This is a genomic window from Pseudomonas sp. NFACC56-3 (assembly GCF_900100025.1).
GTDB classification, from domain to species: Bacteria; Pseudomonadota; Gammaproteobacteria; order Pseudomonadales; family Pseudomonadaceae; genus Aquipseudomonas; species Aquipseudomonas fluorescens_AA.
The window spans coordinates 170,724-286,066 of the sequence record NZ_FMTK01000005.1 but is presented as its reverse complement, the minus strand read 5'-3'; the positions used below and the strand labels follow the sequence as shown (position 1 = coordinate 286,066).

Annotated in this window: 92 protein-coding genes and 2 pseudogenes (1 of these 94 only partly in view); 52 read left to right on the top strand and 42 right to left on the bottom strand. The window is 63.6% G+C overall.

The features are described 5' to 3' along the window. Positions 1 to 12: 12 nt before the first annotated feature. Positions 13 to 1,674, top strand: a pseudogene (locus BLO80_RS10455) (dipeptidase); the annotation flags it as partial. A gap of 65 nt (positions 1,675 to 1,739) precedes the next feature. On the opposite strand, the gene BLO80_RS10450 reads toward BLO80_RS10455, so the two are convergent. From BLO80_RS10450 to BLO80_RS10440, 3 genes are all read right to left on the bottom strand, one after another. Beyond that, positions 1,740 to 2,924, bottom strand: a complete 1,185-nt coding sequence (locus BLO80_RS10450; protein WP_092327886.1) for a porin — start codon at positions 2,922 to 2,924, stop codon at positions 1,740 to 1,742. A gap of 390 nt (positions 2,925 to 3,314) precedes the next feature. Then, positions 3,315 to 4,589, bottom strand: a complete 1,275-nt coding sequence (locus BLO80_RS10445) for a glucarate dehydratase family protein (RefSeq protein WP_092327884.1) — start codon at positions 4,587 to 4,589, stop codon at positions 3,315 to 3,317. Continuing rightward, positions 4,586 to 6,001, bottom strand: coding sequence for an MFS transporter (locus BLO80_RS10440; protein WP_092252213.1), 1,416 nt, complete (start codon positions 5,999 to 6,001; stop codon positions 4,586 to 4,588). Before BLO80_RS10440 ends, BLO80_RS10445 begins: the two co-directional genes overlap by 4 nt. Before the next feature lie 90 nt (positions 6,002 to 6,091). On the opposite strand from BLO80_RS10440, the gene BLO80_RS10435 reads away from it, so the two are divergent. Next, positions 6,092 to 6,988: a LysR family transcriptional regulator gene (locus tag BLO80_RS10435; protein WP_092327883.1), complete on the top strand. Its 897-nt coding sequence runs from the start codon at positions 6,092 to 6,094 to the stop codon at positions 6,986 to 6,988. Positions 6,989 to 7,070: 82 nt separating this feature from the next. Here BLO80_RS10435 and BLO80_RS10430 read toward each other — a convergent pair whose 3' ends face one another. Then, positions 7,071 to 7,973 carry an ADP-ribosylglycohydrolase family protein gene (locus BLO80_RS10430; protein WP_092327881.1) on the bottom strand — a complete coding sequence of 301 codons (903 nt, stop codon included), beginning with the start codon at positions 7,971 to 7,973 and terminating at the stop codon, positions 7,071 to 7,073. A gap of 147 nt (positions 7,974 to 8,120) precedes the next feature. On the opposite strand from BLO80_RS10430, the pseudogene BLO80_RS10425 reads away from it, so the two are divergent. Then, a pseudogene (locus BLO80_RS10425) lies at positions 8,121 to 8,372 on the top strand (nuclear transport factor 2 family protein); the annotation flags it as partial. A gap of 95 nt (positions 8,373 to 8,467) precedes the next feature. Here BLO80_RS10425 and BLO80_RS10420 read toward each other — a convergent pair. Beyond that, positions 8,468 to 9,391: a LysR family transcriptional regulator gene (locus BLO80_RS10420; RefSeq protein WP_092327880.1), complete on the bottom strand. Its 924-nt coding sequence runs from the start codon at positions 9,389 to 9,391 to the stop codon at positions 8,468 to 8,470. A gap of 128 nt (positions 9,392 to 9,519) precedes the next feature. Between BLO80_RS10420 and BLO80_RS10415 the strand changes: the two genes are divergently transcribed. Continuing rightward, a complete protein-coding gene (locus BLO80_RS10415) occupies positions 9,520 to 9,726 on the top strand; it encodes a tautomerase family protein (RefSeq protein WP_092327878.1) in 207 nt (68 codons plus the stop codon). Positions 9,727 to 10,030: 304 nt separating this feature from the next. Further along, on the top strand, positions 10,031 to 10,765 hold the full coding sequence (locus BLO80_RS10410) for an SDR family NAD(P)-dependent oxidoreductase (RefSeq protein WP_092327877.1): 735 nt from the start codon (positions 10,031 to 10,033) through the stop codon (positions 10,763 to 10,765). A 57-nt stretch (positions 10,766 to 10,822) separates the two neighbouring features. On the opposite strand, the gene BLO80_RS10405 is transcribed toward BLO80_RS10410, so the two are convergent. Together BLO80_RS10405 and BLO80_RS10400 are read right to left on the bottom strand one after the other, a co-directional pair. Then, positions 10,823 to 12,964, bottom strand: coding sequence for a TonB-dependent siderophore receptor (locus BLO80_RS10405; RefSeq protein WP_092327875.1), 2,142 nt, complete (start codon positions 12,962 to 12,964; stop codon positions 10,823 to 10,825). A 259-nt stretch (positions 12,965 to 13,223) separates the two neighbouring features. Next, entirely contained in the window at positions 13,224 to 14,615 is a 1,392-nt protein-coding gene (locus BLO80_RS10400) for an aminotransferase-like domain-containing protein (protein ID WP_092327874.1), read from the bottom strand. 143 nt (positions 14,616 to 14,758) lie between these two features. Between BLO80_RS10400 and BLO80_RS10395 the strand changes: the two genes are divergently transcribed. From BLO80_RS10395 to BLO80_RS10315, 17 genes are all read left to right on the top strand, one after another. After that, the gene (locus tag BLO80_RS10395) at positions 14,759 to 15,925 is read left to right on the top strand and encodes an MFS transporter (RefSeq protein WP_092327872.1); all 1,167 of its coding nucleotides are present in this window, start codon (positions 14,759 to 14,761) and stop codon (positions 15,923 to 15,925) included. A gap of 119 nt (positions 15,926 to 16,044) precedes the next feature. Beyond that, positions 16,045 to 16,716, top strand: coding sequence for a GntR family transcriptional regulator (locus BLO80_RS10390; protein ID WP_092327870.1), 672 nt, complete (start codon positions 16,045 to 16,047; stop codon positions 16,714 to 16,716). 112 nt (positions 16,717 to 16,828) lie between these two features. After that, positions 16,829 to 17,761: a 4-hydroxyproline epimerase gene (locus BLO80_RS10385; protein ID WP_092327869.1), complete on the top strand. Its 933-nt coding sequence runs from the start codon at positions 16,829 to 16,831 to the stop codon at positions 17,759 to 17,761. Further along, positions 17,758 to 18,873 carry an NAD(P)/FAD-dependent oxidoreductase gene (locus BLO80_RS10380; RefSeq protein ID WP_092327937.1) on the top strand — a complete coding sequence of 372 codons (1,116 nt, stop codon included), beginning with the start codon at positions 17,758 to 17,760 and terminating at the stop codon, positions 18,871 to 18,873. The genes BLO80_RS10385 and BLO80_RS10380 overlap by 4 nt, the downstream gene beginning before the upstream one ends. A 191-nt stretch (positions 18,874 to 19,064) precedes the next feature. Next, positions 19,065 to 19,301 carry a 2Fe-2S iron-sulfur cluster-binding protein gene (locus BLO80_RS10375; protein WP_092327867.1) on the top strand — a complete coding sequence of 79 codons (237 nt, stop codon included), beginning with the start codon at positions 19,065 to 19,067 and terminating at the stop codon, positions 19,299 to 19,301. Further along, positions 19,298 to 20,554, top strand: coding sequence for an NAD(P)/FAD-dependent oxidoreductase (locus BLO80_RS10370; RefSeq protein WP_092327866.1), 1,257 nt, complete (start codon positions 19,298 to 19,300; stop codon positions 20,552 to 20,554). Before BLO80_RS10375 ends, BLO80_RS10370 begins: the two co-directional genes overlap by 4 nt. 187 nt (positions 20,555 to 20,741) lie before the next feature. Further along, the gene (locus BLO80_RS10365; protein ID WP_092327864.1) at positions 20,742 to 21,491 is read left to right on the top strand and encodes an AraC family transcriptional regulator; all 750 of its coding nucleotides are present in this window, start codon (positions 20,742 to 20,744) and stop codon (positions 21,489 to 21,491) included. 234 nt (positions 21,492 to 21,725) lie between these two features. After that, entirely contained in the window at positions 21,726 to 22,544 is an 819-nt protein-coding gene (locus tag BLO80_RS10360) for an ABC transporter substrate-binding protein (protein ID WP_072404405.1), read from the top strand. Between the two features lie 10 nt (positions 22,545 to 22,554). Beyond that, positions 22,555 to 24,333, top strand: a complete 1,779-nt coding sequence (locus BLO80_RS10355; protein WP_092327863.1) for a cis-3-hydroxy-L-proline dehydratase — start codon at positions 22,555 to 22,557, stop codon at positions 24,331 to 24,333. Further along, the gene (locus tag BLO80_RS10350; RefSeq protein ID WP_092327861.1) at positions 24,326 to 24,991 is read left to right on the top strand and encodes an amino acid ABC transporter permease; all 666 of its coding nucleotides are present in this window, start codon (positions 24,326 to 24,328) and stop codon (positions 24,989 to 24,991) included. The genes BLO80_RS10355 and BLO80_RS10350 overlap by 8 nt, the downstream gene beginning before the upstream one ends. 12 nt (positions 24,992 to 25,003) lie before the next feature. After that, on the top strand, positions 25,004 to 25,654 hold the full coding sequence (locus BLO80_RS10345) for an amino acid ABC transporter permease (protein ID WP_092327860.1): 651 nt from the start codon (positions 25,004 to 25,006) through the stop codon (positions 25,652 to 25,654). Continuing rightward, positions 25,647 to 26,369 carry an amino acid ABC transporter ATP-binding protein gene (locus tag BLO80_RS10340; protein WP_092327858.1) on the top strand — a complete coding sequence of 241 codons (723 nt, stop codon included), beginning with the start codon at positions 25,647 to 25,649 and terminating at the stop codon, positions 26,367 to 26,369. The genes BLO80_RS10345 and BLO80_RS10340 overlap by 8 nt, the downstream gene beginning before the upstream one ends. A gap of 107 nt (positions 26,370 to 26,476) precedes the next feature. Beyond that, positions 26,477 to 27,505: a trans-3-hydroxy-L-proline dehydratase gene (locus tag BLO80_RS10335; RefSeq protein WP_092327856.1), complete on the top strand. Its 1,029-nt coding sequence runs from the start codon at positions 26,477 to 26,479 to the stop codon at positions 27,503 to 27,505. Positions 27,506 to 27,717: 212 nt separating this feature from the next. Then, the gene (locus BLO80_RS10330) at positions 27,718 to 28,635 is read left to right on the top strand and encodes a dihydrodipicolinate synthase family protein (protein ID WP_092252247.1); all 918 of its coding nucleotides are present in this window, start codon (positions 27,718 to 27,720) and stop codon (positions 28,633 to 28,635) included. Positions 28,636 to 28,786: 151 nt separating this feature from the next. Next, a complete protein-coding gene (locus BLO80_RS10325) occupies positions 28,787 to 29,341 on the top strand; it encodes a DinB family protein (protein ID WP_092327855.1) in 555 nt (184 codons plus the stop codon). Positions 29,342 to 29,366: 25 nt separating this feature from the next. Continuing rightward, positions 29,367 to 29,717 (top strand): DUF6152 family protein, encoded by a 351-nt coding sequence (locus BLO80_RS10320; protein ID WP_092327853.1) that lies wholly within the window; start codon positions 29,367 to 29,369, stop codon positions 29,715 to 29,717. Continuing rightward, positions 29,717 to 30,220 carry a DUF6644 family protein gene (locus BLO80_RS10315; RefSeq protein ID WP_092327851.1) on the top strand — a complete coding sequence of 168 codons (504 nt, stop codon included), beginning with the start codon at positions 29,717 to 29,719 and terminating at the stop codon, positions 30,218 to 30,220. Before BLO80_RS10320 ends, BLO80_RS10315 begins: the two co-directional genes overlap by 1 nt. A 51-nt stretch (positions 30,221 to 30,271) precedes the next feature. On the opposite strand, the gene BLO80_RS10310 is transcribed toward BLO80_RS10315, so the two are convergent. From BLO80_RS10310 to BLO80_RS10290, 5 genes are all read right to left on the bottom strand, one after another. Continuing rightward, positions 30,272 to 31,336: a 2,3-butanediol dehydrogenase gene (locus BLO80_RS10310; RefSeq protein WP_256574188.1), complete on the bottom strand. Its 1,065-nt coding sequence runs from the start codon at positions 31,334 to 31,336 to the stop codon at positions 30,272 to 30,274. Positions 31,337 to 31,417: 81 nt separating this feature from the next. Further along, entirely contained in the window at positions 31,418 to 32,530 is a 1,113-nt protein-coding gene (locus BLO80_RS10305) for an acetoin dehydrogenase dihydrolipoyllysine-residue acetyltransferase subunit (protein ID WP_092327848.1), read from the bottom strand. Then, the gene (locus BLO80_RS10300) at positions 32,530 to 33,546 is read right to left on the bottom strand and encodes an alpha-ketoacid dehydrogenase subunit beta (protein WP_060742039.1); all 1,017 of its coding nucleotides are present in this window, start codon (positions 33,544 to 33,546) and stop codon (positions 32,530 to 32,532) included. The genes BLO80_RS10305 and BLO80_RS10300 overlap by 1 nt, the downstream gene beginning before the upstream one ends. Positions 33,547 to 33,582: 36 nt before the next feature. Further along, entirely contained in the window at positions 33,583 to 34,560 is a 978-nt protein-coding gene (locus BLO80_RS10295; RefSeq protein WP_092172937.1) for a thiamine pyrophosphate-dependent dehydrogenase E1 component subunit alpha, read from the bottom strand. A 2-nt stretch (positions 34,561 to 34,562) separates the two neighbouring features. After that, the gene (locus BLO80_RS10290; protein WP_092327847.1) at positions 34,563 to 35,633 is read right to left on the bottom strand and encodes an ATP-NAD kinase family protein; all 1,071 of its coding nucleotides are present in this window, start codon (positions 35,631 to 35,633) and stop codon (positions 34,563 to 34,565) included. Positions 35,634 to 35,976: 343 nt separating this feature from the next. Between BLO80_RS10290 and BLO80_RS10285 the strand changes: the two genes are divergently transcribed. Continuing rightward, positions 35,977 to 37,842 (top strand): sigma-54-dependent Fis family transcriptional regulator, encoded by a 1,866-nt coding sequence (locus tag BLO80_RS10285; RefSeq protein ID WP_092327845.1) that lies wholly within the window; start codon positions 35,977 to 35,979, stop codon positions 37,840 to 37,842. 3 nt (positions 37,843 to 37,845) lie between these two features. Here the strand turns inward: BLO80_RS10285 and BLO80_RS10280 are convergent, their stop codons facing one another. The 3 genes from BLO80_RS10280 to BLO80_RS10270 form a co-directional block, all read right to left on the bottom strand. After that, complete coding sequence (locus tag BLO80_RS10280) at positions 37,846 to 38,175, bottom strand: hypothetical protein (protein ID WP_175459480.1); 330 nt, start codon at positions 38,173 to 38,175, stop codon at positions 37,846 to 37,848. A gap of 184 nt (positions 38,176 to 38,359) precedes the next feature. After that, complete coding sequence (locus tag BLO80_RS10275) at positions 38,360 to 39,580, bottom strand: cytochrome c biogenesis protein DipZ (protein ID WP_092327842.1); 1,221 nt, start codon at positions 39,578 to 39,580, stop codon at positions 38,360 to 38,362. 109 nt (positions 39,581 to 39,689) lie between these two features. Continuing rightward, the gene (locus tag BLO80_RS10270) at positions 39,690 to 39,953 is read right to left on the bottom strand and encodes a DUF2790 domain-containing protein (protein WP_092327840.1); all 264 of its coding nucleotides are present in this window, start codon (positions 39,951 to 39,953) and stop codon (positions 39,690 to 39,692) included. 224 nt (positions 39,954 to 40,177) lie between these two features. Here BLO80_RS10270 and BLO80_RS10265 point away from each other — a divergent pair, with 224 nt between their 5' ends. From BLO80_RS10265 to BLO80_RS10250, 4 genes are all read left to right on the top strand, one after another. Next, the gene (locus BLO80_RS10265) at positions 40,178 to 40,918 is read left to right on the top strand and encodes a response regulator (RefSeq protein ID WP_003202589.1); all 741 of its coding nucleotides are present in this window, start codon (positions 40,178 to 40,180) and stop codon (positions 40,916 to 40,918) included. Further along, the gene (locus BLO80_RS10260) at positions 40,915 to 42,225 is read left to right on the top strand and encodes an ATP-binding protein (RefSeq protein ID WP_092327839.1); all 1,311 of its coding nucleotides are present in this window, start codon (positions 40,915 to 40,917) and stop codon (positions 42,223 to 42,225) included. Before BLO80_RS10265 ends, BLO80_RS10260 begins: the two co-directional genes overlap by 4 nt. Before the next feature lie 347 nt (positions 42,226 to 42,572). Then, on the top strand, positions 42,573 to 43,205 hold the full coding sequence (locus BLO80_RS10255; RefSeq protein ID WP_092198371.1) for a ferric reductase-like transmembrane domain-containing protein: 633 nt from the start codon (positions 42,573 to 42,575) through the stop codon (positions 43,203 to 43,205). A gap of 17 nt (positions 43,206 to 43,222) precedes the next feature. Beyond that, positions 43,223 to 43,720 (top strand): HvfX family Cu-binding RiPP maturation protein, encoded by a 498-nt coding sequence (locus tag BLO80_RS10250; RefSeq protein WP_072404441.1) that lies wholly within the window; start codon positions 43,223 to 43,225, stop codon positions 43,718 to 43,720. A 133-nt stretch (positions 43,721 to 43,853) separates the two neighbouring features. Here BLO80_RS10250 and BLO80_RS10245 read toward each other — a convergent pair whose 3' ends face one another. The 3 genes from BLO80_RS10245 to BLO80_RS10235 form a co-directional block, all read right to left on the bottom strand. Further along, complete coding sequence (locus tag BLO80_RS10245; protein ID WP_092327837.1) at positions 43,854 to 44,603, bottom strand: HvfC family RiPP maturation protein; 750 nt, start codon at positions 44,601 to 44,603, stop codon at positions 43,854 to 43,856. Continuing rightward, the gene (locus BLO80_RS10240; protein WP_092327836.1) at positions 44,596 to 45,441 is read right to left on the bottom strand and encodes an HvfB family MNIO-type RiPP peptide maturase; all 846 of its coding nucleotides are present in this window, start codon (positions 45,439 to 45,441) and stop codon (positions 44,596 to 44,598) included. The genes BLO80_RS10245 and BLO80_RS10240 overlap by 8 nt, the downstream gene beginning before the upstream one ends. A 118-nt stretch (positions 45,442 to 45,559) precedes the next feature. Continuing rightward, complete coding sequence (locus BLO80_RS10235; protein WP_092327834.1) at positions 45,560 to 45,946, bottom strand: HvfA family oxazolone/thioamide-modified RiPP metallophore; 387 nt, start codon at positions 45,944 to 45,946, stop codon at positions 45,560 to 45,562. Between the two features lie 298 nt (positions 45,947 to 46,244). On the opposite strand from BLO80_RS10235, the gene BLO80_RS10230 reads away from it, so the two are divergent. The 3 genes from BLO80_RS10230 (at position 46,245) to BLO80_RS10220 (ending at position 51,422) form a co-directional block, all read left to right on the top strand. After that, entirely contained in the window at positions 46,245 to 48,044 is a 1,800-nt protein-coding gene (locus BLO80_RS10230; RefSeq protein WP_092327833.1) for a thiamine pyrophosphate-requiring protein, read from the top strand. A gap of 10 nt (positions 48,045 to 48,054) precedes the next feature. Continuing rightward, complete coding sequence (locus BLO80_RS10225) at positions 48,055 to 48,735, top strand: DUF2238 domain-containing protein (protein WP_092327831.1); 681 nt, start codon at positions 48,055 to 48,057, stop codon at positions 48,733 to 48,735. A 113-nt stretch (positions 48,736 to 48,848) separates the two neighbouring features. Further along, positions 48,849 to 51,422: a bifunctional diguanylate cyclase/phosphodiesterase gene (locus BLO80_RS10220; RefSeq protein ID WP_092327830.1), complete on the top strand. Its 2,574-nt coding sequence runs from the start codon at positions 48,849 to 48,851 to the stop codon at positions 51,420 to 51,422. Positions 51,423 to 51,618: 196 nt separating this feature from the next. Here BLO80_RS10220 and BLO80_RS10215 read toward each other — a convergent pair whose 3' ends face one another. The 9 genes from BLO80_RS10215 to gspG form a co-directional block, all read right to left on the bottom strand. Further along, positions 51,619 to 64,254, bottom strand: a complete 12,636-nt coding sequence (locus BLO80_RS10215; protein WP_092327828.1) for a filamentous hemagglutinin family protein — start codon at positions 64,252 to 64,254, stop codon at positions 51,619 to 51,621. Positions 64,255 to 64,465: 211 nt separating this feature from the next. Next, entirely contained in the window at positions 64,466 to 65,632 is a 1,167-nt protein-coding gene (locus tag BLO80_RS10210; protein ID WP_092327826.1) for a substrate-binding domain-containing protein, read from the bottom strand. A gap of 413 nt (positions 65,633 to 66,045) precedes the next feature. Further along, positions 66,046 to 67,257, bottom strand: coding sequence for a type II secretion system inner membrane protein GspF (gspF, locus tag BLO80_RS10205; protein ID WP_060742025.1), 1,212 nt, complete (start codon positions 67,255 to 67,257; stop codon positions 66,046 to 66,048). Next, complete coding sequence (gene gspE, locus BLO80_RS10200; RefSeq protein ID WP_092327825.1) at positions 67,257 to 68,675, bottom strand: type II secretion system ATPase GspE; 1,419 nt, start codon at positions 68,673 to 68,675, stop codon at positions 67,257 to 67,259. The genes gspF and gspE overlap by 1 nt, the downstream gene beginning before the upstream one ends. A gap of 169 nt (positions 68,676 to 68,844) precedes the next feature. After that, a complete protein-coding gene (gspD, locus tag BLO80_RS10195) occupies positions 68,845 to 71,208 on the bottom strand; it encodes a type II secretion system secretin GspD (RefSeq protein WP_092327823.1) in 2,364 nt (787 codons plus the stop codon). Next, complete coding sequence (gspM, locus tag BLO80_RS10190) at positions 71,205 to 71,780, bottom strand: type II secretion system protein GspM (RefSeq protein WP_092327822.1); 576 nt, start codon at positions 71,778 to 71,780, stop codon at positions 71,205 to 71,207. Before gspM ends, gspD begins: the two co-directional genes overlap by 4 nt. Beyond that, entirely contained in the window at positions 71,773 to 72,951 is a 1,179-nt protein-coding gene (gene gspL, locus BLO80_RS10185) for a type II secretion system protein GspL (RefSeq protein WP_092327820.1), read from the bottom strand. The genes gspM and gspL overlap by 8 nt, the downstream gene beginning before the upstream one ends. After that, positions 72,948 to 73,934: a type II secretion system minor pseudopilin GspK gene (gene gspK, locus BLO80_RS10180; protein WP_092327819.1), complete on the bottom strand. Its 987-nt coding sequence runs from the start codon at positions 73,932 to 73,934 to the stop codon at positions 72,948 to 72,950. Before gspK ends, gspL begins: the two co-directional genes overlap by 4 nt. Positions 73,935 to 73,942: 8 nt before the next feature. Beyond that, entirely contained in the window at positions 73,943 to 74,392 is a 450-nt protein-coding gene (gene gspG, locus BLO80_RS10175; protein ID WP_060742020.1) for a type II secretion system major pseudopilin GspG, read from the bottom strand. 148 nt (positions 74,393 to 74,540) lie between these two features. On the opposite strand from gspG, the gene gspI reads away from it, so the two are divergent. Then, complete coding sequence (gene gspI, locus BLO80_RS10170) at positions 74,541 to 74,915, top strand: type II secretion system minor pseudopilin GspI (protein WP_092198320.1); 375 nt, start codon at positions 74,541 to 74,543, stop codon at positions 74,913 to 74,915. A 114-nt stretch (positions 74,916 to 75,029) separates the two neighbouring features. Here the strand turns inward: gspI and BLO80_RS10165 are convergent, their stop codons facing one another. Next, positions 75,030 to 75,473, bottom strand: a complete 444-nt coding sequence (locus BLO80_RS10165; RefSeq protein WP_092327817.1) for a type II secretion system protein N — start codon at positions 75,471 to 75,473, stop codon at positions 75,030 to 75,032. 117 nt (positions 75,474 to 75,590) lie between these two features. Between BLO80_RS10165 and gspH the strand changes: the two genes are divergently transcribed. Together gspH and BLO80_RS10155 are read left to right on the top strand one after the other, a co-directional pair. Continuing rightward, positions 75,591 to 76,043 carry a type II secretion system minor pseudopilin GspH gene (gspH, locus tag BLO80_RS10160; protein ID WP_092327816.1) on the top strand — a complete coding sequence of 151 codons (453 nt, stop codon included), beginning with the start codon at positions 75,591 to 75,593 and terminating at the stop codon, positions 76,041 to 76,043. Further along, positions 76,040 to 76,651 (top strand): PulJ/GspJ family protein, encoded by a 612-nt coding sequence (locus tag BLO80_RS10155; protein WP_092327814.1) that lies wholly within the window; start codon positions 76,040 to 76,042, stop codon positions 76,649 to 76,651. The genes gspH and BLO80_RS10155 overlap by 4 nt, the downstream gene beginning before the upstream one ends. Positions 76,652 to 76,806: 155 nt before the next feature. Here BLO80_RS10155 and BLO80_RS10150 read toward each other — a convergent pair whose 3' ends face one another. The 3 genes from BLO80_RS10150 to BLO80_RS10140 are packed head-to-tail and all read right to left on the bottom strand — an operon-like array spanning position 76,807 to position 78,960. After that, positions 76,807 to 77,748 carry a FecR family protein gene (locus BLO80_RS10150; protein WP_092327935.1) on the bottom strand — a complete coding sequence of 314 codons (942 nt, stop codon included), beginning with the start codon at positions 77,746 to 77,748 and terminating at the stop codon, positions 76,807 to 76,809. 37 nt (positions 77,749 to 77,785) lie between these two features. Then, a complete protein-coding gene (locus BLO80_RS10145; protein ID WP_092327813.1) occupies positions 77,786 to 78,331 on the bottom strand; it encodes a sigma-70 family RNA polymerase sigma factor in 546 nt (181 codons plus the stop codon). After that, positions 78,328 to 78,960 (bottom strand): secretin and TonB N-terminal domain-containing protein, encoded by a 633-nt coding sequence (locus tag BLO80_RS10140; protein ID WP_092327811.1) that lies wholly within the window; start codon positions 78,958 to 78,960, stop codon positions 78,328 to 78,330. The genes BLO80_RS10145 and BLO80_RS10140 overlap by 4 nt, the downstream gene beginning before the upstream one ends. 205 nt (positions 78,961 to 79,165) lie before the next feature. On the opposite strand from BLO80_RS10140, the gene BLO80_RS10135 reads away from it, so the two are divergent. Beyond that, on the top strand, positions 79,166 to 79,492 hold the full coding sequence (locus tag BLO80_RS10135; RefSeq protein ID WP_092327810.1) for a hypothetical protein: 327 nt from the start codon (positions 79,166 to 79,168) through the stop codon (positions 79,490 to 79,492). Between the two features lie 154 nt (positions 79,493 to 79,646). Here the strand turns inward: BLO80_RS10135 and BLO80_RS10130 are convergent, their stop codons facing one another. Next, positions 79,647 to 80,087: a carboxymuconolactone decarboxylase family protein gene (locus BLO80_RS10130; protein ID WP_072404481.1), complete on the bottom strand. Its 441-nt coding sequence runs from the start codon at positions 80,085 to 80,087 to the stop codon at positions 79,647 to 79,649. Between the two features lie 195 nt (positions 80,088 to 80,282). On the opposite strand from BLO80_RS10130, the gene BLO80_RS10125 reads away from it, so the two are divergent. The 3 genes from BLO80_RS10125 to BLO80_RS10115 all read left to right on the top strand — a co-directional run bounded on the left by BLO80_RS10125 (position 80,283) and on the right by BLO80_RS10115 (position 82,829). After that, positions 80,283 to 81,716, top strand: a complete 1,434-nt coding sequence (locus BLO80_RS10125; RefSeq protein ID WP_092327808.1) for a MocR-like pyridoxine biosynthesis transcription factor PdxR — start codon at positions 80,283 to 80,285, stop codon at positions 81,714 to 81,716. Between the two features lie 120 nt (positions 81,717 to 81,836). Further along, the gene (locus tag BLO80_RS10120; RefSeq protein ID WP_092327806.1) at positions 81,837 to 82,130 is read left to right on the top strand and encodes a putative quinol monooxygenase; all 294 of its coding nucleotides are present in this window, start codon (positions 81,837 to 81,839) and stop codon (positions 82,128 to 82,130) included. 294 nt (positions 82,131 to 82,424) lie between these two features. Then, positions 82,425 to 82,829, top strand: a complete 405-nt coding sequence (locus BLO80_RS10115) for a cupin domain-containing protein (RefSeq protein ID WP_092327805.1) — start codon at positions 82,425 to 82,427, stop codon at positions 82,827 to 82,829. Between the two features lie 184 nt (positions 82,830 to 83,013). Here BLO80_RS10115 and BLO80_RS10110 read toward each other — a convergent pair whose 3' ends face one another. Continuing rightward, positions 83,014 to 87,882: an NAD-glutamate dehydrogenase gene (locus tag BLO80_RS10110; RefSeq protein WP_092327803.1), complete on the bottom strand. Its 4,869-nt coding sequence runs from the start codon at positions 87,880 to 87,882 to the stop codon at positions 83,014 to 83,016. A gap of 440 nt (positions 87,883 to 88,322) precedes the next feature. Here BLO80_RS10110 and BLO80_RS10105 point away from each other — a divergent pair, with 440 nt between their 5' ends. Next, on the top strand, positions 88,323 to 88,676 hold the full coding sequence (locus BLO80_RS10105; protein ID WP_092327802.1) for a hypothetical protein: 354 nt from the start codon (positions 88,323 to 88,325) through the stop codon (positions 88,674 to 88,676). A gap of 95 nt (positions 88,677 to 88,771) precedes the next feature. Here BLO80_RS10105 and BLO80_RS10100 read toward each other — a convergent pair whose 3' ends face one another. Next, positions 88,772 to 90,925 (bottom strand): WG repeat-containing protein, encoded by a 2,154-nt coding sequence (locus BLO80_RS10100; RefSeq protein WP_092327800.1) that lies wholly within the window; start codon positions 90,923 to 90,925, stop codon positions 88,772 to 88,774. 243 nt (positions 90,926 to 91,168) lie between these two features. Between BLO80_RS10100 and BLO80_RS10095 the strand changes: the two genes are divergently transcribed. The 5 genes from BLO80_RS10095 (at position 91,169) to BLO80_RS10075 (ending at position 96,518) form a co-directional block, all read left to right on the top strand. Next, a complete protein-coding gene (locus BLO80_RS10095) occupies positions 91,169 to 92,194 on the top strand; it encodes a LacI family DNA-binding transcriptional regulator (protein ID WP_092327799.1) in 1,026 nt (341 codons plus the stop codon). Between the two features lie 189 nt (positions 92,195 to 92,383). Next, entirely contained in the window at positions 92,384 to 93,166 is a 783-nt protein-coding gene (locus BLO80_RS10090) for an apurinic/apyrimidinic endonuclease family protein (RefSeq protein WP_092327797.1), read from the top strand. Further along, on the top strand, positions 93,159 to 94,139 hold the full coding sequence (locus BLO80_RS10085) for a sugar kinase (RefSeq protein ID WP_092327796.1): 981 nt from the start codon (positions 93,159 to 93,161) through the stop codon (positions 94,137 to 94,139). Before BLO80_RS10090 ends, BLO80_RS10085 begins: the two co-directional genes overlap by 8 nt. Before the next feature lie 88 nt (positions 94,140 to 94,227). After that, entirely contained in the window at positions 94,228 to 95,526 is a 1,299-nt protein-coding gene (locus BLO80_RS10080) for an MFS transporter (RefSeq protein ID WP_092327794.1), read from the top strand. Positions 95,527 to 95,540: 14 nt separating this feature from the next. Then, the gene (locus tag BLO80_RS10075; RefSeq protein ID WP_092327793.1) at positions 95,541 to 96,518 is read left to right on the top strand and encodes an NAD(P)-dependent oxidoreductase; all 978 of its coding nucleotides are present in this window, start codon (positions 95,541 to 95,543) and stop codon (positions 96,516 to 96,518) included. Positions 96,519 to 96,921: 403 nt separating this feature from the next. On the opposite strand, the gene BLO80_RS10070 is transcribed toward BLO80_RS10075, so the two are convergent. Then, the gene (locus tag BLO80_RS10070) at positions 96,922 to 97,308 is read right to left on the bottom strand and encodes a DUF6124 family protein (protein ID WP_092327791.1); all 387 of its coding nucleotides are present in this window, start codon (positions 97,306 to 97,308) and stop codon (positions 96,922 to 96,924) included. A gap of 586 nt (positions 97,309 to 97,894) precedes the next feature. Between BLO80_RS10070 and BLO80_RS10065 the strand changes: the two genes are divergently transcribed. From BLO80_RS10065 to BLO80_RS10025, 9 genes are all read left to right on the top strand, one after another. After that, entirely contained in the window at positions 97,895 to 98,854 is a 960-nt protein-coding gene (locus tag BLO80_RS10065; RefSeq protein WP_039589986.1) for an AAA family ATPase, read from the top strand. A gap of 9 nt (positions 98,855 to 98,863) precedes the next feature. Further along, a complete protein-coding gene (locus tag BLO80_RS10060) occupies positions 98,864 to 99,808 on the top strand; it encodes a DUF58 domain-containing protein (protein WP_092252313.1) in 945 nt (314 codons plus the stop codon). After that, complete coding sequence (locus BLO80_RS10055) at positions 99,805 to 100,299, top strand: DUF4381 domain-containing protein (protein WP_072404505.1); 495 nt, start codon at positions 99,805 to 99,807, stop codon at positions 100,297 to 100,299. Before BLO80_RS10060 ends, BLO80_RS10055 begins: the two co-directional genes overlap by 4 nt. Beyond that, on the top strand, positions 100,292 to 101,371 hold the full coding sequence (locus BLO80_RS10050) for a vWA domain-containing protein (RefSeq protein ID WP_092327790.1): 1,080 nt from the start codon (positions 100,292 to 100,294) through the stop codon (positions 101,369 to 101,371). Before BLO80_RS10055 ends, BLO80_RS10050 begins: the two co-directional genes overlap by 8 nt. Beyond that, positions 101,368 to 103,104 carry a VWA domain-containing protein gene (locus BLO80_RS10045; protein WP_092327788.1) on the top strand — a complete coding sequence of 579 codons (1,737 nt, stop codon included), beginning with the start codon at positions 101,368 to 101,370 and terminating at the stop codon, positions 103,102 to 103,104. The genes BLO80_RS10050 and BLO80_RS10045 overlap by 4 nt, the downstream gene beginning before the upstream one ends. Further along, a complete protein-coding gene (locus BLO80_RS10040) occupies positions 103,101 to 104,738 on the top strand; it encodes a BatD family protein (protein WP_092327786.1) in 1,638 nt (545 codons plus the stop codon). The genes BLO80_RS10045 and BLO80_RS10040 overlap by 4 nt, the downstream gene beginning before the upstream one ends. A gap of 242 nt (positions 104,739 to 104,980) precedes the next feature. After that, the gene (locus tag BLO80_RS10035; RefSeq protein ID WP_092327785.1) at positions 104,981 to 106,225 is read left to right on the top strand and encodes an exonuclease SbcCD subunit D C-terminal domain-containing protein; all 1,245 of its coding nucleotides are present in this window, start codon (positions 104,981 to 104,983) and stop codon (positions 106,223 to 106,225) included. Then, positions 106,222 to 109,863 (top strand): AAA family ATPase, encoded by a 3,642-nt coding sequence (locus tag BLO80_RS10030; RefSeq protein ID WP_092327783.1) that lies wholly within the window; start codon positions 106,222 to 106,224, stop codon positions 109,861 to 109,863. The genes BLO80_RS10035 and BLO80_RS10030 overlap by 4 nt, the downstream gene beginning before the upstream one ends. Beyond that, positions 109,860 to 110,462 (top strand): glutathione S-transferase, encoded by a 603-nt coding sequence (locus BLO80_RS10025; RefSeq protein ID WP_092327782.1) that lies wholly within the window; start codon positions 109,860 to 109,862, stop codon positions 110,460 to 110,462. Before BLO80_RS10030 ends, BLO80_RS10025 begins: the two co-directional genes overlap by 4 nt. Before the next feature lie 34 nt (positions 110,463 to 110,496). On the opposite strand, the gene BLO80_RS30220 is transcribed toward BLO80_RS10025, so the two are convergent. The 7 genes from BLO80_RS30220 to araD1 all read right to left on the bottom strand — a co-directional run. Beyond that, a complete protein-coding gene (locus tag BLO80_RS30220) occupies positions 110,497 to 110,622 on the bottom strand; it encodes a hypothetical protein (RefSeq protein WP_256573475.1) in 126 nt (41 codons plus the stop codon). 175 nt (positions 110,623 to 110,797) lie between these two features. After that, on the bottom strand, positions 110,798 to 110,977 hold the full coding sequence (locus BLO80_RS10020) for a hypothetical protein (protein WP_003202673.1): 180 nt from the start codon (positions 110,975 to 110,977) through the stop codon (positions 110,798 to 110,800). Positions 110,978 to 111,133: 156 nt separating this feature from the next. Then, entirely contained in the window at positions 111,134 to 112,309 is a 1,176-nt protein-coding gene (locus BLO80_RS10015; protein WP_092327780.1) for a lactonase family protein, read from the bottom strand. Next, positions 112,296 to 112,592, bottom strand: a complete 297-nt coding sequence (locus tag BLO80_RS10010) for a DUF5629 family protein (protein WP_175459479.1) — start codon at positions 112,590 to 112,592, stop codon at positions 112,296 to 112,298. Before BLO80_RS10010 ends, BLO80_RS10015 begins: the two co-directional genes overlap by 14 nt. A gap of 5 nt (positions 112,593 to 112,597) precedes the next feature. Continuing rightward, a complete protein-coding gene (locus BLO80_RS29905; protein WP_175459478.1) occupies positions 112,598 to 112,744 on the bottom strand; it encodes a hypothetical protein in 147 nt (48 codons plus the stop codon). A gap of 84 nt (positions 112,745 to 112,828) precedes the next feature. Next, entirely contained in the window at positions 112,829 to 114,409 is a 1,581-nt protein-coding gene (locus BLO80_RS10005) for an aldehyde dehydrogenase (NADP(+)) (protein ID WP_092327777.1), read from the bottom strand. A 12-nt stretch (positions 114,410 to 114,421) separates the two neighbouring features. Beyond that, positions 114,422 to 115,343 carry the 3' portion of an AraD1 family protein gene (araD1, locus tag BLO80_RS10000; RefSeq protein WP_092327775.1) on the bottom strand. The gene runs 71 nt beyond the window's last position, so only the last 922 of its 993 coding nucleotides appear in the window; its start codon lies beyond the right edge, outside the window — the gene reads right to left on this strand; it ends in the stop codon at positions 114,422 to 114,424.

Genomic DNA, 115,343 nt, shown 5'->3' with positions numbered 1-115,343 from the left:
GTATCCCTCACCGCCAATATCACCGCACAACAAAGCGCGGCCATCGTCAAAACCTTCTCCGACACTTCCGTCACCGATTTCCGACAGTTCCTGGGGAGAAGTATCCAAAAGTGATCTCGCCAAAACCGCCAACCTCGGCCCGGCCATCAGCGCCTTCCTCGACAACAAGACCCTGTCGGCTGAACGGCAGAACGAAATCCATCGCCTGCGGGGCCTCTACGCCCGAGTGAAATACGGCAAAGCGGCCACCGAGACGCTGAAGGAGCATGTGGCCATCCCGACCTTTCGCAAGGACGGCGTTGCCCAGCACGAGAACCCGGAATTCCTCAAGATCGCCGACAAGATCAAAAGCCTGGCCGAGTCTTTCCACCTGAACTTCCGCAACATCGACAACCGCGTCTATGAGATTTCCCTCGAAGGCAGCGGTGACGAAGTCGTGGGCATTCATGCCCAAGCCGATGTGGTGCCGGTGACGCCGGAAAACTGGGTATTTAAGATGGCACCCGGCTCGATCCGTTCAAGGTCACCCTGGTGGGCGATCGCATGTATGGCCGGGGCACCGAGGACGACAAGAACGGCATCGTCGTGGCGCTCTACGCCATGAAGATCATCAAGGAAGAAAAACTGCCACTGGCGCGCAACTTCAAGCTGCTGGTCGACACCACTGAGGAGACCACCGGCGACGCCATTCCCTACTATTTCGAGCGCAACCCGACGCCCAACTACAACCTGGCGCTGGATGGCGGCTACCCGGTGGTGATTGCCGAGAAAGGCTACGGCACCGTCATGGCGAACTTCGCCCGGCGTACCGCACAGGGCAAGGACGCGCAAATCACCGCATTGACCGGCGGCCTGGCGACCAATCAGATTCCGTCGACCTCCGTGGCCACCTTTGCCAGTGACAAACCTGCCGAACTGGCCGCCGAGCTGCTCAAGGCCGCGACCGACTATGCCAAGCGCAACGGCGGCAATTTCGAAGTGGGCACGCAGGTCGTCGGCAAGGACGTGCAACTGACCTTCACCGGCGTATCCGCCCACTCCTCCGAGCCCGAGTCAGGCGTCAACCCGGTCGCGCGGATGCTGGACTTCATCAATGGCCTGGACGGCAAGGTCGCGCTCAAACACAACCACATCACCGACGCCGCCCGCTACGCCGCCGACAACTGGGGCCTGGACTATCTGGGCAGCAAACTGGGGATTGGCTTTTCCGATGCGTTCGTGGGCCCGCTGACCGCGTCCCTGACGTTCGTCGGGATGGATGAGAAGACCTTCAAACTGGCGGTCAACCTGCGGGTGCCGGTCGGCAAGACCACAGAAGCCCTCAAGACTGACATTGCCGACAAGCTGGCCGCCTGGAGCAAGAAATCCCAGGTCGCGGTGGCCTTCGACTACTCCATCGACGAGCCGATGTACCGCAACCCCGAGGGTGAATGGGTCAAGGCACTGTTGGCCGTGGCCAGTGAGAACCTGGGCATGGAACACAAATACGGCACCTCCGCCGGCGCCACCTCGGTCCATGACCTGCCCAACGGCGTGCAATTCGGCCTGGCGATGCCCGACGTCAAGTACACCGGCCACAACGACAACGAGTTCAAGACGGTGGAGCAGTTCCTGCTGGACTTGCAGATCGTGACCGAGATGATGGGGCGAATCGGGCAACTGCCGAAGTTGTAAAACACCCCTGTGGGAGCGAGCTTGCTCGCTCCCACAGGGTCATGTGCGCAGCCAGGAGGTCTCCCTTACCAGGTGAGCACCGCGCCCACCGCAAAGGTGTCGGTGTCTTCGTTCTGGGCGCCGGTGTCGTGGCCGTTGATTTCGAACTGGTTGTACTCGGCCACGAGCTTGAGGTTGTCGTTGATGTCGTGGAACAGCGCGATGCCCCGGGTTTCGTAATCGGCGCCACTGCCTACCACGCCGTTGCCGTCGTCATCGGTCTTGCCGTAGGACAGCGCCAGGCGGTTCTTGCCCAGCTTGTACGAGCCCTGCAACAGGTAACCCTTGCTGTCGACATTGCGCAGGGTGGCTTCACCGGCGTTGTTGGTGAAGAACGGGTTGATGCCCTTGGCCTGGAACCCCGAACCGGTGAGCGACAACCCACCCATCTTGGCCTGCACACCATACCCCAGGCCTTTGGAAGTCACCGATTCGACGGTGGAATCGGTGTTGTCCGAGGTCTGGTAGCTGCCGTTGAGCCAGCTGTAGATCTTCGCCCCGCCCAGGTCGAACTGGTAGGTGATCTCGCTCTCGGTGCGCGGGTTTTCCTGATAGGCCTTGCCGGTAGCGCTGTTGTCGTTGGTGTCCACCGGGTCCATGATCCCGACCGCCACCCTTAGCCCGTCCATCACCGGCGTGCGGTAGGTGATCTGCGAGGTCGGGAACGGGTACGGATAACCGCTGCCGATGTTGCCGAACGACACCCCACCGCCGTCCACCAGTCCCAGGGTGTCGCTGACCTGACCATAACCGGCCAGCAGTTCGTCCAGCAGGATGTTGGAGCGGGCAAACAGGCCGAAGTCCTTGCCGATCAGCACTTCGCCCCACTCCGGATTGGCCACGGTGCCGTAGAACTGGCGCACATCGATGGCGGTGTCGGTGCCATTGGTTTCACTGTCGTTGATGGTCACCCAGAACGAAGCCCGGGCGCCGAGCTTGAGGTCATCGACCTGCTTGCCCATGTTGAAGCCCAGGTAGTTGGGCAAAAAGCCCATCTTGACCCGCGCCTGCCGACGGTCGTACTGCTCACCCGCGCGGTCCACGTCGCTGTTGACGTAAAAGGCGTTGATGTAGCCATCGGTGGAAAAGGTGGTCTGGTCCTTGTCGTACAGCATGATTTCAGCGTTGGCCCAGGACGTCAGCCCCAGGCTGGAAAGGCCGGCGATGACCGCAGGCAAAAAACGCAGGCAGGTATTTTTATTGTTGTGCATGGCGCGCTCCGCAACAGGGGACGGGATGTCGGAGGCGATTATCGAAAGGTGCCAGGGCGCGTCATACGCTGCCTTGGAGGCAATTGGCGAATGCTTTGGCAGCGCCGGCCCGGCGCGGCAGTTTGGGTGTAAGACGGCGAGGTCGACGGGCGCGACAGCTTGGGTGTAAGACTGCCTTGCCGACGGCTGCGATACTTTGGGTGTGGGCCGGTTGTCCTGCTTATTGTGGGAGCGAGCTTGCTCGCGATGGTGGCAGGTCATTCAACAATACGGTTGGCTGACACAGCGCTATCGCGAGCAAGCTCGCTCCCACAGGTTTGCACCGTGTTGCTTTTGTGGTGAGGGGGCTTGCTCCCGCTGGGCTGCGCAGCAGGCCCCCTCGCTATCAGCTCAGAACCTCGGCTTGACGGTCTTCCACTCCGGCCGGTAGCGCTGCATCTGCCGCACATCGTCGCGCTGGCGGATGCCGCAACTGAGGAACTGGTCATGCAGCTTGCCCAATTGATCCCGGTCCAGTTCCAAGCCAAGGCCCGGCGCCCGGGTGATCTTCACGCAGCCGTCGACAATCGGCAGTTTGCCGCCCTTGATCACTTCTTCATCCGGTTCCTGCCACGGGTAATGGGTGTCGCAGGCGTAGTCCAGGTTCGGCACCGCGGCCGCCACGTGGGCCATGGCCATGAGGCTGATGCCCAGGTGCGAGTTCGAATGCATCGATACGCCCAGGCCGAAGGTGCTGCACATTTTCGCCAGGGCCTGGGTGTCCCGCAGACCACCCCAGTAATGGTGGTCGGCCAAGACGATCTGCACGCTGTCCAGGGCCACGCTGCGGCGGAACTCATCGAAATCGGTGACCACCATATTGGTCGCCAGCGGCAGCCCCGTGCGTTTGTGCAGTTCGGCCATGCCTTCCAGCCCTGGCGTCGGGTCTTCGTAATACTGCAGGTCATCCCCCAACAGCTCGGCCATGCGAATCGAGGTTTCCAGGGACCAGTTACCGTTGGGGTCAATGCGCAACGGGTAGCCGGGAAAGGCCTGTTTCAGCGCCTTGATGCAAGCGACTTCATGTTCCGGATCGAGGGCGCCGGCCTTGAGCTTGATGCTCTTGAAGCCATAATCCTGGATCATCCGCCGGGCCTGGGCGACGATCTGCCGTTCGTTGAGCGCCTCGCCCCAACTGTCGGGCGGGTACGGCGAATCGATGTGCTCGGCGTATTTGAAAAACAGGTAGGCACTGAACGGGATCTCCTCGCGAATCGCGCCGCCCAGCAGGTCCACCAGCGGCACGTTCAGGGAGTGGGCCTGCAAATCCAGACAGGCCACTTCGAACGCCGAGTAAGCATTGCTCACCGCCTTGCTCGCATGGGAGCCCGGCGCCAGTTCGGCACCGGCAACGCTGGCCGGTTTCTGCGCGGCGACGGTCGCCTGGACGATGGCCCGCAACTGATTGAGGTTGAACGGGTCCAGGCCGATCAACTGGCTCTGCAACTGCTGCTGGATCGCCAGGGCCGGGGCATCGCCGTAGCTCTCCCCCAGGCCGATGTAACCGTTGTCGCTCTCGATCTCGATGATCGAGCGCAGCGCGAACGGCTCATGGATACCGCTGGCGTTGAGCAAGGGTGGATCGCGAAAAGCGATGGGTGTCACGGTGATGCGTTTGATCTTCATACAGCGGCTCCCGATGGGCCAGGGTTCAAGGCTTGGTTTTTTTCCGGCTGATTGGCTTCGGCAACGGTTTCGGGCCGGCCGGACAGTGAGTTCGGGGTATCGCGCTTCGGCGTGGTGCGGGCGAAAAAGATCACCACGGCGGCGACGAGCGAGGTGGCGGCCAGCCCATACAGGCCACCTTCGATAGAGCCGGTGGTCTGCTCCAGGAAACCGAAAGCCGTGGGCGCGACGAAGCCGCCGAGGTTGCCGATGGAGTTGATCAGGGCGATCACCGCCGCCGCGATGCGCGCATCCAGGTAACCCTGAGGGATCGGCCAGAACAACGCCGACGCCGCCTTGAAACCAATCGCCGCGAAACAGATCGCCACGAAGGCGAAGATCGGCCCGCCGGTGGTGGACATGAACATGCCGAACGCGGCGACCACCAGCGTCACCGCGACCCACGCCTGCTGGAATTTCCATTTGCCGGCCAGGGCCGCGAAGCCGTACATCGCGACGATGGAAATGATCCATGGAATGGAGTTGAGCAAGCCGACCTGGAAGTCACCCAGGTTACCCATTTTCTTGATCATGCTCGGTAGCCAGAACGTGGCGCCGTAGATGGTCAGGGCGATGGAAAAGTAGATGAAACAGAACAGCGCGATCTGTCGGTCGGCCAGCAACTTGAACATCGACGGCTTGATCACTTGCGCCGCTTCCCGGGCCCGCTGCTCTTCGGCGATGGCGGCGATCAATACGGCTTTCTCTTCAGCCGTCAGCCATTTGGCCTGGCTCGGGTGCGATTGCAGCCAGAACCAGACGAACCCGCACAGCACGATGGAGGCGAAACCTTCGATCAGGAACATCCACTGCCAGCCATGCAGGCCCATCCCGCTGATGTGCAGCAAGGCGCCAGACACCGGGCCGGAAATCACCGAGGCGATGGCCGAACCGCTGAGGAAGATCGCCATCGCCTTGCCGCGCTCGTTGGCGGGCAGCCACTGGGTGAAGTAGTAGATGATGCCGGGAAAGAAGCCCGCCTCCGCCGCGCCGAGAATGAAGCGCAGCACATAGAAGCTGGTTTCACCTTGCACAAAGGCCATGGCCATCGCCGCCGCGCCCCAGGTGAACATGATGCGCGTCAGCCAGGCCCGCGCGCCGTAGCGTTGCAGCAGCATGTTGGACGGGACTTCGAACAGCGCGTAGCCGACGAAGAACAACCCGGCGCCAAGCCCATAGGCGGCAGCGCCGATGCCCAGGTCGGTTTCCATATGGCTGCGCACGAAGCCGATGTTGACCCGGTCGATGTAGTTGACGATGAACATCACCACCACCAACGGCAGTACATGACGTTTGACCTTGGCCGCCGCGAGCGCCAGGGTGCTGTCATGGGTGGAGTCCGTTACGTTATTCAAGGGGTGCCTCCCGATCATTGTTTTTGTGGGGAACGGGACGATGATGGACGCGGTGGATTGTTCCCGTCTAATCTAACTTGGCACTTGATTGATACCTGGATTGAATTAATGTTTGAACTGGCCCAGTTGCGCTGCTTCACCACCGTGGCGACCGAACTCAACTTCCGTCGCGCCGCCGAACGCCTGAACATGACCCAGCCACCGCTGAGCCGGCAGATCCAATTGCTGGAACATCACCTGGGCGTTGAACTGTTCACCCGCAGCACCCGCAGCGTGGCACTCACCGCCGCCGGCCGGGCGTTTTTCATCGAAACGCAAAACCTGTTGGAACAGGCGCAACAAGCCGCCGTGGCGGCCCGGCGTTTCGCCCAGGGCGACATCGGTTCGGTGACCATCAGCTTCGTCGGCAGCGCGGTGTACGAGTTCTTGCCCAAGGTGATTGCCGAAGCGCGGTTGAAGCAGCCGCAGGTCAAGATCGTCCTCGCGGAGATGAACACCTACCAGCAGCACGAAGCCTTGCGGGCACGGCGCATCGACCTGGGCATCGTCCGCTCGCCGCTGCTGGAAACCGGCTATGCCACTGAATGCCTGGTGCGCGAACCCTTCGTGCTGGCGGTCCCCGCCGGGCATCCCCTGGCGTCTGCCGACACGGTGAGCGTCCAGGACCTGGACGCCCAGCCGTTCCTCATGTACTCCCACTCCGCCTACCCGCCCTTCAACGAACTGCTCACCGGCATGCTCCGCTCGGCCCGGGTCGCGCCGCAATTCGTGCAATGGTTGGGGTCGTCGCTGACGATCCTGGCCCTGGTCAACGCCGGCATGGGCCTGGCCCTGGTCCCGCGTTGCGCCACCAGCGTGGTGTTCAAGCAGGTGGTGTTTCGCGAGATTGACCTGGGCGAAGGGGTGCAGAGCGAGTTGCACCTGGTGTGGCGCGAGGACAACGACAACCCGGCGTTTTCCATGTTGCTGGAAGGGATTAGGGGAGCGGTTCGCGAAGGGTTGTGAAGGCGGAGCCCCATTGCCCATGCTGCCGGCTGACTCCGCAAGATCCACATCGAGCCGTAAAACCTTTTACTTGAAAAGCGGCTCAGGCCTGCGAGTGGAACGCATCTGCCATGGCTTCGATCTCCTGTCGCATCCACAACTTCTGCAACCAATCGGAGGGAATAGCCTGCATCCCATAAAATGCCCCCGCCACCTGACCTACAATGGCAGCGGTGGTGTCAGCGTCATCGCCCAGGTTTGTCGCGGCCAGCACCGCATCAGTGAAACTGTCCGTCTGATGAAAGCACCACAGCGCCGCTTCCAAGGAAGCCACCGAATAACCGGTGCCTGACACTTCACTTCGAACTTTTCCCTGATACGCCCCTTGGGCGAGCGCTATCACTTTAGCCTCGGTCAGTTGCTCGGATAACACACGCAACACATCCGCCTTTGAAGCACCGGTCAATGCGTTGGCAATGACATCAGCCAACACCAGGCAACACTCCACCGCCTCTGCTGCCCCATGGGTTGTACGCGAACTCAGAGCCGCAAAATCGCGAATGCGTTTGCGATCCGGATAAAAGAACAACACAACCGGTGCCAAGCGCATAAGCGAGCCATTGCCAGCCGTATCAGCAGCGGTATCCCCCGCGAATGGGTCGCCATGGGACTGATAGCGTTCCAGTGCACCGCGAACGGTCATGCCAATGTCAAAGCAATCACCAGTGGAGCTCAGATAACCCCAATGCCACCAATTGAGGTATCGGCCCATCTGGTCTGCCGCATCAAAACCACGCTTTTGCAACAGGCTCTCAGCCAGACACAAAGCCATCGATGTGTCATCGGTCCATTGGCCAGGCTTGAGACTGAAGGGGCCGCCACCAACCATGTCGGTCACAGGGAGAAAGGAATCCCGTGGATGGAATTCAACAGTAGTGCCAACGGCGTCACCACACGCCAAGCCCAGTAAGCATCCGCGATAGCGGTCTGAAAGTGTCGGGGACATCCTGATTCCTTCTGTTTCGAGTTCGTCCGCGCAGGAGCGGCGTACAACCAGCGAGATGATAACGGCTGGGCATGCCCAAGGAACCTGATCGTCATCTCTTGATTGAAAACGCAACGTACATCCACTCGTCAGTTTCCCTATCCCGAGACAAGCAATATCCAGGACAAGAAAGCCTTCATCGCCGACATCGAAACCGGCAAGAGCGCATTCAAGACCCTGGAAATGCAGAACCAGAAAATCACCTTGTCAGGTGATGTGGCGCTGGTGCGCAACCACTTCTCGGCCCAGGCGCTTAAGGGCACCGAAGTGGTGCCAACGGAAATCGAGAACTTCCAGATCTGGCAGAAGCAGAAGAATGGCAAGTGGCTGCTGATTGGCCGTCAGGCGTTTCGGTTCTGATGGGGAAATTTTCTGCAAAGCCTCCTGTCAACTTGAAGGCGCTGTGACTCATTGTGTCGAGGGGATTTATCCCCTCGCCACAGATCACAATCACCTCAATCCGCGGCCCACTGCTCCCGGTACTGCAGTAGAAAATCCACGAAAGCACGCACCCGTTGCGGCACATATCGGCCATGGGGATACAGCAAGGTAAACGGACGCGAGCGCCCTGCAAAAGGCGCAAGTACCTCCACCAATTGCCCATTGGCCAGCTCCTGCTCCACGATGAATTTGTAGGTCTGGAACAAGCCGGCGCCATGTTTGGCCAGCGTCACGCCGCCGAGCACGTCGTCCGAACAGCAGTACCCTCCTTCGCCGAATATCTCCTTTTCCTTGCCCTCGACATTGAACAACCAGGAAATCCGTCGCCCGTTGCTGGGCAATTCGAACTGGATGCACTCGTGGTCGTCCAGGTCTTCAAGAACCTGCGGCGTGCCGGCCTTGCGCAGGTAAGCCGGGGACGCGACCACCACCAGTTTCGCGTCTTCCAGCAGACGGGCGATCATCGACGAGTCCGGCTGGGCCCGCACCCGGATGGCGAGGTCATAGCCTTCGGCGACGAAATCGATGTTTCGATTGCTCAGGTGCAGGTCCACGCTGACCTGCGGGTACAGCGCCCGAAAGGCCGGCAGCAACGGCAGGATCCGATGATGCCCGTAGGTGGTGGGCAGGCTGATGCGCAGTTGCCCGGACGGCACCGATTGGGCGCCCATCATTTCCTGTTGCGCCTCGACCAGTTGCGTCAGCGCTTGCCGGCATTGTTCGAAATAGGTCTTGCCGGCTTCGGTCAGGCGGATGCTGCGGGTGGTGCGCACGAAAAGCCGTGAGCCCAGGCGCTCTTCCAGGCGAAAGATCGAGCGGCTCACCGCCGCCGGGGTAACCCCCGCCAACTGCGCCGCGGCCGTGAAACTGCCCGCCTCCGCCGCGAGGCAGAACAGTTCTATGCTGCCCAACTGCAGGTCTTCGAAATGCCGCTTCATGATTCGTTACACCGCGTATCAACTGAAGTTTCCAAAGGCCTGTTTATCAGCCCGTGGCGTATAAATACAGTGGCCTCGCAACACGCGGGCGTTGTCCTGCGTTCATTTCCCATCAGTTGGAGTGCAACATGCCTTTCGTCAACGTACGAATTACCCGAGATGGCGTCACCCGTGAACAGAAAGCCCAGGTGATTGCCGAAATCACCGAAACCCTCCAGCGCGTGCTGGGCAAGGACCCTCACTTGACCCATATCGTGATCGAGGAAGTCGACACCGATAACTGGGGATACGCGGGGATGACGACGACGGCGTATCGAAGTCTTCCCAAGGAGTAGCGCTCCACCCTTGCGAGCCCGGTCCGATTGACCGGGCTTTTTTCTGCCTGCCAGCCGGGAACATTGTGGGAGCGAGCTTGCTCGCGATGGCGGCGTGTCAGTCAACATCACTCCCGACCGACCTGACGCCATCGCGAGCAAGCTCGCTCCCACAGGGGGACGTGTTGTCCTTGTCATTGATTACATGACGTATCAACTCAAGTACCAGAAGTCTTATTTATCAAACCCTGAGGCATCAATACCCTGAGCTCAACCACCGCCATACAGACGCATCGGTTCCATTCAATGTGATCAGGAGTCAATCATGAGCCTCAACAAAACCGTCATCATCACCGGCGCTTCCAGCGGGATCGGCCTGGGTTTGGTCAAGGCGTTCCTGGCCCGGGGGTATAACGTGGTGGGCAATGCCCGCTCCCCGTCCGGACTGGACGCTGCCGCCGCCCAGCTCGGTCACCCGGCCGGTTTCATGGGTGTGGCCGGCGACATCGCTGACCCGGCCACTTCAACCGCCCTCATCGCCCAAGCTGTCGAGGCCTTTGGCGCCGTTGACGGGCTGGTGAACAACGCCGGTTTCTTCCTGCCGAAACCCTTCGTCGAATACAGCCCCCAGGACCTGGACGCGCTGCTGGACACCAACCTCAAGGGTCTCGTCTACGCCAGCCAGGCCGCTGCCGCGCACATGATCGGCCGTCAGCGCGGCTTCATCATCAACATTTCAGCCGCCGTGGCCCTGCAGCCGAACATCCAGGTCCCGGCTGCGCTGCCCGTGTTGATCAAGGGCGGCGTCAACCAGATGACCCGCGCCCTGGCCCTGGAACTGTCGCCCCACAACATCAAGGTCAACGCGGTCGCTCCCGGCATCATCGACACGCCCATGCACGACCCGGCGCACCGCGACTTCCTCGACAACCTGGCCCCGGCCGGTCGCGTGGGCACCATCGAGGAAATTGCCGAGGCCGTGTTGTACCTGGCGGGCGCTGATTTCACGACGGGCGCGATACTGCCGGTGGACGGTGGGATGAGCACCGGCAAGTGGTAGGAAAAACTGTGGGAGCGAGCTTGCTCGCTCCCAGCTGGACTGCGACTGCGCGCGACTTCAAAGGGTGTAGGAAATCCCGGCCTGTACCGTCCGCGGTGCACCTGGGTAGGCGTAGACGTTCCCGAAAGCGCCTTCTTCGTAGTCGGCATCAAACAGGTTCTTCAGGTCCAGGTTGAGGCGGATCCGTTCGTTGACCTTGTAGTAGCCGAGCAGGTCCACCACCGTGTAGCTGTCCATGGAGAATGCATTCGCCGCAGTCTGGCCGGCCCGTTCATCCACATACTTGGCGCCCAGCCCCAGGCCCAGCCCTTTGAGGCCGCCATCCTGGAACTCATAGACGTTCAACAGGCTGAAAGTGTTCTTGGGCACGTTGAGCAGGCGGGTGCCGGACGGGATATTGATGTCCTTGGTCACTTCGGCATCCACATAGGCGTAACCACCAATCACGCGCCATTGCGGCGTCAGGTTGCCCGCCACGTTCAGGTCAAAACCACGGCTGCGCACTTCGCCAGCGGCCACGCTGAAGGCGGAATCCACCGGGTCAGTGGTGAGCACGTTACGTTTTTCGATCTGATACACCGCCGCATCGACGCTCAACTGACGATCCAAGGCCTCCCACTTGATCCCCATCTCATAGGACTTGCCCTCTTCCGGCTTGAACCCGCCACCTGCGCGACTGGCACCGTTGTTAGGCTTGAACGAGCGCGCGGTATTGGCATAGACCGCCACGGTGTCGGTCAGGTCGTAGATCATACCCAGGCGCGGGGTGACGGCGCTGTCGGTGACATCCCAGTTCCGACTACCAGGCGGGTTCTGGGGGACGAAACTCTCATACTGATGCTCGAATCGCTCAAACCGCGCCCCCGCCAGCAACTTCAAACGCTCCGTCAACGCCACCTGATCCTGGACGAACACGCCAAACGTCTTGAGGTTCTCCTGGTCATCGGTGGGTGTGCGCGTCAATGCCGGGCGTGGCTGGCCATACACCGGGTCGAAGATATCGATCGGGTAGGCACCGGTGCCCGCGGCGGAACGCTGGATGATGGACTGGTAGTCGTAGTCTTCATACTCGACGCCCGTCAACAACGTGTGCTCGAACCCGCCCGTGGAAAAATGCCCGGTGAGGTTGAGTTGGGTGTCCCGATCGGTCCACTCCAATTTGCGGTAGTTGAAGTTACGCCCCAGGGTGCGGCCGTCGGCGGCGATGCCGTTGCCTTCGATGGCATTGCCCTGCAAGGAGCCGTCGAGCCACTGGGTACCGCCAGCCAGGGTCCAGTCGTCGTTGAGCATGTGCTCGAAACGCACCTGCAGCATGTTGTTGTCGTTGTGCAGCTTGCCGGCATCTTTCTCGCCGAAGAACGTATCGCGCGAGGCGGTGCCGCGCTGGCCGGCGTAATGGGTCAGCCCACGATCCAGCGGCGCATTGTTGCGCATGAAATCACCTTCGAAAATCAGGCGCGTGGTGTCATTGATCTGCCAGGAGACCACCGGCGCGACGCCGTAGCGCTCGGTCTCGACGTGGTCGCGGAACGTATCGCCGCCCTCGCCGATCACGTTCAAGCGATAAGCCAGGCGCCCTTCTTCGTCCAATGGGCCGGACGCATCCAGCGTACCGCGACGCATCCCCTGATCGCTGAGCTGGCTGCCCAGGGTCACCGTACGCTCGGCCAACGGCTGCTTGGACACCACGTTGAAGGTACCGCCCGGATCGCCACGGCCATAGAGCATGGTGGCCGGGCCGCGCAGGACTTCCAGCCGCTCGATGGTGTTGGCGTCCGGCATGTTCGGGTAGCCACGGTTGATCGGGAAACCGTTGCGGTAGAACTCCCCGGTGGTGAAACCGCGCACAGTAAAGGTGGTCAGGCCCTGGCCGCCAAAATTGTTCGCCCGGCCCACGCCGCCGGCGTAATCGAGAGCATCCTGCAAGCGTGTGGCACTCAGGTCTTCGACCACGTCGCGGGACACCACGGAAATGGATTGCGGGGTTTCATGAATCGCCGTGTCGGTACGGGTGGCACTGGCCGAACGGGTGGCGTGATAGCCCTTCACCGGTCCCTGTGCCGATTCATAGTCGGCGCTACCGACGATATCCGTGGCTTGCAACTCAAGGGAAGCCGGCTTGGCAGGGACCGGCTGTTCGGCCCAGGTGGAAACGGAATAAGCCTGGAGCACACACAGTGAAACGAGAATCCGACGCATCGATGCACAATCCTAATGGAAAAAAGCCTCCACATCGGGAGGCTGACAAGAATGTGTCGCGAAAGATACAGCAACTCATTGCTGTTTGATATTTATTCCCATTAACGCTGATCTTTTTTGTGACCGGTCAGTCCGTCATCGCGAGCAAGCTCGCTGCCACAGGGATCTTCGATGGCTACAAGCCTTGTGTTTGGCCCCTGATCCCTCCCTGTGGGAGCAAAGCTTGCTCGCGATGGCGCCAGAACAATCTCCCCATGCTCTACTGGCCCCCCACAATCGACTCCTGCTCCACCCGCTGGAAGAACACCTGCGCACGATGATCCTGGGTATAGGCCACATTCAACCGCAACCAATCGCACGCCTCCCCCTGGGGCAGGAACGTCGAGCCTTGGGACAGTTGGATCTGCAACTCCCTGGCGATCTGCTGCACCCGTTGCGCCGCCAGGCACCGAGGCCTGGCCCAGACGAACATCCCCCCCATCGGCTCGGCAAACACCTCCCAGTGGGCCGGGTCCAGTTGGCGCAGCGTAGTTGCCATCTGCTTGTTCAGGCGTTGGCGCAAGCGCTGGATCAGCTTGCGATAGGCACCGTTGGCCAGCAACGTCGCTACCACGTTTTCCGCCAGTAGCGAACAACCGATGCCGGTAATCATCTTGACTTCGGCCAGGCGCCGGATGATATCGGGCTGGGCGACCACGTAACCGATGCGCAGCGAACTGGACAAGGTCTTGGAAAAACTCGCCAGGTAGATCACCCGGTCCAGGGCATCCAGGGAGGCCAGGCGGGACGTCGGGCCATTCTGGAAATCGGCGTAGATGTCGTCCTCGATGAGACGAAAGTCATGGGCCGTCGCCAGTTGCAGCAGACGATAGGCCACGCTCGGCGCCAGGCTGGTGCCGGTGGGGTTTTGGTACATGCTGTTGATGAAGAAATACGAGGGTTTGTGCTCGACGAGAAGCTGTTCCAGGCGGGCGATGTCCGGGCCTTGGGCGGTTCTCGGCACCGCCACGGTCTTGACCCCCTGCAGCCTCAGCAGATTGAACAGGTTGTAGTAGCCGGGGCTTTCCACCAGCACCAGGTCGCCGGGCTTGAGCAGGGTTCGCACCAACAGGTCGAGGCCCTGGCTGGCGCCTTGGGTGGTGATGATCTGTGCCGGGTCGACGTGAATGTCGATCAGGCCCAGGCGTTTTTGCAGTTGCAGGCGCAGATGAGGCGAGCCCAACGGGGTGCTGTAGTTGAACAATGCGTGGTTGTCGCTGCGCACCACCTGGCGGATCGCCTGGCCCAGGTCGGTGTCGTCGCGCCAGGCGTCGGGCAGCCAGCCGCAACCGAGCTTGAGCTGCGTCGATTCATTGTCGAACAACCGCCACGACGGATTGTCCGTGTCAGGTAGCGGCTCCACTGGCCGGACCAACTGCTGCGCGACAAAAAAGCCCGCGCCATGCCGAGACTCCAGCACCCCGCTGGCAACCAGTTGGTCATAGGCCTTGATCACGCTCGACAGGCTCAGGCCATTTTCCCGGGCCAGTTGGCGAATAGACGGCATTCGCGCGCCAGGGCGAATGCCATGGGCGTTGATCCAGCCCGTGAGGTGCGTGACGAGCTGCCGGATCATGGGCTCGGCAGTGTAGCGATCAATCTTCAGGTCCACGGCGGGGCACTCTTGGCTAAGTGTTCTCGATTTTCGAGAAAACAGTTAAACACAAATGGCCGGCGTCTGTTCCTTGTTTGCGTTGTGCCCGGCGGTGATAGTCCCCGGGACTTCATGCGCGCCCTTTAAGTTAAGGAACACTCTTGAACCCACAGCATCGACATGCCTGGGGGCTGGCTTTCGGCCTCTGCCTGATCACCCTTGCGGTCAACCTGCAGGCGCCGCTGTACACCACTTATGCGCAGTTGTCCGGCTCCGGGGCCGGGGCCACGGCGGTAGCGTTTTCCGGTTATGTGCTGGGGGTGTTGCCGGTCCTGCTGGCGTTCGGTGGGTTGGCCGACCGGGTGGGCCGCAAGCCGTTGATCCTGGTGGCGCTCGGGTTGTCGATGCTGGCGACGCTGGTGACGTTGCTCTGGCCGAACCTGGTGGCGCTGGGCGTGGCACGCTTGATGATGGGGGTCGGCACGGGGCTGGCCTCGGCCACGTCGACCGCCTATATGACAGAACTCATGGCAACCCGCGATACCCGCTCGCCGGCCAACCGGGTCACCGCCAGCACCTCCCTGGGCTTTGGCCTGGGGGCGGCGTTGACCAGTCTGTTCCTGTTCGTCCATCCCAGCGCCACGCCCGGCAGCTTCTGGTTGCAACTCCTGTTGGCCGCCCTGGCGATTGTCGTGGTCTGGCGGCTACCGGACCCGGCGTTGAAAATCACAGACGCGCCGCTGCTGCGCCTGCCTTTGTTTCCCGCCGGCAGCCTGCCCTACAGCTTTTCCATGCTGTTGGCCTGGGCGACTTCGGGCCTGGTCATCGCCATATTGCCGTCGGTGCTGGCAACCCACGATTTGCAGCGCTGGTCGGGCCTGTCGACCTTCACGGTCATCAGTTGCGGCCTGCTCTTCCAGCCTTGGGTGCGGCGCATGTCGCCGGCCAGGGCCACGGGCCTAGGGCTGTTGATCCTGCCTGCGAGCTACGCGTTGCTGGCCTGGGGCGCGAGCGCCGGCTCCCTGCTCGCCGTGTTGCTGGGAGCGCTGGGCGCCAGCAGCGCTTGCTACGGTTTCCTGTACCTGGGTGGGTTGTCGGCCGTCACGGCCATGGCCGGCGCGGAAAAGGCTCGGGTCAGTGCCGGTTTTTTCCTGTTCGCCTATGTCGGGTTCAGCATCCCGGTGGTGGTGACCGGGGTGCTGGCCGATCATTTCGGCGCGGACGTGGCGTTGATCGTGTTCGGCCTGGCGTTGTTGGCTGGGGTGTCTGTTACCGGATGGCGCATCGTCCGGACCGAGGCTTATGTGAGCCACCTGTCCCACGGCTGAACACACCAACCTGTGGCGAGGGAGCTGGCTGAAGGATTGGGGGAAGCCTTGGACAGCTCGACACTGCGCTCGGCAAAGTCGTATACCATATCCCCACCTAAGCCGAACGATCTGCCGCCGTGACTTTATCCAAGTTCAACCTGCCTGACCTGGGCAACACCCCTTCCACCTCGGAAATCATCACCCGCCACCTGCGCGATGCCATCGTGGCTGGGCATTTTGCCGAGGACGAGCCGATTCGCCAGGATGACATCGCCCGCCAGTTCAACGTCAGCAAGATCCCCGTGCGCGAGGCCCTCAAGCGTCTGGAGGCCGAAGGCCTGGTGATGTTCCAGCGCAATCGCGGGGCGATGGTGACGCGCATTTCCGAGGCGGAGCTGGCGCAGATGTTCGAGGTGCGCATGCTCTTGGAAGACAAAGTGCTGCGCCTGGCGATTCCCAACATGACCGAAGACACCTTCGCCCGCGCCGAAAGCATCTGCCGGGAGTTCGTCGGTGAAGACGACGTCGGGCGTTGGGCCGAACTGAACTGGCAACTGCACGCCTGTCTCTACGAACCGGCGCAACGGCCGTTCATGGTGAGCCTGATTCGCTCGGTCCACGACAAGCTGGAGCGATATTTGCGCATGCAGATGAGCCTTTCGGCCGGTAAGGACCGAGCCGATCACGAGCACCGGGAAATCATCAAGGCCTGTCGCGCCGGTGATGTCGAGCGGGCCGTGGCGCTGCTGGACGAACACATTGCCGGGGTCTGCGAGACCTTGTTCAAGTTCCTGCCTTCCACCCATTGATGGGCCAACGCTGTGCCGATTTCGTCATCGACGACAGATAAAACCATCAAGCCGTCGCCCCTGGGCGCGGGCCACGCTTGCCGTCACTCATCTGAACGGACGTGGCCCTCCCATGAAACGCATCACCGTGATCGATTCCCATACCGGCGGCGAACCGACCCGACTGGTCACCGACGGTTTTCCTGACCTGGGCCAGGGCAGCATGGCCGAGCGCAAGCAACGCCTGGCCAGCGAGCATGACGCGTGGCGCACCGCCTGCGTGCTGGAACCCCGGGGCAGCGATGTGCTGGTGGGAGCGCTGCTCTGCGAGCCGGTGGATCCAAGCGCCTGTGCCGGCGTGATCTTTTTCAACAACAGCGGCTACCTGGGTATGTGCGGCCACGGCACCATCGGCCTGGTGGCGTCACTGGCCCACCTGGGCAGGATCGGCCCCGGCGTGCACAGCATCGAAACCCCGGTGGGCACGGTACAGGCAACCTTGCACGAAGACCGCTCGGTCAGCGTGCGCAACGTGCCGGCCTACCGTTACCGCAAGGCACTGGCCCTGGAAGTGCCCGGCATCGGCCAGGTGGTGGGCGATGTGGCCTGGGGCGGCAACTGGTTTTTCCTGATCGCCGAACATGGCCAGCGCGTGGCCGGCGACAACCTCGACGCATTGACCGCCTACACCTACGCCGTACAGCAAGCCTTGGAGCAGCAGGGTTTTCGCGGCGAGGACGGCGGCCTGATCGACCATATCGAACTGTTTGCCGATGACCCGCAAGCCGACAGCCGCAACTTCGTGCTCTGCCCGGGCAAGGCCTATGACCGCTCCCCTTGCGGCACCGGTACCAGCGCCAAACTGGCGTGCCTGGCGGCCGATGGAAAACTGCAGCCCGGGCAGATCTGGCGCCAGGCCAGTGTCATTGGCAGCGAGTTCGAAGGTTCCTACGAACGCTCGGGCGAGCGCATCGTGCCAACCATTCGCGGTCGCGCCTACATCAGCGCCGAAACCACTCTGATCATCGACGCGGACGATCCGTTCGCTTGGGGCATTCGTCCGTGAGCCAGGGCCATGTCGCCGACGTGATCGTCATCGGCGCGGGCATCATTGGCGCGGCCTGTGCCCAGGCATTGGCCCGGCGCAACGTCAACGTGCTGGTGCTGGACGCCGGTTGGCACGGCGCCACGGCGGCCGGCATGGGGCATCTGCTGGTGCTGGATGACAACCCGGCGGAACTGGCCCTCAGTCAATACTCCCTGCAACGCTGGCGCGAACTGGCCCCGGCCCTGCCCGAGGGTTGTGCCTGGCGCAACAACGGCACCTTGTGGCTGGCGGCCAATGCCGAAGAAATGGCCGTGGCCCAGAGCAAATACCTGAACCTGCTGGCCCATGGCGAAGCCTGTGAATTGATCGGCCAAGCCGCTCTGCGTCAGCGTGAACCCGAGCTACGCCAAGGGTTGGAAGGCGGGCTGCTGATCAAGGGCGACGGCATCCTCTACGCTCCGGCGGCCGCCCGCTGGATGCTGGACGCGCCTGACATTCGCCAGCAACGGGCACAGGTCAGCGAAGTCGACGGTCACCGCGTGCGCCTCGGCGACGGTCGCTGGCTGAGCGCCGACGCGGTGGTCCTCGCCAATGGCATCCAGGCCACCGAGTTATGCCCGGAACTGCCGATCGAACCGAAGAAGGGCCACCTGCTGATCACCGACCGCTACCCCGCCACCGTCACTCACACCCTGGTGGAACTGGGCTACGTCACCAGCGCCCATAACGCCAGCGGGCCGTCGGTGGCGTGCAATATCCAACCACGCCCGACCGGACAATTGTTCATCGGCGCCTCACGGCAGTTCGGCACCGTCGATCCGCAGGTGGAAGGCTGGATGCTGGCGAAGATGCTCAAGCGCGCCGTCGAATACATGCCTGGGTTGGCGCATCTGAACGGCATCAGGGCCTGGACCGGTTTTCGCGCAGCGAGCCCCGACGGTTTGCCGCTGGTGGGTCAACATCCGCAACGCAAGGGGCTGTGGCTGGCGGTCGGTCACGAAGGCCTGGGGGTCACCACGGCGCCCGCGACGGCCGACTTGCTGGTGGCGCAGCTGTTCAACGAAACCTCGCCGCTGCCCGCGCAGCCTTACCTGCCGCAGCGTTTCCTGGGAGAACCCGCCCATGCCTGAAGCCCGACACAAGTCCTTGTGGCGAGGGAGCTTGCTCCCGCTGGACTGCGCAGCAGTCCCCTGGATTGGCCTGACACACCGAGTTGTCAGATCGTTGTCGGGGCCGCTGCGCGCCCCAGCGGGAGCAAGTTCCCTCGCCACGGGATGGGCGTTTGGCGCTGATATCCATTTATCCCTGGGGGATTGTTCCTATGCCTGATCTATTCCTCGATGGCCGCCCGTTCTCGGTTGCCAACGGCACCAGCGTCGCGGCGGCATTGGCGCTGGGCGCGGACGGTTGCAGCCGCACCTCAGTCAGCGGCCAGCGACGGGCGCCCTTGTGCGGCATGGGCATCTGCCAGGAGTGCCGGGTGTTGATCGATGGCCGTCGCCGCCTGGCCTGCCAGACCTTGTGCCTCGATGGCATGCATGTGCAGACCCGACCATGAACGAAACCACCGACCTGCTGATCATCGGCGCCGGCCCCGCGGGCATGGCCGCTGCCCTCGCCGCGGCAAGCAGCGGTGCACGCATCGTGCTGCTGGACGACAACCCGCTGCCCGGCGGCCAGATCTGGCGCGACGGCCCCCAGGCCAACCTGCCCGCCGCCGCCCGACGCCTGCGCGATCAACTGCACACCTGCGCCAACGTACGCTGCCATGCCGGTACTCGCGTGATCGCCTGCGCGGCGGATAAAACCTTGCTGGTGGAAGACGCCGAGCGCGGCTGGCAGATCAGCTACGAGCGCTTGATCCTCTGCACGGGTGCCCGTGAGTTGCTGCTGCCGTTTCCCGGCTGGACACTGCCCGGCGTGACCGGCGCCGGCGGGTTGCAGGCGTTGATCAAGGGCGGCTTGCCCGTGCGCGGCGAACGGCTGGTCATCGCCGGTAGCGGCCCCTTGCTGCTGGCCAGCGCCGCCACGGCAAAACATCAGGGCGCCCAGGTGGTACGCATCGCCGAGCAGGCCCGTCGCGGCGCCGTAGCCGGTTTCGCCGCGCAGTTGCCACGCTGGCCGGGGAAGTTTTTCCAATCGTTCAGCCTGTTCGACCGGCACTACCGCACCGATACCCATGTGGTGGAAGCGCTTGGCCGGGACCGGCTGGAGGGCGTGCGCCTGCAACAGCAAGGCGAGACGATTGAATTGGCCTGCGATCGGCTCGCCTGCGGTTTCGGGCTCATTCCCAATACCCAGCTGGGCCAGGCCCTGGGCTGCGCGGTCGAAGAACAGGCGCTGGCGGTGGACGCGTGGCAAGCGACCTCTCGCCGCGAACATTACGCCGCCGGTGAGTGCACCGGTTTCGGCGGCAGCGAACTGGCGCTGGTGGAAGGCGCCATCGCCGGCCATGCCGCCGTCGGCAACAGCGGCGCCGCCCAACAGCTGTGGCCCCGTCGCGCACGTTGGCGGGGTTTCGCCCGGGCCTTGAACACGGCCTTCGCCCTCGATCCACGCCTCAAGACCCTGGCCACGGCGGACACCCTGGTCTGCCGCTGCGAGGACGTGCCGTATGGCGAACTGGCCGGCCATGGCAACTGGCGCGAAGCGAAACTGGCCAGCCGCTGCGGCATGGGCGCCTGCCAGGGCCGAGTATGCGGCGCCGCCCTGGAACACCTGTTCGGCTGGACCCCACCCCTCCCGCGCCCGCCCTTCAGCCCGGCGCGGATCGAGACCTTGCTGAACCTGGCAGAAACCCCGCCCACCTGAACCGGACTGAGATTCTATTGTGGGAGCGGGCTTGCTCGCGAAAGCGGTGGCTCGGCTTGCAACGATTTTGAATGTGCCGACGCTTTCGCGAGCAAGCCCGCTCCCACAGTAGACCGAGTTGGTTCCAGACCTTCCTGCCTCAAGGGTTTCGGCTCTATGATCTCTGCGTCCTCTCAGAATCCAGACCATGTACCCCTCGCTCACCTCCCTAGCCCCTTGCGACCTCGACACCCTGTTGCGCAGCCTGCAGCCCATCGCCCCGCTGCTGGACACCCTCGCGGACGTGGTGTTTTTCATCAAGGACCCGCAGGCCCGCTACGCCTTCGTCAACCAGACCCTGGCCCGGCGTTGCGGTTTCAAACACCGCGGCGACCTGCTCGGCCTCACCGCCGACCAGGTGTTCCCCGAACGCTTCGGCCCGCTGTACACCGAACAGGATCGCCGGGTGCTGGCCAGCGGGCGGGAGTTGGCCGACCAGCTCGAACTGCATTTGTATTACGGCAACCAGCCCGTATGGTGCCTGACCCACAAGCTCGCCCTGCACGATCCGGATGGCCGGATCGTCGGCCTGGCCGGCATTTCCCGCGATTTGCAACTGCCGCAATCGAGCCATCCGGCGTTTCACAAACTGGCGGCGGTGGACGCCCATATCAAGCAGCACTTCGCCCGCCCCATCAGCCTTGCCGAGCTGACCGCCATCGCCGAATTGTCGGTGGCGCAACTGGAACGCCACTGCAAGCGCATCTTCCAACTCACACCGCGGCAGATGATTCACAAGGCCAGGCTGGAGGAAGCCTCGCGGTTGTTGCTCGACCAGGACCTGCCGATCACCGAGATCGCCCTGCGCTGCGGTTACACCGATCACAGCGCCTTCAGTCGCCAGTTCCGCGCCCTGACCAGCCTGTCCCCCAGCCAGTATCGCGAGAATCAGCACTGATCCTTGTTCCCTGATGGGGCGTCGGGTTCCGTGGTTGCTCCCATCTGTAACACCACGGGCCAACGCAGCACCCTGCCTCTATGTGCCCCCGCCAGCCGGGAAAGCCTCTAGGTCAGTCCTTCAACACAATTACTGCGGCTCAACCCGAAACAGGCATGCCGATTGCTTATCTAATATCGTATACGAAATCCTCAATACGATAGCTCACCGCATTTATTCGACAGCGAGGCATTTATGAAAAACCCTGCATTGGCCGTAGCCCTCAGCGTTGTCCTCACCCCGCTTTTCATCGCCCCGGCCCACGCCGACAAACTCGACGACATCATCGGTTCCGGCAAACTGCGCTGCGCCGTGACCCTGGACTTCCCGCCCATGGGCTTTCGCGACGAAAGCAACAAACCGGCGGGATTCGACGTGGACTATTGCCAAGACCTGGCGAAGGTCCTCGGCGTAGACGCCGAAGTGGTGGAAACGCCGTTCTCCGACCGAATCCCTGCGCTGCTGTCGGGCCGCGCCGACGTCATCGTCGCCTCCACTTCCGACACCTTGGAGCGAGCCAAGACCGTCGGCCTGACCGTGCCCTACTTCGCCTTCCAGATGGTGGTGCTGACCCGCGACAACACCGGCATCAACAGCTACGCCGACCTCAAGGGCAAGGCCTTGGGTAACACCAGTAGCACCTACGAAGCCATCGCCCTGGAGAAGGACCAGAAGAGCTGGGGCAGCGGCAGCTTCCGCGCCTACCAGTCGCAGAACGACACCCTGCTGGCCGTCGCCCAGGGGCACATCGATGCCACCGTGGTGACCAACACCGTGGCCGCCGCGACCATCAAGTCGGGCAAGTACAAGGGCCTGAAGATCGCCGGTGACGCGCCCTACGTCATCGACTACGTATCCCTCGGCGCCAAGCGCAGCGAGTACGGTCTGCTCAACTACCTCAACCTGTTCGTCAACCAGCAGGTGCGCACGGGCCGCTACAAGGAGCTGTTCGTCAAATGGGTCGGCACCGACATTCCGCCGGCCAACCTGACCGTTCCCCAGGTCTACTACTGAGGATCGGCGCATGCCAAGCACGCCTGTCCGTGTGAAAGGCCGCAGCCTGGTGGAGGGTGCCGCCCAGGGCGCCCTGCTGTTCGCCGAGGTGGGGCTGAGTTTCTGGGGTGGAGTCGATCCAGCCAGTGGCGAGGTCATCGACCGGCACCATCCCTTGAGTGGCCAGCACCTGGCCGGGCGCGTATTGGCGATTCCCAGCGGACGCGGCTCCTGCACCGGCAGCAGCGTCTTGATGGAGCTGATCAGCAACGGCCACGCCCCCGCAGCCCTGGTGCTGGCCGAAGCCGATGAAATCCTGACCCTGGGCGTGCTGGTGGCGCAGGTGATTTTCCAGCGTTCGCTGCCGGTGTTGTGCGTGGGGCACGAGGCCTTCAATGGTCTGCGCGGCCAGGGTTTTGTCCGTCTGGAAGGCGATGTCCTGACATTGTCTGGCCGGCCCCTCGACGACGGCTGGCAAGGTTCGTACGCGGCGTCGCAGCCGCCCACTTTCTCAACCCTGGCGCTGACCGAACAAGACCGGGCATTGCTCGACGGCAGCCATGGCAAGGCCGCCCAAGTGGCGATGCACATCGTGCTGCGCATGGCCGAGATCCAGGGCGCCACGCAACTGCTGGACGTGACCCAGGCCCACATCGACGGCTGCATCTACACCGGTCCCGCCAGCCTGCGCTTTGCCGAACAACTGGTGCAGTGGGGCGCGAAAGTCCGTGTACCCACCACCCTCAATGCCATCTCCGTGGACCAGCGTCGCTGGCGCGAGCTGGGCGTCGAACCGGCCCTGGGCGAGCCGGCCAGTGCCCTGGGCGACGCCTACATGGCGATGGGCGCCCAGCTGAGTTTCACCTGCGCCCCCTATCTGCTGGACACCGCGCCAAAGGCTGGCGAGCAAATCGTCTGGGCCGAATCCAACGCGGTGGTCTATGCCAACAGCGTGTTGGGTGCGCGCACGCAAAAGTACCCGGACTTCCTCGACATCTGCATCGCCCTTTGCGGGCGGGCGCCGTTGACCGGCTGCCATCTCGACGATCCGCGCAAGGCCCGGCTGATCGTCGATGTGCCGGCGCTGGGCAAGGTCGATGACAGTTTCTATCCGCTGCTGGGCTACCACATCGGTAGCCTGGCCGGCCGGCGTATTCCGCTGATACGCGGCCTGGAACGCGCCGCACCGAGCCTGGACGACCTCAAGGCCTTCGGCGCCGCGTTCGCCACCACCAGCGCCGCGCCGCTGTTCCACATCGCCGGGGTGACACCGGAAGCCCTCGATCCGGACGATGTCCTGGAGCGTGACGTCGCGTTGCCACAGGAAAGCGTCGATGCCGCGGGCCTGCTTGCCAGTTGGCGCGAACTCAACAGCGCCCGGGATAACTGGGTGGACGTGGTGTCCCTGGGCAATCCGCATTTCTCCCTCAGCGAATTCGCCGCCCTAGCGACCTTGTGCGCGGGCCGGGTCAAGCATCCCTACGTGGTGCTGGCGATCACCTGCGGCCGGGCGGTGCTGGAGCAGGCCCGCAAAGCCGGGTATCTGACCGCCATCGAAGCCTTTGGCGCGGTGCTGGTGACCGACACCTGTTGGTGCATGTTGGGTGAGCCGGTGATTCCGCCCCACGCCACCACCCTGATGACCAACTCCGGTAAATACGCCCACTACGCACCCGGCCTGGTCGGTCGCGGGGTGCACTTTGCCGCCCTCGCCGATTGCGTCGAGGCCGCGTGCACCGCCGCCGCCAGCGGCCAACCACCGGTGTGGCTGCAATCGACCCTTCGCACGGGGGACTCCAGCGATGTTTGACTACACGTTCCAATGGCGCCCGGCCTTGCGCGCCCTGCCCGACATGCTCGCCGGGGCCTGGGTGACCTTCGAGACCGCCGCGCTGTCGATGATTTTCGGCGTGCTGATCGCCCTGGTGCTGACGGTGATGCGCCAGGCCCCGAATCGCTTGCTGCGGGGCGTGGGCAATGGCTGGGTGTCCATCGCCCGCAACACGCCCTCGCTGTTCCAGATCTACATCCTCTACTTCGGCCTCGGCTCCCTCGGGCTGCACGTCAGTTCCTGGCTGGCCTTGCTGGCCGGGATTACCTTCAACAACGCCGGCTACCTGGCGGAAAACTTTCGCGGCGGCCTCCAGGCCGTGCCCGGTACGCAAATGCGCGCCGCCCGTTCGTTGGGGATGAGTGCCTTCCAGGCCTACCGGATGATCATCGTCCCGCAACTGTTGCGCATCGTCTTCTACCCGCTGACCAACCAGATGGTCTGGGCGGTGCTGATGACGTCCCTGGGGGTGGTGGTCGGCCTGAACAACGACCTCACCGGTGTCACCCAGGAATACAACGTCAAGACCTTTCGCACCTTCGAATACTTCGCCCTCGCGGCGGTGCTGTATTACCTGATCGCCAAGCTGATCGTCGGGTTGGCCCGACTATTGTCCTGGCGCTTGTTTCGTTACTGAGGAGGGTGGGTCATGTTTTCTACAAGCCTCAGCGTCAACGACCTGCTGTATTTGCTCGAGGGGGCCTGGGTCACGCTGCAACTGACCGTGTGGTCGATCCTGCTGGGCACCTTCGCCGGGTTGCTGTTCGGCCTGTTGCGGGCGCTGTTGCCGCGGGCCAGCCTGCCACTGGCCTGGCTGCTGGACGTGTTTCGCAGCGTGCCGCTGCTGATCCAGTTCGTGCTGTTCAACTCCCTCAAGAGCATCGCCGGCCTGAACCTCAGCGCCTTTGCCGTCGGCTGCATCGTGCTCGGGGTCTACGCCGCGGCGTACTTCACCGAGATCGTGCGCGGTGGCGTGCTGGCGGTGCCGTTGAGCACCCGCCGGGCCAGCCGGTCGCTGGGCCTGAGCTATGTGCAGGACCTGCGCTTCATCGTCCTGCCGATTGCCACGCGGGTGGCCTTTCCCGGCTGGTTGAACCTGGTGCTGGGCGTGATGAAGGACTCCGCGCTGGTGATGTGGATCGGCATCGTCGAATTGCTGCGGGCGTCGCAAACCATCGTCACGCGCATTCAGGAACCCCTGCTGGTGCTGTGCATCGCGGGCCTCATTTACTACGTCATGAGCCTGGTGGTCGCCCGCCTCGGCGCACGCCTGGAAAGAAGGTGGCAGGAAAATGATTGAGATCGAAAACGTGCATAAAGCCTTCGGCGCCCTGGAAGTGGTCAAGGGTGTGAGCCTGACGGTGGACAAGGGCGAAGTGGTGTCGATCATCGGCGGTTCCGGCTCTGGCAAGTCGACCCTGCTGATGTGCATCAACGGCCTGGAGCCCATCCAGAAAGGCAGCATCCGCGTGGACGGCATCGAGGTTCACGACCGGGCCACTGATCTCAATCGCTTGCGGCAGAAGATCGGCATCGTCTTCCAGCAATGGAACGCCTTCCCTCACCTGACCGTGTTGGAGAACGTCATGCTGGCGCCGCGCAAGGTGCTGGGCAAGAGCCGGCAGGACGCCGAGGCGCTGGCGGTGAAGCAGCTTGAACATGTGGGCCTGGGGGACAAGCTCAAGGCCTTCCCCGGCAAGCTTTCCGGCGGCCAGCAACAACGCATGGCCATCGCCCGGGCCCTGGCCATGTCGCCGGACTACATGCTCTTCGACGAAGCCACCTCGGCCCTGGACCCGCAACTGGTGGGCGAAGTGCTGGACACCATGCGCATGCTCGCCGAAGACGGCATGACCATGGTGCTGGTGACCCACGAGATCCGCTTCGCCCGGGACGTGTCCGACCGCGTGGCGTTCTTCTGCAATGGGCGGGTCCATGAAATCGGCCCGCCGGACCAAGTGATCGGCAACCCGATGCAGCCCGAGACGGCGGCGTTTCTCAAGTCGGTGAAATAACGGATGGCCCTATCGCGAGCAAGCTCGCTCCCACAGGGGAACGCATTTCAATGTGGGAGCGAGCTTGCTCGCGATGAGGCCCGACCAGACAACAAAGGATTTGATCCATGCGCTCATCAAAAATCATCCATGTAGTCAGTTGCCACGCCGAAGGCGAAGTCGGCGATGTGATCGTCGGCGGTGTCGCACCACCCCCCGGTGCCACGGTGTGGGAGCAGTCACGCTGGATCGCCCAGGACCAGACCCTGCGCAACTTCGTCCTCAACGAACCCCGTGGCGGTGTGTTCCGTCACGTCAACCTGCTGATGCCAGCCAAGGACCCGCGGGCGCAGATGGCCTGGATCATCATGGAACCGGCCGACACGCCGCCGATGTCCGGCTCCAACTCGCTGTGCGTGGCCACCGTGTTGCTGGACAGCGGCATCCTGCCGATGACCGAACCCCAGACCCGCCTGGTGCTGGAAGCGCCGGGCGGCCTGATCGAAGCGGTGGCCGACTGCCGCGACGGCAAGGTGCAACGGGTCGAGATCAAGAACGTGCCCTCCTTCGCCGACCGCCTCGATGCCTGGATCGAAGTCGAAGGCCTGGGCTCCCTGCAGGTGGACACCGCTTATGGCGGCGACAGCTTTGTCATCGTCGACGCCCAACGCCTGGGCTTTGCCATTCGCCCCGACGAGGCCGCCGAGCTGGTGGCCGTGGGCTTGAAGATCACCCGCGCCGCCAACGAACAACTGGGCTTCGTGCACCCGTTGAATCCTGACTGGTCGCACATCTCGTTCTGCCAGATCGCCGCGCCCATCGTCCAGGAGAATGGCATCGCCACTGGCGCCAACGCCGTGGTGATCCAGCCCGGCAAGATCGACCGCTCCCCCACCGGCACCGGCTGCTCGGCACGCATGGCGGTGTTGCACGCCAAGGGCTTGATGCAGGTGGGCGAGCGGTTTATCGGCCGCTCGATCATCGGCTCCGAATTCCACTGCCGCATCGACTCACTGACCGACGTGGCGGGACGCCCGGCGATTTACCCGTGCATCGCCGGACGGGCGTGGATCACCGGGACCCATCAGCTGTTGCTCGACCCGGCCGACCCGTGGCCGCAGGGCTATCGGCTTTCAGACACCTGGCCTGGCGCATGATCTTTCAACTTGCACACACCCCTGTGGCGAGGGAGCTTGCTCCCGCTGGGGCGCGAAGCGGCCCTCTGGATTTACCTGACACACCAAGTTGCCAGATAGTTATTGGGGCCGCTTCGCAGCCCAGCGGGAGCAAGCTCCCTCGCCACAAGAGCTCTGTATTCGACTCAACTTTATCTGCGTATACGAAATACCATTAACCACCGGAGACAACCATGAGCAAACGCATCAACTGGAGCGGCGTGTTCCCTGCCGTCACCACGCAATTCAACGATGACTTTTCCATCAACCTGGAAAAAACCCACCAAGTGATTTCCAACGTCATTCGGGACGGCGTTTCCGGCCTGGTGGTCTGTGGGTCGGTGGGGGAAAACACGTCCCTGAGCGCCGAGGAAAAAATCGCCGTGACCGAAGTGGCGGTGGACGCCTCCCGCGGCCGCGTGCCAGTGATTTGCGGCGTGGCCGAGTTCACCAGTGTGCAGGCCGCCAAGGTCGCCAACGCGGTGCGCAAGGTGGGGGTCGACGGGGTGATGCTGATGCCTGCGCTGGTCTACGGCTCCAAACCCTTCGAGACCGCCGAGCATTTCCGCTACGTGGCCCGTCACGCCGATGTGCCGCTGATGGTCTATAACAACCCGCCGATCTACAAGAATGACGTGACCCCGGACATCCTGATTTCCCTGGCCGATTGCGACAACGTGGTGTGCTTCAAGGATTCCTCCGGCGATACCCGGCGCTTCATCGACGTGCGCAACGAAGTCGGCGATCGCTTTGTGCTGTTCGCAGGCCTCGATGACGTGGTGCTGGAAAGCCTTGCCGTGGGCGCCGAAGGTTGGGTCTCGGGCATGTCCAACGTGTTCCCGAAGGAAGGCGAGACCATTTTCCGCCTGGCCCGCGCCGGACGGTTCGCCGAAGCGATGCCGATCTACGAATGGTTGATGCCGATCCTGCATCTGGACGCCCGCGCCGATCTGGTGCAATGCATCAAGCTGTGCGAAGCCATCGCCGGCCGCGGCAGCGCCCTCACCCGCCCACCGCGCCTGGCCCTGCCGGAAGCGGACCGGGTGTATGTGGAGCAGATCATGGCCAAGGCCATGGCCAATCGGCCGGCGTTGCCGGATGTGGGGCTTTAAGACCTCCCCCAAGAAAGTAAGGAGGCCTGTGTGGGAGCGGGCTTGCTCGCGAAAGCGGTCTGTCTGGTAGGACTATGCTGTATGTGCCGCCGTCTTCGCGAGCAAGCCCGCTCCCACAGGATTTGTGGCGGCCATGACAGGGAGGCTTCCCATGAACTATTTCCTGGCCCAGGTCCTGAACAACCAATGGGCCAATCACAGGCTGCTCAACACCTGCGCGCAACTGAGCGAGGCCGAATATGTGGCCCAACGCACGGGATTCTTCCCGTCCATCCAAGCCACGCTTTGCCACATCCTGGAAGTGGACCGTTACTACCTCACCGCCCTTGAAGGTGATCGTGACGGCCAGATAAAGGATTTCTCCGAGATCCTGCCCTTTGCCCAGCTCATGCAGAGCCAGACTCAAACCGACCAGCGGCTTGTGGCCTTCTGCGAATCACTGCGGGAAAAAGACCTCGCCCGCTGCGTCGACCTGGTGCGGGCCGACGGTGTCGTGTGCGAACGAATCGACCGGCTGCTGTTGCACCTGTTCGAACATCAGATCCATCATCGTGGGCAGGTCCACACCATGCTCAGCGCCACCCACGTCGAGCCGCCACAACTCGATGAGTTCTTTCTCGATTGCGACCGACCCTTGCGCAAGGACGAGGAACAGCGGCTTCAACTCGATGAACGGCGGGTCTGGCGCGATTACGTGACTGGTTGAACCGCCCCCAAAAGGAGACCTTGCCATGAACGTTATCCTTCGTTGCATCGGTTTGGCGTCGATGCTGATGGCCACGGCAGCACTCGCTCACCACGGCTGGAGCGAATACGACGCCAGCACGCCCTTGGAACTCGACGGCACCATCAAGGAAGCCGGTTACTCCCATCCCCATGGCTACGTGCGCCTGCAAACCACCGACAAAACCTGGACCGTCGTGCTGGCCCCGCCGTCACGCATGGAGAATCGGGGCCTGACCAAAGACATGCTCAAAGCGGGTAACCGGGCCACCGTGGTCGGCTATGCAAACCGCAACAAACCCGACGAATTGCGCGCCGAACGCATCACCATCGACGACAAGACCACCGAGTTGCGCTGATGCAGGCCTCCCAGGCTGGCGCGACCCAAGGCTGGATGGACCAACTGGGGGATTCATCCCTGGCGCTGGCCATGCGCAGCGAGCTGTGGCTCTACCCGCTGGTGGAAGTCGTGCACATCATCGGCTTTTCGGTGCTGGTGGGCGCGGTGTTGATGTTCGACCTGCGTATCCTGGGGCTGTCCAAAGGCATCGCCGTGACCGCCCTGGCCCGTCATCTGCTGACCTGGGCCATTGCGGCCCTGCTGCTGATCGTGCCTGCCGGGCTGATGATGTTCAGCGCGCACCCCCATGATTTTGCCGGCAACGACGTCTTCGTCCTCAAGCTCTGCCTGATCGCGACGGCGGGCCTCAACGCCCTGGTGTTCCACGTTGGAACCTACCGCGGCGTCCAGCAATGGAATATCGGTCACAAGGCACCCGGCCTGGCCAGAATCCAGGCGCTGGTGTCCATGGCGCTATGGATCGCGGTGATCTGCTGCGGCCGCCTGCTGGCTTATACCTGAAAAAAAGCGATGGCCGCTGCGGCCATCGCCAAATCGCCCACCCGGGCGCGCTCAGATCCGTGCGGGAGACACGATGATCTTCACGTTGTGCTCCTTGTTGTTCACCAGCTCCTCGAAGCCCTGCCCGACGATCTCCTCCAACTGAATGCGCCCGGTCACCAGCGGCGAGATGTCCAGGCGTCCGTCGGCGATGAAGGCGATCACATCGGCGAACTCACCGTTGTAAGCCAGCGCGCCGAGCACTTGCTTCTCGGTGGAGACCAGTTCAAAGAAGTTGAACTCGCTCGGTTCCTCGAAAATGCCCACCAACACGCATTTGCCGGCCTTGCGGATCAGGTCGATGGCCAGCTTGGCGGTGTGCTTGTTGCCAATGCATTCGAAACTGACATCGGCCCCCAGGCCAGCGGTCAGGCGGCGGACTTCGGCCAGGGCGTCGCATTCGTTCGGATCGATCACGTGGCTGGCGCCGACTTCCAGGGCCTTGGCCTTGCGGGCACCGGACATTTCCAGGGCGATCACCTGGGCCGCACCGGCCGCCTTGGCGCACATGATGGTGCACAGGCCGATGGTTCCGGCACCGACCACCACCACGTTCTGACCCAACAGGCTGCCGGCCTTTTTCACCGCATGCATGCCCACCGCCAACGGCTCGATCAACGCACCGGCCTCGGTCGGAAAGTCGCCAGGCAGTTTGTAGAGCAGGTTCGCCGGCACGTTGACCAACTCCGCGAACGCACCGTTATTCATCAGCCCGGTGAAGGCCAGGTTCTCGCAGATGTTGTAGAGCCCGTGGGTACAGTAATAGCAAGTGCCGCAGTGCTGGCAGGCATCGGCCGCCACCGGTTCGCCGACGCTGAAACCCTCGACGCCGGCGCCCAATTCGACGATTTCGCCGCAGAACTCATGGCCGAGGATGCATTGGCCCTTGATCCCGGTCAGCGGATGCGGCGCGTCCACCGGGATGAACACCGGCCCGGCCACGTATTCATGCAGGTCAGAGCCGCAGATGCCGCACCATTGCACGCGGATCTGCACCCAACCGGCGGGCGGCGAAACCGGCAGTGGCACGTCTTCGACGCGAATGTCGTTGCGGCCATGCCAGACGGCGGCGCGCATGCTGCGGGTCGGCTTGATTGAAACGTTCATAGTTGCCTCCAGAGTATTTTATGGGGCGGCGATTCATCGCCGCCCGCTTGGTCAGTGCTGTGCGATGAACTCGATAATCGATCGATTGACCTGCTCGGCCGCTTCCATCTGCACCATGTGGCCCTGGCCGGGGAGCACTTCGACCTGGGCATCCAGCCCTTCGCTGTGGGCCGCCGGGATGATTGCGTCGTCGCTGCCCCAGATCACCAGGGTCGGTACGTGGCCGGCCTGCACCACCTCGCGCAGGTCCACCTGCTGGCGGCCGTCGGCGAACAGCGTCGCCGACAGTTGTCGCAGGGCGGCGTCCACGCCTTCCAGGCGCTTGTACTTGAGCATGTCGTCGAGCATCTGCCGCGTGACCAGCTCGGCATTGGAGAACAATTGCACCAGTGGCGGCTTGAGGGCGTTGCGGTTGGCCGCTTCGACGAAACCTTGCAGGTAGCTGCCGTTGATCTGCGCGCCCAGCCCGGCGCTGCCGATCAAGGTCAGCGACCGTATCCGCTGGGGCATCAGACGCGCGGCATTCAGCGACACCGCCCCACCCATGGAATGCCCCACCAGATGCACCGCGTTGATGTCCAGGTGATCGAGCAAAGCCAGCACCACGCCGCTCAGCTCGTCCAGGTCGCCGCGTTGCAGGGTTTTCGAAGATTCGCCATGGCCCGGCAGGTCCAGGGCAATGACCCGACGCCCGGCGGCCAGCGCTTCATGGTTGAACAGCCAATTGTTCAGGTCGCCGCCGAAACCGTGCACCAGCACCAACGGCACGCCGCCCTCGCCGCGCTCGAAATAGCGGATCACCCGGCCGTCCAACTCGACTTTCTGCGGTGTCGGGCCGCTGTCTTCATCGGCTGCGTCACCGGGCACGAAGTTGGACTGGAACTGCTCGATGACCGCGTCGATCTCGGCGTCGCTGGCCTCGCCGTCGACGACGATGCCAAGCAAGGCGCCGACCGCCAGGGTTTCGTCCTGGCGGGCAACCTGCCGGCGCAGGATTCCGGAGAACGGCGCCTCGACGCTGCTGGAGATCTTGTCCGTCTCGACGTCCATCACTTCCTCGCCCTTGGTGATGGCCTGACCCTCCTCCTTGAGCCAGGCATCGACCCGGCCCTCGGTCATCGACAGGCCCCACTTGGGCATGGTCAAGGTATGAATCTGGCTCATCAGCGCTTGCTCCACTCGATCACGTTGAGCACGGCTTGCTCGATCTTCGCCGCGTCAGGGATGTACAGGTCTTCCAGGGCATCGGAGAACGGCACCGGCGTGTGCGGCGCGGTGACCATTTCGATCGGCGCCTTGAGCGCGCCGAAGGCCTTTTGCGCCACCAGCGCGGAAACATCGGTGGCCATGGAACAGCGTGGGTTGGCCTCGTCGATCACCACCAGGCGCCCGGTCTTCTCCACGCTTTCGAGGATGCTGTCCTCGTCCATCGGGCTGGTGGTACGCAGGTCGATGACTTCGCAGTCGATACCGCGCCCGGCCAGGCTGCGCGCGGCGTCCATCGCGGTGTTGACCATGCGTCCGTAGGACACGAGGGTCACGTCCTTGCCGTCGCGCAGGAAGTTGGCCTCGCCAAAGGGGATGGTGTAGAGCTCTTCCGGCACTTCGCCCTGCATGCTGTAGAGCAACTTGTGCTCGCAGAAGATCACTGGGTCGTTGTCGCGGATCGCCTGGATCAGCAGGCCCTTGGCGTCGTAGGGCGATGACGGGCAGACCACTTTCAGCCCCGGAATGTGCGTCCACAAGGACGTGAGCATCTGCGAATGCTGGGCGGCGGCGCGCAGGCCGGCGCCGACCATGGTGCGGATCACCAGGGGCGTGGAAGCCTTGCCGCCGAACATGTAGCGAAACTTCGCCGCCTGGTTGAGGATCTGGTCCAGGCAACACCCGGCAAAGTCGACGAACATCAGTTCGCACACCGGGCGTACGCCGCAGGTGGCAGCCCCGACTGCCGCGCCGACGTAACCGATTTCCGAGAGTGGCGTGTCCAGCACGCGCCCGGGAAACTGGTCGTAAAGGCCCTTGGTCACCCCAAGTACACCGCCCCAGGCGTCGTTTTCACCGGGTGCGCCAGCGCCACCGGCCACGTCCTCACCCATGATGAACACGCTCGAGTCCCGGCGCATCTCCTGGGCCAGCGCTTCGTTGATTGCCTGCTGATAGCTGATTTTTCTCGCCATGATGGAGTTCTCTATTCTTGTTGTTCAGGAGGGCGTTCAGGGATAGCTGACGTAGACGTCGGTCAGCAGGTCCGCCGCGGAGGGCTTGGGATCGGACTTGGCCTTGTACACGGCGTTTTCAATCAGCAGGTCCACTTCCTTGTCGATCTGGTCCAACTGCTCGACGGTGAGCAAGCCGGCCCGGGTGGTGCGCTCGCGGAACTGCATCAGGCAGTCCTGGTTTTCACGAAAGTGCTTGACCTCGTCGGGTGCCCGGTAGGTCTGGGCGTCGCCCTCGAAGTGGCCGTAGTAGCGGGTCAGCTTGACCTCGATCAGCGACGGCCCCTCCCCGGCACGGGCGCGTTCGACGGCAGCCCCGGCGGCTTCATGCACGGCAAAGAAGTCGAAGCCGTCGACAGTCACGCCGGGCATGCCGAACCCGGCCGCGCGGTCGGCGATGTGATCGCAGGCCACTGACCAATTGGAAGCGGTGGCTTCGGCGTAGCCGTTGTTTTCCGCGACGAACAGGCACGGCAGGTTCCACACCGAGGCCATGTTCATGGCTTCGAACACCGCGCCCTCGTTGGAGCCGCCGTCGCCGAAAAACACCACGGCGACGCTGTCGGTGCCCTTGAGCCGGGCCGCCAAAGCCGCGCCGACCACCAGGGGCGCGCCGGCGCCGACAATGCCATTGGCGCCGAGCATGCCTTTCTCGAAGTCGGCGATGTGCATCGAGCCGCCCTTGCCTTGGCAGACGCCGGTTTTCTTGCCGTAGATCTCGGCCATCATCCCGTAGACGTCCACGCCCTTGGCGATGCAATGACCATGGCCACGGTGGTTGGAGGCAATGCAATCGTCATCGCCCAGGTGGGCCATGACGCCTGCGGCCGAGGCTTCTTCGCCGGCATACAGGTGGACGAACCCGGGGATTTCACCCGTGGCGAACTCCACGTGAAGGCGCTCTTCGAAAGCGCGGATGGTGCGCATCACCTGGTAGGCGTGCAGCAGTTGATCGTGGGTGAGCGGTGTCGACATTTTTATTCTCCAGGGGTGTCTTGAAGGTTCAGAGGGTGTTGCGGGTGTTCGCGGCCGATGGCCAGCAAACGCTGTTGCGCGGCGTAGGCCAGCACCGCGTTGACGTCGATGCTCAGTGGACCGCCGGCATCGAGGGTGACCGTGGGCCGGTCATGCACGTTGAATTCGATTTCCCGCTCGCCGTCCAAGGCCAGGGTGCCGCTGGAGAGCGACAGGCCATGGGCGACACCGGGTTCCAGGGGGCCGGCGGCGAGCACGCCACAGCCCTGCAACAGGCCCGGCGCAAGCGGCGCCAGCAGCGCTTCGGGGGATTGCGGGTCCAGGCGCATCCAGGCACCACCCGGTGCCTGGCGTGACACCGGGAACCACAAGCCGCATAGCGCCGACAGGCCGATGGACTGCGGCTCGGCGAAGGTCACGAACACTTCGGCCAAGTCCTGTGCCCGACTGATGGCCCGGGCGCCGACAAACCGCAGCGGCGACACGGCGACGTCCACCAGGGCAACTTCCCGCAGGCCACGTCCGGCGTCGCAAACCAGTAAACGCTTGTTGCGGCGCAAACCGATCTGCGCCGGGACCCGGCCACTGGCGTACAAGCCACCGGCCAGCCCGGCACTGGTGGCTTCGCGCAGTTCGGGAAAGGCGTTGTTGGTGCCGGTGGACAGGGTCAGCAATGGGATGTCCCCCACTTCGGCGGCCACCGCCTTATGGGTGCCGTCGCCACCGAGCACGGCGATCAGCGCCACCTCGCGCTCGGCCATCAGGCGCGCGGCCCGGCGGGTGTCTTCGACGGTCTGGCGCAGGGTCAGGTCGAGGAACTCCAGGGCCGGCCAGTGGCTGCTGCGGGCCTGGCGGCTGTGGCTGTTCTTCAGCACAGCGGCGGCCATGCCAATCATGTCGGTGGGCATCAACACCTGCTCGATGCCGGTGGCACCGAAAGCGGCCAGCAGGCGCTGGATCACCGAGACCTTGTCGGTGCTGGAAAACAGCCCGGCATTGGCGGTCAGGCGCCGCACGTCGCGGCCCGATGCGGGGTTGGCGATGATGCCCACGGTCAGTGGCCGGCGGCTCATGGTGCCACCGCGGGAGGAACAGGCGAACGGCCTGGGCAGGAGAACATAGGCACCTCGTTGTTATTATTGGATGACCCGTCAAGCAGGCTCCTGGGGTAGAGCAAGGGCGGTGCCAGTTACCGGAAAAACCCAGGAAACAGCCGGACCAGAGCGGTCCAGGCGGGATGTTCGATGAGGCCAGGCGAGCCCCGCTGAGACGCTCCATGTCAGCCTGCACGAGGTGGCGGCGAGACGCTGAGACGTGGCGTCTCACACCTGCCCGAACAATCCGTCGTGCTTGTCTGCATCCGGCGAACGGCGCTTAATGTGCGCACAACGACAAGAAGCTGAATCGGAGGCCCCTATGCTTTCCGCTCACTCCCGGGCGCACGTGGATTGCGTCAGCCGCGTGGTGAAAAACGCGGCGCAATTGCCTCAACTGCCGGTCCCGGACCTGATCCTCGACTCCTGGCGTCGCTCCCTGGAGCAACATCACCTGGACCCCGGTTCGCTGCAGGGCCCGCGCATCTTGTCCCAGGACGTGCTCAAGCAATGCCGCGAGCGCTCCGAGCTGTTCCTCAATATCGCCAGCGAAGAAGTGGCCCGCCTTCATGGCCGGGTCCGTGATGCCGACTACTGCGTGCTCTTGACCGATGCCCAGGGCCAGACCATCGACTATCGGGTGGAAACCACGATCCGCAATGACTGCCGCAAGGCCGGGCTTTACCTGGGCACGTGTTGGTCGGAGGGTGAAGAAGGCACCTGTGGCGTGGCGGCGGTGCTCACGGGCAAAGCCCCGGTGACGGTGCACAAGCGCGACCATTTCCGCGCGGCGTTCATTGGCCTGACCTGCTCCGCCGCACCGGTCTTCGACCCCCAGGGCGAATTGCTCGGGGTGCTGGACGTGTCGGCAGTGCGCTCGCCGGATGATCGGCGCTCGCAGCACCTGATCCGGCAAATGGTGGTGCAGAGTGCCCGGGAGATCGAGCAGGCGTTTTTCATGAGCAGTGCCCAGGGCTACTGGGTGCTGCGGGCCCATCGCAACGCCGGCTACGTCGACAGCCAGCCGGACTTCCTGTTCGCCTGGGACGACGACGGTTGCCTGCAAGCCTTGAACCCGGCCGCCCGCCAATACCTGCTGCAACATTACGGACAGTTGCCGCAACACATCGGCCAGGTGTTCGACCAGCAGCGGCTGCACCGGGCCCGGGACGAAGGCCTCTGCTTCCTCGATCACGCTTTGCATGGCCGCTTGAGCGCGCCTCGCCAGCGGGCCAATCCGCGTCCGCGGGTGGCGATGACGCCGGCCGAGATCGATCCGCGCCTGGCCGACAGCCTGCGCCTGGCGGTACGGGTCAAGGATCGCAACCTGCCGGTGCTGATCCAGGGCGAAACCGGTTCCGGCAAGGAAGTGTTCGCCCGGCAGCTGCACCAGGCCAGCCAGCGCCATGATCGCCCTTTCGTCGCGTTGAATTGCGCCGCCATCCCCGAAAGCCTGATCGAAAGCGAATTGTTCGGCTACGTCGCCGGCGCCTTCACCGGTGCCTCGGCCAAAGGCATGCAAGGCCTGCTGCAACAAGCCGATGGCGGCACCTTGTTCCTCGATGAGATCGGTGACATGCCGCTGGCCTTGCAGACCCGCCTGCTGCGGGTGTTGGCCGAGGGGGAAGTGGCGCCGCTGGGGGCATCCCGCCGCAAGGCCGTGGACATCCAAGTGATCTGCGCCACCCACCGCGACCTGGAGACCCTGGTGGCCGCTGGCGAGTTTCGTGAGGATTTGTATTTCCGCCTCGGTGGCGCGCGTTTCCAGCTACCGCCGTTGCGCGAACGCAGCGACCGGCTGGCGCTGATCAATCGAATACTTGCCGAGGAGTCGACGCTCTGTGGGGAGACGGTGCAACTGAGCAGCGCGGCGCTGGAATGCCTGCTCGGTTATCACTGGCCGGGCAATGTCCGCCAGTTGCGCCATGTGCTGCGCTATGCCTGCGCGGTGTGCGAAGCCAGTGTGGTCCAACTCAGCCACCTGCCCGAGTCATTGCACCGCGCGGACGCCGCCGATCATGGACCGCAGCCAAGCGCCAGCCCGGAACGCCAGGCGCTGCTCGATGCCCTGGTGCGCCACCGCTGGAAACCCACCGCCGCCGCCCGGGCCCTGGGCATTTCCCGGGCGACCCTGTATCGGCGGGTGCACCAGCACGGTATCGAGATGCCAGGCCGGAGCCCGGCCTGACGCCTATCGGCGTGCCAGCTCATGACGGACACATTGTTCGTAGTAGGTCTGCTTGACCGCGGCAGGCTTCAGACGCGAAGCGCTGTTGTAAGTCTGCTCGGTAATACCCAGGGCAGTCATGCGCATCCAGGGCCGGGGAAACTTGCGCACTTGCAGCTTCTTGCGCGCGCCGTACAGGCTGACGCCAGAAAGCTTCGACGCCTGGGCGCCCGCCGCGATGTCCGCCCCCCAGCGGCACACCGACTGCTGGTTCTGCGTCAGCGCCTTGGCCTGGGCCCCAAGCGAGACGGCGGCCAGGAGAAACGTCGTTACGACCCACATAGAAATACGCATAGGTTTGTCGCCCAACTTTCTGAAAGAAAAGAAGTTTGACCGTATGCAAATGAGCAAGGGGCCAGCATTTGCATGCGGCCCCTGTGGCTTTGCCCTCACTATCTGCGCCATCCGTTCCCAATTGACACGATAATCTAGAAACCAGAATAGAATATAATTTCAACAATCTGATATTTAACGATTTTTAATTAGATAACTGGCTTGTCTTCGCCTCCTGCAACAACTGCTGAATCACCTGCTCCTGCTCGCCGTAGCGTCCTTCGCCAAAATGGCTGTAGCGCACCTGCCCCTTGGCATCGATGAAGTAATGGGCCGGCCAGTACTGGTTGTTGAAGGCGCGCCAGATCGCATACTGGTTGTCGATCGCCACCGGATAATGGATATCCAGCTTGCCTACCTGCTCGCGCACGTTGTCGATGATCTTCTCGTAGCCATATTCCGGGGTGTGGACGCCGATCACCACCAGCCCGTCCTTTTCATACTTCTTCGCCCAAGCGTTCACGTAGGGCAAGGTGTGCTGGCAGTTGATGCAGTCGTAGGTCCAGAAGTCCACCAGCACCACCTTGCCCCGCAGTGACTCGCTGCTCAGCGGCGGCGAGTTCAGCCATTGCACCGCGCCGTCCAGCGCAGGCATGGCGCCCTGGGATTCGAGGGCCGGCATGGAGCTGGCGCCGGCCTTGCTCACCACATAGTCGATGACCTTGGGCACGTTCTTCAGCAAGCCTTGTTCCAAGGTGGCCGAGGGTTGGGAGGACGTCGCCGCCAACAACCGATCATCCGCCCCGGTGCCAATCGCCACGGCCGCCAGCAACACCACTGCCCCCGTTCCCCGGCGCAACCAGGTAGTGATCGGCAGCGAGAGTTTCAGGCGCCCGACCAGACCACGCCCGGCCAGGATCAATGTGCCCAGGGACAAGGCACTGCCCAGGCCGTAGGCGAGCAACAGCAGGCTGGTTTGTGCGCTGGCGCCTTGCAGCATGGCGCCGGTCAGGATCACCCCGAGTATCGGCCCGGCGCACGGGGCCCAGAGCAGCCCGGTGGCGACCCCGATCAGCACCGAGGCCACCGGCCCGGCCATCCGCCCGGCCCCGGCGTCCAGACGATTGCCCAGGCTGACCAGCGGCCGCGCCAGCCAGATGCCGACCCGGCTGAAAATCAATGACAAGGCAAACACCACCATCACCACCAAGGCGACTTGCCGGCCGACGTTGCTGGCGCGCACCACCCACTCGCTACTGACCACCGCCAGGCTGGAGACCAGGGCGAACGTCAGCACCATGCCACCGAGGGTCAGCAACACCGAGCCGCGGGAGCGATCGGCCCGGGCGAACAGAAACGGCACCACCGGAAGAATACAAGGGCTGAGGATCGTCAGGATCCCGCCGAGAAAAGCGATCAGAAGCATGGCAACACCTCAAAATGGGCTGAAACATGAATAAGAGCCAACACCTTTGTGGCGAGGGGATTTATCCCCTCGCCACAGGGACCTGGCAGCCATAACCAGGGCGTTGATCTCAGTTCTGGTTGTTGCAGTTATCGGAAAGCTTGCGATAGTCCAGCGCTTGCTCGTGGCCGGCCGAATCCAGGTAGGTCATATGGGCCTTGACCACACCGCAAGTCGGCTCGGCGTCTTCGGTCAGGGAAAGCACCTTCTGGATGTCCAGGTGGGTGCCGTAGGTGTAGCTGTGCGTTTGCACGTTGCTTTCGGCCCGGGCCGACAGGGTGCAGATGTTCAGCGCGGCGAAAAGGCAGGCGGCGTAGAGGGCTTTGGTGTTCATGGCGATTCCTCGATTCAATGGGGTTATCTGCCGAGGCTGCGTTGTGTTGCCTCGATGGATGCCATTGAATGCCGCGCAGGTATCGCGTCTGTATCGAGCCACGTGGCTTTTTGCATCGCTGTGTATCCGTCGCGCGCCAGATACACTGCAATACAAACCGCCGCGAGCCGGGCCGGCCGGCGCCTGTAGACTGCTCACAACGAAACGCCGAGGAGCTGGACACCATGGATCATGTCGATCACGTGTTGATAGTGGATGACGATCGCGAGATCAGAGAGCTGGTTGGCAACTACCTGAAAAAGAATGGTCTGCGCACCACCGTCGTCGCCGATGGCCGGCAGATGCGCGCTTTCCTGGAAACCACCCCGGTGGACCTGATCGTGCTGGACATCATGATGCCCGGCGACGACGGCCTGGTGCTGTGCCGGGAGCTGCGTGCCGGCAAGCACAAGGCCACGCCGGTGCTGATGCTCACCGCGCGCAACGACGAAACCGACCGCATCATCGGCCTGGAGATGGGCGCCGATGATTACCTGGTCAAGCCGTTCGCCGCCCGTGAACTGCTGGCGCGGATCAACGCCGTGCTGCGCCGCACCCGCATGCTGCCGCCCAACCTGGTGGTCACCGAAAGCGGTCGTCTGCTGGCGTTCGGGCGCTGGCGCCTGGACACCACCGCCCGCCACCTGCTGGACACCGACGGCACCATGGTTGCCTTGAGCGGTGCCGAATACCGTTTGTTGCGGGTATTCCTCGACCATCCGCAACGGGTGCTCAACCGCGACCAGTTGCTTAACCTCACCCAGGGCCGGGACGCCGATCTGTTCGATCGCTCCATCGATTTGCTGGTCAGTCGCCTGCGCCAACGCCTGCTGGACGACGCCCGGGAACCGGCCTACATCAAGACCGTGCGCAGCGAAGGCTACGTATTCTCGCTGCCGGTGGAGATCCTCGAGGCCTCGGTATGAGTCTGTCGCTGCGCTGGCCACGAACCCTGGCCTCGAGGTTGTCGCTGATTTTCCTGATCGGCCTGATCCTGGCCCAGGGCCTGTCCTTCGGTGTCCAATACTACGAGCGCTATCAGAGTGCCAAGTCGACCATGCTCGGCAACCTGGAAACCGATGTCTCGACTTCCGTCGCCATTCTCGACCGCCTGCCTGCCGCCGAACGCCCGGCCTGGCTACCGAAACTCGCCCGACGCAACTATGGCTACCAGCTCGACGAAGGCCAGCCCGGGCAACCGATGGATCTTACCGATGCACCCATCTCGGTCAGTTCGATCCAGGAAGCCATCGGCCAGGCCTATGGCCTGACCTTCAAGCAGATTCCCGGGCCGAAAATGCACTATCAGGCGCTCTTGCGCCTGGGGGACGGCAGCCCCCTGACCATCGACGTACGCCCGGCGATGATGCCCCTCTCCCTCTGGCTGCCGATGGTGTTGCTGGGGCAGTTGGCGCTGTTGATCGGCTGCACCTGGCTGGCCGTGCGCATCGCCGTCGGCCCCCTGACCCGGCTGGCCCAGGCGGTGGAAACCCTCGACCCGAATGCCCACAGCGTCCGCCTGGACGAAAAGGGCCCGACCGAAGTGGTGCATGCGGCCAAGGCCTTCAATGCCATGCAGGACCGCATCGCCGCCTACCTCAAGGAGCGCATGCAGTTGCTGGCGGCGATTTCCCATGACTTGCAGACGCCCATCACGCGCATGAAGCTGCGCGCCGAGTTCATGGACGAAGGGATCGAACGGGACAAACTGTGGAGCGATTTAAGCGAAATGGAACACTTGGTGCGTGAAGGCGTGGCCTATGCCCGCAGCATCCATGGCGCCACCGAGGCCAGTTGCCGGATCAGCCTGGATGCGTTTCTCGACAGCCTGGTGTTCGACTACCAGGACACCGGCAAGGACGTGCAACTGTGCGGGAAAAACGCCGCGGTCATCGACACCCGCCCCCATGCCCTGCGGCGGGTGCTGGTCAATCTGGTAGACAACGCCTTGAAATTCGGCGGCGCGGCGCAGATCCAGGTGCAACCTGCCGCCAACGGGCAACTGGCGATCCAGGTGCTGGACCGTGGCCCCGGGATCAGCCAGCAGGAACTGGCCGAGGTGCTCAAACCGTTCTACCGGGTGGAAAGCTCGCGCAACCGGGAAACCGGTGGCACCGGCCTGGGCCTGGCCATCGCCCAGCAACTGGCGATCGCCATGGGCGGCTCACTGACCCTGAGCAACCGCGACGGCGGCGGCCTATGCGCCGAGCTGCGCCTGGCGTTCGCAAGCTGACACGAGCAACCTCTGTGGGAGCGAGCTTGCTCGCGATAGCGGTGTATCTGCCGGCATCCGTTCAACTGACCTGACGCCATCGCGAGCAAGCTCGCTCCCACACTGATCCGAGGCGCTACACAGATTGATGTCTTACCAATACCCCTGTGGGAGCGAGCTTGCTCGCGATAGCGGTGTGGCTGCCGGCATCTGTTCAAGGTTTGTATGTCAGTGTGTCTGCGGATGATGGGCATACACAAACTTGCACGAGACTGCGTTGCGGACACACCCCGCTTACACCGGCTTGAAAGACTCCTCGTACCCCGGCGGCCATCACGACCGGGCCTCGACATCCAAGGAGCCTTTACATGCCTACCGCAACTGCATCTCCCCTACGTTTCCAGGGCTGGTCGCTGTTCAGCCTGCTCGCCGCCCTGGTGCTGTTGATGACCGGGTTGATCCTGGTGCTCAACCCGGACCTCACCGAAGGCGTGCGCAGCGCCATTCGTGCCACGGCTCGTTCGTCCTTCTTCCTCTTCTTGCTGGCCTTCACCGCCTCGGCATTCGCGGTGCTGGTGCCCTCGCCCCTGAGCCGCTCGCTGGTGCGCGAACGGCGTTTCATCGGGCTGGCGTTTGCCTTCTCCCATCTGGTCCACGCGGTGCTGATCTACAGCTACGGCCAGCTCAACACCGAGTTCTGGCCCGGCCGCACCACCCTCGGCAACGTGCCCGGCACCGTGGGCTACGTCTTCATCCTGCTGCTGGCCCTGACCTCGTTCAAAAGCACCACGCGCCTGATCGGCTTCAAGGCCTGGAAGCGCCTGCATGTCACCGGTATGTGGGTACTGGCGGCGATCTTTGCCTACTCCAATTTCAAGCGCATTCCCATGAGCGACTGGTACGTACTGCCATTCGGCCTGATCTGCGCCGCCACCGCCATCCGCCTGGTAGGCAAGCTGGCCCAGGCCACGCAGCGCCGCCAACGGCCGCAACACGCTTGAGCCCAGGGAGGCCGATCATGTATTCAAACGTGCTGAAAACACTGCACCTGCATCTCGATCAGGCAGGCGCCTGGCTCGCGCCGCTGGGCCTGCGCCTGTTCCTGGCCTGGGAGTTTTTCGAATCCGGCCTGGAAAAATGGAATGGCGAGAACTGGTTCGCCGAGATCCAGTCCGCCTTTCCGTTCCCCTTCGACCATGTGCCGGCCCAGTGGAACTGGGAACTGGCGATGTGGGCCGAACTGATCGGTGCCATCGCCCTGTTGATCGGCTTGGGCACGCGCCTGTCGGCGCTGGTGCTGATCGTCGTCACCGTGGTGGCGACCGCTGCCGTGCACTGGCCGGCGGACTGGTCGAGCTTGAGCGAACTGGCCCAGGGTTATGCGATTACCAACAAGGGGCATGGCAACTTCAAGCTGCCGTTGATCTATCTGGTGGCGTTGCTGCCGTTGGTGCTGCAAGGGGCTGGGAAGCTGAGTGTGGATGCGCTGGTGAAAAGCGGCGTGCACCGCCGATAGTGCAATTAATGCATAACTTTGTGGGAGCGGGCTTGCTCGCGAAGGCGGAGTGTCAGCCAACTTGACCTTGACTGATACACCGCCTTCGCAAGCAAGCCCGCTCCCACGGGGGTTAGCATTTCAAATGGGCAGATTACTGCTCTACGCCAACAACCCCTTGCTCCTGCATCCGCCGCAACAGCGCCACGGCGCTGTCCATGAACTCGAACGAAGCCACCCCCGCCTCCTGCGCCAACGCCAGCAGCTGCCCTCGCCCCGCCAACTCGGGATATTCCTCGATGCGCTGCAAAAGGCGCCAGGCCAACGGGCTGAGTTCGGCAAAGCGCACCTCAAACCCAGGTGTGCGCCGCACCAGCAACAGCGTCGGCTGGGCCGGAGGCGTCGAGGGCTGGTAGCTCGGGGCCAGGCGATGCACCGGCCATTGGTACGCCAACAGCCAGGCCAGGGGCGAGACACGCAGCGGCAGATCGAGCAAGGCGGCCTCATCATGAATCAGCAACGGCTCGGCCTCGGATTGCAGCAGCGCCATCTCGACCCACTCATAGTGCGCCAGCTCCGCCACGAACGGCGGCCAGTCCGGCGATGAGTGGGCCACGAGGTAGGCCACAAACTCCTTGGCGATTTCACCGAACCTGGGCGTGGCACAACGATGTTCGCGCAGGAAACGGCGCACGCAGGCACGCCAGGAGGCCTGCCCCAGCACGCTCACCAGCACGGGGAAGGTGCCGCTGAGCAGCGAACGCATGTTTTCGAAGATCAGGTCGCGATACACCTGCGCCCGCGCCGCGTCCATGCCGGTCGGAACCGGGTAGTGTTCCGGGTCGCGCAGGTAACGGGTCAGCGCCTGTTGCTGCTGATGCAGCGTCTGCCGGGCCTCAGCCATGGCTCACCGCCTGCCGGGGGACGGCCGGGTGTTGCAACTGGCGAATCGTCTGCAATTCGGCCACCAGCGCGGCATAGGGCGGGAAATTGAAGTCCCGTTCGAGCAAGGTCGGTCGCACGCCGAAACGCGCGTAGGCCTGGGCCAGCAACGCCCAGACCACCGGTTTGACCGGTGCGCCATGGCTGTCGATTTTAAGCGTATCGGACTCATCGTAATGCCCGGCCACATGCATCGCGACCACCCGCCCCGGCTCAAGGCCCGCCAGGAATCCCTGGGGATCGAAACCGTGATTGATCGAGTTGACGTAGACGTTGTTGACGTCCAGCAACAGGTCGCAATCGGCTTCGCGCAACACCGCCCGGGTGAATTCCAGCTCACTCATGTCTTGTTGGGGGGCGGCGTAATAGGAGACGTTTTCCACCGCCAGGCGGCGCCCCAGCACATCCTGAGCCTGACGGATCCGCGCCGCCACGTGATGCACCGCTTCTTCGGTAAAGGGCAGCGGCAACAGGTCATACAGATGCCCGTCATCGCCGCAGTAGCTCAAGTGCTCGCTGTAGAGCGGCACGTTGAAACGCTCGATAAACCCGCGCACCTGGCCGAGAAACGCCAGGTCCAGCGGTGCCGGCCCACCCAGGGACAACGACAGGCCATGGCACGTCAACGGATAACGTTCGGCCAGCGAATGCAAGGCGGCCCCATGGGGGCCGCCGATTCCGATCCAGTTTTCCGGGGCAACTTCGAGAAAATCGAAATCCCCGGCCGGTGCCTGGCGCAGCTCATCGAGCAAGGCCCGGCGCAGGCCGAGGCCTGCCGAGGGTTGAGGTAAATTCAACATGACACATCTCCTGAGGAAACGAGATGTGGAGAGCCTCATGGAGCGAACGCCACCCGACGGTGGAAATCGAACCTCAGTGGGCTGGCATCAACTCATCAGGCTCACCACCCGGGGCGAATCAGGACTCGATAGCCGCCCCGCACTTGCCTTCGCCACATTTGCCTTCGGCGGTCTTCGCCTGGGCCGACAGGTATTGCTTGGCTTCCGGCAACGAGATGCCGCCGTCGTGGTTGGCGTCGATCTTGTCGAACTCCGCCGCGCGCTCCGGTGCAGCGGCGATGAACTCGTCCCGCGAGACCTGGCCGTCGTGGTTGGTATCGGTCTTGGCGAACTTGTCTTCGCCGCACTTGCCTTCGGCGGTTTTTTTCACGGTATCGGCTGCCGCCAGGGTGTAGCCCTGGGCCAGGTCGTTCATGGTCAAGGCCGAAGCCGCCGTGGAGAGACCCAGGCCGCCGACCAGGGCCAGGCCGAGTGCAAGGGACGAATGACGGGAGAAGTTGAGCATGGGTATTCCTCTGACGATTGACAATTAAGGTGCCAGTCATCCGCACCGAGGTTCGGTGTCGGCTGGCTGGCGTAGTTAATCGCCGGTGTGTATCCGGCCTGTGTCGCCGGCCTGGGCCTTCGTCAAGCAGGTGTATCCGGGCCTGTGCGGTACACACTGCGATACACGCCCGCCCGGCCTCAGGCCCCTGGGGTTGAAAAAATCGAAACCTTGGAAGGTCTGCGCCGGTCAAGTCTTGTATGAACGTCAACCGCTGCACGTCGCGCCGAGCGACCGCAGCCTGAAACGAGGGACAGACATGAGCATGACCGTCGGTGATTTTCTGGTGGAACGTCTTTATGAATGGGGGGTTCGCCGTATCTATGGCTATCCGGGCGATGGCATTAACGGCGTGTTTGGCGCCTTGAACCGCGCCCAGGGAAAAATCCGCTTCATCCAGGCCCGCCACGAGGAAATGGCCGCGTTCATGGCCTGTGCCCACGCCAAGTTCACCGGCGAGCTGGGGGTCTGCATCGCCACCTCCGGGCCCGGAGCATCCCACTTGGTGACCGGCCTCTACGACGCCCGGATGGACCACATGCCAGTGCTCGCCATCAGCGGCCAACAGGCGCGCGCCGCACTGGGCGGGCATTACCAGCAGGAACTGGACCTGGTCAGCCTGTTCAAGGACGTGGCCGGGGCGTTCGTGCAGCAAGCCAGCGTGCCCGCCCAGGTGCGTCACCTGCTGGACCGCGCCGTACGCACGGCGATAGGCGAGCGCCGGGTCACGGCGCTGATCCTGCCGAACGACCTCCAGGAGATGGAATACACCGCGCCACCTCACAAGCACGGTACGGTTCACTCCGGCGTCGGCTACCGCAAGCCCAGCATCGTCCCCTACGAAGAGGACCTGCGCAAAGCCGCCGACGTCCTCAATGCCGGCAAGAAAGTCGCCATTCTGGTCGGCGCCGGAGCACTGCACGCCACTGACGAGGTGATCGCCATCGCCGAGAAGCTCGGCGCCGGCGTGGCCAAGGCGCTGCTGGGCAAGGCCGCCGTGCCGGATGACCTGCCCTGGGTCACCGGCACCATCGGCCTGCTCGGCACCGAACCCAGCGACAACCTGATGGCCGGCTGCGACACGTTGCTGATGATCGGCTCCGGCTTTCCCTACGCCGAGTTCCTGCCCCCTGAAGGCCAGGCCCGGGGCGTGCAGATCGACATTCAGGCGGACATGCTCAGCCTGCGCTATCCCATGGAAGTCAGCCTGCACGGCGACAGTGTCGACACCTTGCGCGCCCTGCTGCCGCTGATCGAAGAAAAAACCGACCGAGCCTGGCGCAAGAAAATCGAGCATTGGCGGGAGCGCTGGGACCGGACCCTGGAAAAACGCGCCCGGGTATCGGCCAAGCCGATCAATCCGCAGCGGGTCACCTTCGAACTGTCGCCGCGGCTGCCGGAGCACGCCATCATCACCTGCGATTCCGGCTCCTGTGCCAACTGGTTCGCCCGGGACATCAAGATCCGTCGCGGCATGATGTGTTCGCTGTCCGGTGGCCTGGCGTCGATGGGCGCGGCCGTGCCCTATGCCATCGCGGCGAAGTTCTGCCATCCGCAGCGGCCGGTGGTCGCCCTGGTGGGCGATGGCGCCATGCAGATGAACAACATGGCCGAGCTGATCACCGTTGCCAAGTACTGGCGCACCTGGGCCAACGGCACCTGGATCTGTGCGGTGTTCAACAATCGGGATTTGAACCAGGTGACCTGGGAACAGCGGGTCATGGAGGGCGATCCGAAATTCGCCGCCTCCCAGGACATCCCCGACGTGCCCTACCACTTGTTCGCCGAATCCATTGGCCTGAAGGGCATCCTGGTACTGCATGAGGACGACGTGGCCACGGCCTGGGAAACCGCGCTGGCGGCGGATCGTCCGGTGCTGATCGAGTTTCGCACCGACCCCGACGTGCCACCGCTGCCGCCACACATCAAGCTGGAACAGGCGAAGAAATTTGCCTCGACCCTGCTCCAGGGCGACCCGAACGAGCGAGGCATCGTGGTCGAGACCGCCAAGCAGGTACTGAGCAGCTTGCTGCCGGGCCATCGCACGGATAAAGAGTGAGGCTGACGCGATGCCAACCGTTGAGCTGCATCGTCGCTATGAACGGTCCCTGCTGCTGGTGTTCTGCGTGCTGTGGGGATGGTTGGCCATCGCGCCGCTGAAACGCAGCGACTGGCTGGCGGAGAACCTGCTGGTCATTGCGTTATTGGTCGTCCTGGTGACCGTTCATCGACGGTTCAGCTTTTCCCGGCTTTCCGCCACACTGCTGTTCGTGTTCCTCTGCATCCATGAAGTCGGCGCCCACTACACCTATGCCAAGGTACCTTACAACTCGTGGTGGCAGGCCCTTACCGGGGGCCCGTCGCTGGATCGGCTCATGGGCTTCGAACGCAACCAATTCGATCGGCTGGTGCACTTCAGCTACGGCCTGCTGCTGGCGTATCCGGTGCGCGAGGTTTTGCTGCGGGTTGCGCCAGCGACGGGGTTCAGGGGCTATTTCCTGGCCTGGAACCTGATCCTCGCATCGTCGGCCATTTACGAGATCATCGAATGGCTGGGCGGCGCCTATATCGGGGGCGACACCGCCAAGGCCTTTGTGGGCGCCCAACAAGACCCGTGGGACTCGCAAAAGGACATGGCCTTGGCCGCACTGGCCGCATTCATTGCCCTACTGGCCGCCGCCGGGGTCAATTCCCTGCGCCAACGGGATGTCGCCCTCGAGTGGGCCTCACGCTTGAAGGCCCGCACCTGACGAATACGACGCAGCCTGTCGGCCCCTTCGTCAACACGACTCAGTAAATCAGCCCACCCGCCGATATAAAACACGTGCGGGTGAAATCGCTTTTTGGCTGATGACTTATCTTTATGATTGAAAATGCTGGCAATGACTCGACTGTTCTTTCCCCGGGCTCGCCAACCCGTAGCTTCACCCGTCGCACTTTTCCGGCCATCATGCTCCTGCTGTTTGTCATGTCCGCACTGGCGATCGCCGTGTTGCTCAACATCACCGGCGCCCAGGACCGACGCTCCCGTGAACAGAGCCTGTTTTTCGCCCAGCGGGCCATCGAGGGGATCCGCACCGGCATCGGCCGGGACCTGAGCGACTATTCCAAATGGAGCGACGCCTACCGGCACCTGCACGTCAAGGTCGACAAGGAATGGGCCTATGACCAGGAAAACGTCGGCAGCAGCGTGTATTCGCTCTACGGTTACCAGGCGGTGTTTGTCATTTCCCCAACCGGCAAGACCGTCTATTCGGTGATCGATGGCCAAATGAGCGACGTCGATGCCGACACCTGGCTGACCGGCGACCTGCGCGCCCTGTGGAACAAAGCCAGCACCGAGGAAAAACACGACGAAGTGGTCGTCGAGATGCTGCATCACGAAGATGCCCCGGCGTTCGTCGCCGTGTCCGCCATCACCACCGGCACGGACAACAGCGTGGCGCAAATTCCCGGCCCGCCCAGCCTGATGCTCTTCGTCAAGGTCCTGGACCCCGGCGCCCTGGAAAACCTGGCGCGGGACTTCGCCCTGCCCGATGCCCATATCGCCAGGACACCCGGCCCAGCCGATACCGCCCAATTGCTGCTCGACAACCTGACCCTGGAGGCCCTGGCCTGGCGACCACAAACCCCGGGCCAGGATCTGCGCAAGGTCCTGCTGCCTTTGCTGGCCCTGGCGTTACTGGTGCTGGGAATCCTGGCGCTGGCCGTCCTGCGCCATGCCTTGGTGATGTTTCGCGCCCAGGAAAGCCAATACGCCAGCCTGTTGGCCCACCGCAAGGCGCTGGAACGCAGTGAGGAACGTTTCCGCGACATTGCCGAAGTCTCATCCGACTGGTTGTGGGAGGTCGATTCCACCGGGACGCTGACCTACCTGTCGGAGCGTTTCGAACAAGTGACCGGGTTCAGCCCCACGGAATGGCTGGGCAAGCCTCTGCAACGGCTGCTCCACCCTCATGGCGGCTCGATCTCGATTGCCCAATGGCTGCTCGGCGGGGCCAACAGCCTCTCTTCGGCACCGCTGCTGTGCGAGTACACCGCGCGCAACCAGCGCATCCGCACCTGCAAACTGTCGGTACGGGCCATCGAGGCCGGCACCCTGGGTTTTCGCGGCACCGCCACCGACATCACCGACGAGCTGCGGGCGCTGGCCCAGATCAAGCACCTTTCCCTGCATGATCCGCTGACCGGGCTGGCCAACCGCAACCGCTTGTTCGATTGCCTGCGCGAACACCTGGGCCGACCTGATCGCCCGCCTCTGGCGCTGCTGAACCTGGACATGGACCGATTCAAGCCGGTCAACGACTCCCTCGGCCATGCCGTGGGCGATAAAGTGCTCAGGGAAGTGGCGCATATCCTCCAGCAAAACGTCCGTGGCACCGATCTGGTGGCGCGCCTGGGCGGTGACGAATTTGTCATTGTCATGCCCGACCCCGGTGACGCCGACGATCTCGATCAACTGTGTGAACGGCTGATCGATTGCATGCAACGGCCCATGCACCTGGACGGCAATACGCTGTACCTGGGGGTGAGCATCGGCGTTGCCTGGGCGCAGCCCGGCGACGAACGCGCCGATGAACTGTTGCGCCACGCCGATATCGCCTTGTATGCGGCCAAGGCAGCAGGCCGCAACACCTGGCGCGTGTATGTGGAAGCCATGGGCAACTTGGCCCGCGACCGGCGGCGATACGAGCAGCAACTGCGCGACGCCATGCAGCGGGACCAACTGGAACTGCGCTACTTGCCTCGCTTCGATGTGAGCGCCGAGCAGCTGCACGGTTTCGAAGCCCAGACCTTTTGGCACCATCCCGAGAAAGGTGAGCTGGCTGGGGGCGACTTCATACCGGTGGCCGAAACCTCGGGCCAACTGGAAGAGCTGGGTACCTGGATGTTGATCAATGTCTGCGAAGAGGCCGCGACCTGGCCGAGCGCCGTCAATGTCTCCATCGCGGTTTCACCCCGGTGGTTCAACAGCAACTTCCTGCTCGACCAGGTGCAAGAGGCCCTCGAAGCGAGCGGCCTGGCGCCTCACCGGCTGACCCTGGAAGTGGCCGAAGGGGTCCTGCTGGCCGACCACAAGACCGTCGCCAGCACCCTCCATGCGCTCAAGGACCTCGGCGTGCGGATCAACATCGACAAATTCGGCACCAGCATCGCCTCCCTGCGCGAGGTGCTGGACCAGCCGTTCGATGGCATCCGCTTCGATCGCAACATCCTTTCGCAGCTGGGCCTGGAGGACGACAAGGAAGGCGTCCTGGCGATGATCCGGTTGAGCCGCAGCGTAGGGCTCATGGTCACCGCCGAAGGCATCGAAAACGCCCTGCAATTCAGCCAACTGCGTAACGTGGCCTGCGACCATGTCCAGGGCCCCTACTTCGGCGCGGCACTGGCCCGCTCGGAAATGGCCTCGTTCTTCACCACGCCGCGGTGGTTGTAATCCACTTTCCACCGCTATCGCGAGCAAGCTCGCTCCCACAATGGGCTCTGTGGTGCATGTAAAACTCATGAACACCTAGTTCCCACAATGGGCTCTGTGGTGCATGCAAAAAACTCATGAACACCCCAGTTCCCTGTGGGAGCGAGCTTGCTCGCGATGAGGCCAGCACAGCCCACCTCACTGCAAGCTCAATCCCCTACAAACTCAACCGCCCCCGCTCCTCCTCGGTCAGCCGCTGGCGGTTCTGCTCGTCCAAAGGCCCCGCGCCCAGTACCTGCACCGGGCTGGCCGGGTCATAGGCCCGAGGCGCGTCGCGGTTGGCGCCATCGCGTGACGGGGCCAGTTGCTCGGAGCCAAAACTCACCACCTGCACCGTGAACACCGACGCCTGGTTCTGCCGCGCCGCATTCTGTTGCTGACGGGCCACGTCTTCAGCCGCCTGCGTCGCCGAAGACGCCGCCGAACTGGCCGAGGTGATGGCCCCGGTGTTCACCGAGGCTGCCAGCGGCACACCGGTGGATTTGCCCTGGGTCTGGATGTTGGCCGCGTTCACCACGGTCAACGCCGCGATGTTGACGTTGCCCGACACCCGGATCCCTGCCTCACTCGCATCGATGGTGCCCAGCGGCGCGATCAGGTCGATATCCCCCGGCGCCACTTCGGCAATGGGGTTGAGGGTGGCGATACCGGCCCCGGTGCTCGGCACCGAAGGCGACAGCGTCACATTGCCCCAGGTGTCGTACAAGCGCTTGGGCGGCGTGTACACCACGGTGGTCTTCGAACCGCGACCGGCGTTGATATCACCCTGGGCCGACCAGCCGAGGATCGAGCCGCCGAAGGTGGTCATGATCCGGCTCTGCCCCAGCAGGATGCTGTTCTGCGCATACAACTGGATATCGCCCTCGCCCTGGGTAATGACCCCGGCGGTGGAAGGCGGTGCGTTACCCTCGATGCCGAAGGTCTGCCCGCCACCCGGCGTCAGCATCTGGATGCTGCCGCCGAAATCGGTGTGCACCCCCGCCCCGCCGAACATCGTGATGTCGCCCTTGTAGGTGATCGGATTGCCCGCCACGTCCTTGGTTGGGTACAACAAGTCGATAGCCTCCCGGCCCCGCAGGTAGCTGCCCTGGCGCACGCCGCCCACTTCGTTGTACTCACGACCACCGGCCTTGAGCTCGGCGAAGTACACGTCGCGGGCAAACACCCGTTGCTGCTCGGCCGGCAACGCCGCGAAATAGCTGCGGGCCTGTTCGCTGTCGCCGCTGAAGCCGAAGCGTTCCTTGAGCCAATCCACCAACTCCGCCTCGTAGGTCTTGGCGACCTTGCCGTCCTGGTTCGCCAGCGGCACACCGGCCAGGGCCTGGTTCGCCGGGTCCAGGTAGGCCTTGACGAAGCGTTCGTAATCCGCGCCGTTGAGGCCGGCGCCAGCTTGCAGCACCAGGCTCGCGCCAGGGCGCGAATCCCCCGGCACCACGGCACCGAGGCTGGTGATGCTGACCTTGTCGTCCATCAGGATGTTGCGCCCGGCGGTGATCTCCAGCAGGCCGGGGCCGGCGACGTTGAAGTTGCTGTAGAGGATGTCACGGCCGGCGGAGACGATGGAGATGTCGGTGGGGTTGTTGTGGATGAAGAGGTTGCCGGTGCTGGTGTAATCCCCCACCTCATTGTTGTCATCACTGCGCGATCCGGCCAGCGGTACCCCGCTGCTGACGATGTCTCGTCCAGCCATCATCCGGACAGCTCCAGCGCCTTCATATGCGATTCGCCCCGGCCATCTGGCTGTGGAAACCGATGTCATCGACCGCCCGGTGGTCACCGCCAGCAAGTCGCCTTCAAGCGCATAGAAGCGAGCAGGATCGGCATTGAGGGCCCATTCGCTGGAAGCGCTGCTGGTGTCGAAGGCAAACAGCGGCAGCATGTTCGAACTAAGGCGCACGGGATTACCATCGGCCGAAAGATTGCTGACCCTGATCGTGATGCCGCCATCGATAGAAGCGACATAGGCTGGCCGGAATGGCGTCGCCAAAGCGGTCGATGCGGCACCGGAACGACTGACCGACATGTCGCCGCCATAAATGGAATCGCCGGCCATGAATTGCAACTCGCTGTTGATGCCGGGAGCGAGCAGCAGGGCTGGACGATTATTGCCGCTATAGCCTGCGTCATAAACTGCTGAAGATTTTCCGTAATAGAGGCTGCCACTGGCCGCCACCGCTCTGAGGATCGACGGGTAGACCACCGCCAGGTCCGTTGCGGTACTGGAGGTGAAAGGCGTCAGGTTACCTCCGGACGACCACAAGTCGATCGCAGTATTGGCTGTCCATAGCGTGAACCAGCTCAGTCCCGATCCGTTACTGTCACCGTCCTTGAAGCGAGAGGCGCTCATCATCGGCGCCCGACCCGGGTCGGCAACGTCCATCACGACAAGGTCGCCCGACGTTGTCAAATCGAAGGTGGCATCGCCCGGCATGAGGGTCAGGCCACCGGCAGCAAGTCCTCGTGTGGACTTGAAGGAATCGTAGGCTCGCGTTTCTCCTGGGGACTGTGCTGAGGTAGCGTTGCCGTATTGAAGGTCAATACGACCGATGGCGCCGCTATCGATCTGCGCGTGCCCCCGCAGGTTGATGACCGCACCGTTGAGATGCCCGTTCACGAACAGGCTCTCTGGATTCAAAGCACCGCCCACCTGCAGATTGAGATCACCGCCGCCGGTCAGTTGCAGACTGCCATCGCCGCCCACGCGCCCGGTGCTGCCCACTGCCAGCAACAGCCCCTGGCTACGAGGGTTTATATTTGTATTGAAATCGTTACCGGCGAGTCGGCCCAACACGCCTGCATCGCCACCTACCTGTACATCCAGATCTCCGCCGCCCAAGGTCCCGAACCCGGTGAAACCGGCCATTTGATCAGCGCCACCCAATACCGTCGACGCGGTATAACTACCGAAGTTGATCCACCAGGCGGTCGACTGACCATTCACCGAATCACCGTCGCCCTGGCGCCAGAGCCAGTTGCCCACATTGGCCGAGTCCTGGTCGATGTCGGCAGGATTCGGCCGTCCGAAGGCGCTGGCGGGCGCGGTCAAGTTGCCGCTGAGATCGCCGCCAACCTTGAGCAACAGGTTCCCGCCCGCATCCGGATACCAGGCGCGGTAGATGCTCTCTGCGCCACCATCCACGAGTTTTTCGTAGCTGCCATTCTCGTCGTTGAGCACCTTGCCGTTGGCGCCCAGGGCTTTGGGTTGGTTGTAGGGATCGCCCGGGAACGTCGGCGTTGACGAGGTGCCGGCAGTGTAGATGCCGAATAACGTGTCCATGCGCAGGCTGCCGCCGCTGAGCAGTTCCAGGTCGCCGGTGCCGGTGCGGATAACGCTCGGGCGGGTACTGCCGGCGACCAGCTTGTAGTCCACGCCGAGGGCGGCACACATCTCTGGCGCATATTCACAAAGCGCCTGGACCGAATCGAACCCGAAGAACTGGGCAGCCGACGCATCTATCGGCGCCCCTGCCTTGACGTCATAACCGGATCCCGCCAGCGCCTCCACTGCTGCCTCCGTCCACTTGTAGGAAGATTGCAGCGCACACATGAATGGAAGGTCGGCACAAAATGCATCGACCGAAGCGTAACCAAAGGCGCCAACGATCTCCTGGTCGATGGGTGCGCCAAGCTCGACAGTGACCCCGGCGTTCAGAAGCTCTGCGACCCCCGCCTCAGTCCAGAGGAAAACGCCCTTGGCCGGCACCGGTTTGCCGAACATGCCGTAGTGGCTATCGGCAAGGCGCAAATCGCCATGTAGTGGTTCGGGCTGGACGATCCGGCTGTCCGCCGCCGCCGTGTCGGCCCCGGCCACCAACCGCAGCGACCAGGACTGCGAACCCTCGGCGAGCATCGGTGCGACGGCCCACATCCGCCCCTGGCTGCCGGCGATTTCCGGACGCAGTTGGATCGACTCGACGCCATCCGGCAACTTCACATCGGTCCCGGACGGGATCAGCGAACCACGGTTCAGTGCCAGGCTGCGGTCCAACCTGAGAATGTTGCTCTGGACATTGCCCACGTTGGCCACGTTGGGCAACGCAACGCCCTTCGGCCAGGTGAATCCGAGCAGCGCAGTGGGCCTGCTCAACACACTGCCGGCCCCCAGTTGCGAGCCGGCTTGCAGGGTCTGGGCCTGGTTCAGCAAGGTGCCGGCGGCAAACAGCAGATTGCCGGAGGCATCGTGCACAGCTGCCGCCAATACGGTGCCAGCGGGTAGCTCCAGTGGCTGTTCAAGAATCGCCGCCACCGGCAATCGAGTCCCCGCCGCCAACGTCACGCCTTTGATCGGCAAATCGTAGTTCAACGTGGTCCCCGCCGGGAAGGCCGTGCCTTCGGCCAAGGTCACGCCGGCGCCGGGTACGATGATGTCGCCGCCGGTGAAGTCGATCCCGGGCAACAACACCCAGCCCTTGTCATCCTGCGTGGCCGGTGGAGGTGCGAAACCGTCGTTGATGCTGCCGTAGATGCTCAGGTCGCCCCCGGCGCGCAGGGTCAGCGCGCCGGCCTCGCCGGAGCCGTACACGGCGGTTTTCTGCGTGTGCGGATTGACGCTCGCATAGCGAAAGCCGGACAGGTCCAGGTCACCCTGCACCACCAGGTCACCGTCGGCGGTCGCACTGACGATCTCGACGCCAGGCCGCAAGTGGAACGCATCGGCATAACGAGCGTTGTTCAGGCCAGCGAGTTTGCGTTGCATCAAATCATCGTTGTCCAGCGCAGCGTTGATGAAGTCTGTGCTGTCCTGATGCTTTCGGTCCAGGTACGCCTGGTCGATGACCTGATAAGGGCGACCGCTGGCCGCCGGATCGCTGCCATAATCCGCGTCGTTGTACCGCCACATGCCATTGACGGCGATGGACCGCGCCCCCTGGATATCCAGGTTCCCACTGGCGTCGATGGCAATGTCACCGAGGGTGGCATTCGGGCCGGCGCGCCGGGCATTGAGTTCCAGGGTGCCACGGGCGCGGCCGTCATGCTGCCCGGCAGGCGCCGCAGTGCCATGGCGCAGATCGATACGAGCGCCGTCGGACAAGGTCAGCACACCGGCGCGGGAAGTCAGGTCGACGGTGGCACGATTCGGCGAGTCGATGATCTTGCCGTAGCTGTCCACCCGAAGGCGGTTGCCGTGGGCGTCGAGTACCGCGCTGCTACCCAGGGTCAGGGAGTGCCCGGCCGAGAGTCGGATGCTGCCAACCCGCTCGCCGCTGGCGTCTACCTTGCCGTTGACCAACAGGTTGCCGTTATCCAGGGATACGCTGATGGTCGACGCCTTGAGCTCATTGCCGATCACCAGGTCGCCCTGTTTGAGCTGGAAGCCACGGGAACCGTAGACCTGCCCATCGTTCAAGCGCTGGTTCAACGCCGCGAACTGCTCGCTGAGACTGCCGGTGCCGCCCAGGCGCTGGGCCTGGATTTCCACGCTGCCGGCCAGGTAAGGCATGGCGGTGCCGCCGGCGTCATATTCGCCACTGCTGCTGCCGAGGATTCGTCCTTGCAAGTCGACCAGCCCGGCCGCCTCGCCCAACGCCACCGCACTGAGCCGGCCAGCCTGGTTGTTGCGAGCCGAAAGGTCGATGCTTGAACCATCCGCCTGGCGGATGTTGCCGTTGCGGCTTTGCAGGATCACCTCGCCACCGGCGCTGTAGCGCGTGACATCGTTGAAGGTGATCGCCCGACCGGCTACGTCGATCAACGCTTCATCGGCCAGGGTCAGATCATCCGTCGCGCTGAGGGTGAGCTTGCCGCTGGGCAACACCACCGCACTGGCAAGATTGAGACGCTGGCCCTTGAGGGACAACTCACCCCCAAGCCCGGAGACAGTGCCCGGCTTAGCGGTCGTGCCTGTCACATTGACCGCTCCGCCCGCCGTGATGCGGTTGACCGAGCCGGCTTCACCGGTGAGCAACGGGGTAAGGATATTCAGATTGCCGCCGCTGTAGGCGTAGCCTGTTTTCGCGTCATAGGCGCCCTGGCTTTGATACACCGCCAGGCTGCCCTTGTGATTGGCGGTCAGACGCTCGCTGGCGCTGAGGTTGACGTTGGCAAAGCCCAGGGCCAGACGGTCCAGGGTAGTGACCGAGCTCGGCTGGGCGAATTCACCGTAGCCAAACTCGATGCGCTGGGCCTGGATGTCCAGGCGACCGGCGCCGGTGCCGGCCCCGCCGGCAATCACCGAGCCCGGCGCGCCGACAGCACCGTTCCAGATCAGATTGGCGGTGCGGATGGTCGCGACATCGCCGGCGCCGCCCGCGCCATAAATCGCCGGGGTGCTGAGCATCAGGTTGTTCAGGCGCGACTTACCGGTGGTCGAATCATAGGTGTCGAGGCTGACGGTGCCATAGAAATTCAGCGCCTGACTGGCCGACAGTTCGAGGGTTTCCAGGGCCGGAGCACCATATTGGGTGTCCCCGCGCAACAGGCGATCCAGGACGGTCTGGCTCAGGGTCAGACCGACAGGCAATACATTGCGCCCCGACGCATCGCTCAATGCCTGGGCGGTGCCGACGTTGATGTTGCTCAGGGCCAGGGTCAGGTGACGGGTGCCGTAACGCACCTGGTCATCCAGTTCCAGGCTGCCAGCGGTGCCGGCAACGATACTGCCTTCGGAGTGAATGCGTGTGACGCCACTGCAAGGCGTCAGGCGGCAGCCACCGATATTGATGGAGCCTGCGCCGCCCGATGGAGGGGCCAGTACGCTGAGCAAACCATTGGAGGCGGCCAGCATATTGGCGTCGTTATTGAGATTGTAAACAAAGCCATCTCGGGCGTCGTAAGCAGCCGCACCACGACCGATGGTGTTGATGACAGCGCCCTGTTCCATCGATAACTCGCCGCCATTGGCCAACAGGAAAACCTCAGGTGCCGCTAATGCCGCACCTTCACGCAATGTCACGCTACGCGACATCTCAAACACCGGCGTCACGTAATTTCCGCTTTGACCGTAACTAACCGAAAACAGGCCGCCTATGACCTGACGCGAAGCGTTCAATGCATTCAGGCTTTCGGCAGTGAGGGTCACGCCCTCGAAACCAGCCGTGGCCCCACGCCCATCCGCAACCACCTCCAGCGCGCTCCGGGCGTAACCAACCACCGAGACGGAACCGCCGAAGCCTCCCGCCTGAGGCGCGAACTTGCCGATCCCCTTGAAGGAGAATGCTTGATCCCCTGCTCCAGGGGCCAGGTTCAGTTTCAAGGTCTTGGCGTCTACCGGCAACATTGCCCGGGGTACGCCCAGGCGAGCGGCATCGGCCACGGCGAACTGCGCGTAGCTTGTTTCGTTGTATTGCGAGTAGCGGCGCAGCACATCCCCCGACGTCAGAATGACCTGACTGGACAAACTGTTATGCTGACCGGTATTGGCCACCGACAGCACCCCGGCGGTGGTCCAGGAACCGTTGCGCATCTGTTGCGCGCCCGTTGTGACGCCTTGCCCCGCCAAGCCATTGACCTCGACCCGGAACGCGCCCGGCAGCAACGCATAAGTGGACGGCATCAGGGTGTAAGTACCGGCAGCCAGCCCGGGCACACCGGCACCGATAGTGATCTGCTGACCGACCCTCGGATCCACCGCACCACCTTCGGCAGCGACCGGCGCATACTGACTCTGGTTGCCCGGCACAATGGCGTAGACCGGGTTGCTGGAAAGACCAGGCAAGGTGAAACCGCCATTGGCACCCATTTGTACCAGCGGATTGAAACGTGCGTCAGTAGAACCGCCACGGCCTGAGATAAAGCCAGCGCCGAGCAAATCACCGCCACCAGACAGGTCAAGCACCGAACCTTCCTGCGCCGTGACCGATCGCCCGCCCAGAATGACGCCGATGTTAACGTCGGCGCTTAGGCCGGGTACAGCACCCTGTCCTAACAACACCACCTTCTTGCCAGCGTACTCGTAACTTTGACCGTCGACGGTGCCGCCATAGGGCAATCTCAGGCCCAAGCCGCTGACCGACGTCAGGCTGCCCGGCAACAGACTTACCCGATCGCTGATGGCATACCCCCCTACACTGCCGTTAGTGCCGACCTCAATCAATCCCAACGGCGCCCGAACCACGCCACCCTGTTCGATGTTCGCGCTACCCAGTTGCAAGCGCCCGAATGCCGAATAGGGTACCTGGGGCGTTGTCTGGGTTGTGCGCCCGATTACCAGGCTGCGTGCCGGGTCGTAGAGAGGGGTACCATTATCCGATATGCCCCAACCAGACCCCGCCAACACCCGAGCCCCGACCCCCGTCGCCGGATACAGCTGGGCCGCTTGCAACAGCATGTCCGAAGGGGTCAGCAACTGAGTGGTAAAACCCGTAGGCATATCGGCGCTCGAGAACCCGGCCAGGAATCGCAGATCACCCCGGCTGCTTAGCCGGACCTGATCGAAACCTGCGCGCTCAAGCGCCACCGTGCTGCCGTCGGCCTGCCTCACTGTGCCTTTGCTGCTGAACATCACATTGCCTTGCACATCCAACAGATCCGCGTCGACGGAAAACAACGCCTTGCTCGCCAATAGAGACACCCCGCCACCATCGATCACTGGCCGGGTGTAAGGATCAAAACTCGGTCGAGTGGTCGTCAGCCCTGTCGCAGTAGACAGCAACACATGGGGTGCATTGAACTCGACCCGGGTATTGGCTGGCGCGGTTGCACTCAATCCAAAGCTGCGGGCGTACAGACTCAGGCTTTGTCGGAGGGACATCGACAGGTTGCCATCGACGCTCATCAGTCCGTTGCTCAACAAGGACAAATTGTCGAAACCACCGGCCTGGACCTGATCGACGCCTAGCCGACCGTGACCGTAGACCAGCGAATCCGCCGATGTTTCAGCCGTGTCGCCAAGCCGATGTGCCTGAGCCACCTGTTCCAACACCAGTTCACGCACGTTCAACACCCGGCCATCGACTGCGCTTCTCAGGTAGTAGGGAGTTTCCAGCGCCACCGACAGGCTGCCCCCCGCCGCCCCGGCACCTCCCGAACGGGCGCTTAGTGCGCCGTCCAGATACAAGCCATTGGCCGACGCCATGGAAATGCTGCCGCCGTTGCTCGCCACTAACGAGCGCCCCTGACCAGCGACATCCAGCACGGCCTGGCTGCCATCCGCTTGCAGACGGGCACCGTCGCGCACCACCACAAACAGCTCGGAGGCAGACGTCGATCCTTTCGCGGCATCGATCTGGCCGCCAATGACAATCTGCCCGCCGTCGCGCACCAGGCCATAGGTCTGGCCGTGCATATCCTGAGCTGTCATCGCCCGGCTCGATACATCGATCAGCGCCTGCTCGCCCAGCCAGATGGAACGACCGTGGCCCTGGGCATTGACCTGATCGCGAACCGCATCATCGACGCTCAACTCGGTAAGGCTGACCCGCCCGCCCCAGGCGTTAAGCGTGCCGTTGGCGGTCAATTGCCCGCTGCTCCGGACATCGATGCCCTGGCCTGGATCAACGGTAATCACACTGCCCTTGCCTAAGCTCAATACCGTACTGGCCATGTCGGCCGCGCTGGAGTTTGGCGTGCCTGCGGTGAGACTCAGGCTCGCGCCGCGACGCTGGGTCAGGACACCTTTGACCGCGTCTTCCTGATACAGCTCCGGCGTCCAGCGCTGCAAGGCAGCGGCCGGCTCCGCGTCGCTGCCGGTGACCAACGCCTGTTCACCAACACGGTACACCGGCATCGTCACATCGACCCGAGTCCCGTCGGCCACAGTCAGACCTTCGTTGCCGGTGATGTCATAGGCCGAGAAACCCTTGTCGAAGAAATCGCCGTCCAGTTGCAGAGTGCCGGCTTCGAGGGGGGTGCCGCTGTTGCCGATCAGCACTTTGCTGGCCGCCAGCTTCAAGGTCCCGCCACCACTCACGCCAGTACCGCGCAGTTCACCTTCGAGGTTCAAGTCGCCGTTACCGGACGATGCACCGGTACTCGCGGTCAAGGTCAAGTCCCCACCCTTGCCGCCGCGAGTCTTGCCATCGGCCATCACGGCAGCGCCGGAGCTGACGTCGATCAGGCTGCCCTGCCGCACATCAATATCGCCACTGCTACGCACGGACACGCTGCCGCCGTTAATGAACGGCAGGCCCTGGCGGTCGTTGCCGTCAAGCAGCAAATTGCTCCAGCGTCCGGCGGTGTTCAGCTTGACGCCTTCGCCCAATGTGACCGTCGCCCGCTGTCCCGTAACGGGTGAAAGCGTGACGTCTCCCATCTGGAAATTGTCGGTCCTGACCTGTTTGAGGATGTTACCCAATACAATGCGACCACTGCGGGCCGTCAGGTCGGCGTTCACCTCGACCTGCGGGGTATAAAGCGTGATATCGCCGCCGTCGGCTACCTTGAGTGCACCGTCGACCTTGATGCCTTCAGCCGCCGCTACCTTGACTGCGCCGAGCTGGAAGTCATTGAGCAACGCATTGTCCAGCACCAGCTTGCCTTGCCGGTCGCTGCCGACCGCCGAGGTCAGGTCCAGGCCCGCGGCAATCTTGTCGATCACCTTGCCGACGGTGACCTGATCGAAGGTGGGGGTCAGGCCGCTATTGATCACGCCACTGGTCTTGTCATAGATCGGCGTGTAGCTGCCTACCCACAACTGAGCCCGTCGGGCCACGGCGTTTTGCGATTGCTGGTAACCATCGAGGTTGAGGTTCGGCGCCTGGGTCTGGCGTTCACCCTGGTAGACCTCGCCAACGATCTGGCCTTCCAGCACCGCATTGCGGGTCGATACCACCAGCTTGCCGGCATCGCGGCCGACGGTGTAGCCGGCTTCGAAGCGTTCGCGTGGGGCGATCAGTGGGTTGTAGTAGTAATCGGTCTGGCCCCAGCGTTGGCTGTGATCTTCGTAGCCCTTGTAGATACCGGTGTAGAGGATGTCCCCCGGCGCCTTGGACAATTCGTACAAGCGTCCATCGGGGCCCTTGAGCCAGGATTGGCGCAGGTAGCCGCTCTGCACATCCAGGGTGCCGCCAGACAGGTTCAGTTGCGCTGCCTGCTGGGTCACCACGTCGTTGCCGGTGAACGTCAGGGTACCGCCTTGTGCGGCCCATTCGCCGACACTGTGGCCGCGGGTGCCCAGGTAACCGCCGACCTCCAACAATCCACCCGCCGTGTACCAACGGTCAGTGGCGTAGCCGTTGGTGCCCGCCGGCACGTAGATCAAGTCACGCACGTCCACCCACACATCGTTGTTGGTCAGCTTGCCGCCATCGCGGTTGACCGGGGCGTCGCGCTGTTCATTGCCCTGCACGTTGACCTTGATGGAATTGGACTCCATCGCCACCTTGACGCCGATGGCACCGGACACATCGATCACCGCGCCATCGCGCACCAGGCTGCGTCCCGCGGCGCTGACCGCGACCTGACCGCCGGTGGCCAGGGTGATGGAGCCGTTCTGGAAGTCGACACTGCCGCCGCTGACGATCTCGACCCGGGACTGGTCGCTGCGGTCCACGACGCTGCTGAGGTTGTTGAACGGGCCGGTGATCAGGTTGTTCGGCGTGCCATCCAGGCCGGCCGGTCCGGCATTGCGCTGGCTGTCCAGGGCACTGCCGCCGGCAGCATCGAGCAACACCGCCGTGGCGCTGCCCTGCCCCAGGGTCACGCTGCCGCTGCTGTCGCTCGCGGCGTTGAGCAGGTGCACGGTGCCGCGGGTGTCCACCGAACTGCTCGCCACGGCCACGCCGTTCTGCTGCACAGTGTGCCCGGTGAGGGTGATGTCGCCGGTGCTGGCCTGGATCAGGCCACTGTTGATCACCGTGCCGGCGCTGCTGCCGGGCTTGAGGGACGTCGCGACCTCGTTGCCGCGGGCGGTGGAACGCAGGTTGCCGCTGGTACCCTGGCCGCGCCGGATGTAGAAACTGTCGCCCGCCGCCAGGGTGGTCTGGCCCTTGGCGGTGATGATAGAACCGGCGTTCTCCACTTCGCTACCCAGCAGCAAGGCATAACCACCACCGGCCGTGGAGGTGGCGGCGCGATGGGTTTCGATCAGTGCGCCCTGCTGCACTTCGACCTTGCCCGCCGCGTCGGTGAAGGTCGGTTGGCTGCCGGTGGCATCGACATACAAGCCGCGCTGGCTGAATTGCTCATCGCTGATATTCGCCGCCACCGCCGCCAGGTTACGCACGTTGACCTGGCTGCTGCCGCTGAAAATGATGCCGTTGCGGTTGACCAGCATCACCGTGCCGTTGCCCTTGACTTGACCCTGGATCTGGCTCGGTCGCGCCTGCGGGTCGTTGACCCGGTTGAGCACGGCCCAGTCCGACTGCTGCTGGAAATCCACCGTGGTGTTGCGGCCGACGTTGAAGGTTTCCCAGTTGAGAATCGCCTTGTCGGCGGTCTGCTCGATCTTCACCGTGGTCTTGCCGCCGGCCTGGGTCTGCTGCGGTCCCTTGGCGTTGAGCCAACCCTGGGTCAGGCTGTTGTCGACCTTGAGCCCGCCCTCGCCCAAACCATCGGGTACGACCTGCACCTGCCCCAACGCCGCTTGCCGCCCCGCGGCCTGGGCCGCCTGCTGGGCCGCGATGGCGGCCACGGTGTTGTTGAGGTTGGTCAGCGAACGCTGCAGCTGCGCATTGGCCCGTTGCTGCTGCGCCAAGGGCGGCGGCATGCCCGGCTGCGCCGTCGTAGGCCGCGCCGCGCCACCGGCCTGGGACGCCCCCTTGGCAGCAAACCAGGCCGAACTGAACGCCGTCGCCGCGTGGGCATTGCCGGCCACCATCAGCAGGGCAATGGCCTGGGCCAGCGGCTTGAGCCGCAACATCGACAACTCATCGCGACGGGAAGCATTCAGGTTCGTCTGGGGTTTGCAGCGCAGCATCCTACTTATCCTTTCGGGTTCGCTCTAAGGGGCGCAACGCAGTGCTATCAAGCTGCCAGCGTTGGTTATAGGGTTAGGCGGTTACAGGGGGGCGGGACCGAACGGTTGTCATGAAAATTTCATGTGGCTATGTCAGTTCAGTCATTACGCAAAAATCAGCAACGGCTCACGCCGTTGCTGATCAGGTATTGCAGGTCGTTCAAGCGTGGGCTTACAGCGGACGACCGATGGCGTTGCAGACGCTGGTGTTGCCGATGCTCAGGCCGCTCGAAGCAGTGACGAAGGAGTCACGAATAGCGGTTTTCCAGGCCGAAGGCAGCGGCACGAAACGGTTGGAAGTGATGGCCGAATCGTTGTTGGTCAACGCACCGTAGTGGCGGCTGAAGAAGTTGCGCACCTGGGTGGTCTGGGTTGCGTCGGCGTAGCACTGGCTGAAGATCACGTTGGTGAAACCCAGGATCGGGTAGCCGGTGGTTGGGTAGGCCACGACGCTTGGGTCGTTAGGGTTGGTGGTAGCGGCGAAAACCGGCACCCAGGCGTTCGGGTTGGAACGGTTGGCTACTGCCGGTACCGCAACCGCGGCGATGGCAGTCGAAACGTTGGCTGGGGCTGGGGAAACACCGGCAACGCGGGCGACCTTGGTGGCGTCATCCAGACCGGCCAGAGTGGTAGCGGCGTAGTCCGGGCTCATGTAGGTGATACGGCCTTGGGCGGCATTCACTGCAGTCATCACAGCCTGGCTGCCAGTGGCGGAAACGGCGCCGGCTGGCAGGCCGCCGCTGTAGCTGGAAGCGAAGTTGGTGGTGATGGCGAAGGTGCCGGTTTCAGCGCACTTGGCGTTCAGGAAGCGGGTGAACAGCTCGGTGGTGCCACTGCTTTCTGCACGGTAAACCACGGTGATCGCGCCGGTACGGCCCGAACCGGTGATCTGGCTCCAGTCGGTCAGACGGCCGGAGAACACGCCGCAGAGTTGGTTGACGCTCAGGTCAACGTTGGCAGTGCCGGTCTTGTTGAACGGAATGGCAACCGAAGTGGCGACCGAAGGCACCTGGATCAGTGGGCCCCAGGCTGCACCGTGAGCAGTGACGTAGTTGTTCAGTTCAGTGGTGCTGAGTTTCGAATCGCTGCCAGCCCAGTGCACGTTCTTGCTGGTGTCGCCAGCCACGAACTTGGTGTAGTCGTTGTTCAGGAACGCCAGTTTGCCGTTACCGCTGCCCACGCCGATGTAGGGGGCGAAACCGGCGGTCAGTACACCGGAAGTCTGGTACAGCGGCTGAGGCAAGGTAGCACCACCGCCATTGACATCAGCCATGGCGGCCTGAGCGGCGCAGAGGCCGGCGAGGGTCAGGGATACCGCGAGAACGTTGCGCTTAAACATGAAGAATCTCCTTTCATCGTGTTCGTACGTAGGTTGGGTGACGCGTGCTTGCCGTCATGGCGCTCGGTCCTGTGCCGATGGCGATGGGGTGAGGCCATGGGTTAGAAATTCGCAGCTTCCGGTGACAGATAAAGGAAAAAACCTCGGGAGCAGAGGGCTGTTTTTCGAGTTTTTTCCTCGGGTGTTCGAGGGCTCTGCGCTGTGGGTTCAGGCGGTTTTTTCAGGGGAACGGCAAGGTCTGCCGGTGGAGGTGGCCGCGGATGGTTGCCGGGCGACGGAAGATGACAGAACGAGGAACCCGAGTTTGGCGATGGTGAGGCTCGGGAGGTGTTGACGGCGTCAACATCTATTTTGCTCGGTGTGCTTTTGTGGCGAGGGAGCTTGCTCCCGCGCCACGGTTTTTGCGCGGTGGGCTACTGCACCAACTGATTGATCTCGATGATCGGCAACAGCACCGCCATGACGATCACCAGCACTACGCCGCCCATGACCACGATCATCAGTGGCTCCAGCAGCGCCGTCATGCCCATGGCCCGGCGTTCGATGTCTCGGGACAGGGTTTGCGCGGCGCGTTCGAGCATCGGTGGCAGGCAGCCGGTTTTCTCGCCGCTGGCGATCAGGTGGATCAGCACCGGCGGGAAGACTTTTTCCACCCGCAGCGCCGCCGCCAGGTTGACCCCTTCGCGGACCTTGGCGGTGGCCTCGCTGACGCTCTGGCTCAGGCGGTCGTTGGACAGGGTCTGGCGTGCGGCTTCGAGCGCTCGCAGCAACGGCACCCCGGCTCCGCCGAGAATCGCCAGGGTGGAGGCAAAGCGCGCGGTGTTGAGGCCCAGTACGAAACGCCCGATCAGCGGCAGGCGCAACACCCGCGCGTGCCAGTTCAGCCGCGCCGCCGGTTTGCGCAAATACATGCGCCAACTCCAGAACCCACCGGCCAGCACGCCAAAACACAACCAGCCCCAGGCCCGAATGAAATCACTGGCGGTGAGCATCGCCACGGTCAGCGCGGGCAGGTCCTGGCGGGCCTGGGAAAATGCACTGACCACCTGGGGCACCACGTAGCTGAGCAGGAAAATCACGATGGCGACCGACACCAGCCCCACCACCCCGGGGTAGATGAACGCCGTGAGGATCTTGCCCCGCAGGTTGTTGCGCTCTTCGATGTAGTCCGCCAATCGCTCCATCACCTGAGCCAGGTCGCCGGACTCTTCACCGGCGGCAATCAACGCCCGATAGATTTCCGGAAAATCCCGGGGGCGTGCCGCCAGGGCTTCGGCCAGGCGCATGCCGCTGCGCACATCGGCGCGCACCGCGCTCAAGGTCTGGGCGATGTGCTTGCGCTCGGCCTGTTCCACCGTGGCGCTCAACGCGGCTTCCAACGGCAGGCTCGCGCCCAGCAGGCTCGCCAGTTGCCGGGTGGCCCAGGCCAGGTCGTTGTCCGAGAGTTTGGCGCTGAACAAACCACCGCCGTTGGCCGGTGTCGTGTTGCGCTCGACCTGCACCTGCAATGCCGTCAGCCCGCGACTGCGCAACAGGTTGAAGGCCGCCCCCTGGCTGTCGGCTTCCAAGTGTCCGGATTCGATCTTGCCCTGGGCGTCGGCGGCCTCGAAACGGTAGCGATTCATCAGGCGTCCCGTGTCACGCGCAGGATTTCTTCGGGGGCCGTGGTGCCACTGCGCACCCAGCGCTCGCCATCCTCGCGCATGCTGAACATGCCGGCCTGGCGAGCGGCGGCGCGCAGTGCCTGCTCCCCTGCCCCCTGGTGAATCAGCGTGCGGATGTCATCGTCGATGCAGAACAGTTCATGGATCCCGGTACGCCCGCTGTAGCCGGTCTGGTTGCAGCTCGGGCACCCCACCGGGCGCCAGGTGCCGGGCGTGGCCGGATCCGGCTGCTTGCACTGCGGGCAAAGCCTGCGCACCAATCGCTGGGCCAGCACGCCGAGCATCGACGAGGCCAGCAGGAACGGCTCGACCCCCATGTCGATCAGGCGATTGATGGCCGACACCGCGTCGTTGGTGTGCAGCGTCGCCAGCACCAGGTGACCGGTGAGAGACGCCTGCACGGCGATTTGTGCGGTTTCCAGGTCGCGGATTTCGCCGATCATGATGATGTCCGGGTCCTGGCGCAGGATCGCCCGTAACGCCAGGGCGAAGGTCATGTCGATCTTGGCGTTGACCTGGATCTGGCTGATGCCCGGCAGGTCGTATTCCACCGGGTCCTCCACCGTGAGGATGTTGTGGACGCTGGCGTCCAGCCGGGCCAGGGCGGCGTAGAGGCTGGTGGTCTTGCCGCTGCCCGTGGGGCCGGTGACCAGGACGATGCCGTGGGGCTGGCGGATCAGGTGATCGAGCTTACCCAGTACATCCGGGTCCATCCCCAACGTTTCCAGTTGCAGGCGGCCGGCCTGCTTGTCCAGCAACCGCATCACCACCCGCTCACCGTGACCGGTGGGCACCGTCGAGACGCGGATATCGATCGGTCGACCGGCGACGCGCAAGGCGATGCGGCCGTCCTGGGGCAGGCGTTTTTCGGCGATGTCGAGCTGGGCCATGATCTTGATCCGCGACACCAGCGCACCGTGCAGGGCCTTGCGCGGCGAAACCACATCGCGCAGGGTGCCGTCGACGCGATAGCGCACCACCGAATGGCTCTCGTAGGGTTCGATGTGGATGTCGCTGGCCTCATCCCGTGCGGCCTGGGTCAACAAGGCATTGATCATGCGAATCACCGGCGCGCCGTCCTGGGTGTCCAGCAGGTCGGTGATCTCGGGGATGTCCTGCATCAGCCGGTCGAGGTCGACTTCGTTCTCTGCCGCGCCCACCACCGCGGCAGCACTGCCGGTGTCGGCATAGGCACTGTTGAGCAGCCCATCGAGCTCCTCGTCGCGCACCCGCTCCAGCCGCACTTCGCCGAACTGACGGCGCACTTCACTGATGGACCAGCCCGGCGTGGACGGGCACACCATCAGCACCGCACCGTCCTCGGCCTGCCGCAACACCAGGCGCTGGGCCTTGGCCCAGGCGTATGGGAGGGTGTTCATGGGCACACATCCTCTACTACTGACCCAGCCACTGTGGCGAGGGAGCTTGCTCCCGCTGGGCTGCGCAGCAGCCCCAAAGCCAGGCACCTCGGTGTGCCAGGTAGATGACATGCAATCTTTTTGGGGTCGCTTCGCAACCCAGCGGGAGCAAGCTCCCTCGCCACGGAATTCATTGTCCAATCGGCTCCGTTACCGGCACCGCCTTGATCACCGCCCTGGGCGTCTGCGGACCGGCAGGCGGCGTCCCCGGGATCGCCCTCGCCGAGGCTGGCAGTTGCGGGGCCTGCATGTCCGGCATTGCCCAGCTGCGATCCGGTTGCAGCAAGCCCTGGGCGCGGCGCATGAAGTCGTAGCGGTTGAGGGTGATGCCGCGTCCCGCCGCCGTGTCGCGGATGATATAGGGCCGCAGGAACACCATCAGGTTGGTCTTGGTGATCTGCCGCCGTTCATTGCGAAACAACGCGCCGATCCCGGGAATGGTCGACAGCCACGGTACCGCGTCGTTGCTCTGGCTGTAGCCATCCTGCAACAGCCCGCCAAGGACCATGATCTGCCCGTCGTCGAGCAGGATGCTGGTGTCGATGGCGCGCTTGTTGGTGACGATACCCGTGGTGCTCGAAGCGCGATTATCGACGCTGCTGACCTCCTGGTAGATGTCGAGCTTGACCGTCCCGCCCTCGGAAATCTGCGGCCGGACATTGAGCTTCAAACCCACCTCCTCGCGGGTCACGGTCTGGAACGGGTTGTTGCTGGTGCCGCCCCCGCCCGTGACGTAACTGCCGCTGACGAAGGGAATGGTCTGGCCGACGAAAATGCTCGCCGCTTCGTTGTCCAGGGTCAGCAGGTTCGGCGTCGACAGCACATTGGTGCCGCCCTTGCTCTTCAAGGCCCGGGCCAGGACCTTGAGGTCGAGGATCTTGCCGATACCGGGAATGTCCACGGTGCCGTTGACCAAACCCAGGTTCAGCCCCTGGGGCAAGACATCGATGCTGGTCTTGCCGTTGAGGTTGAGCCCCGTGCCGCCGAGATTGACCCCGCCAATCACGCCGCTGCCACCGAGGTTGCCGGTCTGCCATTGCACGCCGAATTCGCTGGCGTCGTCCTCGCCGACCTCGACGATCAGGCTCTCGATCACCACTTGGGCGCGACGCTGGTCCAGCAGGTCGATGACTTCCCGCAGGTTGCGGTACAGCGGGTCCGGCGCGGAGATCAGCAAGGTGTTGGTGGTGGCGTCGGCCTGGATGGTGACACCGCCGGCGCTGAAAGCGGTGCTCTGTTCGGTTTTCGTCGAAGCGGAGGTTGTCCCGTTGCTGCCCTGGGCGTAGCCGTTGCCGCTGGTCGACGTACTGCCGCTGGTGGTGCTGCTGGTGCCATCGCCACTGCTGCCCTGCCCACTCTGTCCGTTGGTATTGGCGCCCATGCCACTGAGCACCGAGCGCGAGTTGTCGTTGCCCTCGCCTTCGCTTTCCCCGGTGAGCAAACCGCGCAGGGCCTGGGCCAGTTTGCCGGCCTGGGCGTTGCGCAGGTACACCACGTGCAGGTTGCTCGGGTTGTTCTGAGCGTTGTCGAGCTTGTAGATCAGGTTGCGCGCCAGCTCCGTGCGCTCGGGGCTGCCAGCGCGGATGATGATGGCATTGGAGCGAGGGTCGCCAATCACGTTGATCTTCTGGGTCTGGTCGCCGCCCTGGGTTTCCAGCAGGTCAGAGACCATTTGCGCGATGTCGACGGCGATGCCGTTGTGGATCGGCACCACATCGGTGTCAATGGCACTCGGGGTGTCGATGCCTTCGATGAGCTGCGCCACCCGCGACAGGTTTTCGGCGTAATCGGTGACGACAATGGTGTTGTTGCCCGGGTAGGCATTGATCGGATTGTTCGGCGACACGATCGGGCGCAGCACCGGGATCAGGTTCACCGCGTTTTCGTATTGCAGGCGGAAGGTGCGCGTCAGCATGCCGTTGCCGGCCGGTTTGTCGGCGCTGTAGATCGGCCCCCCCAACAGCTTGGCATCGGCCTCCGGTACCACCTGGGCCACGCCGCCCACGTCTACCACGCTGAAGCCTTGCATGCGCAGCGCGGCCAGCAGCATGTCGTAGGCCTGATGGGCCGGGACCTGGCCTTCGGAAACCAGCGTCAGGTTGCCCTTGACCCGCGGGTCCACCAGGAACTGTTGGCCGGTGGAACGGGACAAGGCCCGCACCACCGCCTGGATATCCGCCTCGACGAAATTCAGCGTCACCGGTTGATCCCCCAGGGGCGTGCGCGCCGGCGCATTGCTGCGGGGCTCTCGGGCACGGGCGGTGAGATCGACCTGATGCCGCACCGCGGGCTTGCGTTCACGCAGGTCCTGGGCCCGCTGGCGATCGAGCAATGCATCGCCGTTGCGCTGGGTACTCCCCAACGGAATACCCAGCTCGCTGTCCACCAGCAACGGTGGCTGCGACGCGGGTGGCGTGCTGTTGCACGCACTCAACGCCAGCAACAACAGCGGCGCGGCCTTGCGCCAATGACGTGGGTATCGGGCCCCTTTCATGAAGCTTCCTTAGCGCTTTGCGCCTGGTCCATGCGAACGGTTCCGGACAGTGTGCCGGCGCTGTTATCGAGGTTGTCGTGGTTATCGGGATTGGCAAGGACGGTGCGCTGCAAACGGGCTTCGATCACCTCCAGGGAGAATGGCCGTGGATTGCCCAGCAGCCAGCTGATGACCGCCTCCGCCGGGGCCTGGTCGAACGTGAGCTGCCAGGCGCCGGGACGCTCGGTGCCGGGCGCTTGCAATTGGTAGTGCTGGCTCAAGCCGCTGGCGTCCAGGCTCTGGCGCAAGGCGGCTTCAAGGGGCAGGCCTTGCGCGGGCCCGGCGACGTCACGCAACAGCACTTCGAGGGCCTCGGTCTGCGATCGCAGCTTCGGGGTTTCGGCTTGCCAGTAGGCGATGGTCTTGAGCGGTGGCTGGATCAGCGCGAGCCAGACCAGACAGCCGCCCAACACCAGCGCGGCCAGGGCCACGGCGGCTTGTTCGCGCACGGCGAGCCCCTGCCAGAACGTGCGCAAACGCGTGTTAAAGGTTTGCCAACGGACCCGCGCCAATGCCAGGGCGTGCTTATTCATCGTCGGCGTCCGGGGCTTCGTCGGCGTCCTGCGTACCCTGGCCGGTCGGGGCCACCCGCAGGCGCCAGCCCTGGTCGATGGCAGCGACGTCGATGCCGGCCTGGGCCAGGGGGATTTTCCAATCCTCTTCGGCGGCGGTTTTCTGCGCCTCGGCCACCACAGTCAAGCGCAACTCACCGTTCTCGAACACCAACGCCTGGACATTGCCGCTCATGAACGGCATGGCGCTGCCCGCCTGCTGCACCAGGCTGGCAAAGCGTTGGGCCGGGTCGGTCGCCGCACCGCTCTGGCGCGCGGCGATTTGCTGGCGTGCCTGCTGCAATGGGTTGAGGATCACCGGCAACTCAGGAAACGCCTGTTTCACCCGCTGGCTCATCTGCGCCTTGAGCCGTTGGCCCTGGGCCGCTTCCCGGGCGGCATAGAGGTTCAACCCGACCACCCACACCGCCAGCGCTGTCGCGCAGATCGCCACCGCCCGGCCCCAACCACCGTGCTTGACGGCGTTGCGTGCAAGGCCGACATGCAAACCCCAACCCGGTGCAGGGCCCGTCCAGCGTTGGCCTTGCGCCAAGGTGTCGAGGGAAGATTGTGGCGGCGCGGCGCCGATCCAGTGCAGCCCAGCCCCCGTTTCCAGCAGCCACTCGTCCAACGCCTCCTCCTGCAACGGTTGCACCACGGCGTGCTGCAGGCCATGGCGTACCAGCAGATGGTCGTCCTCGATGCAGGCCACCGGCCCCGACAGCACCGGCAAGGCGTAGGCCGCCGGGTAGAGGCCACGCAGTTTCATGCCGGCCTGGTGCACCAGCCGCCCGAGATTGGCGAGGGATTCACGGTCCAGCCAGGTGATCTGCACCTGCCCGTCAATGTCACGTGGGCCATGGGCCACCTGCATGTGTTCGCTGGCGCCGAGCATCAGGGCCTGGGCCGCGCACGTCACCGCTGCGCTGATCTTGGCCGCTGGCAACAGCGGCAACTCCAGGCGGGTCAACACGCTGTCGCGGGGATGAAGGAAACACTCCACCGAAAGGTTTTTACCGCCCTGGCCCAACGCCCGAAGACTGCTGCGGCCTTGCTCGCGGACCTGGCCCTGGCGATCCAGCCAGGCAAACGCCACCGGGCTGTCGAGGTCCAGGCTGCCCAGCGGCGCCAGGGCGATGCGCAAGCGCGTCATACGCCCACCCTTGACCAGATCACCTGGGGCAAGCGGTCCTCGGTGCGTTGCAGCAAAGCCTCCAGTTCGACCCGCCGCTGACCACTGCGCGCCTGCCCGCGCAGGCGGAACCAGTCGCTGGTGATGCCGACCTTGACGCTGGCGGTCTCCAGCTCCGGCATGCGCAGGCGATTGACGAAATCCCCGCGGTTGATAAACCAATGGCCGCCGTCACGCTCCCTGACCAGCGCCTCGGCCCGTTGCAGGGACAGCCCCGGCACGTAGGCGGCCAGCACCGGGGCACTGGCGGTGTTGCCATTGAGCCAGGTGTTGGTGGGCAGGATCGTCACGTAAGGCGCCAGTGTGTCCAGTAACCGCGTGGTGACGCCTTTGACGCTGCGCAAGTCTTGCAAGGTGCGCAGCATCGGGCGCGTCGGGGCCAGCGGCGTATTGTCGGCCTGGGGCGACGTTTCGCGGCCACTGTTGAAGGTAGTGGCCTGTGGCGCCTGGTCCACCCGCTGCGGATTCAACAGGCGCGGATAGGCCTCGACCACTCTTTCGACGATACGCGTGCGGACCGTCGCGGCCACGCCCAATTGCTGGCACAGGCGTTCGAAGGCGCGCACTTGCTCCTCGTCCACCCGCTCATTGGCGACGAGATTGCGCAGGTTGAACTTGCCTTGCTCATCTTCCAACTGGCCTTCGAAGGGTGTGTCGATCTGGCCTGAACCCGGTATCACGATAGGTTTGGCCCAAGGTTGGCCGAAGCGCGTCAGTGGATCGCGCTGCCGGGCATCCCAGAGCAACTGACGACTCAGTTGCAGGCCACCCTGCAACCGCGCCGAGCCCTGGACACGCAACTGCTCGGCCTCCAGGCTGCGAGTGAACAGGGTCTGGCGGGTCAGCATGCCACCGGCGATGACCGCCACCACGGCGGCGATCAGCAAGGCACTGATCACCGCCATGCCGCGCTGCTTCGCCGCGAGGGGCGAATCCGTTCGCATCACGGCCCTTACAACTGCCAGGAGCCAATGTCGGCATTCACACCGTCGCCATCGGGCTGGCCGTCGGCCCCCAGGGAAAAGATATCGACTTCGCCGTTGGCACCGGGGTTGAGGTAGTTGTAGGGGCGGCCCCACGGGTCGTTGGGCAGGCGCTCGAGGTAGGAACGCCAAGTGCCGTTTTTCGCATCGGCCGGTTTCTCCACCAGCACCTTGAGGCCCTGGTTCATGCTGGGGTAACTGCCGTGGTCCAGGCGATACAGCTTCAAGGCTTGCATCAGGCCGCCAATGTCCTGTTTTGCCGCCGTTGCCCGCGCCTGGTCGGGGCGGTCGAGGACCTTGGGCACCACCATCGCCGCCAGGATGCCGAGGATCACCACCACGACCATGATTTCGATCAGGGTGAAACCCCGCTGCCCGCGAGGGCCTTGGGAACGGGCATTGTAACGGGCGATCTGCATCTCGACGGTCCTTCGCTGGATTCGATTCGAGGCGCAGTGTTGCAAGAAAATATGTCAGTGATATTGAAATTGCTCAGGAGCTTGCGTCGTCAATCGGTCACGAACGCCGGCTACCCTTCAAGACTGCCCTCGCACCCGAGCCCGCGCCATGCCACGCCCTGCTCCGCAAGCCGGCTTCACCCTGATCGAAGTGCTGGTGGCCCTGGCGATCATCGCCGTGGCCATGTCGGCCGCCGTGCGCGTGGCGGCGGTGATGACCCAGAGCAACGGCCTGCTGCGGGACAAATCCATCGCCCTGCTGGCCGCTCGCAGCCAACTGGCGCAGTTGCGCCTGGAAGGCCGTTTTGCCCAGGGTTCCAAAGTGTTCGAGTGCGACCAGGGGCGCTTGCTGCTGCGTTGCGAACAGACCCTGCGCCCGGCGGAAAACGGCCGGCTGCTGCGGGTTGAACTGAGCGTGTCGGACCGCAGTCGCGAAGCTCCGCCGCTGGCTCGGCTGGAGACGTTGGTCAGCCGGGAAAAATAAAGGCAGACACCCCCCTGTGGCGAGGGAGCTTGCTCCCGCTGGGTCGCGAAGCGGCCCCAAAATCTTGCGGTTGCTGCGCAACCGAGCGGGAGCAAGCTCCCTCGCCACAGAGGTTCAGCGCTGATTTTCGGGGCGTGTCAGGGACGGCAAACTCACCGAATCCGGCAACCGGGCCAGGACCAGTCGGGTCTGTTCGTTGCCACGTTCGATGACCACCGCCTGCGCCTCGATCGCCACCAACCGTACCCCCTGGGCCACGCGTTCACCCACCAGGAAACTGCGCGGCGGCCCGTCGTTGAGGCTGAGGATCGCCACGGCGGCATGGGTGCCGGCCATCACGCCGCTGACCTTGATGTCCACCGGTGCCGGCTGGTTGGAGAACCATTGCAACGCCGGGTTATCGGAACGCTCGGCCATGCGCTGCGGGGCGACGTCCGGCGTGCGCGACTCGGCCGACGTGAGCAGCAGCGAAGACCAGGTCGCCACCCCGGCCAATGCTGCCAACAAGCCCACGACCTGGACGATTTGCGCCGGGGACACACGCTCGATGAACGCCATGGCCTGAATCTCCTTTTTTTGATTCCAGCTTGCAGCGTACGCGTCAATTCTCTCCGTTTTATTTCACATCCTTATCATCTTCACCGTGCAGGATGACGCTCACGCAAAGGAGCGCACATGAACCTCGGCAAGCAACGCGGTTTTACCCTGATCGAATTGATGGTGGTGCTGGTGATCATCGGCATCGCCAGTGCCGCCGTGAGCCTGAGCATCAAGCCGGACCCGTTGAAGTTGCTGCGCCAGGATGGCGAACGGCTGGTGCAACTGTTGCAACTGGCCCAGACCGAAGCACGCACCGACGGGCGGCCGATTACCTGGCGCTGGGATGCCAAGGGCTTTGGCTTCAGTCGCCGCGCGGACCGGGGCACCGAGGTCGATCGCTTCGAGGACGACCCGCAGCTGCGTCGACGTCGCTGGCAGAGTCCGTCGATGGAGGTGCGGGTGGAACCCAGGCAGCGGGTCGTGTTGAATGCCGAATGGATCGGCGAACCCTTGCAGATCCGCTTGTCGGACGGCCAGAACAGTCTCACGGTGCAACGCAGCGCCGCCGGGCGGGTGCAACTCCAATGAGCGCCCGGGAGAAAGGCTTCACTTTGCTGGAGGTGATGGTGGCGATCCTGCTGATGGCAGTGGTCAGCCTGATCGCCTGGCGCGGGCTGGACAGCGTGACCCGTGCCGACAGCCATTTGCAGGCCAGTACCGAGCAGACCGAAGCGCTGCTGCGGGTATTGAACCAACTGGAGCGCGACGTGGCCCTGCGCGCCAGCATCGAGCTGAGTGAACCGGTCAAACCCGGCGTCGACGACCAGCCCTCGACCGCACCGCCCGCCCTCACCGTGCGCAGCACCGAAGGTCGGGGCTTTCGCCTGGATGTGATCCGCGTGGCGGCGGCCCAGGAAGGCGAGCTGCAACGGGTGCGCTGGTGGCTCAAGGGCGACACGCTTTACCGCGCCCAAGGCCAGGCCCGCAACCGCTACCCCCTGCCCGCACCCGGCCCGGGCGTGGCCGTGATCAGTGACGTCAGCGACGCCGGCCTGCGCTACTGGGACACGGAAAAAGGCTGGCGCAAACTCAGCGGCAACCGCCAGGAAAACCCGACAGGCATCGAAGTCAGCCTGACTCGCCAGACACCTCAGGGGGCCGAAACCTATCGACAGGTGCTGGGGCCGCTGGATTAGCTCGCGATAGCGGTTGGATCTGTCAAGGATGATGTCGAATGTACCGGCCCCATCGCGAGCAAGCTCGCTCCCACAGGGTTACCGGGTGAGCTCAAGATTTGGGCCCTTGTGGGAGCGAGCTTGCTCGCGATGGGGCCCGCCAGGCAACGCCGGCCTCAGCTCAGCACCACCACTCCACCCGGCAATTCGGTGCACTTGGCGCCGTAGGCATCGCGGATCAACAGCGCCACGCCCGCCAACTGGTCGAGGCGAAACCGTGCCTGGACCTTGCGCTGGCCCAGTTCGCGGTTGAGCAGCAGCAACATGCCGGGACGGTAGCGGTTGATTTCATCGATGACGCTGGCCAGGGTCGCGTCGTTGAACACCAAGACCTGCTCACGCCAGGCAATGGCGGCCGACACATCGGCACGCTTGGGCGCGCCCACCCGATGGGGCTCGTAAGTCAGTTGCATGCCCGGTTCCAGGCTAAACCGCTGGCCTTGCACCTCGACCTGCACCACGCCCTCCAGGCAGGTCGCACAAACGCTCTGGTCGGTGTAGCGGATATTGAAGCGTGCCCGGGCGGCGCTGATCCAGCCGGCGCCGGCCTGGACGCTGACCACCTGGGCACTGCGCCCCTGCACTTCAATTTCGCCACTGAGCAATTCCAACCCTTGTCCGCCATCGGCCAGCGCGCGGCGGCTAAGACGGGTCTGGGTGTTGAGCTCCAGGCTGACGCCCTCGACCCATTCCACTCGGCGCTGTTCGCCGACGTCGGTGATGTAGTCGGCCCCCAGCCCGAAAACACCGCCGGGCACCGTGGCGCGGATCAGCAGGAAAGCCGCCGATGCCGCGATGGCGCCACCCAACAACGCCCGACGGCCGAAATGCCGAGGCGCCTGCAACGCTGCGGCGGCGGGTTGCAGCCCATGCCACAGCGCCTTGGCTTGTTCAAAGGCCTGCGCATGTTCAGGACTTTGCCCGCACCACAGGCGCAAGGCCCGGGCATCGGCCACGGTGGCGCGCCCCGAGGTCAGCAGGATCAGCCAATCTCGGGCCTCGCTGGCCAATCGGGCCTGGGGCGTGGCATCAGGGGAAGCGATGCTGAAGATGTTCAAGCGCACACACACTCATGAAAGGGTCGGGTCTCTACTCTCAAGACGGTTTTCCCGCGCCGGGACCGAACCGCTGAATGACTTTTCTTTCCAGGCGCAGGGCGCAATGCCCCAGCGCCGCCTTGATTTCCTTCTCCACCATGCGGGTGGAAATACCGAAGCGCTGGGAGATTTCCAGGTGCGGCGCTTCCTCCAGGCGGGCGGCGATGAAAATCCTGCGACGGCGCGCCGGCAATTCGTACAAGGCCTTGAGCAAGGTCTGCAACTCCTTCTGCCCACCGACCACCCGCGCCGGGTCCAGCGCCTCATCCGAGACTTGCAGCAATTCCTCGATTTCATCCCCTGTGAGCAAGCGCGCATCGGCCTGCCGACGGTCGGCGGCGATGTTCAGGGCCATGCGATACAAATAGGCACTGGGCTGGGCGATGTCCGGCGGGTCGACCATGCGATCGACCCGCAGGTAGGTTTCATGCAGCACATCGTTGGCCAGTTCCTCGGAGCCCAGGCGCCTGCGCAGGCGCACCCTGAAATCCTCATAGGAGGTGAGGAACAACTTCACCAACGGGCTGCGACCGGTGTCTTTCATCGCCCGGACACCCCTTCCCCTGTCATGCATTCCATGCTTTTTCCTGATGAGTCGGGTAACAAAAGCAGGGTCACCGGCTGGCGCAACGAACTGGGCGCCGGGCGGTCGATCCTGAGGTTCTGCAAACTGTTGACCAGGGCCTTGTCCCGCATCAGGTCGCCCGTGGAACTGACCAGGCGGCTGTGCTGAACCACGCCGTCCCGGCCGATCCACACTTGCAGCACCGCCCGAAAACTGCCCGGGCGGGTCAACGGTGAACGACATAAATTGCGCTGGATGACCGTCTGGATGGCTGCCGCGTAGTTGCTGTCACTCAGGCCCGGGGTGACACCGGCAGGCAGCGGCACCTCGCGGACCCGCACCGGCTGCAACGTGAACGCATCCGCCCGGGCATAATGCGCCGCCAGCCCGGTGCCGCTGAGCAACACCCGCAAGCCTTCGGAGGGGGGAAACCGTCCCTGCACACCCAGTGTCTGGCGCTGGCTCGACAACTGGTGGTCCACCAGCACCGCCATGCCCGTCGCGCGACTGAACTGCTCCAGCGCCGTGGTCAGTTCCTGGGGTTCGATGTCCAGGTCCACCAGGCCAACCGCCTGGATCGGCCCAGCCAGCAGACACAGCAACACCATCAGCCACCCCAAGGGCGTCCTGGTCAATCCACGTCCGCGTCCGCCCCCGGCTCTGCCCTGCTGCACGACTGACGTATCCGTTGAAAATCGTCATCCTGAGGGGTGTTTATGAATGTCGTATGACAACTGATACAAATCCTCCAGGCCGCACTAGACTGATGCCCTGACAACGCACCGTCCGCTGCGACGGGCCAGGAGGTCGGAGATGAAACAGTGGATGAACATGATGGCAGGCCTCGGGCTGGTCATGGCCTTGCCCGGGGCCCAGGGTGAAGAAGCCCCCGCCTGTATCGAGGTGACCGTGGGCGGTTACAAGACCCCCGACTACAACTGCCTGAGCCGGCAGATGGGCAACGCCCCCCAGGCCGCGAAGGCGGCGCAACGGGCCCAGGACGCCATGAACGTGCCGGTCAACGAACGCGCCCCGAACAGCATCGGCCTGGCCACCCCGGCGGCCACGGGGGTGCGCATGGGCAATACATTCGGCACGTCGGTCAAGCCCCAGCGGCCGCCGACGCCCGGCGACAATTGACCTTTGCCCTACATCAAACCGCGTTATCGTTCATCGCGAGCAAGCTCGCTCCCACATTGATCCGGGAGAAACACAAAACGCCTGTTCAGACCCATCCCATGTGGGAGCGAGCTTGCTCGCGATAGCGGCCTGCCAGGCGCTAAACGACTGAAACTCAGCCACCCGGACTCTGGCGAAAACTCACCGCCAGCCGGTTCCAGCTATTGATGGTGCTGATCGCCAGGGTCAGGTCCACCAGTTCCTCCTCGCTGAAGCAGGCCCGGGCCTGGGCATAGACGTCATCGGGCACCTGGCTTTCAGCCAACAGCGTCACCGCCTCGGTCCAGGCCAGGGCGGCGCGTTCGCGAGCCGTGAAGAAACCGCTGTCACGCCATACCGCCACCGCGTAGAGCCGCCGCTCGGTCTCGCCCTGGCGTCGCGCCTCCACCGAATGCATGTCGGTACAAAAGGCACAGCCATTGAGTTGCGAGGCGCGGATCTTGATCAGGTGCAGCAGCGCCGGTTCGATACTCAAGCGACTGGTCAGGGCTTCCAGGCCGATCATGGCTCGCATCGCCCCGGGGGATGCGGTGTAGTAATCCAGACGCGGGCTCATGGCGGGCTCCGTGGTATTCGAGGCCTTCACGGTAGGCCCTGGTGCCGGGCAATGACAGGTCCAATTCGGCGAAAAAACCGGGGACAAGTCCAATGGACGGGATTTTCCCCACGCAACTTCTATGCAGTCGCACAATGCGGGTAATCTTGCGCCTTTGACGCTGGCCGCCGAACAATCGCCCAGGAGCTTGCGGGTATGGAACTTCATGTCGTCATCAACGGCCGCAAGGACCTGTCGGGCCAGCTGTATCAACAATTGCGCAACGCCATCGAGAGTGGCCGCCTGGCCGCCGGCACCCAACTGCCGCCCAGTCGTCTGCTGGCCGAGCAACTGGGTGTCTCGCGCAAGACCGTCTCCGACACCTACGCCCAACTGACCTACGAGAACTTCCTCACCGGCATCATCGGCAAGGGCACCTACGTCAATGCGCGGCCGGCCAAAGTGGTACGCAAGCAAAGCCACCGCGAACTGGCCGGTGCCGAGGTCGTCGAGGCCTGGCGCACCATGCCGGACCTGATGCGCCACCCCACTCTCGAAGGTGCGTTGCGTTACGACTTTATCGGCGGCGCCACCGGCAAGGGCCAGTTTCCGCTGGACGACTGGCGGCGCTGCACCGCCCACGCGCTACGCCAGATCGCCAGTGCCAAGGGTTTCTACAGCCAGCCCGAAGGCCTGCCGTCGCTGCGCAGTGCCATTGCCCGGCACATCGCGTTTTCCCGCGGGGTCAATTGCCAGGACGAAGACGTCGTGGTGTGCAACGGCGCGCAACAGGCCCTGGACCTGATCTCGCGGGTGTTGACCCGTCCCGGCAGCCTGGTGGCCATGGAAGATCCGGGTTATCCGCCGGCGCGCTTGCTGTTCGGCTCCCAGGGCGCCACGGTGGCCGGGGTGCCAGTGGACGAGCAAGGCATGCGGGTAGACCTGATCCCCGACGGCACGCGGTTGATTTATGTGACGCCCTCCCACCAGTTCCCCCTGGGCATGCCCATGAGCCAGGCCCGCCGCGAGGCCTTGCTGGCCCGAGCCTATGAGCTGGGGGCGATCATCATCGAAGACGACTACGACAGCGAATTCCGCTACGAAGGCCGGCCCGCCGATTCATTGCAGAGCCTGGATGAGCGCGGGATCGTCGCGTACGTCGGCACCTTCTCCAAGACCCTGCTGCCGGAGCTGCGGCTCGGCTACGCGATCCTGCCGCCGGCGATCCTTGAGGCGGTGATCCTGGCCAAGCGTCTCACCGACCAGCACACCTCCACCCTGCCCCAATGGGCACTGGCCAAATTCATCGCCGAGGGCTGCCTGCTCAAGCACATCCGCCGCTGCCACACCCTGTACGCCGGGCGTCGCGAGCGGATCCTGGCGCGCATGGCCGGGGACTTGTCGCCCTGGTTCGAGGCCGTGCCCACCACCGCGGGCTTTCATATGGCCGTGTTGTGCAAGGTCCCGGTGGACCTGGCGCTGGTGATCGAGCTGGCGAAAAAAGCCGAGGTCGGGCTCTACAGCCTCAGTGGTTTTTTCAATGATGTGCCCGTGCGGCCGGGCCTGTTTTTCGGTTTCGGCGCTATCGAAACCCTGGACATCGACATCGCCCTCGACCGTTTGCGCGACATTCTGCAGCAGGTGGCCTGAGATTGGACTGGGCATTTATCCGCCCATTGGCTGTTTGAGCCTCGCGCCGCCAGGCCTATCCTGCACGGGTGTCATTATTCGTGAACACCTCTGTCCGACTTGATTCAGGAGTCTGAAACGATGTCTCGCCAAGTGATCAATACCGTACAGGTGCAAGCCGCCGCCGGTCGCTCGGAAGAACTGGGCCGGCAATTGCAGCAAATCGTCGAGACCCTGCGCGCCCAGCCAGGCTGCGATGCCTACCTGGTCGACCGTTGCCCGGACGATGGCGACCGCTGGAACGTCAGCGCCCGCTGGCACTCGGAGGCGGCCATGCAAGCCCACTTCAACTGTCCGGAGGTGCAAGGCTTCATCAGCCTGATCGACAACCGCCTGGCTCGAAGCGTGGATTTCAATAGTTTTCCGGTTGTCTGAGCGCTCTTACCCTGTGGCGAGGGAGCTTGCTCCCGCTCGGCTGCGCAGCAGTCGTAAACCGGCTGATGCGGTCTGCCTGAACAGTGGCGGCGTTCCGGTTGGGGCGGCTTCGCCACCCAGCGGGAGCAAGCTCCCTCGCCACGGGGGTGCGGGCCATCCTGATGGAAATTCGCCGCCCACCCATTGGTCTACCCACCTTCCGAAAGATTGGACGTTTGTTTGCCCCACCCTGGGGCTTAGGGTGAACCCATCGCCGCTCCAGCGCGAAATCACTCGAAAAAAGGTCCATGCCCCATGAAAACCCTCTATCTGATCGCCGCCCTCAGCCTGCTGCCCATTACCCATACCTACGCCCACGAAGCAACGCCTTCGGAGAAGGTCACGGTGTTGCAGGAGCAACTGCTGAAAAACGTTCCAGGCAAAAAAGCCATGATGCTGACCGTCAACTATGCCCCCGGCCAAGCGTCCATTGCCCACAAACACGAAGGCACGGCCATGGCCTATGTGCTGGAAGGCGCCATCACCTCCCAGGTCAAGGGCGAGCCGGCGAAGACCTACAAGGCCGGGGAGTTCTGGTATGAAGCGGCGGGTTCCGAGCACCTGGTGTCGAAAAACGCCAGTACGAGCCAACCGGCGAAATTGCTGGTGTTCATGGTGATGGGAGAGGATGAAGCGGTATTGATACCGTTGAAGAACTGACAGTCGCACTACAAGCCATCCTGTGGGAGCGAGCTTGCTCGCGATGGCGGTGTATCAGTCAAGTTCAATGTCGCTGACCCACCGCTATCGCGAGCAAGCCCGCTCCCACAGGGGGCACAGTGAATCCTGAAAGCAAAAAAAGCCCCGCATCTCTCAATGCGGGGCTTTTTCATTCAACGCCGGATCAGTTGGCCGTCACGACCGCCTGACCACTCAACGCCAGGTCCAGCAGTTCGCGGTTGGCAACCGCGTACATGGCGTAGTCGGTACCGCTGGCGGCACGAATGTCCACCAGCATCGCACGCCAGCGCTCGACCATACTGTGATGCTGCTCCAGCCATAGCGCCAGGCGGGTTTCCACGTCCTGGGAACCGTCGCCCTCCTGCAGGACCGAGATGGTGATCGCCCGTTGCTGCCAGTCGATGTCGTCGCGGAACGCTTCACGGGCCAGTGCCTGCCAGTTGTTTTCCACCGGCAGTGCGCTGATCTGTTGCAGGTACCAGGTGATGTCCAGGGCGCTGCCCACAGCGAAGTAAGCCTTGGCCACATCGGCGGCGTTCTGGCCGGTGACGTCGGACGCCTCGATGATCGGCAGCAAGGTGTACAGGTGCGTGGTGCCAGCAACCATGCGCGCCAGCAACTCCGGCACGCCAGCGGCCACATAGGCCTGGTAACGGGTCTGCCAGCCTTCACGGGTCGGGCCTTCCAGCAGTTCGTCGAGCTTGAGGCCCAACGCGGCCAGGTGCGGACCGAAGTGAGCGACGTCACGGGCCGCGTTCTGCTCGTTGCGACGGCTGCGCAGGAACCAGCGCGTGGCACGACGCCCCAGGCGCATCAGCTCGTCCATCAGCTCCAGTTGCACATCGGCCGACACCTGGTGGTCCAGGGCTTCGATCTGCCGGAACCAGTGCGGGAGGTGGAAGATATCGCGCACGATCACATAGGCACCGGCCACGTTCGCCGGGCTCATGCCCGTCGACTCCTTGAGCCGTTGAACGAAGGTGATCCCCATGTGGTTGACCAGGTCGTTGGCGATCTGGGTGCTGACGATCTCGCGTTTGAGGCGATGGCGACGCATGGCCTCGGAGAACTTGCTGACCAGCGTCGGCGGGAACGCGGTTTCCATGTCACGGGTCAGGTAATCGTCGTCCGGTACCAAGGAGTTGAGCAGCGCTTCCTTGAGGTCGATCTTGCTGTAGGAGATCAGCACCGACAGTTCGGCACGGGTCAGGCCATGGCCCGCCGCGACACGTTCGGCCAGTTGCTCTTCCGTCGGCAGGAACTCGATGGCGCGGTCCAGCTTGCCCCGGGCTTCCAGATCGTTCATCAGGCGCTTGTATTCGGCGATCCGCACGAAGGCGCGGCGTGCCGCCAGGGACAGGGCCTGGGTCTGCTTGTAGTTGTTGCCCAACACCAGGCCACCGACTTCGTCGGTCATGCTCGCCAGCAACTGGTTGCGTTGCTTGTCGGTCATGTCGCCGGCCTGCACCACTTCGTTGAGCAGGATCTTGATGTTCACTTCATGGTCGGAGCAGTCCACGCCGCCCGCGTTGTCGATGAAGTCGGTGTTGGTGGCGCCGCCATGCAGGCCGAACTCGACGCGACCCAGTTGGGTCATGCCCAGGTTACCGCCCTCGCCCACGACCTTGCAGCGCAGTTCGTTGCCGTTCACGCGCAGCGCATCGTTGGCCTTGTCGCCGACATCGGCGTGGCTTTCGGTGCTGGCCTTGACGTAGGTGCCGATACCGCCGTTCCACAACAGGTCCACCGGCGCCTTGAGCAAGGCGTTGAGCAACTCGGTCGGGGTCAGTTTGTCGGCCTTGATGTCGAAGCGTTCTTTCATCTGCGGCGAGATGGCGATGCTCTTCGCGCTGCGCGAGAAGATACCGCCGCCTTCGGACATGATGCTGGTGTCGTAGTCGGTCCAGGCCGAACGCGGCAGATCGAACAGGCGCTTGCGCTCGGCAAAGCTGCTGGCGGGCTCCGGGTTCGGGTCGATGAAGATGTGCAGATGGTTGAAGGCCGCGACCAGTTGCAGCTTGTCGGACATCAACAGGCCGTTGCCGAACACGTCGCCGGCCATGTCGCCGACGCCCACCACGGTGATGCTGTCTTCCTGGACATTGATGCCGCGCTCGCGGAAGTGGCGCTGCACGCCGACCCACGCGCCCTTGGCGGTGATGCCCATTTTCTTGTGGTCGTAGCCGGCCGAACCGCCGGAGGCGAACGCATCGCCCAGCCAGAAGCCGTAGTCGATGGCAATGCCGTTGGCGATGTCGGAGAAGGTCGCAGTGCCCTTGTCCGCGGCGACCACCAGGTACGGGTCATCGTCGTCATGACGCACGACGTTGGTCGGCGGTACCAGCGCGCCGTCCTTGAGGTTGTCGGTGATGTCCAACAGGCCCGAGATGAAGATGCGGTAGCAGGCGATGCCCTCGGCCGCGATCTCGTCCCGGCTGCCGCCCAGCGGCAGGCGACGGGGCAGGAAACCACCCTTGGCGCCCACCGGCACGATCACCGAGTTCTTCACTTGCTGGGCTTTCACCAGGCCCAGCACTTCGGTGCGGTAGTCTTCTTCACGGTCGGACCAGCGCAGGCCACCGCGGGCGACGTTGCCGAAGCGCAGGTGCACGCCTTCGACCCGTGGCGAGTAGACGAAGATCTCGAACTTCGGTACGGGCTTGGGCAGTTCCGGGATCAGGTGCGGGTTGAACTTGAAGCTGAAGTAGGACTTGTTCTGGCCGTTGGCGTCGGTCTGGTAGAAGTTGGTCCGCAGGGTGGCCTTGATCAGGTCCAGGTAGCGACGCAGGATGCGGTCTTCGTTGAGCACCTGGACGTCGTCCAGGGCCGAGAGGATCGCCTGCTCCAGGCGCTGCTGCTTGTCTTCCAGGTCATCGCCGCTGAGCTTGCGCGCCAGGTAGAAGCGGGTCTTGAACAACCGGGTCAGTTCGCGAGCGATGTCGGTGTGGTTGTTCAGGGTGCTGGCGATGTAACCCAGGTCGAAGCCCAGGCGGATCTGCTTCAGGTAACGGGCGTAGGCACGCAGCAGCGCCACGTCGCGCCATGGCAGGCCGGCGGTCAGCACCAGGCGGTTGAACGCATCGTTCTCGGCATCGCCACGCACGATATGGACGAAGGCATCCTGCAAGGTGTCGTTGAGTTGCTGGATGTCCAGGTCCAGGCCTTCGGCGGCGGTGAACGCGAAATCGTGAATCCAGAACTCGCGGCCGTTGGTGTGGCGCAGGCGGTACGGGAATTCACCCAGCACGCGCAGGCCGAGGTTTTCCAGGATCGGCAGCACGTCGGACAGCGCCAGCGGCGTGTCGGCGTGATACAGCTTGCAATGCAGCTCGCGCTGGCCGGAGACCTGGCCCAGCGGCTGGTAGAAGCTCATGACCAGCGGGTTCTTTTCGTTCAGGTTCAGCAGGTGCTGCATGTCGACCACGGCCGAGTGCGCGGCAAAGCGCTCGCGGTAGCCGGCCGGGAAGCCTTTCGGGAAATCCGACAGCACGTTGGTGCCCTGGGCTTCGCCGAAGCTTTCGATGACCAGGCTGGCGTAGTCGTCCTTCCAGCTGCGGCAGGCCTGGACCACTTCCTTTTCCAGCAAGACCGGATCGATGTCGAGACGGTTTTTCGGGTCCACCCGCAGGATCAACTGCACACGGGCCAGCACGGATTCGGAGAAGAAGGTCCAGAACTCGCAGTCCGAGGCCTTCAGGCGATCCATCAGCACTTGCTGGATCTTCTGGCGCACTTCGGTGGAATAGATGTCACGTGGCACGTAGGCCAGGCAGTAGCAGAAACGGCCATACGGGTCTTTGCGCAGGAACACACGGATCTTGTTGCGTTCCTGGATCTGCACGATGGACATGACGGTGCTGAACAACTCGTCCACCGGGGTCTGGAACAGATCGTCACGGGGCAGCACTTCGACCACCTGGGCCAGTTCCTTGCCCAGGTGCGCCTTGGGCTGGAAGCCCGAGCGGCGCTCGATTTCCGCGACCTTGCGACGGATGTACGGGATGACCCGCACGCTCTCGCCATACACCGAAGAGGTGTACAGGCCCATGAAACGGCATTCCTTGATGACCTTGCCGCTGGCGTCGATTTCACGGATCGACACGTAGTCCGGGTAGGCCGGACGGTGTACGCGGCTCGGGTGCGCGGCCTTGGCGAACGACAACAGCGTCGGCTCGCGCAGGTAGGCGACGGCGTAGTCTTCGATGCGCAGGTCTTCGGCGGTCAGGCCGGCGCGCAGCAATTTGGTCAGGCCGAGGAACGAGTCGGGGTCGTACTCGATGTGACCGCCGTCGGCCTCATCGCGCACCACGAACTCTTCGTAGCCCAGGAAGGTGAAGTGGTTACCCACCAGCCATTCCAGGAAGCTCTTGATCTCGCTCTTTTCATCAGCGTCGATGGCGTAGGCGCTGCTGTCCAGGCTGTCGAGGATTTCCTGGACCTTGGCTTTCATCGGTTCGAAATCAGCCACGGCCACGCGCACTTCGCCCAGCACTTGCTCAAGTTCCTTGCTCAGGACGTTGAGTTCGGCGGCGTTGGCGCAGCGGTCGATTTCCAGGTACATCAACGATTCTTGCAGGATGTCGTCGCCCTGGGTGCCTTTTGGCAGGATTTCCAGCAACTCGCCCTTGCTGCCGCGACGCACGCTCAGCACAGTGGTTTGCAGGGTGTGGATGCTGTAGCCGCGACGGTTCAGCTCGGTGCGGACCGAGTCCACCAGGAACGGCAGGTCGTGGTGCAGCACTTCCACGGCCGTGTGGGTCGACTGCCAGCCGTGGCGTTCGTAATCGGGGTTGTAGACACGCACCTGCGGTTGCGTGTGATCGAAGCGCTCAAGCAGGCGCCAGGCAGACAGGGTGCAGCCGGCGAGGTCGGACAACCGGCGTTGGGTAAGTTCATCGAGGGAAATGATGCCGAAGAATTGTTCAGCGAACAGCGCCACTTGTGGCAGTGCCTGTTCACTGATGTGCTGCGCCAGTGCCGCTTGCAGTTGGTGCTGGAAGTCGGCTTTGCTGGCTGCGGTGAAGAACGCCATCTGTGGTACTCCGCTTGGGCTTGTTATTGATGAAAGCGTCGCGTGCAACCCCTTGCGGGGCTGTCGGCCACCCCGTTCCTGATTCTCGGGCAGAGGAAACAGGATGACAGGTGGGTGAAGCTGGACAGGACCCGCGGGTCACATCCTTTTCCATGTAATTTCATGTCATGGACACCTGCAAAAAACACCCTGGGGTGGCCTTGGCAGGTGCACATCCGTTGCGCAGCTTAACGAGTGCGACAACCTGCCTGCTTGCAGCGCTGCGACATATTCGGTCATCGGCTAGCGGTACGCCTCGAACAACCCTAGCAGCCTGCGGGACAAACGACACCTGGCGGCGTTAAATCGGGCTGGATCCAGCTAACCCAGCAGAAATTCTCCCAGGCTGGCAAAATCTCCTTTTCGTACCCGCAGGGCTCATCGAGCCAGGAACCATCACCATGCAAATGACCACCGCCCTTCTGATCGCCAACCCGTGTGATGAAGAAGAAGACAACATGGCCATGCTCTGCTGCCACAGCGCCCAGGGCGAAATGTTCCTGATGACGCGCTACCCCGACGAAGACGAACTGGAAATAGCCCTCGATGGAGAGCCTTCGACACTGGACGGCGTCAAGGTCACCCTCAGCCCGACCCGCTTGCTGATTGAAATTGCGGCAGCGGATGCCGATGCGCTCAACGGCGACGATGTGCTGGAGATCACCCACGACACCGATGCGGCGGACCTGGCGGAAGTGGAACTGACGCTGCAGAACATCCTCAAGGGGACAGGGACCTATATAAGCCAGCTCTGAGATCCGGACACGAACACGCTCCTGTGTCTCGCTCGCCAATTCCTGTACAACCAGCGGGAGCGAACTCCCTCACCATCGGATCAGTGCATCAGCCTTTATTCGTCTGTCTTCACTAGATTGCCATCGGCGTCATAAACCAGGTACTCGTCACTGTCATTCGGATCCCTCACGTAGTAACGAGCCTCATTGCCGTTATCCGGCACGTCCAGGCTGGTGTAGGACCCCAGTTCCTTGATCACCTTGTTGTCCCGGCTGATCAAGACCAGGCCGGAACCAGCATCGGCCCGGATGGCCGCGGCGTAGTGGGTCTGGAACGCGCTGATCTGGTTGTAATCCAGCGGGACCTGCAACCTGCCCGCCAGGTCGATGGCACCGTAGCGGCCATCGCGTCCGACCACCGCCATGCCGTTGGAAAACGGCGTCACTTCGTCATACGGCAGCTTGATGGGTAGCCGCGCGCCCTGGCGATCGATAAAAGCGAATTTCCGGCTTTTAGTATCCTGCACCAACAGCGGTTGTTGCCCGACAAACCGGCCTATCACGTTGTCACCCTGAAGGTTGATCCGTTTACCTTGTAGGTCGAACACGTCTTGACGACTCCGATCGACGGAACTGGCGTAGAGCACCCCCTCGCGGTACTCGATGCCCGAGAACTGCGTCGGCAGGATCTCTTTGCCGTCCAGGGTATAGGCGCCGTACAGGCCTTCCATGGCATCGGTTCGCTTGCCGAGACGGGCGACGAACACGTTGTCGGTCACGGTAGGGTCGACGAACTTCATCGGCAACACGAAACGATGACGCTTGGCATCGTAGAGCCCATAAGGACCGTTGATTTCGCGCTCCACCAACAGCAGGCCATTGCTCAACGCCTCGGTGATGTATTCGAACGGCAGCTCTACGAGCGTGTTGCTACCGGCGGGGAAATAGGCGAGCTGGCTGCGCAACGCCTGCCACTCCGACTCCGGGTCGCTGGACTTCTCCGGGGAAAACAACGCGTAGGTATCGGCCATCTGGCTATCTTGCACCTGCACCCAACGGGGCTTGATCAACCACTGGCCAGCCTGATCGATGAAGCCATAGCGCTCGGCGTTCCGGTCCAGGGCGATGTAACGCGCTTGTGCTGCAAGGACATTGTCGACCTGGGCGAACTCAACGGTGTTGTCTTCCATCGGATCGAGCACATGGATGACGATACGTTGCGGGGTGGCCTCGAATCGATAGTCGACCTCGGTGTTTTTTAACGGCCCCACCCGAGCGGCCAGCGCCTCGGTCAGGCGCTGCAACTGCTGTTGCACCGCCTGGCCGGTCTTGAGCTGCTTGAGATCGTCCTTGGTCTGCAGCAGCGCGTTGTAATACTCATGCAACGCCGCGATATCACTATCGGAGGGGAACGCCCGGGCATTGTTCCCGTTGCTGTAGAGCGCCCTGCCCGCGTCATCCAGCCCCTGTACCACGAAGGTGGACAATTTCGGCGTACTCAACCGCACGGACGCGCTGTCATCACCCAAGGCAGTGAGCTGGAAGGACTGGCCGTCGTCCAGGGTCACTTTGGGGTGATCCTTGTCCAGCACCACTTTCTTGAACGCCGGGTAGCTGCGATAAGCGACCGTGAGACCAAGACTCGCCAGAGATTTGTTCACCGACAGGGCGAAGGTGTCATGGGACGAGATTGTGTCGTCGGACTCGACCTGGGGCGACACCTTGAGCTCGGCGAAGGCTTTTTCGCTGCCATCGCGAAAACGCAAGCGCTGCGGCAGGTACTGCTCGGCCGCCGGCTCCTCCGGCGTGGCGGCGCGCTTCCAGAGCGGATCGAGGCGGCTGGTATCCAGCCGTACCTCGGACCCCTCGGCAAACAGCCGCTGGGTAAAACGCAGGCCTTGGATCGACGCCAGTTCAGCCTTCAGTTGCGCGCTGGTGAACGGGACAAACAGCGGCTCGTATTGCAACGGCTGCTCGACTTCGGGCTCGGTCGTCGAAAGGGTCAGGCTCAATTGCGCGCCACTGATCAGCTCCAGGGACCTGAGGGTTTCACCGGTGTCCTGAATCAAGTAATTGAGGCGTTTTTCCACCTCGGGCGCTGCCAGAGTACCGATGTCTTCCAGGCCTCCTTGGTTCAGTTGCTCGGCGGCGAAACCTTCATCTACCGGCGCGCCGCTGTGGCGAAACAGGTAATAGGACGCACAGCCCACCACCAACAAGGTCACACTCAGTATCGACAGCATTCTCACACGAGGCTGGGTAAAGTTCATGGTGGTTTCGACAGTCAAAGGGCTGGGGAGGAAGGCAGCTAAGCACACGGCCTTGCGCGCTGCAAATCCCCTGGGTGGCCCGGCGCTGATGAAAGTCTGTCTGGATCGTCGCCACTGTCCGACGCAAGCGAACCACCGCCGGTCGTGCCTGCGACACGTCGCCCTTGACGACCGATTGGGTTCTGGTGTTTCCTGAAACCGGTTTCAGAGCCACTAATAAATCCAATAAGCAGGTTTCAATCCGTGAATTCTTTCTCCGCCGCCCAGCGCAGCCGCGTAACCATGCTTGATGTCGCCGAACGCGCCGGGGTCTCCAAGGCCAGTGTCTCGCGTTTCATTGGCGAAGACCGTGCCCTGCTCTCCGAGGCCATCGCCCGGCGCATCGAGCAGGCCATCAGCGAGCTGGGCTACCGGCCGAACCAGATGGCTCGCGGCCTCAAGCGCGGGCGCACGCGCTTGATCGGCATGCTGGTGGCCGATATCCGCAACCCTTATTCGATTGCCGTGATGCATGGCGTGGAAACCGCCTGCCGTCGCCATGGCTACAGCCTGGTGGTGTGCAACACCGACCGCGACGACGAGCAGGAACGCCAACACCTGGCCTTGTTGCGCGCCTACAACATCGAAGGGCTGATCGTGAACACCTTGGGTCATCACCGTAACGAACTGTTCGAGCTGCGCAGCGAAATGCCCCTGGTGCTGGTGGATCGCAAGGTCGATCGGCTCGACAGCGACCTGGTCGGGCTGGACAACCCGGCGGCCATCGAAATGGCCCTCGATCACCTCGAACAACGGGGCTACCGCGATCTGTTGCTGGTGACCGAACCGTTCGACGGCACCAGTTCGCGAATCGAGCGGGTCGAGAGTTTCAAGGCCGGCATCCAACGACGGCCTGCCCTGGCCGGCACCGTGGTGGAAACCTGCGATCAGTTGACTACGCGTATCAAGACCTTTCTTGCCCAGCCTGGCCATGGCCCCAAGGCGTTGTTCTGCGCCAATGGCATTGCCGCCCTGGCCGCGACGACGGTGTTGCGCGAGCTGGGTTGTCACTTGTTCGACGACGTGGGCCTGATCGCCCTCGATGATTTGGATTGGTACCCCTTGGTGGGCAGCGGCATCACGGCCCTGGCCCAACCGACAGCGCAGATCGGCGCCAGCGCGTTCGAATGCCTGCTCAAGCGCTTGCGCGGTGACAACGGGCCGGTGCGGACCCTGGATTTTGCGGCGCGGTTGATTGAGCGTGGGTCGACGCGGGGGAATCTTCGGTGAGTGTAAAAGCCCTATCGCGAGCAAGCTCGCTCCCACACGGGATCTGTGGCGCACTGAAGATCCCTGTGGGAGCGAGCTTGCTCGCGATGAGGCCCTGAAGCACACCCCTTTTTTGAACGCTTTTTTGAACCCTTTTTTTGAACCCTTTTTTTGAACAAAACTGAAACCGGTTTCAGAGGTACAACAACAATGCACAACCCACCCGTCTCCATCAGTCTTTCCAGCTACGGCGCCGACCTGGTGCGGCAGCATGGCCAAGGCCGTTTCATCGATCTGTTGGCCGCCGCCGGTGCCTCGCGCATCGAATGGCGCGAAGAATTGCTCACCACCGAACAGCCCGCTGAACTGGCCGCCGCTGCCCGGGCCCAGGGGCTGCAGAGTATTTTTTCGTCCCCCCTGGAACTGTGGCTCCCCGGCCAGTCCAGGCCCAACCCCGCCCTGGCGCTGACCCTGCAACGCGGCGAGGCGTTCGGTTCGACCTGGCTGAAAGTCTCCCTCGGTCATTTCACCGACTCCAATGACCTGTCGGCGCTGGCCCAGGTGCTCGCCGCCAGCCCGGTGCAGTTGCTGGTGGAAAACGACCAGACCTTGCAGGGCGGGCGGATCGAACCGTTGCAACGGTTCTTCACCGCGGTGGAGCACCAAGGGCTGCCCGTCGCCATGACCTTCGACATTGGCAACTGGCAATGGCAGGACCAATCGGCCGCCGTGGCCGCCCGACAGCTCGGACGGTATGTGGCGTATGTGCACTGCAAGGCCGTGGCCCGGCGCGCCGACGGCAAACTCGTCGCCGTGCCTCCGGCCATGACCGACCTGCACGTGTGGGAACAACTGCTCAAACACATGCCCGCCGGCGTGATGCGCGCCGCCGAGTACCCGCTGCAAGACGATGACCTGCTGCAATTGACCGCCAGCCATGTCGCCACCCTGTCCCGCCTCGGGCAATCGCGCCAGGAGCCTGCCCATGTCTGAGTTCGATGTGTTGTCGTTCGGCGAAACCATGGCAATGCTGGTAGCGGATCAGCGCGGTGACCTGGCCAGCGTCGACCAGTTTCACAAGCGCATTGCGGGGGCCGACAGCAACGTGGCCATCGGCCTGTCGCGGCTGGGCTTCAAGGTGGCGTGGCTGAGTCGGGTCGGCGCCGATTCCCTGGGGCGCTTCGTGACGCAGACCCTGGAAAACGAGGGCCTGGATTGTCGCCACGTGACGGTCGACCCGAAGCACCCCACCGGCTTCCAGTTCAAGTCCCTCACCGTCGATGGCAGCGACCCGCAAGTCGAGTATTTCCGGCGCAGCTCGGCGGCCAGTCATCTGTCGATCAGCTCCATCGCGCCTGCGCTGCTTGAGGCCCGTCACGTGCACGCCACCGGCATCGTCCCGGCGCTGTCGGGCACGGCCCGCGAGATGTCCTTCGAATTGATGAGCCGTATGCGCGCGGCCGGCCGCAGCCTGTCGTTCGACCCTAACCTGAGGCCAAGCCTATGGGGCAGCGAGTCGACGATGATCACTGAAATCAATCGCCTCGCCGCCCTCGCCCACTGGGTCTTGCCGGGGCTCGGCGAAGGCCGGCTGCTGACCGGCTTCGACGACCCGGCCGACATCGCCGCGTTCTACCTGGACCAAGGTGCCGAAATCGTCGTGATCAAGCTCGGCGCGGACGGGGCCTATTACCGCACGGCGCTGGACCAGGGCGTCATCCCCGGCGTGCCGGTGGCCCACGTGGTGGACACCGTGGGCGCCGGTGATGGCTTCGCCGTGGGCCTGATCAGCGCATTGCTCGAAGGCCAGGCCATCACCGAGGCCGTACAGCGCGCCAATTGGATTGGCAGCCGCGCGGTGCAGAGCCGTGGGGATATGGAAGGGTTGCCGACGCGCCTTGAGTTATTGGCTGAATTTGAAACCGCCTATCGCGAGCAAGCTCGCTCCCACAGGGGATCGAGTTAACCCCTGTGGGAGCGAGCTTGCTCGCGATAGAGGCCACCGCAAAACACACCTGCTGCAAACAAAAACAACAAGCTCAGGAGTCAACGACATGCAAACGCTCAACCTCGCCACCCGCCGCTGGTGGTACATCATGCCCATCGTCTTCATCACCTACAGCCTGGCCTACCTCGACCGGGCCAATTATGGATTTGCCGCCGCCTCGGGCATGGCCAAGGACCTGATGATCACCCCAGGGCTTTCGTCGCTGCTGGGCGCCCTGTTTTTCCTCGGCTACTTTTTCTTCCAGGTCCCGGGGGCGATCTACGCGCAAAAGCACAGTGTGAAGAAGCTGATCTTCGTCAGCCTGATCCTCTGGGGGTCGCTGGCCACCCTGACGGGCGTGGTCGCCAACGCCTACTGGCTGATCGTGATCCGCTTCATGCTCGGAGTGGTCGAGGCCGCGGTGATGCCGGCGATGCTGGTGTACCTGTGCCACTGGTTCACCCGTGCCGAACGCTCGCGCGCCAATACCTTCCTGATCCTCGGCAACCCGGTGACCATGCTGTGGATGTCCGTGGTCTCGGGTTACCTGGTGCAGCGATTCGACTGGCGCTGGATGTTCATCATCGAGGGCCTGCCGGCGGTGCTCTGGGCCTTTGTCTGGTGGCGCCTGGCCGATGATCGCCCGGCCCAGGCCAAGTGGCTCAGCGACCAGGAAAAACATGATCTGGAAAGTGCCTTGGCCGCCGAACAGGTCGGCATCAAGGCGGTGAAGAACTACGCCGAAGCCTTCCGCTCTCCCAAGGTGATCATCCTGGCGTTGCAGTTTTTCTGCTGGAGCATCGGCGTCTACGGGTTTGTGTTGTGGTTGCCGTCGATCCTCAAGGCCGGCCTACAGATGAACATGGTCGAGGCCGGGTGGCTGTCGTCCTTGCCGTACCTGGCCGCGGTGATCGGCATGCTGGTGGTGTCCTGGGCGTCGGACAAGGCGCAGAAGCGCAAGCGTTTCGTCTGGCCGCCGCTGCTGATCGCCTCCATCGCGTTCTACGCGTCCTACCTGCTGGGGGCCGAGCACTTCTGGTGGTCCTATGGCTTGCTGGTGGTCGCCGGCGCTTGCATGTACGCGCCCTACGGTCCGTTCTTCGCCATCGTTCCGGAAATCCTCCCGGCCAATGTCGCCGGCGGCGCCATGGCGTTGATCAACAGCATGGGCGCGCTGGGTTCGTTCGGCGGCTCGTACCTGGTGGGCTACCTCAACGGCACCACTGGCTCCCCTGGCATGTCCTTCCTGCTGATGAGCGGCGCCTTGCTGCTGTCGGTCGTGCTGACCCTCGCCCTCAAGCCCGGCGCCAGCGACCGGACCGTCTCCCACCCCGCGACGCCAAACCCGGCGCCCGCCCGTTCCTGAATCGAGACCCATCCATGAAAAAGCACGTGGTGTTGTACAAAACGCTGTCACCTCAATTGATGGCTCGCCTGCAAGCCCAGGCTCAAGTCACGCTCATCGAACGCCTCGATGCCCAGGGCCTGGCACAACTGCGCGATGCCCTGCCCACGGCCCACGGCCTGCTGGGCGCCAGCCTCAAGCTGGATGCGGCGCTGCTGGACCTGGCGCCGAACCTGCAAGCCATCGCCAGTGTCTCGGTGGGGGTCGACAACTACGACATCGACTACCTGACCGAACGTCGGATCCTGCTGACCAATACCCCGGACGTGCTCACCGAAACCACCGCGGACACCGGTTTCGCCCTGATCCTGGCAACCGCCCGGCGCGTGGTGGAACTGGCCAACCTGGTGCGCAGCGGCGGCTGGCAACAGAGCATCGGCCCCCGCCATTTCGGCACCGACGTCCATGGCAAGACCCTGGGCATCATCGGCATGGGGCGCATCGGCGAAGCCTTGGCCCAGCGCGGGCACTTCGGCTTCGGCATGCCGGTGCTCTACCACAGCCATTCGCCCAAGCCCGCGGTCGAGCAGCGTTTCAACGCACGCTATTGCAGCCTCGAAACATTGTTGCAGCAGGCGGACTTCGTTTGCCTGACCTTGCCCTTGACGGCTGAAACCCAAGGGCTGATCGATGCGCAGGCGTTTGCCCGAATGCGTCCCGAGACCCTCTTCATCAACATCTCCCGAGGCAAAGTGGTGGATGAAGCGGCACTGATCGACGCCCTGCGCAACGGCCAGATCCGTGGCGCGGGGCTGGATGTCTTCGAGCGCGAGCCCTTGAGTGCGGATTCGCCGCTGTTGCAGATGGACAACGTGGTGGCGACACCGCACATGGGCTCGGCCACCCACGAGACCCGGGAAGCAATGGCGCGCTGTGCGGTGGACAACCTGTTGGCGGCATTGGTGGGTGAGCGGCCGGTGAATCTGGTGAATGCGGGGGCGTGGGTAGGCTGAGCAATCATCCGAACACAGCAGCGCTTGTGTGGCGAGGGAGCTTGCTCCCGCTGGGTTGCGAAGCGACCCTTAAAGGGCTGGATACGGCCTGCCTGATACACCGAGGTGGCGGGCTTCGGGTCTGCTGCGCAGCCCAGCGGGAGCAAGCTCCCTCGCCACAATGGGTTTTGATCGTTCCCACGCTCCCGCATGGGAACGCCGCCAGGGACGCTCCGCGTGCCGCTTCTGCAAGGTGACGCAGAGCGTCACAGGATGCATTCCCACGCAGAGCGTGGGAACGATCAAACCTGTGGGAGCCGAGCTTGCTCGCGATAGCGGTGGGTCAGGCTCCATCTATGTTGGATATACCGCCGCCATCGCGAGCAAGCTCGGCTCCCACAGGTTTTTGCGGCTTGCCCAGGATTTAAGGAATGCCACAAGGGCTATGTCGCTGACGGGCTTCGATGTTGTCCAGTGCACGGTTCGCCAGCAGACCGCCCAGTTCGATCAGTTGCTGAATGCCCAGGAGGAAATGTCGGCGCGAACCGTCCAGGTCGAAAGCCAGGTCATTGACCATGGCATTGGCCGAAGCCAGGGTTTCGCTGAGGTTGGCAAGCAGGCTTTCGGTGTCGATGTCTTTGTTGACGGTGAAGAGTTGGCCGGGCGCAGGTTCTGCTTCGGCTTTGTCCGGTTTGGGGTTCAGGTAATGGTCGAGGACTCGGTCGGTGACTTCGTCGTGTTTTTGAGACTTGGTTTTTGGACGCGGTGACGTTGGATCGGTGTTCGGTGGGTTCGGGGTTACTTTGAACATGAATGAATCTCCAAATCAGAAAAAGGAGACCATCAACCTCGCTACCAAACGAAGGTGGCGGCCATACGCGGGTTGGTAGACCGGTGACTTGGAGAACCGGCGCGTCCGAAGACGCCCTGCGCATGACCGCCATAAAACAGATACCAAAAAGGCCTCTGTTGCAGGGGCTGTGCGACAAGTCAAAAGCCGGGCTACCAAACCCGATCGCTGATTCATCAGCGACCCGGAAACGATAGAATCTGCCTCCCAAGCGCACAAGCCGGCGGATTCTGGCGCAGTTGTAGGCAATGGCGCAAGACAACGTAGCCTGTTCCAGAGCACTCCTACATCCCGATAAACACCCCTTCACTTTGTGAGTGCTTCGCACTCAAGCGGGAGCAAGCTCCCTCACCACAGAGTAAGTGCGCCTGGCCGGGCGGGATTCATGGCAAGCAAACCCACCCCCACAATCTTTCCAAGCCGATCACAATTCACACGGCCAATCAAAATCCCGTTAGTCGCCACCCCCTGCCATGCATTAAAGTAACGCCCCCAGCCCCGGCGTTATCCGAACGCCTGGGGCCACCCTTTCCAGGAACAGTCACCGATGGAACATCGTGAAGCGCTGCTTGCGCTGCGAACCTTTCTTTCAACGCAGATTCTCGGCCAGGAAAAACTCATCGAGCGCCTGCTCATCGCCTTGCTCGCCGACGGTCATATGCTGGTGGAAGGCGCGCCTGGGCTGGCCAAGACCAAGGCCATCAAAGAGCTGGCCGAGGGCATCGAGGCGCAGTTCCATCGTATCCAGTTCACCCCCGACCTGCTGCCCGCCGACATTACCGGCACGGAAATCTACCGGCCGGAAACCGGCAGTTTCGTGTTCCAGCAAGGGCCGATCTTCCATAACCTGGTGCTGGCGGACGAAATCAACCGTGCCCCGGCCAAAGTCCAGTCGGCCCTGCTCGAAGCCATGGCCGAACGCCAGGTCAGCGTCGGGCGCAGCACGTATGAACTGTCGCCGCTGTTCCTGGTGATGGCCACGCAGAACCCGATCGAGCAGGAAGGCACCTACCCGCTGCCCGAAGCCCAGCTCGACCGATTCCTGATGCACGTCAAGATCGGTTTTCCCGATGCTGCCGTGGAACGCCGCATCCTGCAGCAGGCCCGGGGTGAAGCGCTGAACGGCGAGACCAAGCCCGAGCGCCGCGTGAGCCAGCAGGCGATCTTCTCCGCACGCAAGGAAATCCTCGGGTTGTACATGGCCGACGCCGTGGAGGAGTACCTGGTGCAACTGATCATGGCCACCCGCAACCCGGCCAAGTTCGATCCGGAAATGGCCGAGTGGATCGCCTACGGCGCCAGTCCGCGGGGTTCCATCGCCCTTGACCGCTGCGCCCGTGCCCACGCCTGGCTGGCCGGGCGCGACTTTGTCAGCCCGGAAGATATCCAGGCCGTGCTGTTCGACGTGCTGCGCCATCGCATCATCCTGTCGTTCGAAGCCGAGGCCGCCGGCATCGACCAGGACCGGGTCGTGCAGCGGATTCTCGACGTCGTCGCTGTCGCTTGAGCATGAGTCATGAATAACCCCCTGGCGCCCGCACCGGGCATCCGCGTCAGCCTTTCGGAGCTGATCGAGATGCGCCATCGCGTGCGCGAGGTGCAACTGTTCTCGACACCGGGCCAGCGCAGCCCGCTGATCGGCCTGCACCACTCCAAGCTGCGCGGGCGCGGGGTGGATTTCGACCAGGTGCGGGTCTACCAGGCCGGCGACGACGTGCGCACCATCGACTGGCGCGTCACCGCCCGGACCCAGGAGCCTCACACCAAGCTGTTCCACGAAGAGCGGGAGCGGCCGATCTTCATCATGATCGAGCAAAGCCACCGGCTGTTCTTCGGCTCGGGGCTGATGTTCAAGTCGGTACTCGCCGCCCAGGCCGCCAGCCTGATCGGCTGGGCCGCGCTGGGGCATAACGACCGGGTCGGCGGCCTGGTGTTCGGTAACAACACCCATTACGAGGTCAAGCCCCGGCGCAGCAAGCAGAGCCTGTTGCAATTGCTCAACCGTCTGGTGCGGGTCAATCAGTCATTGCACACCGAGGGCGAGCCGGACCGCGACTCGTTCGGCATCGCCCTGCGTCGGGCCCGGGAAGTGCTGCGGCCCGGCAGCCTGGTGATCGTGATTTGCGACGAGCGTGCGTTGTCCGACAGCGCCGAACAGCAACTGAGCCTGCTGTCGCGCCATTGCGACCTGTTGCTGCTGCCGCTGTCGGACCCGCTGGATCATGCCTTGCCCGCCGCCGGTTTGCTGCGCTTCGCCCAGCGTGGTGCGCAGTTGGAGCTCGACACCCTGAATTTCGAACTGCGCCAGGCCTATCGCGCCCAGGCCGAGGCACGCCAGGCGCGTTGGGAATTGCTAGCGCAAAAGCTGCGAATACTGATGATGCCCCTGAGCACCCAGGGCGACATGGTCGAGCAGTTGCGCGACTACCTGAACCCCAAGCGGGCCGGGAAAAGCCGATGAGCAGTCTCGATCAATTGCAGCCGCTGATGGCGCCACCGCCCATTGGCTTCTGGCCGCCCGCGCCGGGCTGGTGGTTGCTACTGCTGATGCTACCGTTGCTGGGCCTGGGGCTGTGGCAATTGCGCCGATTCATTCCCGCCAAGCGCACCGCCGAACGCAGCGAGCAGCCCCTGGACCCGGTGCGCCTGGCCGCCCTGGCCGAACTCGCCCGGCTGCCCAAGCCCTACGACGGCGCGCCGGCCGGTGCCTGGTTGCAGCAGCTCAACGGGCTGCTCAAGCGCCTGTGTCGCAATCACTACCCCTACAGCCAGAGCCACACCCTCAACGGGCGCAAATGGCTGGCCTTCCTGGATAACCGCTGCCCGGCCGCTGGCTTGACGCGCTGGATGATACTGGTGGAAGGCGCCTACAAGCCCGAATGCAAGCTCGATGACAAAGCCATCGCCGGCCTGACCCAGGCGGTCGAAATCTGGATTCGCAAACATGTTTGAATTCGCCTGGCCCTGGGTGTTCGCCCTGTTGCCGCTGCCCTGGCTGATGCGCCTGGTGCTGCCGGCGGCCGACAGTGGCGAGCCGGCGCTCAAGGTCAGCTTCCTCGGCGACCTGGAAGGCCTGGTGGGCCGTCGGGCCCGGGCCAATCTGCCGACCTGGCGGCAACAAGCGCCCTTCATCCTGCTCTGGCTGCTGTTGCTGATCGCCGCTGCACGACCGCAGTGGCTGGGGGAACCGCTGCCCATTGCCGCCAGCGGTCGCGACCTGCTGGTGGCAGTGGACGTCTCGGGCTCCATGGACTTTCCCGACATGCAGTGGAAGGACGAAGACGTCAGTCGCCTCGCGCTGGTCCAGCACATGCTCGGGGATTTTCTCGAAAGCCGCGAAGGTGACCGGGTCGGCCTGATCCTGTTCGGCAGCCAGGCCTACTTGCAGGCACCGCTGACCTTCGACCGCCGCACCGTGCGTCGTTGGCTCGACGAGGCGCGCATCGGCATCGCCGGCAAAAATACCGCCATCGGCGACGCCATCGGCCTGGCCCTCAAGCGCCTGCGCCAGCGTCCGGCCCACAGTCGCGTACTGATCCTGGTCACCGACGGCGCCAACAACGGCGGCGAAATCGACCCGCTGACCGCCGCGCGGCTGGCCGCCGACGAAGGCGTGAAAATCTACCCGATCGGCATTGGTGCCGACCCGGAACAAAGTGGCACGGCGGGCTTCCTCGGCGTCAACCCGAGCCTGGACCTCGACGAGGCGTCGCTCAAGGACATTGCCCAGGTCACGGGCGGTCGCTATTTTCGTGCCCAGGATGGTGAGCAATTGCTGGCGATCAAGACCACCCTCGACCAGCTCGAACCGGTGACCCAGCAACCGACCCAGGCACGCCCTGCCCTGGCGCTGTATCACTGGCCCCTGGCCGCTGCGCTGCTGTTGAGCCTATTGCTGGTGGTCCGGGCGCGCTGGCCGGACAATCCACTGCAACGCCTGTTCAACCAGCCGCTGTTCCAGCCGTCCCAACATACCGAGTGGCGCCAGCGGCTCAAGCGCCTGCGCTTGCGGAGGCGTCGATGATCGCCCTCTGGCCACACTGGCTGCGCCCCTGGTTCGTGTTACTGCTGCCGTTGCTGGGCTGGTTGCTCTGGCAACTGTGGCATCGGCAAAAACGGGTGGGCCGCTGGCAGATGATCCTGCCGCCGGCCTTTCATGCGGTACTGCTCAGCGGCGGCAGTGGTCGGGAAAGCCGGCTGCCGTGGATTGCCCTGGGCCTGGGCTGGCTGTTGATCGTGCTGGCGTTGCTGGGGCCAAGCTGGGCGCGGGTCGAACAGACCAGCCAGAAACCCGCCGATCCGCTGGTAGTGATACTGGAACTGACCCCGGAAATGCTCGCCACCGATGTCCCGCCCACGCGCCTGGAACAAGCCCGGCGCAAGCTGCTGGACCTGTTGCAGAACCGCAGCGATGCCCAGACCGCGATCATCGTCTATGCCGGCAGCGCCCACACGCTGGTGCCGCTGTCCGACGACCTGGCCACCAGCACCAACCTGCTCGAAGCCCTCGCGCCATCGATCATGCCCCAAGGCGGCCATCGCGCCGACCTGGCCGTTCATAAGGCCATGGCCCTGCTGGACCAGGGTGAACTCGGCCACGGTCGGATCCTGCTGATCGGCTCGTCGTTGAACGAGCAGGAACGTGAAGGCATCCGCCAGGTCCTGGACGGTTCCGCCACGCAATGGCTGATGCTGGGCATCGGTACCCGCGAAGGCGCGCCGGTGGCCCAGGACGACGGCAGTTACCTCAAGGACGCCCAGGGTTCGATCCTGGTACCGCGCCTGGACAACCCGGGCCTCAAGGCCTTCGCCAACGAGCTGGACGGCCACTACCGGCCGGCGCGGCTGGACGACAGCGACCTGCGCGGCCTGGGTCTGCTGGACGGTCCTCGCCATCTGCGCAGCGACGGCCAGACGTTGCGCCTGGACACCTGGGCCGACCAGGGTTATTGGCTGCTCCTGCCCTTGTTGCTGCTGGCCGCTTGCGCCGGGCGTCGAGGCTGGCTGTTCTGCCTGCCGCTGCTGTTCGTCTTGCCGCAAACCGGCCACGCTTTCGAATTCCAGGACTTGTGGTTGCGCCCCGACCAACAGGGCCAGCACTTGCTCAAGCAAAAGCGCCCCGCCGAAGCCGCCGCCCACTTCGAAGACAGCCAATGGCAAGGCGTCGCCCTGTACGAAGCCGGCCAATACAGCGAAGCCGCCCGGCGCTTCGCCGAAGGCAACGACGCCCGTGCCCACTACAATCGCGGCAATGCCCTGGCCCGAAGCGGTGAGCTGGAAGCCGCACTGGACGCCTATGAACAAGCCCTGGAATTGCAACCCGACCTGCGCCCGGCCCAGACCAACAAGGCCCTGGTGCAGAACCTGTTGAACGAACAGGCACCACCGACGCCAGAGCCCAAGCCCGTCGAACGCGAGGGACCGGGCCAGGCCGAGCAAACGCCGGATAGCACTTCGACGAGTCAATCTTCCGAAGCGGGCCAGCCCTCCGCCGAGGCAACCGCGACACCGGACGAATCCCAGCCCCCGCGAACCGCGCAAGCGCCCACCGCCCAAGATGTGCCGGGCAGTGAACTGCCTGACGAGCAGACCACCACGCCGCCGCTGCGTCCCGCCGCCGGCCAGCGCAATGAAGAAGAACAACGCCAGGCCATGGAACAATGGCTGCGCCAGATTCCGGACAACCCCGGCGAGCTGCTCAGGCGTAAATTCTGGTATGAACAGCAAAGCCATCAGGCCCAGGGAAAAACCCCATGACCCGCTTCACCGCCTACCTCCTCGTCTTGCTGCTCTGGGCCTCTGGAACCCAGGCTGCACAGCTGACGGCCAGTGTGGACCGCAGCCGCCTGAACTCCGGGGAAACGGTAGAGCTGACCCTGGAATCCAACGACGCCACGTTGTTCGGCAAACCCGACCTGGGCCCGCTCCAGGCCTTGTTCGATGTGCGCGGCACCCGTCAGGTCAACCAGTTGACGACCCTTGACGGCGAGAACCGCGCCACCACCCGCTGGATCGTCACCCTGCTGCCGCGCCAAAGCGGTACCGTGATCATTCCCCCGCTGCAACTGGGCGAAGTGACCAGCCAGCCGATCACCTTGCAAGTCATCGAAAGCGAAACCCGCAATGCGTCCGGGACTTTGGCACCGGTGTTCATCGAGGCCAGCCTCGACCAGACCCAGGTGTATGTGCAGGCCCAGGCAATCCTGACGTTGCGCATCTACCATTCGGTGTCGCTGTACGACGACAGCAGCCTGACGCCGCTGCACATCCCCGATGCCCGCACCGAACAACTGGGCGAATCGCGCACCTATGAAAAGGTCATCAACGAAGTGCGCCACGGCGTGATCGAACTGCGTTATGGCATCTACCCGCAGCGCAGCGGCGAACTGACGATCCCGGCCCAGACCTTCAGCGCCACCCTGGTCGAACCGGTGGCCCAGGACGCAGTGCCTTCGGGCCCCAAGCCGGGCCAGTTGATGCGCGTCAGTTCCGAGCAATTGCGCCTGACCGTCAATCCCAAGCCCGCCAGCTACCCGGCCGACGTGCCCTGGTTGCCGGCCCGCAGCCTGTCCTTGAGCGAGAGCTGGAGCCCGGAACCGACCCACAGTCAGGTGGGCGACTCCCTGACCCGCAGCCTGACCCTGGAAGCCGAAGGCCTGGCCAGCGCCCAATTACCACCGCTGCCGGCCACTGAGATCAATGGCCTGCGACGTTATCCAGACCAGCCGGTACTCAGCAGCCGCAGCAGTGAACGCGGTTTGGTGGGCAGCCGCGAAGACCGCGAGGCGCTGGTGCCCAACCGCAGCGGCACCATCGAGCTGCCACCGGTGGAAGTGGTCTGGTGGAACACCCTGGAAGATCACCTGGACCGCACCAGCCTCCCGGCACGGACCCTGCAGGTGGCGAACAATCCGAGCCTGATGGTGGATACGCCCGCCGGCACGGCGCAGATCGTGACGACGGTCGACAGCGAGACCCTGTGGTATTGGCAACTGAGCAGCCTGATCCTGGCCTGCACGACGCTGCTCGGCTTTGGCTTGTGGTGGCGCGCCCGTTGGCAACCGGCCATCTTGCGCTCGACCCAGGCCGGACCGAGCCCGCGCACCCTGCTGGACGACCTCAAGCGCGCCTGCCTGGCCAACGACCCCCACGCCACCCGCCAGGCCCTGGATGCCTGGGCCCGCCAGCAGCCGGAAACCCTGGCCGACATGGCGGCGCGCTTCGTGCCGCTGTCCGACGCCCTGGACGGCCTCAACGGCGCGCTCTACAGCGAGACCGGCCAGCATTGGCAAGGCGAAGACCTGTGGCGCGCCATCCGCACCATCCCGCCTACCGAAGGGGCGCTGGATTCAGCCGGTGATTCCGGGTTGCCGCCGTTGTACCCCAAATAAACCCGGTTTCCTGGGGAGTTGTGGCTTTTGTGGCGAGGGAGCTTGCTCCCGCTGGGCTGCGCAGCGGCCCCTTTTTGCGATTGCTGCGCAATCGAGCGGGAGCGAGCTCCCTCGCCACAAGGTCGTGTTCAAATAGATCCCATGAAGTTGAACAAGTCCTCCCCCCCGTTTCCCAGTAAACTCTCCTTCTTTTAGCCGCCCTTCTCTTCATCGCGGCCATCATCTGTTTTCTGGAGTTTGCCTTGCGTCTGTTTCACACCTCCGACTGGCACCTGGGGCAAAACCTGCACGGTCAGGAACGCGATTTCGAACACGCCTGCTTCCTCGACTGGCTGCTGCGTCAGCTGACCCACGAAAAACCCGACGCGCTGCTGATCGCCGGCGACATCTTCGACACCGTCAACCCGCCGGTCAAAGCCCAGGAGCGGCTCTACGACTTCATCGTCAGCGCCCATGAGCAAAACGCCAACCTGACCATCGTGATGATCGCCGGCAACCATGACTCCGGCTCGCGCATCGAGCTGCCTGCGCCGCTGATGCGCCGCTTGCGCACCCACGCCCTGGGCCGGGTACTGTGGCTGGACGACGGCCAATTGGACGTCGAGCGCCTGTTGTTGCCATTGCCCGATGCCAAGGGCAAGGTCAAGGCGTGGTGCCTGGCCCTGCCGTTCCTGCGCCCCGCCGAAGTCACCGGCGCGCAGCTGGGCGACGACTACCTGCGAGGTATCGGTCAGGTGCATGAGTGGCTGATCGCCGCGGCCAACAGCAAGCGCAAGAAAGGCCAGGCGCTGATTGCCATCAGTCATGCGCACATGGCCGGCGGTTCGGTGTCCGAGGACTCCGAGCGCAGCCTGATCATCGGCAACGCCGAGGCCCTGCCCGCCAGCCTGTTCGGCCCGAGCATCAGCTACGTCGCCCTCGGCCACTTGCACAAACCGCAGAAGGTCAACGGCGAAGAGCGTATCCGCTACAGCGGCTCGCCGATCCCGCTGTCATTCTCGGAAATTGGCTACCAGCATCAGATTCTCGACATCACCCTGGACGGCGAAACCCTGGTCAAGGTCGAGCCGCGCCTGATTCCCCGAGCCGTCAACCTGCAACGCCTGGGCCCGGCACCGCTGGCCGAGATCCTGGTACAACTCAAGGACCTGCCCGACATCGACCTGTTGGCCGATGTCCAGCGCCAGCCCTGGCTGGAAGTGCGGGTGCGCCTCGACGAACCGCAGCCGGACCTGCGCCACCAGGTCGAAACCGCACTGCAAGGCAAGGCCGTGCGCCTGGTACGGATTGCCGCCGAGTACGCCGGCAACGGTGGCGCCGGCAGTGCCGATGACGGCAACACGCTGGTGGAACTGGATCAACTCAGCCCGCAGGAACTGTTCAGCCGCGCCTGGCAGGACACCTATGGCAACGAAGTAGATGAACAGACCCTCAAGGATTTTGCCGTGCTGTTGCAAGACGTGCAGATGGAGAGCGAGCAACCATGAAGATTCTCGCGATCCGCCTGAAAAACCTGGCGTCCCTGGCCGGGCCGTTTGAAATCGATTTCACCGCAGAACCCTTGGCCAGCGCCGGCCTGTTCGCCATTACCGGCCCCACCGGCGCCGGCAAGAGCACGCTGCTCGATGCCTTGTGCCTGGCGCTGTTCGGTGCCGTGCCGCGCCTCAACAATACCGGTCGCGATGCCAAGGTGCCGGACCTCGATGGCGAGATTGCCACGGGCGATCCGCGCACGCTGCTGCGCCGTGGCACCGGCGATGGCTTTGCCGAAGTGGATTTTCGCGGTATCGACGGGCGCCGCTACCGGGCCCGCTGGGAAGCCAATCGTGCCCGGGAAAAGGCCGGCGGCAAGTTGCAAGCCAGCCGCCAGAGCCTGCGGGACCTGGACAACGATCAACTGTTGGCGAGCCAGAAAGGCGAATACAAGACTCAGCTCGAAGCCGCCCTGGGCCTGAACTTCGAGCAGTTCACCCGTGCCGTGTTGCTGGCCCAGAGCGAGTTCAGCGCGTTCCTCAAGGCCGATGACAACGATCGCAGCGAACTGCTGGAAAAACTCACTGACACCGCCCTGTATACCCGCCTCGGCCGCCGCGCCTTCGACAAGGCCAAGCAAGCCAAGGAAACCCACAAACAGCTGCAGGACCAGGCCACCGGTGTCACCCCGCTGGCCCCCGAAGCCCGGGCCGAACTCGACCAGCGCTTCAACGACGCCCAGCAACAACTCAAGGCCCAACAGGCGCAACTCAAGCAGTTGGAGCAGCAACACACCTGGCTGCGCGACCTGCGCCAATTGCAGGATGAACACGCCAGCGCCGCCGAACAGCTGCAACAGGCACAGGCCGATTGGAACGCCCTGGCCGACGAACGCCTGAAACTGACCCGCCTGGAACAACTGGCGCCCCAGCGCCATCAGTTCATCCGCCAGGCGGAACTGAGCCGACAGCTCGACCCCTTGGCCGCGCAGATCCAGCAGCTCACCCAGCAGCAAATCGACCTGCACCAACAGCAAGCCGAACTGGAAAAAGGCCTGGGCGTCACGCAACTGGCATTGGCCGCGGCCCGGCAACAAAGCAGCGACAACGCGCCGTTATTGCGCCAGGCTTTCGAGGCGCAAAGCACCCTCGCCCGCCTCGTCAAGGACGCCAGCCAGGCCGCCGAGCACCAGGACCAGACGCAACAAGCCTGCACCGAAGGCCAGCGCGCCATCGACACCTTGCTCGAACAGCAAAAACAGGTGGCCGAGCGCTTGCAGCGCATCGCCGGCGAGCTTGAACAAAGCACGCACCTGGCACCGCTGAGCGACGCCTGGAACGCCTATCGCGATCGCCTCCAACAACTGATGCTGATCGGCAATCGCCTGAACCAGGGCCAGGCCGAACTCTCCATGCTGGAGCAAGGCTCCGCCCGTGCCGCCGAGGAACTGGCCAGCCGCCGACAAGACCTCGAGGTGCTGTACAAGGAAGCCGGCGCCGAGCCGGAGGCCGTGGCCGAACAGATCCAATTGCTTGGCACCCTGCTGCAAGACAACCGCAAGCAACTGCGTGCCTTCGAAGACCTGACCCGGCTGTGGGCCAGTCAGCAAGAGCTGGACAAACGAGGTGCCGAGCTTGAGCGACGCCAACAACAGGCGTTGCAGGAACGTGACCGCCTGGTGCGCGAGGGTGGCGAAGCCAAGGCCGAGCTGACCATCGCCGAACAGACCCTGACCGTGACCCGCGAACTGCTGGAGCGCCAGCGCCTGGCCCGCAGCGAAAGCGTCGAACAACTGCGCGCACAGTTGCAGGACGAGCAGCCCTGCCCGGTGTGCGGCAGCGTCGAGCATCCTTATCATCAGCCCGAAGCCCTGCTGGAAAACCTCGGACGCTTCGATGAAGCCGAAGAGGCCAACGCCCGCAAAGCCGTCGAGCGGCTCAATGAAAAAGTCATCGACCTGCGGGCGCAATACAGCGGGGTCATTGCCCAGCTCAAGGAGCTCAAACAGCAGCAGGAACAGCTCACCAGCCAGCAACAGAGCCTGGCCCCCAGCCTGGAGGCCCACCCGTTGTCGGCGCAACTGCTGGCCCAGGATTCGGGCAAGCGCGACGCCTGGCTGGCCCAACAGAACAGCCAATTGCATCTGCGCATCAGCCAGGACGAACAACGCCAAGCCGCCCTGCTGACCCTGCAGCAGGACGCCGCACGCCTGGGCCAGCGCTTGCGCGAGGCCGAAACGGCCGCCCAGCAGGCGTCACACCACCTGAGCAACCAGCAGCAAGAACTGACCCGCGACCGTCAGCGCCTGGACGAGGAACTGAACCACTTCAGCGCCCTGCTGCCGGCGGACACCTTGCAGGCCTTGCGCAACGAGCCCGCCGCGACCTTCCTGCAGCTCGACCAGCAGATTGCCCAGCGTCTGGAGCAACTGGAACAGCAGCGCGACGAACTGGACGAACAACGCCAGCGCCAGCAGACCCTGGAGAAAGAGCAGGACCGCCAACAGACCCGCGTCCAGCAACTGGAAGCGGCGCGCCTGCAATTCAGCGCCCTGAGCGAGCAACAGCAAGCCTGCCAGGAGAAACTCGCGCAACTGCTCGGCGAGCACCTCAGCGCCGAACAATGGCAACAACAACTCGAACAGCGCCTGGAACAGACCCGGGAGGCCGAGGCGACGGCCAATCAGCAGTTGCAGCAAGTGCGCAACAACCTTGTGCAACTGGCCGCCGAACTCAAGGCCCGCCAGGAGCAGGCGCAATCCCTGGACCACGAACTTCAGGCGTTGACCACGGGTATCGCGCAGTGGCGCACCGGCCATCCGGAACTGGACGATGCCGCCCTTGAAGCCCTGCTCAGCCTGGACGAGCAACACGTCGGCCAGTTGCGCCAGCGCTTGCTCAACAGCGAAAAAGCCATCGAACAGGCCAGCGTATTGCTCACCGAACGCGAGCAGCGCCTGCACAACCACCAGGCCCAGCACAACGGCAACCTGGCGCCCGAGCAACTCGCCGAAGCCCTCGCCGAACTGCAAACTCAATTCGCCGTCAGCGAACAGCGTTGCGCCGAACTGCGTGCCGAACAGGCCGAGGACCAGCGCCGGCAGAACGCCAACCAAGCCCTGGCCCAGCAGATCGAACAGGCCTACGCCGAATACCAGCGCTGGGCACGCCTCGATGCCCTGATCGGCTCGGCTACCGGCGACCGCTTCCGCAAGCTGGCCCAGGCCTACAATCTCGACTTGCTGGTGCATCACGCCAATGCCCAATTGCGGCAACTGGTGCGCCGCTACCGGCTCAAGCGTGGCGGCAGCATGCTCGGTCTGCTGGTGATGGACACGGAAATGGGGGATGAACTGCGCTCGGTGCATTCGTTGTCCGGCGGCGAAACCTTCCTGGTCTCCCTCGCCCTGGCCTTGGGCCTGGCCTCGATGGCGTCCAGCACATTGAAGATCGAATCGCTGTTCATCGATGAAGGCTTCGGCAGCCTCGACCCCGAATCGCTGCAACTGGCGATGGATGCCCTCGACGGCTTGCAGGCCCAAGGCCGCAAGGTCGCGGTGATTTCCCACGTGCAGGAAATGCACGAGCGGATCCCGGTGCAGATCCAGGTGCGACGCCAGGGCAACGGGTTGAGCACCGTGGAGGTGAAATGAGCCGCGCCACGCTCTATTCCTTCCGCCGCTGCCCCTATGCGATGCGGGCGCGCATGGCCTTGCGCTACAGCGCGGTCGACGTGGCGATTGTCGAAATCAGCCTGAAGGCCAAGCCCGCCGAGATGCTCGCCCTCTCCAGCAAAGGCACGGTGCCGGTGCTGCAGGTCGATGGCCGGGTGATCGATGAAAGCCTGGAGATCATGAACTGGGCCTTGGCCCAGCACGACCCGCAAGACTGGCGGCTACGGGACAACGCCGACGGCCAGGCGTTGACGGCGGCGTTGATCGAGGAAAACGACCAGGTGTTCAAGCTGCATTTGAATCGCTACAAGTACCCCGAGCGTTACCCTGAACAACCGATGGAGCATTATCGGGCCGAGGGCGAGGTGTTCCTGGGCAGGCTGGAGCGGTTACTTGAAACGCGGTCATTCCTGGCGGCGGATCACCAGAGCCTGGCCGATGTGGCGCTATTGCCATTCGTGCGCCAGTTCGCCCATGTCGACCGCGAGTGGTTTGCCCAGGCGCCCTATCCTCGGCTACAGGATTGGCTGCAGAGGTTCCTGGCGTCGGAGCTGTTCGTGGCGATCATGGCCAAGTAACGCCCTGCACAAAAGCAACCAGCCCCTGCCCCTATCAATCGTGCAGAAAACTCAGCAATCGCTCCCGCGCCACTTCCAACTCACCGGTATCCGGTTGGGCCGCCGAGACAATCGGCGTGGAGTAGAGAAACAGCAACATCACTGCCAGACGCATTGCCATGGTGTCGATCCTTGTCCGCAAAGGAGTCAATTTGTCAGCGTCAAATTTAAACACATGGCCAAGTGATATTACAGCTGGATTTTTTCCAGAAACGGCGAAGCCTGCGATCTTTTCTCTTTCACCCGGTGTTCGGTGAAGATGAAAAGATCGCAGGCTTCAGTCGTTGCGCGAGATTTCAGTGTTGGGTCTTGTGGTCCAGCGCCGCATAGAAGTTGGCGCTTTGTTGCAGGTATTTCTCTGTGTAGCTCTGGGTACGGTTTTTCTTGTCGCTGATCTCGACACTGGCACTGGCGGGCAGCGCCACGGTGGCAGAGATGGCGGAAGCGGCGATCACGGAGAAGAGATTCAGATTCATGGTGGTAGACCTCGGATTCAGTTGGCTGACTTGCCCGGTTGGGCCGTGAAGCAAACTTACGCGCCGAGGCGTCTCGCTTTGAAATGCTTTGTAGTACTAGCGAATATCAGTCTCGTTGATACAACGGCGCAGGCCTTGAAAAACAAGGCCTGCGCTCTATTGACGCACGATGAATTTCAAGTCGCTCGGCGCATCCATCGGCAGTTTCTGCACGGTTTTACCCAGCAGGCCGGTCTTCGGATCGCGCTCGACCACCACGATCTGGTTGCTCTTCTGATTGGCAATCAGCAGGAATTTTCCGCTCGGGTCGAGGCTGAACTCCCGTGGATGATCGCCTTCGACCGAGCGCCGCTGCAGCTCTTTGAGCGTGCCCGCAGCCGGGTCAATGGCGAACACCAGCACTTCGTTGGTGGTGCCACGGTTACTGACGTAGAGGAACTTGCCGTCCCTGGAAGCATGCAGCGCAGCCGCCGCCCTGCCCGGCTGGGGTTTGCCGGCGGCCAGGTCGACCAGTTGGCGCTGGGTCAGGCGGCCGTCCTGGTAATCGAACACCGCCACTTGCGCGCTCATTTCCATGGTCAGCCAGGCGTGCTTGCCGTCAGCACTGAACAGCAGGTGACGCGGTCCGCTGCCAGGTGGCAATTGCACGAAGGCCGGATCGGCGGCAGTCAGCGGCAGCTCGGGATTGGCCTTGGGGTCGTAGCGGTAGATGAACACCTTGTCCGCCCCCAGGTCGTTGGCGAACACGTACTTGCCATCGGGCGACGAGACCGCCGAGTGCACGTGGGCCGACATCTGCCGCTCGGGATTGACCCGGCTCGGTTGATGGCTGCTCAACTGCACCACCGGCGACAGCTTGCCGTCGGCCCCCACCGGCAATACCGCCAGGGTGCCGCCCGGGTCTTCCAGCACCGAATAGTTGCTGACCAGCAGATGCCGGCCATCGCCGCTGAGGCTGGAATGCGTCGGTTCGTTGCCCAGGGATTGCACCTGGTTGATCAGGCTGATGGCATGGGTCTTCGGGTCGATGGCGTAGCTGCTGACCTTGCCCACCGGGTCTTTCTGGCCCGGACCGTTTTCATTGACCACGAACAGCCGGGTCATGTCGCTGGACAGCGTCAGCCATGAAGGATTGTCAGTCTTGATCACTTGCAACGGGTTGGCATCGAGCTGGCCAGTGCGGCTGTCGAACTGCAACCGATAGATGCCCTGGCTCTGGCCGGCGGTGTAGGAACCCACCAGCACTTGATGGCGCTCGCTGGTATCCGCCTGGACGCCCATGGCACCCACGCTGCCGGCCATCAACAATGGCCAGAGCCTACGCATTTTCATCTTCGTCATCCTCATCGTCGTGGCCGCTGGTGGCTTCCACGCATTCCAGACGGTGGTCACCGGAGTCACTGGTGATGATCCAGCGATTCGAGGCCTTGTCGAACGTCGCGGCCTGCATTTGCGCCGGCGTGAAACGCCAGTGCTCGAGGGTACGGCCGTTCATGCACTCGACGTGCAACTGATCCTGCTCGTCGAGGGAAAAATCGAACGCATGCAGCTCGTCGATAATCAGCATGTCGCAGGTTTCGAGGGCATGCAGCAGGGTGTTGGTTACGGCAGTCATGGTAATCAGTCGGTCATTGGGAAAGTAGCCATGATAACCCAATGGGCGAGTGGACCTTGGGCCATCACTTCAGAAGCGATGTTGACCGGGCGATCGCCATCGCGAGCAAGCTCGCTCCCACAATTAGGATTCAGCGAATACAAATCTTGCATTCATAAAAGATCCAGTGTGGGAGCGAGCTTGCTCGCGATGGCGGCAGCCCATCAACCCTCAATGCAACTGCCCCACCGCGATCCTCAGAGCGCCTCGCGCCCCGGCACCCCATCCACCAACCGCAGGATCCCCAGCGGGTTGGCATTCTTCAGCGGTTCCGGCAGCAGGCTGTCGGGATAGTTCTGGAAGCACACCGGGCGCAGGAAGCGATCGATCGCCAATGTGCCCACCGACGTACCCCGGGCATCGGACGTCGCCGGGTAAGGCCCGCCGTGGACCATCGAATCACACACCTCGACCCCGGTCGGATAACCGTTGAGCAGGATGCGGCCGACCTTCTGTTCCAGCAGCGGGGTCAATTCGCTGAACCGTTCGAAATCCGCCGGCTCGCCAATCATCGTCGCGGTCAGTTGGCCGTGCAGGCCGTTCAGCGCGGCGGTCAGTTGCGCCTGGTCGGCGACTTCGACAAACACCGTGGTCGGGCCGAACACTTCTTCCTGCAGCGCCTCGTCACCGTTGATCAGCAGGCTGGCATCGGCCTTGAACAGTTGCGGCTGGGCCTGGTTGCCCTGCTGCTCACGCCCGGCCAGGTGCTCGATGCCCGGGTGAGCCAGCAATTTCTGCAGGCCCTTGCCGTAGCTTTGCAGCGTGCCGGCGTTGAGCATGGTCTGGGGCGCCTGGTCGCCGATCAGCGACGCCACTTGCTGGGTGAAGGCGGTGAATTGCGGCGAACGGATGCCGATCACCAGGCCCGGGTTGGTACAGAACTGACCGCAGCCCTGCACCACCGAGGCGGTCAAGTCGCGAGCGACGCTCTCGGCGCGGGTTTCCAGCGCTTGCGGCAAGACGATCACCGGGTTGATGCTCGACATTTCGGCGAACACCGGAATCGGCTGCGGCCGTGCGGCCGCCATGTCGCACAGGGCACGCCCGCCCTTGAGGGACCCGGTGAAGCCCACAGCCTGAATCGCCGGATGCTTGACCAACCATTCGCCGACGCCACCGCCGTAGATCATGTTGAACACGCCAGCCGGCATCGCGGTTTTTTCCGCCGCGCGGATGATCGCATCGGCCACGTGCTCGGCCGTCGCCATGTGGCCGCTGTGGGCCTTGAACACCACTGGGCAACCGGCCGCCAGGGCCGACGCCGTGTCGCCACCGGCAGTGGAAAACGCCAGGGGGAAGTTACTGGCGCCGAACACCGCCACCGGCCCCAGGCCGATGCGGTATTGACGCAGGTCCGGACGCGGTAACGGCGTGCGCTCAGGCAATGCCCGGTCGATGCGCGCGCCGTAGAAATCGCCTCGGCGCAAGACCTTGGCGAACAGGCGCATCTGGCCGCTGGTGCGACCGCGCTCGCCCTGGATCCGTGCCGCCGGCAACGCGGTTTCACGGCAGACCACGGCCACGAATTCATCGCCCAAGGCGTCCAGTTCATCGGCAATGGCCTCGAGGAACTCGGCCCGGCGCACCGCGCTCAGGCTCCGGTAGGCCGGATAAGCCGCAGCCGCGGCCTTGGCGGCCGCATCGACTTCTTCGGCCGTGGCCTGGATGAAATCATGGGGCAAGGCCTCGCCGGTACTGGCGTCGACGCTTTGCAGGCGGGTCTGGCCGGCCGCGCTGCGCGCCCCGCCGATGTAGTTGTGGCCAAGGATCTGGTTCATCGCAAGTCTCCTTTAAAGTGTGCCGATAGTACCCGGGTTGAACACCGCGTCTACCGGGGCAATGCCGTTGACCAGCGGCGCGCCGAATTCAGCCTGGCTGATTTCGAACACATCCCCCGGCTGGGTGCGGATGCCGTCGGCGAACGACAGGGTCGCGGTGCCGAAGAAGTGAACGTGCACGTCCCCCGGACGCAGGAACTGACTGTACTTGAAGTGGTGGAACTCCAGGTTCTCGAGGCTGTGGCACATGTTCGCCTCGCCGCTGAGGAACTCGTTCTGCCACAGCACTTCGCCATTGCGCAGGATACGACTGGTTCCGGAAAGATGTTGAGGCAGTTCACCGACGCGAAGTTCCGGGCCAAAACTGCAACTGCGCAATTTCGAGTGGGCCAGGTACAGGTAATTCTTGCGTTCCATCACGTGGTCGGAAAACTCGTTGCCCACGGCGAAGCCCAGGCGATAGGGCTTGCCGTCATGGCCGATGACATACAGGCCGCTGATTTCCGGCTCTTCGCCGGCGTCTTCGGCAAAGGGCGGCAGCGGGAACGGATGGCCCGGGCGGACCACAATGCTGCCGTCGCCCTTGTAGAACCATTCCGGTTGCACGCCGGCCTGCCCGGCCTGAGGTTTACCGCCCTCCACGCCCCACTTGAAGATGCGCATGGTGTCGGTCATGGTCGCTTCGTCGCCGGCTTGCTGGTGCATCTTGTCCCGGGCCGAGGCGCTGCCCAGGTGGGTCAGGCCGGTACCGCTGACTAACAGGTGCGCCGGGTCCGGATGGTCCAGCGGTGGCAGGATGCGCAGCTCAGCGAGCAGCTGTGCGTAATCATGACCGGCGCCCAGGCCCAGGCTATCGACCTGCTGTTCAAGTTTCACACCCGCCTCGATGGCCGCCAGCGCCAGCTCGCGCACGGTGCCGACGCCCTGCACTTCG

What these genes read in the sequence shown, in the direction of transcription:
- BLO80_RS10450 (WP_092327886.1), bottom strand. Translation starts at nt 2,924, where the DNA reads ATGCACAACAATAAAAATACCTGCCTGCGTTTTTTGCCTGCGGTCATC.
- BLO80_RS10445 (WP_092327884.1), bottom strand. Translation starts at nt 4,589, where the DNA reads ATGAAGATCAAACGCATCACCGTGACACCCATCGCTTTTCGCGATCCA.
- BLO80_RS10440 (WP_092252213.1), bottom strand. Translation starts at nt 6,001, where the DNA reads ATGATCGGGAGGCACCCCTTGAATAACGTAACGGACTCCACCCATGAC.
- BLO80_RS10435 (WP_092327883.1), top strand. Translation starts at nt 6,092, where the DNA reads ATGTTTGAACTGGCCCAGTTGCGCTGCTTCACCACCGTGGCGACCGAA.
- BLO80_RS10430 (WP_092327881.1), bottom strand. Translation starts at nt 7,973, where the DNA reads ATGTCCCCGACACTTTCAGACCGCTATCGCGGATGCTTACTGGGCTTG.
- BLO80_RS10420 (WP_092327880.1), bottom strand. Translation starts at nt 9,391, where the DNA reads ATGAAGCGGCATTTCGAAGACCTGCAGTTGGGCAGCATAGAACTGTTC.
- BLO80_RS10415 (WP_092327878.1), top strand. Translation starts at nt 9,520, where the DNA reads ATGCCTTTCGTCAACGTACGAATTACCCGAGATGGCGTCACCCGTGAA.
- BLO80_RS10410 (WP_092327877.1), top strand. Translation starts at nt 10,031, where the DNA reads ATGAGCCTCAACAAAACCGTCATCATCACCGGCGCTTCCAGCGGGATC.
- BLO80_RS10405 (WP_092327875.1), bottom strand. Translation starts at nt 12,964, where the DNA reads ATGCGTCGGATTCTCGTTTCACTGTGTGTGCTCCAGGCTTATTCCGTT.
- BLO80_RS10385 (WP_092327869.1), top strand. Translation starts at nt 16,829, where the DNA reads ATGAAACGCATCACCGTGATCGATTCCCATACCGGCGGCGAACCGACC.
- BLO80_RS10375 (WP_092327867.1), top strand. Translation starts at nt 19,065, where the DNA reads ATGCCTGATCTATTCCTCGATGGCCGCCCGTTCTCGGTTGCCAACGGC.
- BLO80_RS10370 (WP_092327866.1), top strand. Translation starts at nt 19,298, where the DNA reads ATGAACGAAACCACCGACCTGCTGATCATCGGCGCCGGCCCCGCGGGC.
- BLO80_RS10365 (WP_092327864.1), top strand. Translation starts at nt 20,742, where the DNA reads ATGTACCCCTCGCTCACCTCCCTAGCCCCTTGCGACCTCGACACCCTG.
- BLO80_RS10360 (WP_072404405.1), top strand. Translation starts at nt 21,726, where the DNA reads ATGAAAAACCCTGCATTGGCCGTAGCCCTCAGCGTTGTCCTCACCCCG.
- BLO80_RS10355 (WP_092327863.1), top strand. Translation starts at nt 22,555, where the DNA reads ATGCCAAGCACGCCTGTCCGTGTGAAAGGCCGCAGCCTGGTGGAGGGT.
- BLO80_RS10350 (WP_092327861.1), top strand. Translation starts at nt 24,326, where the DNA reads ATGTTTGACTACACGTTCCAATGGCGCCCGGCCTTGCGCGCCCTGCCC.
- BLO80_RS10345 (WP_092327860.1), top strand. Translation starts at nt 25,004, where the DNA reads ATGTTTTCTACAAGCCTCAGCGTCAACGACCTGCTGTATTTGCTCGAG.
- BLO80_RS10340 (WP_092327858.1), top strand. Translation starts at nt 25,647, where the DNA reads ATGATTGAGATCGAAAACGTGCATAAAGCCTTCGGCGCCCTGGAAGTG.
- BLO80_RS10335 (WP_092327856.1), top strand. Translation starts at nt 26,477, where the DNA reads ATGCGCTCATCAAAAATCATCCATGTAGTCAGTTGCCACGCCGAAGGC.
- BLO80_RS10330 (WP_092252247.1), top strand. Translation starts at nt 27,718, where the DNA reads ATGAGCAAACGCATCAACTGGAGCGGCGTGTTCCCTGCCGTCACCACG.
- BLO80_RS10325 (WP_092327855.1), top strand. Translation starts at nt 28,787, where the DNA reads ATGAACTATTTCCTGGCCCAGGTCCTGAACAACCAATGGGCCAATCAC.
- BLO80_RS10320 (WP_092327853.1), top strand. Translation starts at nt 29,367, where the DNA reads ATGAACGTTATCCTTCGTTGCATCGGTTTGGCGTCGATGCTGATGGCC.
- BLO80_RS10315 (WP_092327851.1), top strand. Translation starts at nt 29,717, where the DNA reads ATGCAGGCCTCCCAGGCTGGCGCGACCCAAGGCTGGATGGACCAACTG.
- BLO80_RS10310 (WP_256574188.1), bottom strand. Translation starts at nt 31,336, where the DNA reads ATGCGCGCCGCCGTCTGGCATGGCCGCAACGACATTCGCGTCGAAGAC.
- BLO80_RS10305 (WP_092327848.1), bottom strand. Translation starts at nt 32,530, where the DNA reads ATGAGCCAGATTCATACCTTGACCATGCCCAAGTGGGGCCTGTCGATG.
- BLO80_RS10300 (WP_060742039.1), bottom strand. Translation starts at nt 33,546, where the DNA reads ATGGCGAGAAAAATCAGCTATCAGCAGGCAATCAACGAAGCGCTGGCC.
- BLO80_RS10295 (WP_092172937.1), bottom strand. Translation starts at nt 34,560, where the DNA reads ATGTCGACACCGCTCACCCACGATCAACTGCTGCACGCCTACCAGGTG.
- BLO80_RS10290 (WP_092327847.1), bottom strand. Translation starts at nt 35,633, where the DNA reads ATGAGCCGCCGGCCACTGACCGTGGGCATCATCGCCAACCCCGCATCG.
- BLO80_RS10285 (WP_092327845.1), top strand. Translation starts at nt 35,977, where the DNA reads ATGCTTTCCGCTCACTCCCGGGCGCACGTGGATTGCGTCAGCCGCGTG.
- BLO80_RS10280 (WP_175459480.1), bottom strand. Translation starts at nt 38,175, where the DNA reads ATGCGTATTTCTATGTGGGTCGTAACGACGTTTCTCCTGGCCGCCGTC.
- BLO80_RS10275 (WP_092327842.1), bottom strand. Translation starts at nt 39,580, where the DNA reads ATGCTTCTGATCGCTTTTCTCGGCGGGATCCTGACGATCCTCAGCCCT.
- BLO80_RS10270 (WP_092327840.1), bottom strand. Translation starts at nt 39,953, where the DNA reads ATGAACACCAAAGCCCTCTACGCCGCCTGCCTTTTCGCCGCGCTGAAC.
- BLO80_RS10265 (WP_003202589.1), top strand. Translation starts at nt 40,178, where the DNA reads ATGGATCATGTCGATCACGTGTTGATAGTGGATGACGATCGCGAGATC.
- BLO80_RS10260 (WP_092327839.1), top strand. Translation starts at nt 40,915, where the DNA reads ATGAGTCTGTCGCTGCGCTGGCCACGAACCCTGGCCTCGAGGTTGTCG.
- BLO80_RS10255 (WP_092198371.1), top strand. Translation starts at nt 42,573, where the DNA reads ATGCCTACCGCAACTGCATCTCCCCTACGTTTCCAGGGCTGGTCGCTG.
- BLO80_RS10250 (WP_072404441.1), top strand. Translation starts at nt 43,223, where the DNA reads ATGTATTCAAACGTGCTGAAAACACTGCACCTGCATCTCGATCAGGCA.
- BLO80_RS10245 (WP_092327837.1), bottom strand. Translation starts at nt 44,603, where the DNA reads ATGGCTGAGGCCCGGCAGACGCTGCATCAGCAGCAACAGGCGCTGACC.
- BLO80_RS10240 (WP_092327836.1), bottom strand. Translation starts at nt 45,441, where the DNA reads ATGTTGAATTTACCTCAACCCTCGGCAGGCCTCGGCCTGCGCCGGGCC.
- BLO80_RS10235 (WP_092327834.1), bottom strand. Translation starts at nt 45,946, where the DNA reads ATGCTCAACTTCTCCCGTCATTCGTCCCTTGCACTCGGCCTGGCCCTG.
- BLO80_RS10230 (WP_092327833.1), top strand. Translation starts at nt 46,245, where the DNA reads ATGAGCATGACCGTCGGTGATTTTCTGGTGGAACGTCTTTATGAATGG.
- BLO80_RS10225 (WP_092327831.1), top strand. Translation starts at nt 48,055, where the DNA reads ATGCCAACCGTTGAGCTGCATCGTCGCTATGAACGGTCCCTGCTGCTG.
- BLO80_RS10220 (WP_092327830.1), top strand. Translation starts at nt 48,849, where the DNA reads ATGATTGAAAATGCTGGCAATGACTCGACTGTTCTTTCCCCGGGCTCG.
- BLO80_RS10215 (WP_092327828.1), bottom strand. Translation starts at nt 64,254, where the DNA reads ATGCTGCGCTGCAAACCCCAGACGAACCTGAATGCTTCCCGTCGCGAT.
- BLO80_RS10210 (WP_092327826.1), bottom strand. Translation starts at nt 65,632, where the DNA reads ATGTTTAAGCGCAACGTTCTCGCGGTATCCCTGACCCTCGCCGGCCTC.
- gspF (WP_060742025.1), bottom strand. Translation starts at nt 67,257, where the DNA reads ATGAATCGCTACCGTTTCGAGGCCGCCGACGCCCAGGGCAAGATCGAA.
- gspE (WP_092327825.1), bottom strand. Translation starts at nt 68,675, where the DNA reads ATGAACACCCTCCCATACGCCTGGGCCAAGGCCCAGCGCCTGGTGTTG.
- gspD (WP_092327823.1), bottom strand. Translation starts at nt 71,208, where the DNA reads ATGAAAGGGGCCCGATACCCACGTCATTGGCGCAAGGCCGCGCCGCTG.
- gspM (WP_092327822.1), bottom strand. Translation starts at nt 71,780, where the DNA reads ATGAATAAGCACGCCCTGGCATTGGCGCGGGTCCGTTGGCAAACCTTT.
- gspL (WP_092327820.1), bottom strand. Translation starts at nt 72,951, where the DNA reads ATGACGCGCTTGCGCATCGCCCTGGCGCCGCTGGGCAGCCTGGACCTC.
- gspK (WP_092327819.1), bottom strand. Translation starts at nt 73,934, where the DNA reads ATGCGAACGGATTCGCCCCTCGCGGCGAAGCAGCGCGGCATGGCGGTG.
- gspG (WP_060742020.1), bottom strand. Translation starts at nt 74,392, where the DNA reads ATGCAGATCGCCCGTTACAATGCCCGTTCCCAAGGCCCTCGCGGGCAG.
- gspI (WP_092198320.1), top strand. Translation starts at nt 74,541, where the DNA reads ATGCCACGCCCTGCTCCGCAAGCCGGCTTCACCCTGATCGAAGTGCTG.
- BLO80_RS10165 (WP_092327817.1), bottom strand. Translation starts at nt 75,473, where the DNA reads ATGGCGTTCATCGAGCGTGTGTCCCCGGCGCAAATCGTCCAGGTCGTG.
- gspH (WP_092327816.1), top strand. Translation starts at nt 75,591, where the DNA reads ATGAACCTCGGCAAGCAACGCGGTTTTACCCTGATCGAATTGATGGTG.
- BLO80_RS10155 (WP_092327814.1), top strand. Translation starts at nt 76,040, where the DNA reads ATGAGCGCCCGGGAGAAAGGCTTCACTTTGCTGGAGGTGATGGTGGCG.
- BLO80_RS10145 (WP_092327813.1), bottom strand. Translation starts at nt 78,331, where the DNA reads ATGAAAGACACCGGTCGCAGCCCGTTGGTGAAGTTGTTCCTCACCTCC.
- BLO80_RS10140 (WP_092327811.1), bottom strand. Translation starts at nt 78,960, where the DNA reads ATGGTGTTGCTGTGTCTGCTGGCTGGGCCGATCCAGGCGGTTGGCCTG.
- BLO80_RS10135 (WP_092327810.1), top strand. Translation starts at nt 79,166, where the DNA reads ATGAAACAGTGGATGAACATGATGGCAGGCCTCGGGCTGGTCATGGCC.
- BLO80_RS10130 (WP_072404481.1), bottom strand. Translation starts at nt 80,087, where the DNA reads ATGAGCCCGCGTCTGGATTACTACACCGCATCCCCCGGGGCGATGCGA.
- BLO80_RS10125 (WP_092327808.1), top strand. Translation starts at nt 80,283, where the DNA reads ATGGAACTTCATGTCGTCATCAACGGCCGCAAGGACCTGTCGGGCCAG.
- BLO80_RS10120 (WP_092327806.1), top strand. Translation starts at nt 81,837, where the DNA reads ATGTCTCGCCAAGTGATCAATACCGTACAGGTGCAAGCCGCCGCCGGT.
- BLO80_RS10115 (WP_092327805.1), top strand. Translation starts at nt 82,425, where the DNA reads ATGAAAACCCTCTATCTGATCGCCGCCCTCAGCCTGCTGCCCATTACC.
- BLO80_RS10110 (WP_092327803.1), bottom strand. Translation starts at nt 87,882, where the DNA reads ATGGCGTTCTTCACCGCAGCCAGCAAAGCCGACTTCCAGCACCAACTG.
- BLO80_RS10105 (WP_092327802.1), top strand. Translation starts at nt 88,323, where the DNA reads ATGCAAATGACCACCGCCCTTCTGATCGCCAACCCGTGTGATGAAGAA.
- BLO80_RS10100 (WP_092327800.1), bottom strand. Translation starts at nt 90,925, where the DNA reads ATGAACTTTACCCAGCCTCGTGTGAGAATGCTGTCGATACTGAGTGTG.
- BLO80_RS10090 (WP_092327797.1), top strand. Translation starts at nt 92,384, where the DNA reads ATGCACAACCCACCCGTCTCCATCAGTCTTTCCAGCTACGGCGCCGAC.
- BLO80_RS10085 (WP_092327796.1), top strand. Translation starts at nt 93,159, where the DNA reads ATGTCTGAGTTCGATGTGTTGTCGTTCGGCGAAACCATGGCAATGCTG.
- BLO80_RS10080 (WP_092327794.1), top strand. Translation starts at nt 94,228, where the DNA reads ATGCAAACGCTCAACCTCGCCACCCGCCGCTGGTGGTACATCATGCCC.
- BLO80_RS10075 (WP_092327793.1), top strand. Translation starts at nt 95,541, where the DNA reads ATGAAAAAGCACGTGGTGTTGTACAAAACGCTGTCACCTCAATTGATG.
- BLO80_RS10070 (WP_092327791.1), bottom strand. Translation starts at nt 97,308, where the DNA reads ATGTTCAAAGTAACCCCGAACCCACCGAACACCGATCCAACGTCACCG.
- BLO80_RS10065 (WP_039589986.1), top strand. Translation starts at nt 97,895, where the DNA reads ATGGAACATCGTGAAGCGCTGCTTGCGCTGCGAACCTTTCTTTCAACG.
- BLO80_RS10060 (WP_092252313.1), top strand. Translation starts at nt 98,864, where the DNA reads ATGAATAACCCCCTGGCGCCCGCACCGGGCATCCGCGTCAGCCTTTCG.
- BLO80_RS10055 (WP_072404505.1), top strand. Translation starts at nt 99,805, where the DNA reads ATGAGCAGTCTCGATCAATTGCAGCCGCTGATGGCGCCACCGCCCATT.
- BLO80_RS10050 (WP_092327790.1), top strand. Translation starts at nt 100,292, where the DNA reads ATGTTTGAATTCGCCTGGCCCTGGGTGTTCGCCCTGTTGCCGCTGCCC.
- BLO80_RS10045 (WP_092327788.1), top strand. Translation starts at nt 101,368, where the DNA reads ATGATCGCCCTCTGGCCACACTGGCTGCGCCCCTGGTTCGTGTTACTG.
- BLO80_RS10040 (WP_092327786.1), top strand. Translation starts at nt 103,101, where the DNA reads ATGACCCGCTTCACCGCCTACCTCCTCGTCTTGCTGCTCTGGGCCTCT.
- BLO80_RS10030 (WP_092327783.1), top strand. Translation starts at nt 106,222, where the DNA reads ATGAAGATTCTCGCGATCCGCCTGAAAAACCTGGCGTCCCTGGCCGGG.
- BLO80_RS10025 (WP_092327782.1), top strand. Translation starts at nt 109,860, where the DNA reads ATGAGCCGCGCCACGCTCTATTCCTTCCGCCGCTGCCCCTATGCGATG.
- BLO80_RS30220 (WP_256573475.1), bottom strand. Translation starts at nt 110,622, where the DNA reads ATGGCAATGCGTCTGGCAGTGATGTTGCTGTTTCTCTACTCCACGCCG.
- BLO80_RS10020 (WP_003202673.1), bottom strand. Translation starts at nt 110,977, where the DNA reads ATGAATCTGAATCTCTTCTCCGTGATCGCCGCTTCCGCCATCTCTGCC.
- BLO80_RS10015 (WP_092327780.1), bottom strand. Translation starts at nt 112,309, where the DNA reads ATGAAAATGCGTAGGCTCTGGCCATTGTTGATGGCCGGCAGCGTGGGT.
- BLO80_RS10010 (WP_175459479.1), bottom strand. Translation starts at nt 112,592, where the DNA reads ATGACTGCCGTAACCAACACCCTGCTGCATGCCCTCGAAACCTGCGAC.
- BLO80_RS29905 (WP_175459478.1), bottom strand. Translation starts at nt 112,744, where the DNA reads ATGCAAGATTTGTATTCGCTGAATCCTAATTGTGGGAGCGAGCTTGCT.
- BLO80_RS10005 (WP_092327777.1), bottom strand. Translation starts at nt 114,409, where the DNA reads ATGAACCAGATCCTTGGCCACAACTACATCGGCGGGGCGCGCAGCGCG.